This window comes from Aneurinibacillus sp. XH2 (assembly GCF_001439585.2).
Lineage (GTDB): Bacteria > Bacillota > Bacilli > Aneurinibacillales > Aneurinibacillaceae > Aneurinibacillus > Aneurinibacillus thermoaerophilus.
Genome location: NZ_CP014140.1, coordinates 747,828 through 863,170, shown reverse-complemented (window position 1 = coordinate 863,170; position 115,343 = coordinate 747,828). Strand labels below are relative to the sequence as shown.

Sequence of the window (115,343 nt, the reverse complement as noted above, 5' to 3'; positions counted from 1 at the left end):
GAAAACAGGCCACGGTTTTTCTGCGCCTGCTCAATAAAGTAGCGCAACATCGTAGCCGTCGTTTCAAAATCGGCAATAACACCGTCTTTCATAGGACGAACCGCCACAATATTGCCCGGCGTTCTACCGATCATGCTTTTGGCTGAATTCCCTACCGCTTCAATACTCCCGGTATCTGTGCGCAGCGCGACAACAGATGGTTCACGAACAACAATTCCTTTCGACTTCGCATATACAAGCGTATTGGCCGTACCAAGGTCAATACCCATATCTCTATTAAAGCTACCAAACATCGGTGTAATTTCTCCCTTCATGTTAAGCGCATATGTAATCTTGCGACAACAACTATAAAATTATACTGAAACCCTATACTTTTTCAATAAGGAAAAGGATAGCATTATGCTAAATGCCCCTTCTCTTTCATACTGTAAAATCGTCCATCACCAATAATAACGTGATCAAGCAATTCAATGCCAAGAATACGCCCCGCTTCTTGAAGACGACGCGTTACGTCAATATCTTCCCGGCTCGGTGCGGGATCACCACTTGGATGATTATGAAGACAAATCACGGAGGCACTGCTGCGGCGAATCGCTTCTTTGTAGACTTCACGTGGGTGAACAATGGATGAATTCAAGCTTCCAATAAAAATTGTTTCTCTGCCGATAATGTGATTCTTTGTATTGAGGTACAAGCAGACAAAATGTTCTTGTGTGTGATAACGCAACTCTTCCATCATAACATCGGCGACGTCTTTCGGCGAACGAATGGCAAAACGGTCGGACGGAAGGGCAGTGCTCATGCGTTTTCCCAGCTCAAGACCAGCCATAATCAGCAAAGCTTTTGCCGGACCGATTCCCTTCATCGCGATCAGTTCTTCGAACGAAGCCGATTTTAAACCACGCACCCCTTCAAACCGGTTTAATACCCGGCAGGCAAGCGACATCACCGACTCTTCCGCAGACCCGGTGCGCAAGAGCAGGGCCAGCAATTCCGCGTCAGAAAGCGCACCTGGCCCTACCCGCATCATCCGTTCCCGCGGCCTGTCTGATTCCGGCATATTTTTCAGCATAGGATAATAGTCTTGAGACAGCATGTCCCTCTGTTGCATATGGACTCCCCCATTCGTAAAAATACGGGGCCATTCCTGCTGCCTTCCTAATGGTGCATCCCCATAGGCATATCCGGCATAGGCGGACGCCTATAGTAATTTTACACCAAATTCTTCCAGAAAGTCACTAACCAATGCGACTGGAAGTCCGACTACAGAAAAATAATCTCCCTCAAGATGGGATACAAGCATCGCTCCATACCCTTGAATACCGTACGCGCCCGCTTTATCCATCGGCTCGCCGGTAGCGATGTAGCGGCGAATCTTATCCGGTGTTAGCTTCCGCATGGTAACTTTCGTAGCCCGGTATCCGCTTTTCTCTCTGCCTGTCGCCGTTTCGACAATACAGACGCCAGTATAAACCGTATGCGTCCTTCCCTGCAGGCTTGACAGCATACGGAACGCTTCTTCTTCATGTCCGGGCTTACCCAGAATGGTATCGTCCAATACCACTATGGTGTCGGAACCGATGACGAGAAACGATTCATTCTCATTGTCCGCAAGCGAAAATGCCACATCTCTAGCCTTGCGCTGTGCAAGAATGGTCACGTACTCCTCAGGGGATACTTCTTCCTCCACCACTTCGCTCGCCACGCTCGGCTGCACGGTAAACGTAAGGCCCAATCCGGCCAGCAATTCTTTGCGCCGAGCAGACGCCGACGCGAGAACAATGGAAGGCTGGTTTGTTTTTGCCAAAGTGATTCACCTGCTCCTACTTGGGTACTGTAAAGATATGCTTCTTCTTCCTTATCGACTTATATCATATTAAGTTTAGCAAAGACCTTTAAGCAGCACAATAACGAAAAGCGAAACGTTTAGTCATGTAAAAACAAACAGAACAGGAAATAAAATCCTGTTCTTTTCTAAAAGGGAGAAGAAGATGCGGCCGGTGTTGCCATCGCTTCCTGCCATTGCTTATAAAAAGCGATAAACCGTAATATTTTTTCCTCTGCCTGCCATAAATATGTCCTGTTCGGCTGAGATGAGAACTGCTGCAATGTGGTGACGGCGGTCGTCATTTCATTTAAAGCACTTTGCAATAATGTTTTCTGTTGCTCAGCAAGTACGGTTGTCAAGCTTCTTCCCTGCTGCAACAACTCCCGGTGTTTGGCCATCATTTTTTGAATGGCGGCCTGCTCGATTTTTCCTGTCTTAAATCCTTCTCCGGTAAGGAGCGACACATTCTGAAACAAATCCGCCTGTGTCTGACCAAAACGCTTGATTTCTTCCATCGTTGAGGATGTTAGCTCCTCCGGTACCGCAACCGTTATTGTTCCCGCAGGCAGACTCTTCTCTTTAATATAAACCTCCTGCTTGTCCGCGCGATACACTTGGGCAAGCGCAAGCGCATCATCCCGCAAAGCGCTAACTCCGAGAAACAGCATTTGTTTGCCCGCTTCTTCCACCATATGCACCGGCCAACCTTTCTCCCGCAAAGCGGCGGCTTCCTGTTCCGCTCCCGCCCTGGTGCTAAACACGCCCCCCTGCACCATATACAAGGACATAACCGGAAGTGTGAGCGTTAAGGATTTTCTCTTGGGCACGGCCGACTGCCCTTGCACGGAAGCTTGCGTGCCTATTTCTGTGCTTGTCCGCCCTGCTGCTCCGTTTTCCCCTTTCTGTGTCAAAGCTACAGACGGCTTTGTCATATCTTCTACGGTTGGCGTCGACCCGGTCGTAAATGTGTGCAAGATAACATAGCCGAACAAAAGCCCGACGGATACAGCGCCTCCGACAACTGCGGACAGTTGAAAAAAATTCCGCGGCGGCTTGAAAGAACGACCTGAGCGCTTTTTGTGTCCGAATAACGGTGTAATGGGCGCACGAAAACCTATACTTTCTACTTCTTCTATTTCCTTATGATTCATCATGCTCTCTGTTACTGCGGCAGCTACAGGCGGAGATAACGGTTCGTTCTGCTCCTCCGCTTTCGCTGGAATAACAGAAACAGGCGAACAATTTAGCTTGATTTTCGGGCGCGACGCAGCAGACGCCTTCACCTCCGATCGGGACAGCTCTTCCCGTGGCCTTATGCGAATCGTATAGTCCGGTCTTTTCTTCATGTGAAGCCTCTCCCTCTCTTGGATAAGTATCGTTACTTTATCCATATGAGGCAGGCTCTTACATTATGAATGGGGTTGTACATCTTCTTTTTCAATAACTGGATATTGTGTCGGGTCCCATTTACCCGACGGCGGGTCTGTATGAACAGAAGGAAGTTTGTCCAGAAGCGATGCATACTGCGGCGCGTAATATCCAGTTAGCTCTAAGTTAGCTTCAATCCCCTTTTCTTTTGGAATTTTGAAATCATCCTCTTGTTTCTGTTTAAACATAAGCTTATCTACACGCAAATACCTGGACATCTGCTGAATCTCAGTAACAAACCTGTAAACGTCTTTATATTCCCCTTTTATGCTCAGCTTAATTTTCATATTCCGAATCGAAGAACGGGGCAAATACTTCTCAAGCTCCGCACGCGTAACTTTTGGCGCTTGTTCTTTCGGTATATCAGCCGTCTTCTCTTCGACTTCTTCAGAGACAATTTCTTTTGCCAGATCCGCCGCGTTTATCTCTTTATTTTCCTCAAACGACGCATCCTCTATCGCTATCTTGCTAATAGACTGCAACTTTCCAAACTCTTTAACCAGCTGCTCATCGTAAGATTTTACCGGAAACAGTTCAGCGATCTGCCGCAATTTCTCCTGCGGTGGGCGCGTATCTGCTTCTTTCTTTTGCTTTGTGGCCAGTTCAAGCTCTGCTTTCTTCTGTTGCAGCTGTATCTCCGCCTCCCGCTTTTGATTTAGTACCGGCATAACATACAAATAATAGAACACAGCTAGCATCAAAAATAATAGAGCCAATCCAAGCAAAACATATTGACGCTGCTTTTCCTCCATTTTCTACTCCCTCTCTCCTGCCTGTTTAGTCGCTCCGCTTTGCTTGTTAGGCGAAGTGTTTTTGCGGAAATTTTTTTCATCTATCGTCTGAGTAATGAATTCAAATCGGGCCTGATAATAAGGGAGAATTTTGCCGCCCATAAGTCGCAGCGAGAGGGAAAGCGGGTTGCCTTTCTCATCTCTAGGTCCAATCCATTCCGTCTTAACTATTGTAATCCTTTTAACATCCGCCTTCATAACGCGCGGTAACTGTTGCACATTATATAAATACGCCGCAATATCCTCATACTGTTCAAAACGGCCTTCTACTTCGATTTTTCCGTCCATATTATAGGAAAGAGACATTACTTTTCCTTGTTCAGGCAATTGGGAAGCCAGTTCATCGAGCAGCAGAGTTGTCGGATAGAATACATGTTGCAGCTTATTAGACAAATCCAGATAATCGTCAACCGTCACAGCTTGTCCCTGCCGTTGTTGCATAGCGCTCAATTGCTTTTCAATCCTTTCTATCTCCGCCTGCATGCTGGCCGTTTCTTTCTTGCCTGTCACATATAACATCCCTAAATATCCGGCTGCTAACAGCCAAAAAACACCGATTATGCTAAACACAACAACCATGCGAGAAACGCTCGTTTTTTTTCGGGGAAGAAGATTAATATCTACCATTTCCGCTACCCTCTCATCGCTAAACCAATCGGAGCCATATACGCTTGAACTTCATCCTGCCCGGTAAAAGGATGGAAAATATGCTCGGCAGGAAACCGCGTAACCTCCGCATGCTTAATATTTTCCTGTAAAATAGAAATTATTTTTTCGATATTTGGAAAATCACCGGTAAGATACATCTTGCTAATGCGTGTACCATCTTTTTTCATATTAAATTCATAAAACGTAAGCACACGTTCCAGTTCTCGTATTAAATCCCTCGCAAATCCGTCAAACATCCCTCTATCTTCCATATATTGAATGAGAGAATAAGACTGCATGCCTCTTTCATCTAATGTAATGTTATAGTTTGTTAAGTCAATCGGGATGTTGCGAACAAACTCCGGAATGTCACCTTTGAAAAAGAAAACATTGACCGAGTGAAGCCCAAGCTGTACAATGATAAATTCTTCTTCCTCAGCCCGGTATTTAGCAAGGACACGATATAGCGCCAGCGGCTCGATTTCTGCCGCAACGAGTTCGATACGCAATACGGAAAACAGTTCAATATATTGATCAACTAAATCTCCCGGTGCAGCAACAACCCAATACTGTTCCTGCTCTTCTTCCGCTTCACCGTTTGGCGCTTGTTCCAATTTGTAATAATCAAAGTACGGGCGCTGGAACGGAACATGAACCGTGGACTCCAGCTCCACTTCCAACAACATCCGCACTTCTTTTTCCGGAACGGGTGGCAAGAGAACTTTCCGGATAAAAACAGAAGAGCTTGGAAGCGAAATGATTGCTTTTTTTCCTTTTAGTCCTTCTTCCTGTACCTTTGTGCTCAATTCACTTTCGATGCGCGCACAGTCAATCAGCTTGCCCCGTTCAATTAAACCGCTATCCAGTTCAAGAAAGCCGGCTTTTTTAATATGAATCGTCTGGGCATCATGGTGTACTTCCGCATACCGCAATCCTCTATCTTCCAGCACCATCCCGATATGGCCGGACTTTTTCCGCAATAAATAAGAAGGGACTTTGAAATCTTTGAGCGAAAATCTGGGGAATGTTATCCTCGGTAACGTTCGTTTCACAGCAATCCCTCTTCCGTCTTTTTGTATCCATGCATTAGTAAAAAAAACTGAAATACCACGCAATCAGATCATAGCCTTTGAACAAAGCAAGCAACGCGCCCAGCGCAATGAACGGCCCGAACGGCACTTTCGTCTTTCGCCCGGCTCCCCGAAATATCATCAGCAATACCCCATAGAACGCCCCGAAAAAGGTAGAAAGAAGAATCGTCAACAGAAGCAAAGGGTAGCCGAGGAAAAGGCCAACAACAGCAAACAACTTAATATCCCCGCCTCCGATGCCGTTTCCTGAAACAATCGCAATTATATAGAAAATGGTAAACCCGAGCACCATGCCGATCAAATGCGAAAGATACGTTTCGTCCGGATGAATAAAGAAACGAAGCACAAGAAACACGAGAAAAAATGGCAGCAGTACTTTATCCGGAATGATCCGGTATGCCAGGTCTGAAACTGTAATGATCACCAGCAAAGAGATAAATAACAAATAGAGCCACGCTACTGGAGTAAAATCATATACAGCGTACACCGCAGCGAATAAAATTCCGGTTGCCAGCTCGATCAGCGGGTATACCGAAGAAATCGGGGCGCGGCAATACCTGCATTTTCCGCGCGCAATCAAATAAGAGAGAATCGGAATTAGATCGATCGGTTTGAGCTGTTTTTTACATGTCGGGCAATGTGACGGCGGAGCAAGCAGCGATTGTTCTTGCGGCACCCGCAACCCGACGACATTGAAAAATGAACCGAAAAGAAGACCGAAAAGAAAAACGAGCAAAAGAATAGCGAAATCCATAGTGCTCCTTTCTTCATGATCCACGTATTTTGGAAAAAACAAGGCTCCGCGCTTTTGTGCGTGCGGAAGCCTTGGAAATTCATGATATATGCCTATTTATTACCGTCCTTTAATATGTCTTGTCGAGTCATGTCTTTAATCTCTTTTTTATCTTTTCCTAATTTAGCTCCTTCTAACGTTATCATAAGATCACCGTTATTATACTTAATTGTACCATTAGTATAAGGTTGGTTCGTTTCTGGATTTATAGGTATAGCATCAAGATATTTTTTACCATTATTTGCATTAGCTTCAGCTAATGTTTTCAAATCCACATCTTTGCTTACTTCCTCAGGATTATCCAAATAATATAATTTTGCTGCATCAAGTACCATAATCGCATTCGCCTTATGCGTCTTTAATTTCTGATTTTCAATAATGTTTCCAATCGCTGGTACGGCAATGGCCGCAATAATACCAAGAATAACAACAACTGCGAGCAATTCAATCAATGTTAAACCGCGTTGCTCTTTCCACACTTTTTTCATTTGATTCAGCATGTGTTTTCCTCTCCCTCTTTTCTTTTACTTAATATGTGAATACATTTCAAACATTGGAACCATAATCGATATGACAATGGTTCCGATGAGTACGGCAAGGACAACAATCATAATCGGTTCAATCAACGCCTTCACTTTGTCCACCGTATTTTCCACTTCGGCCTCGTAAAAGTCCGCGACCTTGTCAAGCATCGTCTCCAGCGCCCCCGTCTCTTCACCGATGGCGATCATCCGCGTAACGAGCGGCGGAAACACCCACGACTCTTTCAGCGGTTCGGACAAAGGCCGTCCCTGCCGCAAACTCTCTTTCGCGTCTGCTAACGCCTTGCCTATGATTTGATTATGCATCACCTCCTCCACGATTGTTAAAGCTTGCAAAATGGGCACCGAACTAGAAAAAAGCGTACTCAACGTACGGCTCATTCGGGCCAGCAACCCCTTCTGGTATAATAAACCAAAAATAGGGACTTTCAACTTGAGATAACTTGTGACTTTCTGCCCATATTCCATTTTTACTAAAATAAGAGAAAAAATGGATAATAAAAGCATGGTAATAGTATAAATGTACCAATAATGCACTAAACTATTGCTTACTGCCAGCACGAACTTCGTAATCGCAGGCAACTCAGCATTCAAGCTTTGAAACATCCCAACAAAAGTAGGAACGACGCTTGTAAGCAAATAAACGGTAACCCCTATCGCCAGCACAAGCAGGACGAGCGGGTATGTCATCGCTGATTTTACTTTTTCCTTCGTATAATGAGACTTCTCATAAAACAGCGCCAAACGCTCCAGAATGACTTCCATATTTCCGGAGGCTTCACCGGCTTTTACCATGCTCAAAAACAATGGCTCAAAAATTTTTGAGTGTTTCGCCGCCGCCTCGGACAATTGAATCCCATTGCGAATATCCGATTTAATGTCTTCTAATGCTTTCCGAAATTGCTTATTTTCCGTTTGGGCAGCCAGCGTATGCAGCGAATCCACCAATCCGACGCCAGCGCGGATGAGGGTCGCAAATTGCCGCAAAAACACGACAAAATCACGATTTTTTACAGGACGGCCAAACGTAATCTCTTTATGCAAAATCGTTTTTTTCTCTTCTTTCACAGCCAGCACAATCAGGCCACGCTTTTTGAGTTCGGCAATGGCCGCACTTTGGGTCGCCGCAGTAATCGTCCCCTTTTTCTTTTTGCCACCACGTTCCCTTGCTTCATAAGCGAACGTTGTCATCTACTCCAGCACCTTTTCATTCATATAGTTCTGTGCCGACTCTTTCATAATAATGCCCCTTGTGATCAAATCTTTAATAGACATCTCCAGCGTATGCATACCAAAATCGCGTCCCGTCTGCATCATGCTGCGAATCTGATGCACTTTTTCCATCCGAATTAAATTGCTGACTGCGGGTGTATTAATCAAAATTTCCGTTGCCGCGATACGTCCGCCGCCAATCTTGGCAAACAGCCTCTGTGAAATTACGCTAAGCAAAACGGAAGACAACTGAATGCGCATCTGCGTCTGCTGGTTGCCAGGAAACACGTCAATAATGCGATCGATCGTCTGCGGTGCGTCCGGTGTATGCAGTGTAGCAAACACCAGGTGCCCGGTTTCAGCTGCGGTGATCGCCGTACTGATCGTTTCCAGATCGCGCATCTCGCCCACCAGAATAACATCCGGGTCTTGACGGAGCGAGGCGCGAAGACCTGTGGCAAAATCAGCAGTATCAAAGCCGATCTCCCGCTGATTAATAATCGAGAGCTTATGCCGGTGTAAATATTCAATAGGGTCTTCCAATGTAATAATATGTTTGCGCATCGTGCGGTTGATATAATCGATCATCGCCGCCAGCGTCGTCGATTTCCCGCTGCCTGTCGGCCCGGTTACAATAATCAGCCCCTGCGGTTTATGACAAAGCTTTTCTAAAACTTTCGGCATGTTTAGCGATTCTAGCGTTGGAATTTGCGTCGGAATGACCCGGAAGACAAGACCGACGCTTTTCCGCTGATGGTACGCATTCACGCGAAACCGGGAAACTCCCGGTAAACCATAAGAAAAGTCAGCTTCTCCCTTTTCCTTAAACCGGGTAAAAAGCTCCTCGCCCATTACCTCTCTAGCGATCGCTTCCGTAGCCGACGGCATTAATGGCTCCATATCAAGTCTGTACAATTCGCCATCCATGCGAAAGATCGGAGCGGATCCGGCAGTAATATGTAAATCGGAGGCTCTTTTTTCAAAGGCGTATCGCAATAACTTCGCAATATCAATTGCGGACATCCCTATCACCCCTTATACCATCTTGCTATTCCCGCGTCGTAATGCGATACAGCTCTTCAAGCGTCGTTAATCCCTGCTTGACTTTCAGCAGCCCGTCATCAAACAGCAAAATCATGCCATGCTGCAACGCGTATTTTTTGTATTCTGACGCCGGCATTTGCCGCACGATCATCCGGCGCAACGTATCATCCATTCGGAAAACTTCATGAATGGCGAGCCGTCCCCGGTACCCGCTGGAATTACAGCTGCCGCAACCTGTTCCACGCCACAGCTGTTCGATGGTTAACCCCCGTCTAGCAAACACCTCTTTTTCATCTTCCCGCGGCGTATAGCTTTGTTTGCAATGCGGACACACCCGGCGTACAAGCCGCTGCGCAAGGATACCATTTATAGAAGAAGCAATAAGAAATGGAGGAATTCCCATATCAACCAAACGGGTAATGCTGCTAACCGCATCATTCGTGTGAAGCGTACTGAGTACAAGATGCCCGGTCAACGCCGCCCTGATAGCAATTTCAGCTGTTTCCGTATCGCGAATCTCACCAACCATAATGATGTCAGGGTCTTGACGAAGAATCGACCGCAAAGCGGAGGCAAACGTCATACCGATACTCGTATTTACTTGTACCTGATTAATTCCTTCCAACTGGTACTCAACCGGATCTTCAACGGTAATAATATTAACCGTATCGTTATTCAAGTGATTAAGCGCCGCATAAAGGGTGGATGATTTTCCGCTGCCCGTCGGTCCGGTTACAAGCAAGATCCCATTTGGGCGGCTGATCAGATCGCGAAAAACAGCCAAATTACGCTTCGTAAGTCCAAGCTTATCCAGTTCAAGCAACGCGGTTGTCGTATCCAACAAACGCATCACAATTTTCTCCCCGTACACCGTCGGAAGCGTGGATACCCGTACATCAATCGCCTTAAGCCCTACGTGCATTTCGATTCTGCCATCCTGAGGCAAGCGGCGCTCCGCAATATTAAGGTTGGACATAATTTTAATTCGCGCAGTCAAAATGCCCATCATATGACGTGGGAGCATGCGCTCCGTCCGCATCACGCCATCAATCCGGTAGCGGATTTTGATCCCCTCCTCCTGAGGATCAATATGGATGTCGCTCGCCCGTAACTGTATCGCCTGTTCAAACATCTGAGTAACGAGTCTGACGATCGGAGAATCTTCGGCCGATAATTCTTCTTCTTCTACCGTCATATGGCCGCTTATATCATCCATCAGCTCTTTTACCGAATCCTGCATGCCATATATTCGGCTGATGGCACGCTGTACCTCTTCTTTTGTGGCAATGACAGGAACAATCATGCAGCCGGTGCTGATCCGCATTTCGTCAATCGCAAAATAGTCGAGCGGATCAACCATAGCCACGGTCAGTTGATCTCCGTCGCGTTTTAAAGGAACGACCTGATAACGCCTTGCGATTTCTTCAGATAATAGGCCTGATAAGGCCGGTTCTAACTTATAACGATAAAGACTCACATGGGGAATACCAAGTTGAAACTCAAGAATTTCGATAAGCTGCTGCTCATTTATGAATCCCTTTTTTAGAAGAACATCGCCTAATTTCATCTTTGTATTTTTCTGTTCTTCTAGCGCCTCTTGCAACTGCGCTTCGGAAATGATCCGCATTTCAATCAAAATATCGCCCAGCCGCTTTTTCTCCAAGTTCCTCCCTCCTGCATTTAATCCAAAATATAAACGTTCCCCTGCTGTTCCGACTGCTCTTTATTCTGACCATTCGGCTTTTCAGTTTTATTCTTTTGCTCGCCTGCTGAAGAACTGGCGGTATCCTGCCTTTCCGCTGTGTTCTTCTTGTCTGCTTGCTCCGTTTCAAGCGCCATTCCCTCATAAACCGGGCCAAATGCTACGATGTTGTGCAACGGCCTATAATAATCATCCGACAATAGCTCAGTCTTTAGGCTTCCATCCTCTTTATAACAGGAAACAAACACTTTAACCCTGAGCCCTGCTTTACCGCGTCGAATGATTTTTTCTGCTCTTGGAGGTAGCGTATTATCGCTGCGAACAATCGTTTCCGGAGCGATCTGCTCCTCTTCTTTTGCCTCAATGGTAACAGGAGGAACCGGCTTGGCTCCAAAAATAGCAATCCTAAGCTGCCGGTTTTTAATTTCTGCATGAATGTAAATCGGTTGCTTCATCCGATTCACAAAGCGCAAATCAAATTCTTTCCCTCTGACAAAAGCATCATATCCTGCCGGAATAAACTCAACCGGGCGCACATTATTGTGTCGTTCGATGATCGGCAGACCGCTCTTGACCGCTGCAATATATAAAGTAGACGCAACTTGCACCGCTCCTCCCGCAACACCGTCTTGCACGTTTTCATCCTTAAGAATGGGAACAGATAAATACCCTTTTCCTTCTGTATAAGGACCTGCTGTTTGGTAAAAAGAGAAGGTTTGATCCGGCAACAGTACGGTTCCATTAATGAGCCGAACAGCCTGCTCCGCATTCAAAAGACGATTAGGTACGGAAGGGGAAATGGTGGTGCTATACTCAGCCAGCATTACTTTAATATCTTTTACAGTTTCTTTTGTTATCTTGGGTATATCTTTTTCTACGACAAGCGGAACGCGCAAATGCCGGCTTTGCCTTTGCAATTCATCATCAATCGCAGAAACCGTCTGCGGCACATCCACTTTATATCCCTCTACTTCCGGGACAATCGTAATTTTTGTTTCGGACACTTTCGCCGTAGCAGGTACGGCCGGTCGGTCTACATTTTTCGCAATCTCCGTGATCATGTCCGTCAATTTTTCCCGATTAAACGTTACGCGCAAAGGCAATTCAGGTGAAGGCGCTGTCCCGCGCCATCGCTTCCACATGCCCCATATGCCTGACCGTTCCTCAGATGCTTTGCGGGCTTCCAAAAGCGAGCCAGGCACATCATACTTGACGTTGATATCCTTTAATAAAACAGGAAAGGATTTTCCGTCTATCGTTACCTGAAGCGATCCCCCTGCCCTTGTTTGCAAGAAGCTATTCAGCTTTGCCTCAGCTTCCGTAAACGTAAGACCGCTAATATCAACTCCCGCGATCGTGATTCCTGGGGAAAATGTTTCCGCCTTCGGCTTACTTTTCCATCCCCCTGATAAATAAAAGGCTCCTCCGCTAAACAAGAGAGCAGGTGTCGCTATCAGCAAAAAAGCAAACAAAAATCGTAAGTTATGTATTCGCTGGAGCATTTCCGCTCCATCCTCCTCCCTCACTCCTTCGCCTCTTTTACTCAGCAAGTTTCAACGTTAATTCAAAAAGCTTGTTTCTGCCAAGCTGCTTTACTTGCTCCATAACTTCGGCTGTAATAACGTCCCCTTTCGCAAGCAGGAGTTTCCCTTGTTCATCATATAAATCTGTTGTCAGCCTCTTGCCTGTTAAATTGGGCAAATTTTTGAAAAGAGGAAGCGGCTGCTCCTTTGCCATCCATTCCTTTTCAAACGGTATTTCTTTCTTGATCGTACCTTCTTCCTGTGTCACAGTGTCCCCTGCCACTTGTTGTTCTTCCTTCACAAATGATTGTTCGTCACTTATTAAGGTTTTTTCTTCCCTTCCAAATGGATGTTCTTCACTGATTAAGGGTTGTTCTTCACCTGCAAACTGTTGCTCATCCAACAGATTGGCGTTGCTTTCTTCTTTCACAACCAGAATTTCTTTTCCAATCGTAATAATAAACGCTGAAGCTAATACGCCCGGTTCATTCCCTTCTTTTTCAACAACATATCCTTCAATCTTTCCGTTCTCCTTATTTACGTAATACTCCGTCACCGTTCCTAAAAGCTGGCCTGCTGTTGTAATGACTTTGCTATCAATAATCTGGATGCCTTTCGCTTTTAATTCGTTGGCCAACGTATCTTCGGATAGGTCGATTACAGACGATTCGTTCTCCGTCATCACGGCGTAATCGCCCAATCCTCCCACATGAGCGAACGGAAGCACCTTGATCCCCAGCGTCCAACGTTCATTATGAACAGTCAAAAAGTCAACAACCCCGGACGCCGGATTCACTAGAAGATTCTTCACCTTTCCAATTTCTTTACCATCCATAATGCTAATAATAGGCATCCCGATTAATTCCTGGCTTCGTTTCATTGGCTTTGCACTCCTTTTCATACGTTTATCTATTTGTTTATCCCAACATGAATGGCAGCAGGGATGAACGTTTAAAACTGATACTTGTTCTCCTCTGTTTCCAGCGAACGAAGCTTCGTTTCAAAGTAATGAATTTGTTGCATAATGTCAGCTTCGTACTTGCTGCGCTGTTCCTCTTCCAGCTCCGCCTTTTCCAGTTCAAGCAACAAACTTTGTAGTTCCTGAATGCTCTGTCCATACAGCCCCATTTCATGCAATACTTTGATGTAATCTTCCATAATCATCAACCTGGCGGCAAAAGGTATCTTGTAAGCCAATGCCTTTTTTAAGCTCTGCAAAGCATTTTCATGCTTTCCTTCTGCCAGCTCCGTATGTGCTGCAAGAAAATGCCGTTCCACTTCTTCCATCTCTTGCGCTTTTTGCTCCACATGTTCCGCCGAAAAAACTGCAAGGACATCATCTGCCAGTTGGCAATCTCCCTCTTCGCCATCATGTTCTTCGTTTCTCTCGGACACCTCTAACGCATCACTTGCTGTTTCTTCCTTATTGGTCTCCTCCAAAGGAAGCTCTAACAAGAAATCATTTTGTTGTTGCTGTTCACTCTCCTCTTCAGCCGCCTCTCTTAAAACAGAATAGTATAGCTCTTCTTCGCGCGAAGCGTCCGGGCGAGCGTCTTCGAGCCCTGTCGGCTCGCTATCCGCCATTTCTGTCTCATTCTCAGCAAAATGGTAAAGAGGATTATCCTCATTCGCTACCTGAAAAGAGTGTGCCTCTTCTTTCCCTGTTTCCTCCATGTTTCGCATATTGTTCATCTCCCTCTCCTCCTTCTTTTCAACTGTAGCCAAATCATTCTCCCCTCCCTTTTCTTTTGCTCTATCTTCTGCTCTATCTTCATCCTGAAATATGGATTCTACCATAAGAGGCGTTTCATCCGTCTCCTTAACACTGTGATGCTCACTAACACTTTCCTCTATCAATGAATCATGCTGCTCTTTTTCTTTGTAAATCTGAAAGAAAAACGAAAGAATCAAAGCGCCTGCTGTCAAAACGAGAAAACCTATCACAAACCCAAACAGGAAAACGATGAAAGGCGCAATCATACCAAGTGCAATCGCACCGTAAAATAAACCTGCCGGTTTTCCCGCGAGATAAACCTTTCTCTTTATGAAAACATAAAACAAAAAAGCAAAAAAAACATAGATAAGATAATATCCCCATACCCAAGATAATTCCATGAAATCACCAAAATGATCGTTTTTTACTATTTACTTCTACAAACTATTATCAATATAGTACAATATTCCAGAGAAGAAAAGTATTTTTATGAACAAATTTACAAATTTATCATAATTTCCATTTGAAACCAGCATATGTTCTTGCTATGCAGAGGGATTCACCAAAATTATCATCGTATATCGGGGGATAAAGAAAGATGGAGCGATTTTCGGATGAGAAAGGAATAACTTTGCTTGAAGTGCTCGCCGCGATTGTCATATTTTCTATTTGTCTATTGCTCTTTAACGTATATTTTGTCAATAGTTTTTCCACCGTTAAAAGACAAGACTCGCAGCTCGTTGCCATGAATATCGCAAGACAGGTGGCAGAACAATGGAAGACGGGAAACGGCTCGCTTGAGCTCGGAACAGACACGCTTCGCTCTACATATAAAGACATCCATGCACACAAGAATGATTGGCTTGATGACAAAGGAATGCCTGTTGAACGCCAGCTATCTACCGTTACACTGAATGGCATTACGTATCAGCCATCCATAACGATTGAACCTTTCGAGGAAAACGATCAGCTTTATATCATTAAAGTTACGATCAAAAAACAAAATGATGACAAGGTATTAGCGACGCTGCACACTGCTATTGCCAATCCGCAGAAAGGAGAATAATCAATGTCTCTGTTTCGCAAGTTTGTCCATCAGAAAATTTTCAATGAACGTGGCGTAACTCTTGTAGAGCTGCTAGTGGCGGTTGGCATTTTTCTTGCTATCATTCTTCCACTGTCCTCCATATATATATCTGGTATTTCACTTTATGACCGTACACGCATTGAAACGGATTTACAAAATGAAACAGATTTTATTCTTTCAAACATTTTAAATACAGTGCAGGATGCTTCTTATTTCGAATTACCTAATGACTCGTTCGATCCAACAAGGCACAACACATTGATCGCTATTTTTAAAAATTCATTGGCTGGTAAAAGCTTGCTTCCGCCTGAAGATGAAGGCAAGAGCCGGGATGGATTGATTACGTATGATTTGAAGCTTGCCTACGATACCGAAACAAAAAAGCAACAATCGATGCTAAAACGAACGTTCTATCAATTCCCACAACTCTCAAGCGGCGATTCACAAAGTAACCCAAACATAACAAACGATTCAAATAACGTCTGGAAAACATTTAAACATGATGAAGGGTATGTTGTCGGCGGATTGTTTACAGTGACCGAACATAATGACAAGCTGACCATTTATCTTGTCGTCGCACCGAAAGGAAAGAGTGGAACGATTCGCAATGGGCAAAAAGCTGAATTTACCGATCTGAATGATGTATTGCATGAATTAAACCGGTTACAAACGGAGCGGAAGTCACTCGCTTCAAGCGATAACGAACCTTTGCATTTCATCCGTTTCGTGAAAACCGAGTTTGCTGTCAACAATATGAAGAATGGGTGAGGCTGTAATGAAAAAAGTTAAGGAGGAACAAGGGGGCGCCCTGTTAACAGTTTTTTTTATTTTAATTTGTTTCGCCATACTTGGTTTATCAATTATGAGCGTTACGCTTCAATCGAGCAAAGTTCGCACATTTACTGACAACGAAATCAAGGGGAAAATGCTGGCGGAAATCGGACTGCTCTATTTTCGGGAAACGCTGGAAAAAGAGCTGGCTCAAGCGCAAAAGGAAGGCGCTTTTGAAAAAAACACAAGCCATCCTGTAAGACAGGCGCTCGAGAACCCGCGTGATGATGATAAGATAATAGAGATCATAAACAAAATAGCTAAGAAAAATGATTTGCTAGATTCTAACAAACCAGAAGAATCTATTAAAAAATATGTATATATCCCGCTACCACAGCAAGAAGAAGGCGGGTTTGCCATCGGATATACCGCTTATGCTGCTATACCGTACAAAGATAAATTCGCCGAACCGAGTCAACCATACTCGCGAAAAATTACTGTCTCTATTATTGGCATTCCGCCGGGGAGCGCTGTTATGCAAAAGGATGGAACGGTTCAACCGAACGGCCAAAAGCTAGAAAACATAACAGCCACGTTTTATATTAATACCGTTCCCGGCCCATTCCATTATGCGATCAGCACGCCGGGAGAGGTACGCTTTTTCGGAGGAAGCAACATTATCGGAAACGTACGGGCGAACAAAGTACTCACTAGCCAGCAATACCGATATAAAAAAGAAAACAATTGGTACAGCGGAGGGGACGAGACAAACAAAACGTACATCGAGGGAAAAGTATTCCTTACCGATCAGGACGATGCAGGTGTCTATGATGTAACCAATTACCCGAAAGAAACGGATTCACCTGAAAAAGAAAACATTCCACCGGTGGATAAAGCGGAACGAAAAACGACCAAAAACGAGCTAAAAGCCAAGCAAATCTTTATGCCACAGGGGGACATTCCTTCTCATATCGTTGATTTGCAAGCTAAGCAGCCTTTTCTGCCCGGTTGGGAGCCGCCTGTCATCGAAATCGTAGAGGATGAGTCTTTGTCTCTATTTCATAATGAGACAGTTGGTGAATATATAAACAGGAAACTAGCAGAACGAAAAGAGGGCGCACCGGAGCCTGATGAAGTGGTAGATGAAACATCATTGTCTTCCGAAGAAGAAGGGGACGGTTTACGCAAAATAGATGAAAAGAAGCTAAAGGAGCGGATGTTCATTGAATCAAGACAGCCTAAGCCCAATGATCCGGAAATCGAGGCTCCTTCCTTAACCGTCCGGCTTACGGGAAAAACCCTTTACGACTATAACGTTTCAGAATTATTCATTGTTCCGCAAAATCCTTCCGAACATAAAGTCACAGTCGAAATGGGAAAAAAAGGGCAATTTTCAGATGAGCCAACAAAAGAAGGGGAACCTTTCACATATAAAGGCACGATTTACATTCAGGGAGATCTGGATATTGTTAATGATATTGATATGACAGGTACGATTTATGTTGACGGCAATGTCACAATTCGTGAAGCGACAAATCAGAAGAAGACAAATCAGGGAACACAAAATTTGGCCATTATCGCTTCCGGAAAAGTTATCCTGACAAACCGTTATGAGGGAAAACCGATAGCAACACCTGACATTGACCTGTCCGCCTTTTTATATTCGGATTTTTCCTTACCTGAAACCGATGCCACAGATAGCAACAAAGCAGAAAAAGGAATGGAAATTTACTCTGTGGAATCGGTAAACCGTATTAAAGGCGGAATCGGAACAAGCGGAGGCTATATTGAATTAAATACAAAACGGGAAGGAGAGGCAGAAGAGCTCGCTTCTCACTTGAGCATTCAATTTAACCGGGGAATTTTTGAACAGGAAACACCTGGATTGCCTGCGGGAGACACTTTCTTTATCGACATATATGACACACAATATAAACAAATTGCAGGAAATGAGCACATCGACATAATGAGCAAAAACGGAGGCAGCCGATAACGGCTGCCTCTTATTGCAGAGTTTCTGTTCCTTTTATCGTTAATTTTCCTGCATCTTTACTCGCTGTAAATTGTTTCAATCCCTCTTCTTTTACCGCATCAATTTTATCGACATTAAAATCTTCGGTAGACTGTAATGTTATGATTAATTTTATTTTCACATCATACGTTGCTGTTTTGCCGTTTGGTGCTTTCAAAAGCTTCGGCACAGCCCACCCCTTATCGCCTTTACTTAGTTCTTTAGGTGGTGTAAATTCCGGTCGCACCGATTGGGTGTTTTTCGTCTTTGTATTTTCCAGGATAATGCTCATATCTACAATTCGCAAATGTACTAATTGGGGCAGTTTCTTTACCTTATACCCTGCTTTCACGCTGGCAGCGCGGTTGTCCTTCGGTGACTTTGCTATCTCCGCTAGCGGCTCTATATAATCTTCAATTTTATTTCCTTCTGGATCTAACACATTTCTTATTTTTCGTTCACCATGTCGTTTGTCTTCAGGTATTTTGCTACCATCCGGGTTGCTGTCATCCTGCACGGTTTTATCTAATGTAACCGCCCAAATGTCCAAATCGGTCTTGACCGGCTGACCGTCTTTTTTATCCAGAACAACGACCATCTGTTTCTTCTCAAAATATCCGTTTTTTGCAGTAAGCTTTTTCCACTTGCCTTTTTCCTTAACATACCATGCCGTTGTCGGAAGGATTGTATCTTTTTGTGGCTGAATCACCACATATGCGTTGTCTCCGATTACATCAGATTTTACTTTAAATAAAGGCGTCAACCGTACATGAACGTTACAGCGCGCTTCTTTGCCACCGTCCTCCGTTCTGGCAACAATTTGCGCGGTTCCAACTCCTTTGGCTGTTACCTTTCCATTTTCATCAACCGTAGCAACCGATTCATCGGTCGAACTCCATATCACCTTTTTATTCGTAGCATTTGACGGTTTTACTTCAGCAGTTAATTGTTCTGTCCAATGCGTTTCCGGAACGGTGTTTGGGTCAGGATCGATATCCATATCCAATTTTGTCTTGTTAAGGACAATGCCGCTAACCGGAATCCGTTGCGGAACGACCGTAATCGTAAACGCCTCTAACGGTTTCGTTACCACATTGCCATTGAACGTTTTATATGACAGAGAAACACCTGTAAAAGAGTACGTTCCTTCTTTTAAAAATTTCAATTTCAGCGCTTTTTTCAATTCGTTCGCATCTATCGCAGGGCCATTCTCTGTATAGGGCACATCTGGGAAACGTATCGTAACATAGCCGGATTCATCAACAACTGCGTCCGTATCCGGCGCAAGCTGTACATCAGAAGAAGGCAGCTTCACTTTCACCTTGACTTCCCCCAGGGAAATCTGCTTAATTTTATTTGTAATTTGGGCGAAAAGGGACTTTAAATTGTCCATCGTTCCTTCGTAAGCAGCGCCGCCAGTAAGAGAAGAAAGCCGTTCTAGATTCTTCATGCGCACATCTCTGCCAAAACCTATCGAATACAATTTAATCGAGTTGTCTGCCAGTTCACGTGCTGCTTCCTCTGCATCCCGCAGCGCTTTTTCAATTTGCCATTCTTCTGTTCCCCCATCTTTTCCCTTTCCGTGTGTCGGAACACCATCGGTTAAAAAGATAATATACTTACGGTTCGTACTATTTGCAAACATAGACTTGGCCATATGTAGGGCAGCCCAGTAATTCGTCCATCCTACAGCATGAACCCATTCCACTCTCTTTTTTACGGTGTCAAAATGAGTAGTTAAATCACTTAGCTTTTCAGCCTCTGTACTAAACGAAACAAGCCCAATTCTATCATCTGCGCTTTTGCTGCCTGAGTGATCGGCCAGCAAATCAATGGCGTGCTTGGTTGCTTCTTTCGCCTTCGCCATCTTGTTTTCATTTCTTACCATAGAACCGGAGCGGTCGAGCACAAATACAATATCGACAGGTTCACGAACCAAATCAGAGGCGGTCGGCTTACCGTACGGCGTAAGTTGAACGTTCACGGCTCCTACAGCCGTCCCATCCTGCGTCTCGATTGTCTGCTGCTTCGGATCTATGGTGCCATTCAGTCCGATGTGTGATTGCTCCTCCGCCGGCCCTACCTCTACAGTAATCGCTGCAGATAGAGTCTTCGTTTGAGCCATCGGTTCAATGTTTTTGGCACATGTAACATTAGGTTTTGTTTTCTTATAATATACGGTTCCCCGCACACAAATTTTTGGAAGACCGCTTACTACAACATCATCCAAAAAATAAGCATCACCTTCGATTGTAAGCTCCGCATTCCCGCTAATCGTAAGATTTTTAAAGAAAAAAGCATCTGCTCCAACAGTAGTAGTAGAGTTATCACTAATTTTCACCGTTTCAAAATAAGAATCTTTCCCGATGTTCACCTTAGGGTTGCCGCTTATAGCGGTGTTTCCTCTAAAATACCCATTATCGTTTACAGTGAAATCAGCATTACCGCTAATTTCTGTCGTTTCTTCCACATACAAGGAAGAATACTGATGCGAACGATTCCCGGATTCTTTTAAATGTTTCTCTTTCTTTACATTCGATGGAGGCTCAGGAAATGAAAGATCCCCTCTACTTCCCTTTTCATAGTATACAGTAATCGTCGCCTTCCCTTCTTGCAGCGCAGTCACTTCAACAGAATTCCCCCTGTCATGACTTAACTGCAAAACGTTCGGATCGGAAACCGACCAGCGCACGGCGTCGGCCTTGCTCGGGTCAACATTGACGGTAAACGTTTCCTTGTGCCCTTTCTGCATTTTCGTTTTATACTGCATGAACGCTACATCGTTATCCGCAATATTTTCTGCACGTACGGAAACATTCCCAATGCTTGTAAAAAAAAGCATAAACATCATACAAAACAACAGTCCCATAGATAATGCTTTTCTCATCTTCTTCCTCCCCTCTCTTGTTATATTTTTACTATATAACAGGGAAAATTTTACCACAATACATATCACTGTCAACTTTGTTTTCCCGTGTATACATTTATATTATCTTTCATATTTATGAAATAATGGAACAACAATGAAGCGCGAAAGTTTGAATAAAAAACGCCTTCTCTTGTCGTAAAGGCAAGAGAAGGCCGGTTTTTCACATTTTAAACCTATCTACATTATCTCTTAATTCTTCAGCGATCGTTGACAACGCAGCGGCCGATGAATAAATCTCTTCCATGGAAGCAAGCTGTTCTTCCATTGCGCTCGAAATGCTGCTCATTTTCTCCATGTTTTGTTCCTGAGAATACTTGGCATTTTTCGTGATTTGCATAACTTCTTCCGCTCCGGCTGAAATTTGCTGCACCGCCGCTGATACTTCCTGAACTTGTGTGGTTACTTCCGTAATGGACTGCAAAATCGAACGAAATGCTTCGTCTGCCTCGCGGACATTTTTCATTCCCTTATGTACGACATCTGTACTATCCGTCATCGACTGAACCGCATATTTCATTTCCTGCTGAATGGTAGCAATGAGCGCTTTGATTTTTTCTGCCGAATTTGATGACTGCTCAGCCAAACTCCGCACTTCATCGGCGACGACCGCAAAACCTTTTCCTTGCTCCCCAGCTCTTGCCGCCTCAATGGCCGCATTTAGCGACAACAAGTTTGTCTGGTTAGCGATTTCCGTAATCACTTCAACAATTTTGCCAATTTGGTTAGAACGTTCACTAAGGCGTTCGATAACTTTGCTCAATTCTCCTACTTTATCGGTAATCATGCTCATATTTTCATTGATCGTTTGCAATGCCTGTTTTCCTTTTTCCGTCCGCTCCAACGCTTCAGAAGAGGCAAGAGAAACCGTTTGGGAATTTCCGGCGATTTGTTGAATCCCCCTCGACATTTCATCAACAGATAAAGAAGCTTTCTCGATGCTCTTCGTCTGCTGTATCGTTTCTTCCGTTATATCTTGCGTCATCGCCGCCACATGTTCGGATGCCTGACTTGATTGCTCTGCGCTTGCAGCTAATTGTTCCGAAGAAGAAGCCAGCAGATGAGATTTCTCGCTAATCGTTTGCAAAACAGAATGCAAAGAATCGATCATATGATTAAAACTGGTTCCCACTACGCTTAGCTCATCCCGGCCCTTGCTTTGAACTTTGGACGTTAAGTCTCCCTCTTTGACTTTTTCGGCGACATTCCTCAAATCTTGCAAAGGCTGAGTAATGGAACGGATGACAATATACGCAAGCAATAAACTAAACACGAAAAACACAAGCACTACTACAAGTGTGGTGTAAAAAATAGGTGCCACTTCCTGCTCGGCTTCCGACTCGGGCATTACACTTGCAATTTTCCAGCCAGTCAAAGGATTGACGGAAAATACGGCGTTCATCTGTTCCTCGCCTTCCATGTATGTAAGTTCCCCTGAATTTTGTTTCATGATCTCTTCATATTGTACACCCGAGACTTTAGACCCATACTTTTCATGCGGATGAACAATCACCTCACCTTGCTCATCCAGAATAAAGGCATAGCCTTCTTTCCCGATTCTTACCTTTTTCACTTCATCTGTTAAATGGTTTAAATTTAAATCAATGCCTACGACTCCCTTGCCGTCCTTCGTTGTTTTAGCAATTGTTACCACTACAGCATCTACGGAAACGGCTTGATAAGGATTTGTAATAATAACTTCCCCTTTATTTTCCATCGCTTGCTTATACCAGGGTCGCTTACGCGGATCATACCCATCCGGCATTTTTACATTAGGCGCATTTACATAAGAGCCATTCTCGTTTCCTACAAATGCATTGATAAGCTCGGAATGAGCAGATTGAAAATCGTTCAATCGTTGTCTTAAACCTTCTGTTCCAACTTCAGCAGAGTTGATGTTTTGTGCCAGAAACTCAATGTTTTTTACCTGTGGATATATGACTCCGTTAACAAACGTATTCAATGTTTTATTGCTCTCTTGGCCACTATATAAAATTTGCTCCATAACCTCTTTCTTCGCTACGTTATACGATACAAATCCTAAACAACTAGTAGAAATAAATACGATTAGTAAAAAAGAAATGATCAACCTCACTTTTACAGAGACATTTCTCATGTATTGAACCCTCTTTCTTTGTTACTTTTTTATGATATGACAGAGAAGATTTTACTAAAAAATTCCCTCTTGTCAACTTTTCTATCCACAGAAAAAGCCTTTTTTCAGCTCGTAAAAGTGAAAAAAGGCTCTTTATCGTTTTTAAGAAATTGTATTTTTTACAAAACGGAAAATATCTATGCTTCTTTTAAATGCTTTACTAGCTGTTCCGCAACTTTCCAAATATCTCCTGCACCCATAGTAAGGACAAGATCGCCTGGCTTCACGGCTTGCTTCAACCGCTCCACTACTTTTTCCTTTGTCGGAATATAAGCGGCGTTTGGGTTGCTGTTCTCCCTAATCCGTTCTACTAACCTTGCAGCACTTACACCTTCAATTTCCGGATCATTTGCTGGAGAATAAATATCAACGATAATGACTTCGTCCGCATCGCCAAACGCTTGGCTGAACGCATCCAGCAGGAAGAATGTGCGTGTATACCGTTGTGGCTGGAATATCGCTATAATGCGACGATTCGTTGAACGGGCCGCTTCCAGCGTTGCCTCAATTTCAGTCGGATGATGTGCATAATCGTCTACTACGAGAATATCGTTAACTTCTCCGATGACTTGGAAACGCCGTTTCGCCCCACGAAACAATATAATCGCTTCCGCAATTTGCTCAAACGTTAATCCGGCCTGCATGCACACCGCTGTCGTCGCTAACGCATTATATACGTTGTGAAGCCCTGGTACTGAGAGTTTCATCCTGCCTAGCAATTTTCCATGATGGAACACATCGAACGAAATCGTACGGTCGCCTGGCTCAATATTGCTTGCAGTATAATCGGCTTCTTTGTTAATCGCGTACGTAACAAACGATACATTTTCCTTCTTTTCCGAAATCATCTCCGTCACATATTGATCGTCAATGCATACAACCGCTGCCCCGTTCTCTTTCACTTGAGAAAGAAATTGACGATACGCTTTTTTTAAATTTTCAAAGTCTCCATCGTAATTTTCAAGATGATCCGGCTCAATATTGGTAACAACCGCAATATACGGGAAGTACTCGAGGAACGTGCCGTCGCTTTCATCCGCTTCCGCCACGACAAACTCGCCTCTGCCCGCTTTCGCGTTGCTTCCTATGTCCATGATTTCACCGCCGATAATATACGTCGGATCGATTTCAGCCTTCTCCATGACCAGTGCAATCATGGACGAGGTTGTTGTCTTTCCGTGCGCACCTGCCACCGCAATGCCTTTTTTCTCATTCAACAACCGCGCCAGCATTTTTGAACGATGAATGAGCGGAATCGCCTGTTCTTTCGCAGCCATTAATTCCACATTCTCCTGCGGAATGTCCGTCGAATAGATAACCAAATCCGCGCCCGTGATATTTTCCGCCTGATGACCGATGAACACACGAGCTCCTTTTTGCTGCAGTTTATCTGTCAGCTCTTTGCGAGCTACATCCGAGCCCGTGACATGACATCCCATATCCAGCATGACACGGGCAATAGCGCTCATTCCATACCCGCCAATGCCAATAAAATGAACATGTTCTCGCTTGTGTTCCTGCTGTTTTTCCACCTGAGTGTCCATCTTATTCATCACCAGCTTTCCTGTTTTCTTTCCACTCGTTTCGTATATCCGAAATAAAATATAAAGATCCGGCCACAAGCAGCACATCCTGCTCATGAACCGTATGTAGTGCCCGTCTCCAGGCTTCCTGCCATTCTGTTATAGCATAAATGGGCAGATCAGGCCCGGCGGTTCGGAACGCGTTAGCGAGCGCCTCCGGTTCAGCTGCTCGCGGATGGTCAGTTTTCGTCACCCACACCTGTTTGCACAGAGGGGCAAGCAGTTCTGCCATCTCTGTGTAATTTTTATCGACGAGCGCGGAAAAAACAAGAGAAACTTTTTGACCCGGATAATAGTCCTGCAACGTTTTTGTAAGCGCTTTTACTCCATCTACATTATGCGCACCATCTAAAATTACATCCGGATTTTCGGCAAGCTTTTCAAAACGGCCGGGCCATTTTGCTTCACGCAAACCGGTTCTAATGTGCTCCTCCTCTACATAGAGAGCAAAATAATTGGAAAGTACCTGCAAGGCCATTACAGCTACAGCGGCGTTATGCATCTGGTGCTCGCCGACCAATCCGAGTTCGCACCTATTATAAATGCCAAACGTGCCGCTAAAATCAAGAATTTCTTTGTCTCCCTTTCGGATTCTCACCGCTTCGTATTCTTTGCCTTCCCGATACAGCGAAGCTTTTCGCTCACGGGCCACGCTTTCGATTACTTCCAGCGCTTCCTCGGACATTTTCCCGGTAATAACCGGGACACCATTTTTGATAATCCCGGCCTTTTCCCGGGCAATAGCGTGAAGATCCCCTCCCAGTATATTCATATGATCAAAACCGACATTAGTGATGATGCAAGCGAGCGGATGGACAATATTTGTCGAATCCAGCCTTCCTCCTAGGCCGGTTTCCCAAACTACGATATCCGGGTACGACACTGTAGCGAAATATAGGAGCGCCAGCGCAGTAACGACTTCAAATTCCGTTGGCGCGCCGCATGCTGCATCTTTCATCTCTTCCACGATCGGGCGAATTCTTTCAATAAGCGCAAGCAGATCTTCCGGCGCAATCGGTTCTCCATTGTGCTGAATTCTCTCGTGGAAAGAAACAACATAAGGCGATACAAAAAGTCCGACTTCATGCCCGGCTTTTCGCAGGATCGATTGTAAAAAAGCAGCAGTCGAACCTTTTCCGTTCGTGCCGGCAATATGAATAAACTTTAAGCGACGCTCGGGATGCCCGAGGCGCTCCATCATATATTCCATCCTCTCAAGGCCAGGCCGGACGGAGAAGCGCTCCAGTCCGGCCAGCCAGGAAAGGGCCTGTTCTAACGACTTAGCAGTCAACGTACCATCACCCTCTGAGCTCTTGGATTCTTGCTTTTACTTTGGCTTGCTTTTCAAGATAGTCCGCTTCTTTCGCCCGCTCTTGTTCGATAATATGGGCCGGCGCTTTTTCTACGAAGCCTTTGTTGGATAGTTTCTTCTGCACGCGTTCCACTTCGGCGTCCAATACCTTCAATTCTTTTTCGAGGCGAGCGATTTCCTGTTCAATATCAATCAAGCCTGCGAGCGGCAGGTACAATTCTGCCCCGCTTACGACGGCTGACATCGCTTTTTCCGGCGCCGGAATATCCGTTCCGATTTTCAGCACATCCGGATTGCAGAAGCGCTCAATATACGCTTTACCATCCTCAAGATAGCTGAGCGTTTCTTCGTCGTTTGCTTTGATAAACAGTTCAATTTTCTTGCTAAGCGGTACATTTACTTCCGCGCGAATATTGCGTACGTTGCGGATGACATCCATCAAAAGTTCCATCTGCTTCACAGACGCCGGATTTTCTAGCTCAGGCTTGTATTCTGGCCAGGAGGCTACAATTAAGCTGTCACCTTTATGCGGCAAATGCTGCCAAATTTCTTCCGTAATAAATGGCATGAACGGATGCAAAAGACGCATCGTTTGATCAAGCACATATGCGAGTACCGAACGCGTCGTTTTCTTCGCCGCTTCGTCATCGCCGTACAGCGGAAGCTTCGCCACTTCGATATACCAATCGCACAATTCATCCCAGATAAAATTGTACAGCACGCGGCCCACTTCACCGTATTCAAAACTATCAAGCAAACGGGTCGTATCTTTAATCGTTTCATTCAAACGGTGCAGAATCCATTTATCTGCTATCCCAAGATTCCGGGTCACATCAATATCTTCATACGTAAAGCCTTCCATGTTCATCAACGCAAAGCGGGACGCATTCCAAATCTTATTCGCGAAGTTTCGCGCCGCTTCCACACGTTCCCATCGGAAGCGCTGATCATTCCCCGGTGTGCAACCTGTCGCCAGCATAAAGCGCATCGCGTCCGCGCCGTACTTGTCGATAACTTCCATCGGGTCAACCCCGTTGCCAAGCGACTTAGACATCTTCCGCCCTTCTGCGTCGCGCACAAGACCGGTGATTAATACATACTTAAACGGATTTTTATCCGTAAATTCAAGCGCGGTGAAAATCATACGTGCAACCCAGAAATAAATAATATCATAACCGGTTACAAGTACATCGTTCGGATAGAAATGCTTCATGTCTTCCGTTTCATCCGGCCAACCAAGCGTCGAGAACGGCCACAGCGCCGAGCTAAACCATGTATCCAGCACATCCGGATCTTGTTTAATGTTTTGACTGCCGCACTTCGGACACTTGTGAATATCTTCGCGCGATACCGTCATTTCGCCGCAATCATCACAATACCAGGCCGGAATGCGGTGTCCCCACCACAACTGGCGGGAAATACACCAGTCACGCACGTTTTCGATCCAGTGCAAATAAATTTTTTCGAAGCGTTCTGGCACGAATGTTACGCCCTCTTTTACCTTTTGTGCCTCGATGGCGCGCTCCGCCAGCGGCCTCATTTTCACAAACCATTGTGTAGACAAATACGGCTCGATAACTGCGCCGCTGCGCTCACTGTGCCCCACAGAGTGGGTGTGTTCTTCAATTTTGAACAGTACGCCCTGTTCTTGCAGGTCACGCACGATATTTTTGCGGCATTCAAAACGGTCCTGTCCCTGATAAGCTCCCGCGTTTTCATTCATTTTGCCCGCTTCGTCCATGACAAGGATTTGCGGCAGGTTATGACGCTGTCCGATTTCAAAGTCATTCGGATCGTGAGCCGGCGTAATTTTCACGGCACCGCTTCCAAATTCGCGGTCCACATAGTCGTCCGCTACAATCGGAATTTCTCGTCCAACGATAGGAAGAATAACCGTCTTGCCGATTAGATGCTTATAGCGCTCATCTTCCGGATGTACAGCGACTGCGGTGTCGCCAAGCATCGTTTCCGGGCGAGTCGTTGCTACCTCGATATAACCTGTGCCATCTTTAAGCGGATAGCGCATATGATAGAGCGCGCCCTGCACATCCTTGTACTCCACTTCAATATCGGAAAGTGCTGTACGGGTCATCGGATCCCAGTTAATAATATATTTACCGCGATAGATAAGGCCCTTTTCATACAAGCGTACAAACACTTCGCGCACCGCGCGGGAAAGCCCTTCGTCAAGCGTAAAGCGCTCGCGGCTGTAGTCGAGGGAAAGTCCCATTTTTGTCCACTGTTCCCGAATCACATTCGCATAGTGTTCTTTCCATTCCCACACTTTTTCCACAAACTTTTCGCGGCCCAATTCATGACGTGTTACACCTTCTTCGCGCAGTTTGCCTTCCACGCGTGCCTGCGTCGCGATACCGGCGTGGTCCATGCCAGGCAACCAGAGCGCATTATAGCCCTGCATTCTTTTAAAACGAATCATAATATCCTGTAACGTATTGTTCAGCGCGTGGCCGATATGCAGATTCCCGGTTACGTTCGGCGGCGGAATCACAATCGTGAACGGCTGTTTCTTCGGATTGCACTCCGCTTTAAAATAGCCATTGTCGCGCCAGAACGGATACCATTTCGCTTCCGTCTGTTTCGGTTCATATTTCGTCGGCATTTCAGTTTGATTGTGCTGATTCGACATACGTAATACCTCCATCAAAAATTCCAAATAAATAGTATAGAAAGCTTACCTAAAATCTTCTGCTACATGAAAAAAAACTCCCTGCCCAGCCAAAGGACGAAGGAGTTTGTTCGCGGTACCACCTTTGTTAGCCTGCACGTGCTTTTTACATGCCGGCTCGCTTTCTCATGATAACGGGATATCCCGGTCTACCCTACTTATCTGTTCAGGCAGACAGCTCCAAGGCTACCTTCTATTAGTACTTCCATGCAGACCTTCCACCGCTGGCCCACTCTCTGGTATGGCATCCTAATATACTCTTCCTCTTCATCGCTGATTCTATCGCTATAAACTTATTATTCATTGTACCCAGTTTGTGAGAAAATAGTCAATACGAAGCTGTCACCGTCTTTTTTTCGTGCTTGTTGCCTTTTTTACATGAAGCCGTTTTTTGTTGACAAGGAAAGCAAAATGACAGAGCTTCTGCTATTCATTTCATATAGAGATTTTTAATCGTCCTTGCTCTAATTGGATAATACGACCGGCTTCAGCAGCTAATTTCATATCGTGTGTCACCATAATGACCGTTCTGCCCTGAGCGTTCCATTCTTTGAAAAGTTCGATGATGATAATAGCATTATATTCATCAACCGCCCCTGTTGGTTCATCCGCAAAAATCACGTCAGGCTTATTTATGAGCGCGCGGGCAAGTGCAACCCTTCGTTGTTCGCCCCCGCTCAATTGATAAGGTAAATTGTCCAGCTTATCGTCCAGCCCTACCCGTGCAAGCAAATTCCGTCCCCATTCTTCATCGCTTTTTTTGTATGTGCGGCACAATGTTTTCGGCAGAAGTACATTTTCCAGCGTATTCAATGTCGGGATAAGGCTTGGAAACTGAAACACAAAGCCACATTGTTCTGCCCGGATGCGCGTCCGTTCCTTGTCGCTCAAACCGGTAACGTCTTTGCCATCGAAACGCACCGTCCCTTCTGTCGGACGCTCCAGAAGTCCTGCTATCGCAAGAAACGTCGATTTCCCGCTACCGGAAGGTCCGACAACCGCGACAAATTCGCCGGCATGAATCGTTTCGCTTATGCCCTTAAGGGCATGAACTTTCCGCTCGCGCCCGATGCGGTATGTTTTATGAATATTCTCAAGCGAAATCATTATTGCTCCCCCTCCCGAATCGCTTCATATGGCTGTAGCTTTAACGTAGAGCGCACGGGGAAGAACGCAGCCAGCACCGCAATCAGCGCCGTTGCCGCCGTTGTGCCCGCGCCGATAAAAAAGCCGGTCACCCAATCAGGAAACAGCATCGGTAACTGTAACAGTTGCAAAAGTAAAATCCGATTATCGTACAAAGCCGCGCCAGCCAGTAAAGAGCCAATGGCCGCTCCGATCACGGAGGCAAAACCTGCTTCCATCAACAGTAAGCGGAACGTAACAGCGCGGGAAGCACCCATGGCACGCAGCATGCCGATTTCTTTCCGACGCTCGCTAATAAGCGCGGTAAACATGGTCATTACTTGCAGTGCGCTCATAATAAGCACAAGACCAATCATCATATAGCTCATCATTTTCACGGGAAAAATCTGTTTGTTTACCGTTTCTTGCAATCCGCTCCCTTTAACCACATCAACTTCCAAGTTCATCCGCTCAATTTGACGCTTTACAAATTCCTCCATTCCTGGTTTTGTTTTTACAAGGATAATAGAAATAGAGTTTTCCGGAAAATCAAGCTTGCTGTCTTTATGATTTAGTTCGCGCGCCGCATCCAGCGTAATAAACAGCGTCCTGTCCGTTCCCATACCCGTAGGGAAAATCATGTTTTTTAATATAAAATCCTTACCAAAAAGCGTAATCCATTCCTGCATGTATTCATTGTCAAAGTGGTAAATGTAATTTTTGCCGCCCGCCTCCGCGCCTGCAATTAGATCATATTTCCCTACTTTTTTGTCTGCGGCTGTCCAATTTTTCAGCGTAAAATCAGTTTCTGGGTCATAGGCGACTACCGGAAAATTCCCTGCCGTCTGACAGCATACCGTCGAAACGGTTTCCAGATAAAGCTGAGGAGAAGCAATTTCCACTTCGCTGATGGTACGCACTTTATCAAGTATGCTTTCCGGCATATAAAATTTGGTCGGTGTTCCGGAAATAATCATATCGCCTGCCTGACCGCCGAACCCCTTGGGCACGACCATTAAGCTGGCGCCCAAGCGGCTGGAACTCGCTTCGATGCTTCGCTCCATAGAAAGAACAAAAAAATAGCTTGCAAACAAAATAAAAGCGGTAATGGCAGCGCTTCCCGAAAGCAGTACGGTGCGCGATATTTTTCGCTTAAGACTACGCCAGGCTACCGTGGAAAGTTTCTTCATTGCTGTTCGCACCTCTTATATGCATCACATTCGGCGCTCGATATTCATGCGGTAATACGACCCGCTTTGAACCGCCGTTATCAAGCCAAACGTATAATATGAAATTCACTCAAATTGTTATGTTAATCGCGCGACGATAGGATTTTAACCATCATGAAGAGCAGACCTCCAATGACCGTAAACCAGAGAATATAGTAAACAATCTGTACGCTGTTCAGCATGCTTGCCCACCACTCTTTTTCATATTTTCCATTTATTATATCACTGAGATTATGAAAAACAAAAAAGACCAGAAAAAGGCCTATCTGGTCTTTTTTCATTTATTTCAACGTTTTCAGGAATTCAACCATGGAATCCTTCTGCTCTTCCGTCCAGGAAGCTCCCAACGCTGGCATACTGCCCCGTCCTTTGGTTAGAACATCCTTCACGCCTTCAGGCTTTAGCTTATCTACTATGCCATAAAGAGACGGCCCCATGCCGCCTTTCAGATCGGCACCATGACAAGCTACACACTGTCCGGAAAGTCCTTTTCCTTTTTCCACGCTTACGCCCTGTGCCGCTTCTCCACCGGCCGGACGTTCATCAATCCCTTTGGCGGTCAGCGCATACCCGACAGCCCAAACGGCTAACACGGCATACGTAATAATTAGGAAACGAGGTACTTTTCCGTGTCCTTGCTTCATTCCCATGACTTCATCATAATGCTCTTCGTGCTGTTCATGATTTTTGTGCTTATCAGACATATTATCGCCTCCTCCTCCCCGGTTACTTCGCCGGAGCCGGCTTCAAACTCATCAAGTACGCAACAAGATTATTCATATCCTCATCACTCAAATAATCATACTTAGGCATAATGGAACCTTGGACTATTTTTTGCGGATTTTTCAAATGTTCGATATGCCACTCTTTGCTTGTGCGTGCGCCCACCCACATCAAATCCGGGCCTGTGCGGTTAGAACCGAATAAATGTGGGCGGTCATTTGCGTAATCACCAGGTACAGTTACAGGTCCAATATTCATCGCCAAATCGGCCTTCACCGGACGGACCACCTGTGTATGACAGGTATTACATCCATTCTCAATATATACTTGGCGCCCTTTCGCCTCTGGAGAATCCGGCGCGTAATCGCGCGCTTCCGCATTCGCTGTTGGCATCATCATCTCTTTATCGAAAAACGGCAAGATAATCGTCGCAAACGTCCCCATCATAAAAAGCACAATCGCAGCAAGATAAATAGCTAATGCATTTCTTTCCACCATCGTCCCCTCCCTGTCGTAAATTAAGCAACGACACGTTCTTTCCCCGTCGCAAATTTCGTACCGGACTTCACGGTTTTCCAAATGTTAAATACGAAGAAGAACTGACCGATAATCATCATCGTGCCGCCAATCGCCCGCCAGATGATAAGCGAACGCACGGACTGAACCGTTTCCATGAATGGTTTTCCCTCCATCCACGCAAAACCCTGAATAACGCCCGCAATCCAGAGCGTGAAAGCAAACATCAAAAAGCCGATAACAGAAAAATAATAATGAAGATTCATTAATCTTTTGCTATAAATGTTGCGGCCCGTCAGGCGGGGGATGGCATAATAAATCGTCACAAAGCAAACAAATGAGAAAGCAGCAAATGGAGCCATATGCGCGTGACCGACAACCCAGTGCGTAAATTTAACGACTGCGCTTACCTGCATCAATGATTGAAAAGGCCCCTGCAAACACGCCATCAAATAGAAAATGGAAGCCGTAATAAGAAACTTCATGTTTACGTCTTCGGATACTTTGTACCACATGCCACGCATTGTACCAAATACGTTGGCAAGCACTGTCCAAACCGGAATAATTAAAAGAACGGAAGGAATAATGCCCGCTTTCATCAACCATACCGGGATTGGACCGTTTACCAGATGATGGGGGCCGTTCCACACATAAATCGTGGCAATTGTCCAAAAACCGATAAGTGAAAGCTTATGGCTGTATAACGGTTTACCTGTTAATTTCGGCAGTAAGTAGTAGATTTGACCTATCCCCACTGTTGTAAACCATAAACCAAGAACGTTATGTCCATAGAACCAGTTCATGTTGGCTTGCGCGGCGCCGCCAATAAGGGAAGATGGGATATTGCCGACCGTATAAACGAGCGGCAACCAGATCAAAGAGCCGATAAAATACCAAATCGAAACGTATAACTGTTTCTCCTGGCGTTTCGCAATCGTCATAAACAGGTTAACCGATATCAGCACACACAAAAGAACAACGCCCACATCAAGGAATAACGGCAGCTCCGCATATTCCACGCCGGTAGAATATCCCATACAGATAACGACAACAGCTGTAGCGATCGCCAGGTTCCAAATCAGACACGTTATGTTGCCCAATTTTTCACTCCACAGCTGCGTGCGCGTAAGCTTCGGAATAATGTAAAACATAGCGCCGACCATCGCCATGGACAACCATGCGAGCAAAACCCCGTTCGTATGGATGATGCGGATGTGTGCGTAAGTTAACGCGAAATTAAGAGCATCCGCCCCTGGGAAGTACAGAAAGTCAGGGTAAATTTGCTTGATCGCCACAACAAGCCCGGCGATCATTGAAATGATGAGCCAGAACATCGCACTGTACCAGAAATTCTTCGCGCTACTGAATGGAGCATTACTTAACATGTTATCAACCTCCCCCTCTACTGTTTAAGAAATTACCTTGTGCTTAAAAAGTACCTCTTCCTTCACAACATACTAAAACCCCCACAAAATATAAATAATGGAATTTAACAATATAAGGATAGTTTTAACTTGACATACAAGTTAAACAATGAGATAATGTTGTTAAAGTATATCTTAGTGACTACTCCCTGCTACGATTTTAGGATATATCGCCTACTTCTCGGGATCAACGATCATTTATCAAAAAAATTTGTCAACTTCGTTACAAAAATTTGAATTATATATACTATAAAAAGAGGAGCCTTATTTGCTCCTCTTTTTTCTTTGTAGTATTAGGAAAGTAACGGTAGACGCGCACCTATTATTAGAAAGAGACGTATACTGGAAGCAGGAAAAAGCATGGAAAGGAGCCTAGCAAAAATGAAAGGACGCTGGCGTTACCACCCGTTCTATCTAAAAATTCGCTTCGGTGCTTTGCAGCTCATTATTCCTTTTATCGTGTTCCAATTCATTCGCACGATCCTGTTTCCAACTTCATTTGATGTGGTGCTGCTGTCGCTACTTATTCTGATATACGCCGCCATTTTACTTGATTATATATGAGCCGCAACCGTCGCTTGTTTGCGGCTCAATTTTGTTCGATTCCCAAAGCGAACTCATGCATCTTCGGCAAAAGCCGGAGATGCTTCTTCCATGCTAGGACTTGTTGTTGTTCCATTTGCTCTCGCCGTTCCTTTGAAGCGCGCACATATTTGCGCGCAAGTTCCATCAGCCGCTCCGGATACATAAGATAACACGCTAGAAGTCTTCGCTCTCCCTTCGTAAGACATCTCTCCGATTCGTAGGCGTACAGCCACTCCCTCCCCTTTCCTTTCCGCCATTCCCAAGCAGGTCCATAACGGCGGAAAAATAGCGTTACATCCCGCACCGGCGTATCGAAATTAGCACGCTCAAAATTGATAAAATAGATCTGTCGCCCGGCTCCGACAAGAATATTCCTGCTATGGACGCGTCCGTGACACAGGGCGCGGGATAAATGTAAAACATCGCTACTCACGGCCACCTTCTCCAGTTCCTGTATGCCCCACTCGGCAAATTGCCGAACCTGCTCCGCGCTATTTCTTACTGCTCTTTCAAACGCGGAAGCAGTCTTTCTTTTTCCTCCGGCTTCTGCTATCTCTTCGATTCTCGCGATTCCTTCTTCCCATCGCTGCCGAACTTGTCTAAGCGAAACCGGAGCATATCCCCGCCATTGTTCCCCGGCCTCCGCACTTATTTTATGAATGCGTGCCATCTCTTTTAATACTTTTATATCCCAATCCGGCAAATCTTTGATCATAGCTATCTGTTCAATCCAGGGAAGCAGCAAATACGTTCCTTCATACGTAACCACGCAGGGCTCTCCGTATTTCGTAAGACAAAAAGGAATCACGCTTCGCACACCGCGCGCCGAAAGATAGCGAAGCCAAGAAGCGACAAAGTTCAGCTGCAATGGGTGTTCATGCGTTACCTCAAGCCAAAAACTCCCGCAGTCTGTTTCCGCTTTCCAGCGGTTTTGCCCCTCCTGGACAAGATTATGCAGGCGTAAATCATATTCATGTAATACATGCTTTGTCCGCTGCTCTATGTTTTCCATCAGTCGCTTCCCTCCCCGCATAACCCGTGCATTTCCATTACACATGCAAGCAATTGTTCCCTTTGATATTGCAGCCGAAAGCCGGTAGCAATGCTTTCTTGTTCATCTTTCAGGGAGGTTGCGCTTTTTATTCGCAATAAAACAGGTAATGGATAAGCCAGCAGTGAAAGCAAATAATTTCTTTCTTCTACTGTCAACCTACGCTCATCCGCGTATGCGGAAAGAAACGCCTGCACACCGTCCGCCCCGCCTGCACGCCAGATTTGCTCAAGCAATGAAAGCGTATCTTCATGTCGCCGCGCAAGCACGGGTGCATGCAGTCCGGTAATGTACCATACTCCTTCCCAGCGCACAAGAGAAGCCAGCTCCATATACGCAAACGAAAGCGGGGTTGCATCATGTTCCACCCCGCTTGCTACGTATAATGCCTCCGCCATCCTCACCCTTTCCACTGTGCGGGAGAGATTGTAAAATAGCCATTTTTCCTCAGCGCTTTTCCTGTTATAAAGATTTTGCATTATAGTATCCAGATAACGATAACTATTCCTTAAGGCTGCTTCAGTAAGTATTCCTTTTGTGCAATAGCGTCCGGGAACGATCCTGATTTTGTAGTCAGAGCAGGCATGAATACGGGCAAGAAGCATACCAAGCACAGAATATCCTTCCATCTGCCAGAACGGATGCCTTACCCACGAATCGTCCTTTTCCCAGTAATCGGACAACGCATAGCAACCAGTATCATCAGAAATCCAATGCGTGCCGCTCCTTGTCGCTATATAACGTTCCACATACCGGAATCCACTGGCAGCCAAACACTCGCGCCAATGATGCGACCAACGTAGCAAGTTTTCATCTGTGCAATAAGTGATACGCTTTTTGCCTCTGTCGGATAGCACATACCAATCGTTCTTTTCCTGCTTCACTTCAATAACAGCAAAAGGGTATTCTTCCAGATGACTGCGTAATGTCTCATGTTGCAGTTTCATCTTTCTCCCCCTCTGCCGCTAAGCTTTAACAGGAATGTAAAGAACTTGCCCTTTCGCTACGGTTGCGCTTGAATGCAATCCGTTCGCTTGAGCGATATCTATCACACTTACATTGTATTTTTCCGCAATCTCCTCTAACGTTTCATCCTGTTGTGCAATGCACATTTTTAAACGAGTAAACTTCTCTTCCTTTTGCTTCATGAACGACATCAAATAAAACGCGCTGCCTTTTTTGTCCTCTTCTAGTGTTTCTTCTTCTTCCCCTGGCGCTTCTTCTTCGTCCCTTACTTCTTCAACCGCTTCTTCCTCTTCGGCACTTCTCTCTATTGCTTCATTTTCTCCACGCTGTCCATAAGAAGACAAAAATGGCGTCGTAACGGTAACCGGGTCACGTTTTGTACCTTTCAACGTAATGGATACTTTTGCTTCTTCTCTTTCTTCGGCGCGGTTCTCTTTTTCTTCATTACATTCGTCGTGCGCCTTGCTTTGAACATCGGGCACAGTCACGGATGCAGACTCTTCGGTAAGCTCTGCCTCTGTTTCTGTACTTTGTACATCCGTTTCTTGTTGTTTCGTTTCCGGCGTGTGTGACCTTGCTTCTTCTTCCGTTCCATTCGCTTGTATAGTCTTTTCTACCGCCTCTGCCTGAACCGACTGTTCTTCCGTTTTCGCCGCCTCTGCCTGAACCGGCTGTTCTTCTGCTTTCACCGCCTCTGCCTGAATCGGCTGTTCTTCCGCTTTCACCGCCTCTGCCTGAATCGGCTGCTCTTCCGCTTTCACCGCCTCTGCTTGAACCGGCTGCTCTTCCGCTTTCACCGCCTCTGCCTGAACCGGCTGCTCTTCCGCTTTCACCGCCTCTGCCTGAACCGGCTGCTCTTCCGCTTTCACCGCCTCTGCCTGAACCGGCTGTTCTTTCATCATCTTGGCTTCGACTGATGGTTCAGTTATCTCCTCGTCTTTTCTTCCTTCTTCCATCTTTACTGATTGGATAGTCGGTTGGGGAGGAGCCGCGGCATCTGTTTCCTGTACAACATCATCTTCCTTATCCGTTTCTGCTATAGCTTGTTCTTCTTTTGGAATGAATATCGCAGGGGTGGCCTCAGATTGCGTGGAATCTTCTTCTCCTTTGTCATCAGCTGGACGGGATGATGCCTCGCTTTCTTGCGTCTCTTCGGCTTCTTGATGGGAAGCAACATACTCAAATTTCGTTTGCAACAGTTTTGTTTCTTCAGTGGCAGAGCTTGCGAAACCTGCGTTTTTTACCCCGTTCAATGCCAATTCGGCGATAATAGATAATTTGCGTGTGGATTGGATTTCATAGTCAAAGGACAAAATCGAAGCATACATTTGCTCTATGTCTTCGATTTTGCTGCGCGCAATGCAAATGTGAACCGGAATTTTTTCTATAAATGTGGTTCGTTCACTCTCCTCTTCAAAATCGTCCGGGTTCATAGAAAATGGATTAAATACAACAGAATCCACGTAACCAGTTACAGGCATTTCCTTTTCATTCGATGGAATATCTGGAAATTTGGGCGGTTTTCCGACATATTTCCCTTCTAATTTCAGATAACCTGAAACGATAACCTCATCCACCGTTTCCTGAATTTGAATGTGAGGTGTCAATTCTATCTCATCAATTTGTTCAATTTCACTCTGATCAGGAGAAATAAAAACCGAATGTTGCACCGGAAACGTCAAAATGGCGGCTCGATTGTTTTGCATGTTGATGAAATCCTCCCTCCTCTAAATTGCTTTCCTTAAAATATATAGAAAAAAAAAGAGGGATATGCTCATTTCCTACGGAAACTTTTACACGACAAAATACTGTTTTCGCACAGCATCATAAAACGAAAGAAAGCCATAAACATATAAAAAAATACCCGAAACCGAAAAGGTCTCAGGTATTTAGCACATCGAATTATAGTTGCTTCAACGCATTGTAGTTCGCTGCAATCGTCCGTTCAATATCTTCGTCCGTGTGGGCCGTAGATACAAACATCCCTTCAAACTGTGACGGCGGTAGCGAAATGCCTTCTTCTAGCATCAGACGGAAGTATTTGGCGAAACGATCCAGGTCAGACGTTTTTGCCGTTTCATAGTTGATTACTTTCTGATCGGTAAAGAAGACGCCTATCATAGAGCCAACGCGGTTGATATGGATTGGAATACCCAGTTCTTTCGCGTTAGCGGCAATGCCTTCTTCCAGACGGGCGCTCTTACGTTCTAACTCTTCATACACACCTGGCTTGCTGAGTTCTTTCAATGTCGCGTAACCGGCTGCCATTGCCAACGGATTTCCCGACAATGTACCTGCCTGATACACGGGACCATCCGGTGCAATTTGGCGCATGATTTCTTCCTTGCCGCCGTACGCACCGACCGGAAGACCCCCGCCGATTACTTTTCCCATCGTCGTTAAGTCAGGCGTAATGCCGAAACGACCCTGGCCGCAGTTGTACGCCACGCGGAATCCGGTCATAACCTCATCAAAAATTAATATCGTTCCATATTCTTTTGTCAGTTTACGCAGCCCCTCCAAAAAGCCCGGCAGCGCCGGAACGACACCCATGTTGCCCGCTACTGGCTCGACGATAACAGCCGCCAATTCATGTCCAAAACGCTCAAATGCTAATTTTACGCTTTCCAAATCATTATACGGCACCGTAATGGTGTTGGCTGCCAGGGAAGCAGGTACACCCGGACTGTCCGGTAATCCTAGCGTTGCTACACCGGAACCGGCTTTGATAAGCAAACTGTCGCCATGTCCATGATAACATCCTTCAAACTTCATAATTTTATCACGCTTCGTGTACCCGCGCGCCAAGCGAAGCGCGCTCATCGTCGCTTCTGTTCCAGAATTAACCATACGCACAACTTCCACGGAGGGCACGATTTCGCATACAAGCTTGGCCATCTCCGTCTCAAGCACAGTCGGTGCACCGAAACTTGTGCCTTTTTCCAGCGTTTCTTTGAGTGCTTCCTGCACTGCTGGATGGCAATGCCCCAGAATCAATGGACCCCAAGAACATACATAGTCAATGTATTCATTTCCATCCACATCATAAATTTTTGAACCGACACCACGCTCCATATACACCGGGTTCATGCCAACCGATTTGAAAGCGCGTACAGGGCTATTTACTCCGCCCGGCATATATTTTTTTGCTTCGGCGAAACTTTCGATTGATTTGTTGTACACTTTATGCATTGTCATGCCCCCCTGTTATTATTTATCTATTTCCTTCAACCAGCGGGCCGCATCTTTCGCTGAATACGTTAAAATCATATCAGCACCAGCACGCTTCAGTCCGGTGAGCAGTTCAAGCGTAATAGCCTTCTCATCAACCCAGCCTCGCAAAGCCGCCGCTTTAATCATAGAATACTCACCGCTTACATTGTAAGCTGCCACAGGAAGGTCAAAGCTGTCTTTTACTTCACGGATAATATCCATGTAAGCCATCGCCGGTTTCACCATTAGCATATCCGCTCCTTCTGCCACGTCGGAAGCCGCCTCACGCAGCGCTTCGCGACGGTTGGCCGGATCCATCTGGTACGTTTTACGATCGCCGAACTGCGGCGCGGAATGTGCGGCATCACGAAACGGTCCATAGAATTGGGAAGCATATTTGACGGCATACGACATAATCGGCGTATTGATAAAACCAGCTTCATCAAGTCCTTGCCGAATTGCTGCAACAAACCCGTCCATCATATTGGAAGGCGCGATCATATCAGCGCCAGCCGCCGCCTGGGAAACCGCCGTTTTTACAAGCAATTCCAAACTCGGGTCGTTATCCACATAACCATCGCGCACCACACCGCAATGGCCATGTTCAGTGTACTGACACAGGCAAGTGTCGGCCATCGTCACAAGTTGCGGTGCCCACTGTTTAATTTTTCGAATCGCCTGCTGCACGATACCATTTTCCGCATAAGCCTCTGACCCGCATTCATCTTTATGGTTCGGCACACCAAATACTATCACCGACTGAATTCCCAGCTCCACCACTTCAGCAACTTCTTCTTCAAGGCGGTCTAAGGAATAATGGAACACGCCCGGCATGGAAGAGATCTCATGTTTTATATTATCGCCTTCCACAACAAATAACGGATAAATAAAGTCATTCGTATGCAAATACGTCTCGCGGACAAGATTCCTCATCGCGGCTGTTGTACGCAGACGGCGATGGCGTTGAAAATGTAAAGACATCATTCCATCCTCCTTCGGGTTACCACCCGGTATAATTCAAAATGGCCCGCAGCAGACCGTCAATGCTGTATTCGTCGCCCATCACATGGACAGAAAGTCCGGCATCCTGCACCGCCTTCGCAGTAACAGGACCGATAACTCCGATATGTACTCCCGCCAGATACTCCTGCCTCTCTTGTTCGCTAAAACCAGCTAAAAAATGGCGTACCGTAGACGGACTGGTGAACGTGACCATGTCGACTTTCTTCTGCTTTAATTGCCTCTTCATTTGAGCAATATTTTCCTCTGCCCTTACCGTATCATAAGCGGGCGCATCTGTCACTTCCAATCCAAGCGCCCTAAGTCCTTCCGGAAGTACTTCACGGCCGATGTTTGCCCGGGGCAGCAGCGCTTTTTGCCCCGGCTCTAGCTTATCCTTCATTATCTCTACCAGATGTTCGGCAGTAAATTTACCGGGAATATGCGGCACGAAAAATCCTCTATCTGCAAGAGCGGCAGCTGTCTTTTTCCCTACGGCGGCAATCTGTCCATTAAAATCGTCCATGCTATACCCGAGTTCCGCAAGGCGCCGAAAGAAAAAAGCAACCCCATTTACACTGGTGAAAAACAGCCAGTCAAATGAGGGCAGAGCGCGCAAGGCGCGATCAAGCGGAGCAGGATCAGAAGGCGGCACAAACCGAATAACCGGACAGGCGATGGCCTCGCCACCCAGCCGCTCGATTTTGCGGATAAACTCTTCCGCTTGTTCCCGTGCTCTCGTCACGACAATACGCTTGCCTTCAAGTGGACGGACAGCGTTCATGCTTGGTTTTCCTTACTCACTTTTTCCAGAATGGTATCGGCGCCTTTTTCTTTTAACTTCCTGGCAAGCTGCACCCCAAGCTGCTCAGGATCGGTACCTTTGATACTTTCTTTGAGTACATTCTCTCCATCCGGGTCAGCCACAAGGCCGGTCAGGGAAATGGCTCCATCCGTAACAATAGCATGAGCGGCAATCGGTACCTGGCAACCGCCTTCCAATGTGCGTAAAAAGGCGCGCTCCGCCCGGACGGCAAGCGCTGTTTCTTCATGATGAAGCTTACTTAACAATTCCAGCAGTTCTGTGTCGTCTTCGCGGCACTCAATCGCAAGCGCTCCCTGCCCAACTGCGGGCAGACTCACTTCAACCGGGAAAAATTCGGTAATTTCCCCGTTCCACTGCATCCGCTCCAGACCAGCTGCCGCCAGAACAATAGCCGAAAAGCTTTCTTCTTTCAGCTTACGCATGCGGGTATCAATATTGCCCCGAATCGGTTCAATAACAAGATCCGGACGGAGCGCTTTCAATTGGGCCGCACGCCGGAGGCTGCTTGTTCCTACAACGGAACCCGCCGGAAGCTTATCCAGCGGAGTGCCGTGTTCGCTAATGAGCACATCCCGCACGTCTACGCGTTGCGGCACGCAGCCGATAGTAAGACCTTTCGGCAATACGGCCGGCATATCTTTCATGCTGTGAACCGCCATATCGATCTCTCCATCAAGTAGCGCCTGTTCAATTTCTTTGACAAACAATCCTTTGCCGCCTACTTTGGACAGGGTCACATCAAGAATACGGTCCCCTTTTGTCACAATTTTTTTAATCTCGAATTCAAAAGGAAGACCAAAGCTTTTTAGCCGGTCAACCACCCAGTTTGTCTGTGTTAACGCCAGCGCGCTTTGCCTGGAACCTACAACAATTTTTCTCATTATTCATATCTCCCTTCCTACAGCCACTGATGAAAAGATAAGACAGACCCGGAAATGAAATAGTTCAGCAAAATCAGCATAAACGCTCCCGCATTCCATAACGCCAGCTTGCGACCCATCCAGCCGTAAGTCACGCGCTGATACAAATAAAGGGAATAAGCGATAAACACAGCAACGGATACGAGCACTTTAGGGTCAAGCCAAATGCTAGCATTCACTTTTAGATGAGCCCAAATCGCTCCCAAAATTAGCGCCAGAAGTAAAAGCGGAACCCCTATCATGTTCAGTCGATATGAATACAAATCAAGAAGTCCAAGTCCTGGTAGCCTCTGCAACCATTTATTCCACATTTTTTGCTTCAGCATCCTGTCCTCGACAAGATACATAAGCGAAAAAATAAACGAAAGCGAGAACGCCCCGTATGAGACGAGCGCTAGACTGATGTGAATGAAGAGCAGTTCCGATGTAAGGCGCTCAGCCACCATCGGCGACGCTTCTTTGTTGGCAAAGAAGTTGAGCGCCAGCACGGAAAATCCGAGAACATTCGTGAAGAATACCAGCAGATCCACCCTAAACAAATAATTGATGACAAGGGAGAAAGTGACCAATATCCATGAATAAAAAAAGAGCGTTTCAAATAGTGTGAGTACCGGGAAATACTCTTTCTCAACCATGCTAAGGACAAAAAAGACGCTTTGCAGCGCCCAAACAATAGCAAGCAGCCAGAAGGCGATACGATTTACCTTCCGGCTGCGGTTTAGAAAATCAGCAAAATACAGCAGGATGCTGCAAGCATAAATATAGATAATGACATCATAAATTAAGCTTTCATGAAACAATGGACATAACTCCTCTCCTCAGGAGCAAAACTAGAAAGCTTGCTGCGCTCTGCGTTGTCGAAGCGGAATGTACGATTCTTCTGTTTCTTCCTCCGCTTGTGTCATCTCTTCAAACAAACCTTCAAGAGCAAACAGCTTCACAAACATATTCAACGCCTCATCCGCCCCCGGCTGTCCTGCCATTTCCTTGAGACGGACGATCGGGTCGTGCATGATTTGGTTAATCAGACTACGGGTCTGCTTATTGATCATCCGAATTTCTTTCTCGGTTAACTCTGGACATTTGTTCTGAATATTACGCAGCGCTTCCTGCTGGTAAGCAAGCAGCTTTTCGCGCAGCGCCCCGATAAGCGGACCCACGCCAAGCGTATTTAGCCATGATTTGAAAGCGAGCCATTCCTCGTTGATCATTATGCAAATTTTCTCAGCTTCACGCGCACGCTCACGCAGGTTGGCCGCAACAATTCCTTCCAAATCATCGATATCGTACAGATAAACCCCATCCAAATCATTAATCTCCGGATCCAAATCGCGCGGCACAGCAATATCTATCATAAACAGCGGACGGTTACGGCGTTTTCGCATAATCGCTTCCACGTTCCGCCTCGTTACCACATAAGCGTCAGCACCCGTCGAACTGATCACAATATCAGCAAGTACAAGCGCCTCGTCCAGCCGTTCCATCGGTAAGGCAACCCCGCGAAATTTATCGGCCAGCGCCAGCGCACGCTCGTACGTGCGGTTTACCACAAGCACGCGTGCGGCACCATTTGCATGCAGATGCTTCGCAGTTAATTCGCTCATCTTTCCCGCGCCAAGCACAAGAACGGTCTTGTCATTAAAATAACCAAACACTTTTTTGCCCAATTCAATCGCCGCATAGCTCGTCGAGACAGCATTTTTATTAATGTCCGTCTCCGAATGGGCACGCTTGGCCAATGTAATCGCCTGCTGAAACAGCTTGTTAAACACAATTCCCGTTGCGCCGTTTGTTTGCGCCAACTGGAATGCATCCTTTACCTGTCCAAGAATTTGTGTCTCACCCAATACCATAGAATCCAAACCACAGGCGACACGAAACAGATGCTGCACAGCGTCATCATTTTCTTTTATATAAATATGGTCAATAAATTCTTCACGCGGTACACCAAACCATTCAGAAAGGTAATTCTTCATGAAATGGCGTCCCGTATGCAACTGGTCAACGACCCCATAAATCTCCGTACGGTTACAGGTGCCAATAATTACACACTCTAATATGCTTTTCGTATTTTTTAGTTTCGTCAGCGCCTTCAGCCTGTCTTGTTCCGCAAACGCAAACCGCTCGCGGATTTCGACTGGCGCTGTGCGATAATTCAACCCGATTGTTAGAATGTGCATAATTGACACCCCTACCTCTTTATATTTCCCGTTCCATCAAATTCATTTATTATTCTGTTCCCTTATCCGTCCGCAATATGCGCCTATTTTCACATGTTATTAATTATATCACTTTCTTTATCAAAAACTGAATCAAAATGTGAAAAATTTATGGAGACACATTAAATTCCATGCATCATATTCCCAACATTTATTATATCAGAAAAGCGCACACAAACAAACAGGCGTCCCGTGTCAATCTACGGAACACCTGTTTATCCATCATTCTTCTTCCACATGGGTTTTTGGCTTCAATTGCTTCATATAGGGAGTCTGCCGGATTTTTTTCGTGTTTTTTACCGCCAGTTCGTGAAAATACAACTGGGCATGCACATGCGGCTCCCCTTCTCTTGGCTGTACTCTCGTATATGTGCCGTCCGGCTTCAGCGTCCTTGCCTTGACATTATCACTAAGTAATATATGTAAAATATCTTTTACACGTTCTTTGAGCGATTTCACCTCAATCGGAAACATAATTTCCACACGCCGCTCCATATTGCGTGTCATCCAATCTGCGCTTGATAGATACACCAGTTCATCGCCGCCATTTTGGAAATAGAAAACCCGTGAATGTTCCAGGAACCGATCCACAATGCTGCGCACGCGTATATTCTCGCTTATGCCCGGAATGCCAGGGCGCAGACAACAAATGCCCCGTACAATCATGTCAATCTGCACACCTGCAATCGACGCTTTGAATAAAGCTTTAATTAACTTTTTATCGGTCAGGGAATTCATTTTTAAAATAATGCGTCCTGGCTTTTCCAGTGTGCTTTTTGCAATTTCGTTGTCAATCAACTGCAAAATCCGGTTGCGCAAACCATTCGGAGCAACCTCTATTTTTTTCCACTTGGGTGGCTTGGAATAACCGGACAAATGATTGAAAATATAGGACGCATCAATACCAAACTGTTCGTTGCATGTAAACATCCCCAAATCGGTGTAAAGCCGCGCGGTGGAATCATTATAATTGCCTGTGCCAAGGTGAACGTACCGAATAAGCTTCTGCCCTTCCTGACGCACAATAAGCGTAATTTTACAGTGAGTTTTTAACCCGACCAATCCGTAAATCACATGGCATCCCGCTTTTTCCAACTTCTTCGCCCAGACGATGTTGTTTTCCTCGTCAAACCGCGCTTTGAGTTCAACAAGAACCGTAACCTGCTTGCCGTTCTCTGCCGCTTTCGCGAGCGCATTTACGATGGGAGAGTCCCCGCTGACCCTGTACAGCGTTTGCTTGATTGCTAACACATTTGGATCATCCGCCGCCTGTTTAACAAAGTGGACGACCGGATCGAATGATTCATACGGATGGTGCACGAGAATATCCTTATGGGCAATGGCTTCGAAGATGTTATTTTCCCCGATAAAATCGGCCGGCGGCTGCGGCGGTAAACTGCGGTAGCGCAATTCGTTGTAGCCAGGTAACGACAGAACAAACTTCATTAGAAACGTTAAATCCAGCGGCCCTTCAACTTCATAAATATCGCACGCTTCGATTTCTAACGACTCTTGCAAAATTGCCTTCATGTACTCATCCATTTCACATGTTACTTCAAGCCGCACAGCAGAACTCCATCTGCGCTTTTTTAATTCTTTCTGGATTTCTTTCAATAAATCCTCCGTACCTTCTTCATCAAGCGTCAAATCGGCGTTACGCGTAATACGAAACGGTTTGACTGAAAGAATACGATTGCCCTTAAACAGGAAATCCACATAGTGGCAAATGACATCTTCAAGCAGAATAAACTGCGCGATTCCTTCCGGACTGGGCAGCTGAATATAGCGCGGCAATACCGAAGGCACCTGCACCACAGCAAACAGCAACTTGCTTTTTCCATCTCGTTCACTGTCCAATGTTACGGCTAGATTAACACTTCTGTTCAAAAGCATTGGGAACGGACGGCTTGCATCAACCGCCATCGGGGTCAAAACCGGATAAATGCGGTCATAAAAGTAGGTCCTCACAAATCTGTGCTGCTCTTCTGTCAACTCCTCAGGCTTTACAAACGAAATGCCGTAAGAGGCAAGCAACGGAATAAACGTTTCGTGCAATAGTCTATACTGCTTTTCCACCATTTTGTGCGCCTCCCGTGAAACGGCTTCCAGTTGCTGGCGGGGGGTCATGCCAGATTTGTTATCCGGGGTCGTAATTCCGTGCTTTTCCTGGTCTTTCATTGAGCCGACCCGGATCATAAAAAATTCATCCAGATTTGAGCTTGTAATCGCCAGAAACTTAAGACGCTCCAGCAACGGATTTTTTTCATCTTCCGCTTCTTCCAGCACGCGATGATTAAAGGCGAGCCAGCTTAGTTCACGGTTAATATAGTATTCCGTGCAATCAAAATCGATCGTATCACCTCTTTTATTTTCAAGACTTTTTCTTCCTTGCCCCATAATCTGATACCTCTTCTTTAATTAATGATTTTTCTCATGGTGTTTTTGCCCACTTCACATGAAGCGGAATTCCAAATTGCTTTTTAAATTTCTTCCTATGTTCTTCAAGTGTTTGCGCTTCCAGCGAACGTTCATCCACCCCTTGACATCGCAGTATCACACACTTTCCTTCCCGCGTAAGCTTAACATTGGATACCTGCTGGCTTTCCGTACGGTCGAGCGCACGGGCCATAAGCAAAAGCAGTCCAAGTTGTTCCACCATTTGCAAATCAGCTTCAGAAACGAGCGATTCATAAGGTGCGACAAGTCTCTGTAGCCGTTTTGCCCCTTTATAAGAAGCAATGAGCGCAGTGAGAAGCTGTTCTCTGTGGGTCAGACCCGGCAACAATACATGCATAAGTAAGTAAAAGGTATGTTGCTGCCATTCACCAAGATTAATCATACGACCGATATCATGCAATCGGGCAGCAACACTCAACAGCCGCCGCTCTTCCTCGCCGTAGATATGAAGTCCCTGGCGGGCAAGCTGGTCAAACATTGTGCGACACACACTGTCCACATGCCGGGCATGTAAGACGTTAACGTTGTAATTAGCCATAAACATGGCTACCCCTTCTTCAACCACATCTTCAATTAAAGGCAAGTTCCTTGCTTGAAGACGCGCTTCCATATAAACGCCGTCTCTAAGACCTTTATTACTGATAATAAACTTACTCGTACCTATATATTCCAACAAAATTTTAATAATAGAGATACCAGCGACAATAATGTCGGCTCTTTCCTTCGACAATCCCTCTACATTCTGCATCTGCGCTGGAGAAAGTTCTCTTAGATAATGGTAGACTGAATCAACCTGGTACTTCTTCATCTGGTAATAATGAAGACCGGGAAACGGATAACGTGTCATTTTTTGATGCACTTTTCCAAGGTTTCGTACTGTACCTCCTATACCGATGAGAGGATATTTTTTTTCCTTTATCCATGGGTAAGCGGAAAATTCTTTCCGCAAATACTCCTCCATCGCTGCTATTTCCGCCTCAGTTGGGGAAAAATGACCAAAAAAGCGCCTCGTTAACGTAACCGCTCCAAACGGAAAGCTATGGCTTTCCGCGAGCTTCCGACCGGAGATTTTAACCAATTCCGAACTTGCACCACCGATATCCACTGTCAACGCTTCGGTGATGTTCATTGTATTAACCACCGCCAAATATCCGTAATACGCTTCTTCTTCCCCTGAAAGCACGCGCAATGTAAAACCTGTTTCTTGATAAATTTGCTCAAGAAACGCTTCACAGTTCCGCGCATTGCGTACGGCTGCGGTAGCGACGCCTGTTACCGCAGATACCTCACGTGCCTGACAAAGTTGACGATATTGTCGAAGAACGCGAATCGCTTCTTGAATCCCCTGTTCAGTAATATCGTTATTTTCATCCAAAAAAGCGCCTAAACGAATCGTATTCTTAATATTATCAACTTCATAGACCGCGCCTCCAGCGGCTTCGTAATAAATAACAAGCCTCACAGAGTTAGAGCCCATGTCGATAACGGCACTATATTTTCCCATCCGCACACAACCTTATCGCTTCTTTTCATGTTCTACTGGTTATTGTAATAAAAAAATGTTGAAGTTTTGTAAATGTTTTGTGAAGACTCGCATTACCTTCCCAATTAAACGAACCGACACGATGCATATTTACAGAAAGTTCTCCTTATTTATTCTATACATAATTCAGGTATAATAAAGATTATTTGTATATATCTAGAAAGAGCTGTATCATAGGGGATGAAGGATGTGAGCGTGTTGAAAAAGTCTATAATTGCGGATGGAATTTTATTGCTTGTCGCCCTTGTTTGGGGAGCGACCTTTGTTGTCGTGCAAAACGCAATAGCCAAGTTGCCACCTCTTACATTTAACGGCATACGCTTTTTTCTTGCTTCAATCTTTTTGCTTTTATTTTTGTTGCTTTTTTATCGGCCCCAGTTGCGCCAGATAAACGGCAAGTTAATACGGGCTGGCGTAATTCTTGGCGCTTGGCTGTTCTCAGGATATGCCTTTCAAACGATCGGCCTGTTATATACGACCTCTTCTAAAGCTGGTTTTATAACAGGTTTGTCCGTTGTACTTGTACCTGTATTTGCGCTTCTGATCTTAAAACAACGGCCAAGAATGCCTGCTATCATCGGGGCGCTCCTAGCCACAGCTGGCCTTTATCTTTTAACATTGGGCGATACATTTTCCATTAACCAGGGAGACCTGCTCGTATTTATGTGTGCCATTTGCTTCGCGTTGCAAATTATTTTCACCGGCCGCTACGCGCCGCATTTTCCTTCCTTGGCGCTTGCGTTCGTGCAAATTCTTACTGTAGCTGTATTAAGCGGAGGAGCGGCTTTCTTTTTCGAAGACTGGCAAAGCTCGCTAACATGGGAAACGCTAACGCTCCCTTCCATATACTGGGCACTGCTTATTACAGCCATTCCAGCCACCGCGCTGGCGTTTCTGGCACAAACAGAATGTCAGCGATTTACGACTACAACCCGCGTCGCACTCATTTATGCAATGGAGCCCGTATTTGCTGCTATAACCGCCTACTTATTCAATGGCGAAATTCTCGGCGGACGAGCGCTTATTGGCTGTCTTTTCATCTTTACTGGCATGATTCTTTCGGAACTGCAAACCGAACAATTAACCAGTTGGATAAAAAAACGAAACACTTCATATTAAGAATAAGAAAAACTCGCGGAGCGCACCCGCGAGTTTTTCACTGCTTTTATATTCCCTCTTCTTTTTCGCTTGAACCGTCACGAATTTTTTTCCAAATGGCCGTCCATGCTTCCTCTTTGCCCTGTCCGGTTTCAGCAGAGAAAAGAATAAGCGTGTCTTCTTTCTCCATTCCAAGTATCACACGAATCTCTTTCGCATGCTTCTGCCACTTGCCACGCGGAATTTTGTCGGTTTTAGTTGCGACAACGATAACCGGAATCTCATAATGTTTCAGATAGGAAAACATTTCTTGATCATCCTTCGTCGGCTTGTGCCGGATGTCGACAACGTGAATAACAGCCTTTAACTGCTGTCTTGTTTGAAAGTATTCCTCCATCATCCGTCCCCATTTTGCTTTTTCTGCTTTGGAGACTTTCGCATAGCCATACCCTGGCAAATCAACAAAATACAACGCTTTATTAATCAAGTAATAGTTCAATGTTTGTGTTTTTCCCGGTTTAGAAGATGTTCGAGCCAGATTTTTTCTGTTTGCCATTTTGTTAATAAACGAAGATTTTCCCACATTAGAACGCCCTGCCAGAGCGAGTTCCGGCAGGGAACCTTGGGGATATTGCTTGGGAGAAACCGCGCTGATCACGAATTCAGCCTGTGTCACTTTCATGCTTTCGCCGCCTTCAGAAGCGCCACATCGAGCACTTGGTCAAGATGTTCAACCGGAATAAATTTTAAATCCTGACGAACACTCTCCGGAATTTCTTCAATATCCTTCTCATTATCTTTGGGCAAAATCACTTTTTTTAATCCCGCGCGATGGGCAGCTAACGCTTTCTCTTTTAGTCCTCCGATTGGCAACACACGACCTCTCAGCGTAATCTCCCCCGTCATGCCAACCTCACGGGAAACCGGCACACCGCTGAGCGCAGACACAAGCGCTGTCGCTATCGTGATTCCGGCGGACGGACCGTCCTTTGGAATCGCACCTTCTGGAACGTGAATGTGAATATCAGACTTTTCATGGAAATCAGGATCAATATTTAATTCGCCGGATCGGGAACGAATATAACTGAACGCTGCCTGTGCCGACTCTTTCATCACATCACCTAACTGGCCGGTTAACATCAGCTTCCCCTTACCGGGCACGACCGAAACTTCAATAGTGAGCGTATCGCCACCGGCCTCCGTCCAGGCCAACCCGGTAACCGCTCCTACTTGATCTTCTGTCTCGGCAAGGCCGTAGCGGAACCTCGGTTTGCCCAGCATATCCTCCAACGTTTTCACGGTTACAACGACACGCTTTTTCACGCCTGAGACGATCATGCGGGCCGCTTTACGACAAATCGTTTCCATCATCCGATTCAAATTACGTACGCCCGCTTCCCGCGTATACTGGCGGATGACTTTAAGCAGCGCTTCTTCCTGCACCTGTAGACGATCACGCCCAAGCCCATGCTCTTTCATCTGTTTCGGCAACAAATAGTTCTGGCAAATTTTCAGTTTCTCGACTTCCGTATACCCTGGAATGTACAGAACCTCCATACGGTCAAGCAACGGGCGCGGAATTGTATGTACCGCGTTTGCCGTCGTGATGAACATAACGGACGACAGATCATATGGCTCTTCAATATAGTGATCACTAAACGTGTCATTCTGGTTTGGATCAAGCACCTCCAGCAACGCTGCCCCCGGATCGCCACGAAAGTCTATGGACATCTTATCGATTTCATCAAGCAAAAATACAGGATTCATCGTGCCTGCTGTCTTCATTCCTTGAATAATGCGGCCTGGCATTGCGCCTACGTACGTACGGCGATGGCCACGAATTTCCGCTTCGTCGCGAACTCCACCAAGGGAAATACGGACAAACTTGCGGTTAAGTGCCCGGGCTACGGAGCGAGCCAGCGACGTTTTACCAACACCCGGCGGCCCAACCAAGCACAAAATGGGACCTTTCAGCTTGTTTACAAGCTTTTGCACAGCTAGATATTCAAGTACGCGTTCTTTCGCTTTCTCCAACCCAAAATGGTCTTCATCCAATACCTTTTCTGCATGCTGCAAGTCGAGATTATCTTCCGTCCGTTTAGTCCACGGTAGAGAAATCAACCATTCGATATATGTGCGAATTACGTTGCCTTCGGCGCTTGTCGGCGGGGTTTTCTCTAGGCGTTCCAGTTCGCGTTCCACCTTCTCAACAATATTAGCAGGCGGATTCGCTTCTGCTAATTTCTTGCGCAGTTCCTCCACTTCGCCAGCGCGCCCTTCTTTTTCACCCAGTTCTTTTTGAATGGCCTTCATTTGCTCACGCAGATAGTATTCTTTCTGCGTTCTTTCCATCTGTTTTTTCACGCGTTGCCCGATTTTCCGCTCCAGTTCCAGCACTTCACGTTCATTATTCAGGATAGTAAGCAGCTTTTCTAAGCGCTCCTTCACCGACACGGTTTCCAGTATATCCTGCTTGTCACGAATTTTAAGCGGAAGGTGGGATATAATGATATCCGCTAAACGGCCGGGTTCGTTAATATCAGCAACAGAAGCGAATGTCTCCGGAATAATCTTCTTCGATAAGTTGACATACTGCTCAAAGTTGGCAAGCACGGTTCGCATTAATGCTTCAATTTCGGGGGTAATTGTCTGATCTTCTTCCAGATATGAAATCTGAACTTCAAAATACTCATCTTCTTGAACATAATTCTCTATTTTTGCGCGGCTGACCCCTTCCACAAGCACGCGAATGGTTCCATTTGGCAATTTGAGCATTTGCTTTACTCGTACTACAGTTCCGATGGTAAAGATCTGCTCTTTTTCAGGTTCCTCAATGTGCACTTCTTCCTGTGTAGAAAGAAGAACAAGATTATCGTCGACCATTGCTTTTTCCAGCGCTTTCACAGACTTGGGACGGCCTACATCAAGGTGTAGAACCATGCCGGGAAACACCAGCAATCCTCGCAACGGGAGAAGAGGGATTCGTCTCTCTTTTTCGTTTGTTCCCATCTTTTCTACCTCCAAATCCCTGTACCTTCGGCATGAAATGAGTACCAATACAAGGTTTTCTTCACTTCATTTTAGCTTAACTGCTATTGGTTGTCTAACCCTAGAGCAACATAAACTACGTCAAATGGAGGTAGGAGATGGATTGAGCATTTCACCCGTATGGCGCAGAACGGTTTCAAGTGTCTGGGACGCCGTCTCGTTTTGTGGTACAATTGCATAGCGCAGCACTTCATCCAGCTTTTCTACTGCTACAACCTCGATACCTTCCATCTGCGCAAAAATATCCTGCCAGTTCTCTTTCGGCACCAGCACTTTTTTGACGCCAGCCAGGCGGGCTGCTTCCACTTTAGCAACCACGCCCCCAATCGGCTTGACTGTACCATGAATGCTTAACTCCCCTGTCATAGCGACGTAGTTATCCACCGGCTGTTTTGTGATCGCAGAATAAATAGCGGTTGCCATCGCAATTCCAGCTGAAGGGCCATCAATCGGAACGCCGCCTGGAAAGTTAACGTGCAACGTATAACCCAATGTATCTATTCCCTGCAACCGAAGAACGGTCAGCACATTTTCAAGCGAACTGCGCGCCATTGACTTACGACGCAGCGTTCTTCCTCTACCTCCTACCTCTTCTTCATCGACAACCCCCGTAATTGTGATCGTGCCCATTCCAGGGGCCGTAGCTTTCGCGGCCGTTACTTCAATTTCTAATAAAGCGCCCATGTTCGGTCCGTAGACGGCTAAACCGTTCACAAGTCCGACGTACGCTCCTCCCAACACTTTCTTGTCTGGACGTGGGGATTTTTGACTGCTGTTGACAACCCATTCGATATCCGCTTTCGTAATTTTTTGTCGCTGTTCCGTAATAGCGATTCCAGCAGCGATTTGCATCATATTGACCGCCTCGCGGCCGTTCGTAGCATAGCGGGTCAAAAACTCAATCGCTCCTTCTTCCGCTTCCATTTTCATTTTTTCCACCGCATTTTTTGCGATTGTATAAATTTCTGAAGGAACAAGCGGACGGAAGAAAATCTCCAAGCAACGCGAACGAAGCGCAGGGGGAAGTTCATCCGGCGTGCGCGTTGTCGCTCCTACAAGCCGGAAATCAGCAGGAAGGCCATTCTGAAAAATATCATGAATATGTTTAGGGATTTGCTGATTTTCTTCGCTATAATAGGCGCTCTCAAGAAACACTTTGCGATCCTCGAGCACTTTCAACAATTTATTAAGTTGCACAGGATGAAGTTCCCCAATTTCGTCTATGAATAAAATCCCACCATGCGCCTTCGTAACCGCGCCCGGCTTCGGTTGCGGAATGCCTGCCTGTCCCATGGCGCCCGCGCCTTGGTAAATCGGGTCATGCACCGAACCGATGAGCGGATCAGCAATCCCCCTCTCGTCAAAGCGCGCAGTTGTAGCATCAATTTCCGTAAACTGTGCATCTTCTTTAAACGGAGAAGAAGACTGTTTTTTTGCCTCTTCTAAGATGACGCGGGCTGCCGCCGTTTTGCCGACCCCAGGAGGACCATAGATGATAACGTGTTGCGGATTCGGGCCGCATAGCGCAGCACGTAAAGCACGAAGACCATCCTCCTGACCAATGATGTCGCTTAGCGTAGCCGGACGCGTCTTTTCAGCAAGCGGTTCAGAAAGAGAAATGGAACGCATCCTGCGAAGCTGCTCCATTTCTTTTCTCGATTCCCGATCTACATAGGTTCGGCTACTGCGCTGATTTTTGAGCAAGCTCATGAAATACATGCCGATAATCACAGCGAAAAAAACTTGAATCAATGTTAGTATAAGTGTCCAGTTCATATGTCCCTCCTATGTATAAAGTCAAGAATTCCAACGCCCCGTGTTATCTAGGTGTATTATTGCCTATAAGGAGAGGGAATAAACGAAAAGCAAATACGGGACATATCTTCTGCTTTTGGATTACATCTTCCCAAAAAAAAAGACGCCGGAAAAAATTCCGACGTCTTTTTTCAACTTTTACTACATTTACGCGCTTTCTGGTTTGCTGTCCGTGATGAGTTTACCCTGTTTGGTATACAATTCAGGGTTGCCTTTTTGTTTGACGGTCTCTTCCGTGATCACGCACTTAACAATATCATCGCGGGACGGGATATCAAACATGATATCAAGCATGATACTTTCAATGATGGAACGCAGACCACGCGCGCCTGTATTGCGCTTAATTGCTTCTTTCGCAATTTCGCGAAGCGCACCTTCCGTAAACACCAATTCGGCATTATCCATTTCAAGTAATTTTTGATATTGCTTGACAAGAGCATTTTTTGGTTCGGTTAAAATGCGAACCAAAGCATCTTCATCCAGCGGATCAAGCGTAGTAATTACCGGCAGACGACCGACAAATTCCGGAATCAAACCAAATTTCAGCAAATCTTCCGGGAGTACTTGCTTCAGGATTTCGCCGGATTTTAAATCTTTTTTGTTCGAGTCAGTTTCTGCCCCGAATCCGATAACCTTTTTACCGACACGACGCTTAATAATGGATTCGATACCGTCAAACGCGCCGCCTACAATGAACAAGATGTTCGAAGTATCAATTTGAATAAATTCTTGGTGCGGATGCTTGCGCCCGCCCTGCGGCGGCACGCTAGCCACCGTCCCTTCAAGAATTTTCAGCAATGCCTGCTGTACACCTTCCCCAGAAACATCGCGGGTAATGGATGGATTCTCGGATTTGCGCGCTACCTTGTCAATTTCGTCAATGTAAATAATGCCGCGTTCCGCTTTTTCCACATCATAATCCGCTGCCTGAATAAGCTTGAGAAGAATATTTTCAACGTCTTCGCCTACATATCCAGCTTCCGTAAGGGAGGTTGCGTCCGCAATTGCGAATGGTACGTTCAAAATGCGGGCCATCGTCTGGGCCAGCAACGTCTTTCCGCTTCCCGTAGGTCCAAGCATCAAAATATTGCTTTTTGCCAACTCTACATCGTCAATCTTTGCACCGGTATTGATTCTCTTATAATGGTTGTAAACAGCGACGGATAACGACTTCTTCGCCTCGTCCTGACCGATAACATAATCATCGAGAAAAGCTCGAATTTCATGCGGTTTCGGAATTTCTTTCAGGTCAATTTCTTCCTCTGTACCCAATTCCTCTTCCACAATTTCCGTACACAACTCGATGCATTCATCGCAAATATATACTCCAGGGCCAGCCACAAGCTTACGGACTTGCTCCTGAGATTTTCCACAGAACGAGCACTTAAGTTGACCTTTTTCATCGTTGAATTTAAACATGAAATCACCCCTTACTTTTAATCCCTACGAGTGATGACTTCGTCAATTAACCCGTATTCCTTCGCTTCAAGGGCAGACATAAAAAAATCGCGGTCCGTGTCGCGCTCGATTTTTTCAAGCGGCTGGCCTGTTCGCTGCGCATAAATTTTATTTATCTTTTCTTTCGTCTTTAAAATCCAGTCCGCATGGATTTTAATGTCCGCTGCCTGCCCGCGGATTCCGCCGAGCGGCTGGTGAATCATAACTTCGCTGTGCGGCAGCGCGAACCGCTTACCCTTAGCCCCGGCCATCAACAGGAACGAACCCATGCTAGCAGCCAGGCCGATGCAAATGGTTGATACATCCGGTTTAATATATTGCATGGTATCGTAAATCGCCATACCCGCTGTAATCGAGCCTCCGGGAGAATTTATGTATAAGTGTATGTCCTTGTCCGGATCCTCAGCAGCTAAAAATAAAAGCTGCGCCACCACCGCATTCGCCACCTGGTCATCAATTTCAGAGCCGAGCATAACAATGCGGTCTTTCAATAAGCGGGAATAAATATCATACGCACGTTCTCCCCTGTTTGTACTTTCCACAACATAAGGTATAACACTCATAGCGAGCAATCCTCCCTTCAACACTCATTATGTATTATGGTTTTGAAAAACAAGGCACGAAAATTCGTGCCTTGTTTCTGGTTGTTGTTATATTATGACATCATTTGCTGCTCTCGACAAGCAGATCGATGGTTTTGCGTATGCGGATATCGTTTTTGAGGCTTTCCAAGTTGTCACGTGCTTCAAAGATTTTGCGCAGCTCTTCAACCGGACGATTGTATTGCTCGGACAGCTCTTCCAGTTCTTTATTCACGTCTTCATCCGTTACTTCCACGTTCTCAGCCTTTCCAATCGCTTCAAGCACTAATGTCGTGCGCACGCGCTTTTCAGCATCCGGCTGAAACTGTTCGCGGAGCTTTTCTTCGTCAAGACCTGTAAATTGATAGTACAGATCCAGGTTCATGCCTTGGAATTGAAGGCGTTGCGCAAAGTCATTCACCATGTGATTCACTTCATGCTCTACCATCACTTCCGGCAGATCGATTTCCGCATTTTCTGTCGCTTTTTCAATCAGAGCTTCTTTTTTGTAGTTTTCGGCGTCAATTTTTGCTTTTTCTTCAAGTTTATTCTTGATATCGGCTTTCAATTCTTCCAACGTATCAAATTCGCTCACGTCTTTTGCGAATTCATCATCAAGCTCAGGCAGGTTCTTGCGCTTGATTTCGTTTACTTTCACTTTGAATACGGCAGGCTTACCGGCTAATTCTTTTGCATGGTATTCTTCCGGGAACGTGACGTTGATATCTTTTTCTTCGCCTTTTTTCATGCCGATAACCTGGTCTTCAAATCCAGGGATGAAGGTTCCAGAACCGATTTCAAGCTGATAGTTATCAGCTTCACCACCCTCGAACGCTTCGCCATCCACGAAACCTTTAAAGTCGATAATGGCATAGTCGCCTTTTTCAATCGTTGCATCATCTTCCAGAACAACAAGCTCGGCGCTGCGGTTCTGCATGTTCTTAAGTTCCTCTTCTACCATTTCATCGGTCACAGAGAAGTCTTTTTCTTCTACTGTTAGACCTTTGTATTCACCCAGTTTTACCTCCGGCTTAACCGTTACGGTCGCTTTGAAAATCAAAGGCTGGCCTTTGGCAATTTGCTGTATATCCACTTCCGGACGGTCAACTGGCTCGATACCCGTTTCCTGCACCGCTTCGGTATATGCTTCAGGAAGAATAATATCAAGAGCGTCTTGATATAAAGACTCTACCCCGAAACGCGCTTCAAAAATCTTGCGAGGCACTTTACCTTTACGGAATCCGGGAACATTTACTTTTTTCACGACTTTCACAAATGCTTGGTCGATCGCTTTGTCTACACGGGCTTCTTCCACTTCGACAGTGAGCACGCCCTGGTTATTCTCTAACTTTTCCCAAGTTGCCTTCATTTAAACTTTCCCCTCCTAAAAATCTATAACCAATACAAGTGCTATTGCGAAAATACACACTATGTATGTTACTACATCTGCCATTATAACCACTTCATTATATCATAATCAAATCTCTTTTCAACTTTCTATTCGCTCGTTTTTGTCATCTATCCAAACAACGTGAATCCAAGTTCAACACTTCCGCTAATACCTGATAACGCTGCCTGATAGTAAAAGAGGGAACATTATACAATTCGGCAACTTCCTGTTCGTTCTGTGCCGTAGCCAAAAGTCTGGCCACACTATAATGAAGCGCCGCGGCCCATTCTTGCGGCGAATCGACCTGCGGATGCAACGGATAGACCGTGAACAAATATTCAAGCCAAAGTTGGAAAGCAAATGATAGAAAAGAAGGCGCCTGATGATGCGCGATACGAAACAAACATGTAAGCACCTGTCGTTCCTCCGCTGGCAGCTCTTCATCACATAGCGGCACTTCCTCAATAAGAACATCAAACTTTTCCCCGAATTTGTAGAGGAAAACTGGGCCGGTTTCTCCCATCTGTTTCAACGCCCGTAACGCGAACGTTTTTAAAATGGGATCCGGATATACAAGCATTAAATATTCTTTTAAAGCTGCTACGATTTCCGGAGAAGAAATGTGCTTTAACTGTTCAATTGCTCCTAACTGTTCTTCAAAAGTGCCATCTTCCAGCTTTTCATAAAGTCGAGATATATACTCTGGATTTACTTCTGTCTTCCGCAGAACCGTTCTTCGTGTAAAATATTCCCTGTCAGTCATCTCTTCTTCATTCGTCTTTTCAGCCTGAAGCATCTTGTGCAACGCCTCAATCTCACTTAGAAAAGGCGCAAGCTCCTTCATCTCTGTTGCAGATTCCAATAATTCCCTAACACCTGCAAAATCCTCCATTTTTAAAAGGATAGCAAGATAAATACGAAATGCATGAATCGTGTCTCCACGCTTCTGTTTCCACATTCTCTCCGCATACTGAAGCGCTTCATCGTATTGTCCGATTCGCATCAATATCTCAGCGCTTGTCTGCAAAGCTTCAGAATGATACGGATCAAATCGAAGAATCGACTGGGCGTATTCAAGCGCTTCATCATGCTGTCCGCGCTCAAGGGCTTCCCTCGCCTGCTCAATTTTTCTTTCCACAAGACCTGGAAACAAAATCACCTTGTCTTTTCTACGTCCTTGCGACATTAAATGCTCACCTCTTCGAAGCCTTCTGAATCACCCTCCGTTTATTCTCGGTCATTGGCTCTGGGCAGCAAAAAATCACGGCTCAATCCCGGCTGTTTGCGCCCTCCCATTGAATAAAAAGAAACCGTAATCTTTACTTTATCCTTTTCTGCCTCTTCCACATCCAGCACCGCGTACGTAGGAAGCGTATAAGAACGAGGCAAAAGCAGGCTACCCGGATTAACGTATAAAATCCCGTCGTCTTCAATGGCGGTAATTTCGTGTGTATGGCCGAACAGCACAAGGTTTGCTCCCGTTTCTATTGCTTTATATCGCAAGCGCATCGGAGTTTGCTTTACGCCATATAAATGTCCGTGCGTCTGAAAAATCAGCAGTGGGCCAATTCGGATAACGTTTTCCTCAGGGACTTCCATATCGCTGTCACAATTGCCCCGGACATATGTAAGTTCCGGCGCTTTCTCCCGTGGGTAGCAAAAGTCCCCGCAATGAAACGCGACATCATGCGGATGACGCGCCAATATATCCGGAATATGCTTCAGGCTCCCATGCGTATCGCTGATCACAATAAGCCTCATACAAAGCGCTCCTTGAGCACCGCCTCCAATTTACCTAAAGCTTGGCCGCGATGGCTGATGCGGTTTTTCTCTTCCGGAGAGAGTTCCGCCATCGTCCGCTGTTTTTCAGGCAAAAAGAAGTGCGGATCGTACCCGAATCCATTTTCCCCCTTCGGTGCAAGAACAATACGTCCTTCACATGTTCCCCTCACAAGCAATGTTTCCCCCTGCGGCACAGCCAGCGCCAGCACGGATACAAAGCGTGCACACCGCTTGTCTTCAGGGATATCGCGCAAAAGTGAAACGAGTTTAGCATTATTCTCTTCATCTGTCGCATCCGGTCCGGCAAACCTGGCTGAATACACGCCCGGCTTCCCGTCCAGCGCATCCACTTCAAGCCCGGAATCATCCGCCAATGCAGGAAGACCTGTCACTTGCGCAATTGTCTCCGCTTTCTTTCGTGCGTTGGCTTCAAATGTTTCCCCATCTTCCACTACATCCGGCATATCGGGAAAATCAGCAACCGTGAGCACCTCTACGTCAAACACTGCAAACATTCGGCTAAACTCGCCGATTTTCCCCTTATTCTTCGTTGCTAGCACAATCTTTTTCCATGGAAAAGTCTGTTTAGGCATTCTCAACCGTCTCCTCATCCCTTCCGCCGATTCGGTTGCCCAATTCACCTAACACTTCCTTCTGTACGGCGATTAAGTCAGTAACCCCTTTCTTACCGTAAGCCAAAAGCTCCTGGAGCTCTTCCGGGCTAAATGGGGATTCTTCACCCGTTCCTTGGACTTCTACATACTTCCCTTTCCCCGTCATCACGATGTTCATGTCCACTTTAGCCTGAGAATCTTCCACATAGCATAAATCGAGATGGACTTTTTCCTCTACGATTCCCACGCTAACCGCAGCAAGAAAGTCGGTTACCGGCAATTTAGGAATCAGTTGTTTTTCGACAAGTTTGTCCATAGCGGATACCATTGCTACGTATGCCCCAGTAATTGACGCAGTACGTGTGCCACCATCCGCCTGAATCACGTCGCAGTCAAGCCAGATCGTTCTTTCGCCCAGCGCTTCCAGGTCTACGACCGAGCGAAGCGCACGCCCGATTAAACGCTGGATCTCCTGCGTTCTTCCGCTTACCTTGCCGCGACTGGATTCCCGCGCGTTGCGTGTTTCCGTCGCCCGCGGTAGCATGGAATATTCGGCCGTTACCCAGCCGCATCCCTGGCCGCGCATAAATGGCGGTACTTTCTCTTCCACAGTAGCTGTGCATATTACTTTAGTATCTCCCATCTCAATTAATACCGAGCCTTCAGCATGCTTTATATAATCCATCGTAATAGTAACCGGTCGAATCTGATTGTATTCCCGTCCGTCGATTCTCATGCCATTCCCTCCCAATTCTCGTTTCTGGCTTATTATAGCACAACCCACAAAATAACATGTACTGAACGTAGTGTCATGTTAAACTATATACACATAACGTACGAACTCCAAGCCTTGCTATTAAAGAATAAGCGAGCAGTTTACATAAAAAGCGGGGGTTGCCCCCGCTTTTCTCTCGAATCAATATGCCTTGCTGTTAGTTAGCATGGAACGGGTCACCGGCTTCGTATAGTCTACATTGCCCGCCTTTACAGTATTTTTGCCATCCACCATGATTTGTACTTTTTTCGCATCCAAGTTTTCGGTCAACGATAGCACGACCGCTTCCAACACGTCAGGATTCGCTTGTCCTTGATTATAGGAAAGAATTTTGTTGTCAAAATTAACGACAATAACATCTTTCTGCTGTTTTACGCTTTTTACGTTCATAGTAGGCAAAAGCGGCGAGAATAATGGCGAGTTGATCTTCGTGCCTTGGATTAACTGTTGAACAACTGCCAGGCCTTTGTTTTCCGTTTTTGGAATCATGCGTGTCACCGGCACGAAATACGTAAGATCGTTAGACAGCTGATTCTGGAAATAGAGCGTTACTGGCATCGTCTGGCCCGGCTTAATTGTATCGGCCAGTTCCAGATTAATCCCATTCTTCCTACTTAAATGCGTTACCGGCGTACCTTTTACTGGCATTACTTCCAGCGGATGTCCATTAATCCAAATATTCACTTCTTTTACCGTATCAAACTCGGTCAGCGCCCATGTAATCGCATCGAGAATTTTCTCCTCATCTTCCGGCTTATACTTTTTAAATTCTGGCGAGAAGTCAACCGTAGCAACCCCGTCTTTAATGTTTGCACCCAATATTTTTGTACCTTTCGGCAATACAGCCCTGAATCCCGGTGGCAGCGCTTTTTCCCCTTCTCCGCCCTGTACCATGTAACTTAAAATTTGCTTTACCATACCTTCAGTTTTTGGCAGCTCCATCGGCCAAGGAACGACAAATCCTTCCGCATCAATAACATATACTTTGTGCATACTGACCGGATTGTCCGCTGTCTTCTTTTGCTTTGTTGAAGGCGCGTCCATTTTTTCACCGCCAGCGGTTGACTGTGGATGAAGTTGCGGCGGATCGATTTGTCCATTGCTTGGCATATCCTTCGGTCCAAACAGACCGCAAGCACTAATAATGAATAGAACACCAAGAAAGGCACTTAGCAATGGTAACTTTCGTGCCATAAATTCCCCTCCTCAGGCTCGTTTTGTACTACTATGTATACGAGCCTGTTCGGGTTTTATACATACTTTGTCCGAATTTTATTTTCGTTCCCCCAATCTTACCTGACGAGCTTGAACACGAATATTAAGCCATTCCTCGGCGATAGACATAAATAATTCCGGATTTCCGCTCGTAAAAAAACGATGTTTAGGATTCACTATGTCCCCACCATTCGCAAGCATCTTCCGGTGGGACAGTACAGCGCTCAATTCCCGCGCTGCCTCTTCTGCCGAACTGATCAACGTTACACCCGGCCCAACCGTTTCTTGAATAAAATGGGCAATAAGCGGATAATGCGTGCACCCTAAGATAAGCGCATCAAATACTTTATCTTGAAGCGGCCGCAACGTCTCGCGTACGATTTCCAAACTTTTTCTATCATAAAAGCTTCCGCTTTCTACTAGAGGGACAAGCGCGGGACACGCTAAGCTTTCAACATGAATTTGCGGGTTCAGCTTTTTTAATGTTTTTTCGTAAGCGCCGCTGCGAATCGTCCCCTCCGTACCAATAACAGCAACCTGTCCAGTCTTCGTTTCTTTAATCGCTGTTCTGGCTCCCGGCTCAATTACGCCAATAACTGGAATATCCAGCCATTCGCTTACCTCCTGAAGAACAACCGCAGCAGCGGTATTGCATCCGATCATGAGCGCTTTGATATCCTGTTCAAGCAAGAATTCAATCATTTGCAAGGAAAAAGCACGCACTTCTTCCGCCGGTCTAGGGCCGTACGGACAGCGCGCCGTGTCGCCGAAGTAGTAGATCGCCTCCCTCGGCAACTGGCGCAATACTTCTTTGGCGACGGTCAACCCGCCGACTCCTGAATCAATAATTCCTATTCCTCGTTTCATTTTTTCTTGTCGCTTCCTTCTTTTCGTCATTCTCTTCTATCTTGACGACTTCGCCAAATAAATACAAGCTACGAATTTCATATATGTCCAAGCAGAGCTTATACATGCGTTAACCTGTTTTACGATACGCCTTTGTCAGCAAATGGTCAAGGGGGTTTTCACTCCCCTGCATATTCATTGTACTGCATGAACCGTTGTGCCAACTTCTTAAAATAGTATATGGAAAAACTTCATGTTTGATCATGGCGCTCTGCCCGCGTCGCATTACATGAATTACAGAAGTTGTCAACAGTCTAAAAGTACGCGTATGCGTGCAAAACTATGGTAAAATAGATGCGGAAAGCGATTGATGAAAAAATGGTAGGAAAAAAAGAGGCCCAGAAAAATTCAGCGTATTTTCTAAATTTGAGGCGTCGACTAGTATATAATGCTTGCGTAATTCTACAGGAGGATTTCGTATGCCAGAATTGAACGATCACGTCAAAACAGGTTTCCCGTATCCTCCGCAGGACGCTGCAGCAAATGAGAGAAGCCTATATGAAAAATACGGATGGCTTCCGTTAACGATGACGCTTATCATCGGAAAATGGCGCGCATAAATAATGAGAAGCTCGCTGTGCGTGCCCGCAACGCTTGTAGAAGAAACGACCGAACCACGCCTGCGAGCTTTTTTCAAAAATAAAGAACCCCCCTCATACGAGGCGGGTTTCCCGTTTCAGGTGATATTAAATTTTTAATTCACCCAAACGGACAAGTTCAACAACTGCTTGAGAACGACCTTTCACATTTAGTTTCTGCATAACGTTTCTAATGCATACCTTTTGCAAACTTTGGGACGGGTTGTCGGTTTGAACCAACACTAATGAGTTTTTAAATATCTTAGCCATCCTTGGTTCCAATCTGTTCAGCAATTCGTTCCTGTAGGTGTCGGAAAGTGGAATCGGTTCAGGTTTAAAGGTCATCCCCCCTTTGCTTCATCTCTTTCTTGAAGTGATACACCAAGCCTCGTTTAAAGTCCGGCAATGTCATGTACTAATTCATCGTGTACAAAATAATAAGCACTCCCACCGGATGGGGAGTGCTTTATTAATATCTACTGCAATGAAGAACGAATTGGCTTGTGAAAAGCACTGAGGTACAACACTGCACTGTTCATTATCGGTTTTTTCACCCACCATTTGGACCCTTTTCCCCATAGGAGGCGTAACCCTTGATTGCCTTGTAATGTCAACGGATTACCCATAAATGTAATATTACTCATATTTTTTACTCCCATTATCATGTTAAATAGAAAGCTCTTGGACTTACCAAGATTTTCACATGGCTTTTCTCTTTCACCAACGTTTCAAACCCTTCTTCGATAATGTGATCAATGTTAATTTTTTTCGTAATCAGTTCTTCCGCTTTGATGCTGCCGTTCGCGATCAGTTGGATCACTTCCGGAAAGATATCTCGATAGCCAAGTATCCCTTTCATTTCACGCTCTTTTAAGACAAGGCTGTTTGGAAGGATGGTTGCTGCTTTTTCCCAAACACTGACAATAATAATTTGTCCGTCAAATTTTGCGCTCTCAATCGCTTGATTTAAAACCCTTTCCACACCGGCAACCTCAAAACTTACGTCAACCCCTCCATTTGTAAGGGTTTGAATTTCTTTTACTACATCCACACTTTTCGGATCCAAGACAATGTCCGCACCGACTTTTTGGGCGAATTCTCTGCGTTCTTCTGAAAGTTCGACAGCAATAATTTGACTTGCACCTGCAGCTTTCGCGGCTTGAATCATTAACAGACCGATTGGTCCTGCACCAAACACCGCAACTTTGTCACCAACTTGAAGTTTGCTTTGTCTTATCGCATGTACCGCAACCGCGGCAGGTTCTACCATAGCCCCTTGTTCATAACTCATTTGATCCGGTAATTTATGAACCATGTTTTCTTTGACCACCGTGTATTCAGAGAAGCCACCGCCGCCTCCGGCCAGACCATGAAATCCGAGCTTTTCACAAAGATTGTAAATTCCCGATCTACAGGCACCGCACTCCCCACAATTAAGAATCGGCTCTACTGCAACCCGGTCACCTACTTTAAATTTGGTAACGCTTTCACCAATCTCTACAATTTCACCTGCAAATTCATGTCCAAGCACAAGAGGTACTTTTTCATTCGTTAAAGGATGAGGTTCTTTTGAAGGAAGGAAAATGGGACCTGCTAAATATTCATGCAAGTCGGTACCGCAGATCCCGCACCATTCCACTCTTATTTTTACCATACCCGGCTTTACTTGTTGCTCGGGAATTTCCTCTACACGGACATCTTTAACTCCGTACCATCGTGCTGCTTTCATGTTTTCACCTCATTACATTTTTCAATTGTGGAAACTAATTTCTCATTCCAGTCTGAGAAAGAGTAAAAGCACCCTATCATCCATGTGGGTTAAAGAGACACAGGATGGTTGGCGGATTGGAAATAAATCGGAAACATTCATTTATCTAGATATTCCGGATATTGTATCCGGAGAGACAGCACGATCTTATGATTGAGTTTTGCGTGCCGTCTCCATATTTCATCAAGAAATCATATCTTAGAGAATGAGATGCTAATTTTGAAGAGATGTTGCTGTCACACCCTGGATATGCTCTCGAGCGTGATAAGAGCTTCTTACCAGAGGACCTGATTCAACATGTTTAAAACCTCGTTTTATCCCCTCTTCCTTCAACGCCCTGAACTCATCTGGATGATAATATTTTTTAATCTTTACGTGCCGTTTGGTCGGCTGCAAGTACTGACCGATAGTGATGATATCACAGCGAACCGCTCTTAACTCATCCATTGCTTCCAAAATTTCATCCCACGTTTCTCCTACCCCAACCATAATGCTTGACTTGGTCGGAATATGGGACTTCATTTCCTTAGCACGTCGAAGCAGGTCGAGTGAACGGTCAAATTTGGCTTTGGATCGGATGCGGTCCGATAACCGGCGGACCGTCTCAATATTATGATTCAACACGTCAGGATCAGCGTTCATGACGGTACGGAGAGCATCCCAATTTCCCATAAAGTCAGGAATTAATACCTCCACACTGCAAAACGGATTCCTGTCTCTGATGGCCCGTATGGTGGCGGCAAAGATCGCTGCCCCGCCGTCATGAAGATCATCGCGGGCTACAGAAGTGACAACCGCATGCTTCAGACCCATATATTCAACCGATTCTGCTACCCGTTCAGGCTCCTGCCAATCCAATTCTGTCGGTTGGCCCGTTTTTACGGCACAGAATCGGCACGCCCGTGTACAAATATCGCCCAGAATCATAAAGGTGGCTGTACGCTGGCTCCAGCATTCGTAGATATTTGGACACTGGGCTTCTTCACATACGGTGTGCAAGACTTTACTGCGCATCATCTTCTTCAGGTCGTGATAATTCTCGCTTGCTTTCAAGCGGACTTTCAACCATTCCGGTTTGCGAGTTGACATTTATCTCACTCCAAATTGTTGCTAAATCTTGGACGACTTTTTCATAATAAAAGTAAAAATCAATCCGCTGTTATAGATGCACGGCGAGACCCGTTGCACTCAAGACCGCTTCTTGTAACGCTTCAGACAGTGTCGGATGCGCTGCAATAAAACCTTCCATTGTATCTACAGTCATTTCGGAGTGCAACATCATGGCCCCCTGTCCGATCAGCTCTGTCGCACGCGGCCCAACAATCGAAAAACCGATGATCTCATTAAATTCCGGATGAACGATCACTTTCACCTTTCCGGTTTGTTCACCTAGAATTAACGCTTTCCCATTTGCGGCGAAAGGAAATTCTCCGATCCGAATATCCCCGTATATCTCTCTGGCCTTTTTCTCTGTCAATCCCACACTGCCGATTTCCGGCCAGGTGTAAATGCATCGCGGGACGACGCGGGGGTTTACCTTCTTTTGCTTGCCACATGCATTCTCGGCAGCCACTTCCCCTTCATGAAAAGCAAAATGAGCCAACTGGATACCGCCGACAACATCGCCGCATGCGTAAATGTGGGGAATGCTTGTCTGCATGTGCTCATTGACTTGAATTCCCTGTTTTGTATAGAGCACTCCGATCTGATCCAGTCCCAATCCTTCCACACGCGGTTTACGTCCAATAGACACCAGTACATAATCGGCTGTAATTTTCGTAATTTCTCCATTCATTGCCAGTGTGACCGATCGTTCATTGCGGTCGATCTCCTGCACACTTGTCGATGTATGAATGAGAACTCCGTCTTTTGCTAATTGTTGATGCAAAATCGCCGCAATATCCGAATCTTCTCCGGGGAGAATCTGGTCTGCCATTTCCACAATGGTCACCTTACTGCCCATCCGGCTGTAAACGCTCGCAAATTCACAACCGATCACACCGCCGCCAACAATCAGCAATGAAGAAGGAACTTCCGGCAGTGCAATCGCATGCCCGTTATGGATCACCCACTCCCCGTCAAACGGAGCAAAAGGCAATGCGATCGGCTCGGCTCCTGTCGCTATAATGAATTGATCTGCTGTAATTTCCTCGATACCATCTTCTGTATGAACCCGGATGAGGTGATCTGTCAAAAAAGAAGCTTTTCCTTTTACCACACGCACCTTATTCTTCTTCATCAAGTACCCGATTCCGAGCACCAGCTTTTTGACCACGTTATTTTTATACTGTTGAACGCTTTTCCAATTCAGGTGCACCTGATCCAGCGGCAAATCGATTCCAAAACGACTCGCGTGTTTGATCCGGTCATACGTTTCCGCACTTTCCAGCAATGACTTGGTCGGCATACATCCTTCATTTAAACAGGTTCCACCCAGTTTGGCTTCTTCGACCAATACGACTTGTTTACCGAGGCGGGCGGCTGTGATAGCCGCAACATACCCAGCCGGTCCGCCTCCGATAATGGTTACTGTACTCACTTTTTCACGCCCTCCTCGCCTATAACAACATGGTGTGCGGCTGTTCGAGATATCGCTTGACAGTTGCGAGAAACTCCGCCGCAGGCGCTCCATCAAGCACACGATGATCAAACGTCAAGCTTAACGGCAATAAACGGCGGCGTTCCAGTGAGTCCCCGATATAAACAGGTGTATCCTGAATCGAACCAACACCCAGGATGCCCGCTTCTGGCGGATTGAGCACAGGTGTGAACAGTTCTACGCCGTACGCTCCCAGGTTTGTGATCGTAAATGTTGAACCTTTCATTTCTTCGGCGCTCAATTGACCATTTCGCGCCTTGTGACTCAACGATTTCATAGCCTGTGACAATTCAATAACTGAACAACGCTCCGCATTTCGGATCACAGGTACGACTAACCCTTTTTCCAAAGCGACTGCAATTCCCAGGTGAACATTTCCATAAGTGTGGATATTGTCTTCAATATAAGCACTATTCATCTGTTTATGCTTAAGCAGGGCCAATACGACTGCACGGGCGATAAAATCGGTTACAGTCAGTTTGACTTCATAACGTTCCTGAACATCAGACAAAACTTGTTTTCTTAGTCTAAGCAGGTCACTCACATCGGCACTCATGCTGATCGTCAGTTGTGCGCTTTGCTGCAAACTTTCAAACATTCGTGTAGCGATTACTTTCCGCATACCACCGACAGGAGTACGTTCAATTGCAGCAGATTCTGGCTTTTCTTGCTCTCCTGTTAAAACGGCTTGTTTCCCGTCTTTGGTTGAAGACGTTTGTGCAGCGCTTTCAATCGCCTTTTCAACATCTTCTTTCGTAATCCGTCCCTGTGGGCCGGTTCCGACAAGAGTCGCTATATCCAATCCGGCGGCTTCCGCCATTTTTCGGGCAACCGGTGAGATTTTCACTTGGCTTTTCTTAGGCGGGGCAACCACTTGGACAGCGGTTTCAGAAGAAGCAGCCACCTGCTCTCCCCCTTTCACGAAGAGCGCCTCTGGCGTTTCAACACTCCCTACCTTCTCACCTTCCACGCCAATATAGCCAATCACTTCTCCAACCGGAACCACTTCTCCGTTTTGAGCCGACATATCCAGGACCACTCCGTCTGCCGGTGACTCTACTTCCATTTCAATTTTCTCGGAACTGATAACAACAACGATATCCCCTTTTTGGACGGAATCGCCGATGTTTTTTTTCCATTCGACGACGGTTCCTACTTTCATCCCCATTCCCAGTTTCGGCATAATTATTTCAGTTGCCATGTCTTTTACACTCCTTTTTCCAGATAAGAGGTGGGGTCTCAACCCACCTCTTTCCATTGCTTGAATACTTCTATGAATACGCTTACGAAACAGCCACGATAGACTCATCACCAAGAAGTTCAGAAACAGCTTGAATCACTTTTTCCGGTGAAGGCAGATAAAGATCCTCAAGATTCGGTGCAAACGGAACCGGCGTATGTGGAGCCGTTATTCTCTTAATCGGTGCATCCAGCGAGTCAAATCCTTTATCTGCTACAAGAGCTGCAATATCGGTTGCCATGCTGCAACGGGGATTCGCTTCGTCAATCACGATGAGGCGATTGGTTTTCTCCACGGAAGAAAGAATAGTATCTTCATCCAGCGGTGACAGCGTACGTGGATCGATGACTTCGACTTGAATCCTTTTTTTCGCAAGCTGTTCCGCCGCAGTCAGAGCGGTGTGTACTTGTTTCCCGATCGCTACGATGGTAAGGTCAGTCCCCTGCCGCTTCACATCCGCTTTCCCAAACGGGATCGTATAATAACCTTCAGGTACTTCCCCTTTCATGTTGTACAATGTCTTATCTTCAAAGAAAATGACCGGATCGTTGTCAGCGATCGAAGCCAGAAGCAAACCTTTCGCATCAGCCGGAGTGGACGGCACAACCACTTTAATGCCGGGCAAATGGGTAAACATCGCATACAAACTCTGTGAATGCTGAGCAGCTGCGCGGAACCCGGCTCCGTGCATGGTTCGGATCGTTACGGGCACTTGCGCCTTGCCGCCAAACATATACCGCAATTTTGCACACTGATTCATAACCTGATCCAAACATGAACCGATAAAATCGTTAAACATTAATTCTGCAATCGGTCTCAATCCCGTGGCAGCCGCTGCCACTGCTGCTCCCACAAAACCGGCTTCACTAATGGGCGTATCTAACACGCGGTCACGCCCAAATTCCTTCACCAATCCTTTGGTTACCCCCAAGACACCGCCCCATGCTTCATCATCTGCCAAATGATCAATTTTTGCCCCTCCGGCTACGTCTTCCCCTAAAAGAATCACATTTTCATCTTCACGCATCGCCAGTTTCATCGCTTCATTAATCGCATCTGCGAAACTCATTTTTCTGGTCATTCTTAACACCTCTACAATTATGAAATTTATTAATAAGACACATAAACATCTGTTAACAGTTCTTCTGCAGATGGCAGCGGACTTTCTTCCGCAAATTTGACAGCGTCTGAAACCGCTTTCTCCACATCGCTGTCAATGTTAGAAAGTTCTTCTTCAGTCAAAAGTTTAGACTCTACCAAGTAAGCACGGAATAGATTGATTGGATCTTTTTCGTTACGATGATATTGTGACTCCTCGCTCGTCTTGTACGTCTGCTGATCCCCTTCAAAGTGACCATAATTACGATAAGTTTTGCACTCGATAAGGGTTGGTCCTTCGCCCCTTCTCGCTCTTTCTACAGCCTCTTGAGCCACCTTGTAAACAGCAACTACGTCCTTTCCGTCTACTACGACACCGGGAATGTTATAAGCAGCCGCCCTTTGTGCAATATCCGTACAACTGGAAGCGTAAGAGAAAGGAGTCGCTTCTGCATATCCATTATTTTCTGCCACGAAAATAACCGGCAATTTCCAAATGGCAGCCAAATTAAGCCCTTCATGGAATGTGCCCTGATTGTTTGCGCCATCCCCAAAAAAGCTAACTGATACAGCATCGTTTTTTTTCAATTTTGCTGTCAGTGCGGAACCACACGCCAGCGGAAAGCCTCCTCCGACAATCCCATTTGCCCCAAGCATACCTTTCTCCAGGTCGGCAATATGCATCGAGCCGCCTTTTCCTTTACATAAACCTGTTGCTTTCCCGTAGATCTCTGCCATCATTCCATTCAAATCGCACTCTTTTGCAATACAATGGCCATGCCCGCGATGCGTGCTGGTAATGCTGTCTTTTTCATTCAAATGCGCGCAAATACCAACGGCTACCGCTTCTTCACCCGCGTACAAATGAACAAATCCGGGTAATTTGCCTTTCGCAAACAGTTCATGCACTTTGTCTTCAAACTTTCTGATTTCCACCATTTTTCGATACATCCAAGTCGCTTTCTCACGGGAGAGCAACTGATTTTTCTTCTGAGCCATTTTCATGACGGACTCCTCCTGACATTCGTTGATCAATTGATACTCTGCATTTCACATTCAGATTTCGTTCAAACGAAGCGATGATCTGCTGTTTGACTATAAACATTTCGGGGGAAAACCCCAGTTCCCGTGCAAGTGACGTCACTCCAAACTTTGCGAGTCCGCAGGGAACAATATTTTGAAAGTGAGTAAGATCAGGGTTTACATTTAACGCCAGACCATGGAATGTCACACCCCGACTGATTCCTATACCAATGGCACAAATTTTGCAGTCTTCCAACCAGACACCGGGATACCCTTCTTTTCGTTGTCCCTCGAGGTTGTACATGGTCAGAACGTCACATATGATCTGTTCCAATAATCGTACGTATCCGATCGGTGTTAACCCGGAGTCACGCAAACGTATAATGGGATATACAACAAGCTGCCCCGGGCCATGATAGGTAATATCCCCTCCCCGGTCACACTTGCAAATACTAAATCCCTGACTCTTAAGAAAATCTTGAGGATATAGCAAGTGATCCCATTTTTGGTCCGAACCCATCGTATAGGTGGGGGGATGCTCAAGCAAGATCAGCGTATCCTCAATCTCTCCTGACTTTCTCTTGGCAACCAGATCCTTTTGCCAACGAAGCGCGATCTCATAATCTAGTTCCTGGCATACATAAGCCCGCAATCCCTTTTCACCTCCTTCTGCCACTTTATCCATCGCAAATCCCGTGCCAACATCGATTTTTTCTTTTTCACCTGAGATCAGGTACAATCATCTTGCATAAAAGAGTAGTTTTTTAGACAAAATGAGACAACTGTCCCGTTTTGTCCCACTTTGTATAAAACAAAAAACCGTATCACGTGTATATGGAAGATAGATTCTTCCCCTCAGCAAACATCCTGAAACACAGAAATGACGGATGTACCGTTTTGATCAGCATGGAAGTCTACCCTCTGTTCAGGGAAGCTCCTCTTTCCGATCAGGCAGCTATGGTTCATCCATCAGCACTTACATTATTTTATTGAGTATAATAGATTGAATATTTGTTATAATGAATGAGAGCATTTTAATAAATATCACTCACAACAAAAGATATCGACAATTTCTATATAAAATAAATTGAACTGAAAAGAAGCAGGAGGGCTGGGTTGCAGATGGCGACTCGCAACTGGATTGGGACGGAGCCGGCGATCCCACACCGTATTTCATCAGAAAAAATCTTACATTACAATATTGATAGACAATCTTCTTCCTGTTCATAGGTAGAAGCAAATTGCCATTCGTCTTCATGAATTGCATGAATAAACTCCATGAAGTTGCCATATACAGCGGCAGTCATGATCAACCCTTTCGAGAACCTTTTGTGCCTACAGGATTAACTCCGACAATCAACAAACTTCTTTCACCCAAATAAATAGAAAATTCACAAAATGATAAACAGGGAAAATAAAACGAAGCCATTTCCGACCAAAAATTCTTTTTCAATTTGAAAAGGAGGTAAATAAATGGTGGATGGTGCAATGTCCAAGAGATTATGGAAACAATTCATTCAGGAAGGGGTATTAGATTCATCCCGAATAAACAAACGAATCATTGAATCTTGGTATCGTTGTCAACATTCAGGTGTAAATCCGCATTCAGGGGAAGGACGGGAGATTCTTACAGGAAAGTCATTTCTTCAGAAAAAGGAAGAAAACTCTGTGTTGCTCGATATTGCATTACCTTATTTGGACAAGCTCAACCAACATATGAAAGGTTCGAGATCAATTGTATTGTTGATTGATCTTCAAGGATATGTATTGGTCATGAAAGGTGATGCGGAGATTTTGGGGAGAGCGAGAAAAATCAATTTTGTAGAAGGAGTCAAATGGACTGAAGATGAAGTTGGAACCAATGCGATTGGTACGGCACTGAGGACAGGTGAACCAATCAATGTAAAAGGGGCAGAGCACTACTCGATTGCGTCTCATGTATGGACATGTTCAGCTGCACCCGTTCGCGATGATCAAGGGAATCTGGTCGGAGTGCTTAATGTCTCCAGTCCTGTTCAGCACTATCATCCTCATACGTTGGCGACGGTTGTATCCACCGCATACGCGATTGAACATCAATGGAGCTTGCGCGAACAGCAAGATCAACTGGAACTCATGCAACGGTCCATCGACTTGTTGCAGACAAATCAACTCATGGCAATCTTTAACAGGCGCAAACAAATGGTTTGTGTGAACCAAGCTTTCCAGTCGGCTGTTCCTGAGTGGTCTAATCTGAATCTGGCGGATTTAAGGGAATACGGATACAGAGAACGTCTTTGTACTCCTTTATATTCTGCCCGGCACAGTCAATTGATCGGGTATTGTATTCAATTCGAAGCACCATCAAAATCAACATCAAGCAAGAAGTTCTACACGAGATCTCTTCATTTTCCCGGTGAAACCGGAATTAGTAAGGTTTTTCAGCAGACATTGCACGAAATTGAACTGGTTGCACACTCCGATGCAGACATTTATATTCATGGCGAAACCGGAACGGGAAAAGAGGTCATTGCTCGTGCGATTCATCAGAATAGTTCCCGCAAGAATGGTCCTTTTATCACCGTAAACTGTGGAGCGATTCCGCCAAGCCTGATGGAAAGCGAATTATTTGGTTACGTGAGGGGAGCTTTCACTGGTGCTCGACGCCACGGACATAAAGGAAAGCTAGAGCAGGCAAATCACGGAACATTATTTCTTGATGAAATCGGGGAGATCCCGCCAGCTATGCAGGTTGCACTTTTGCGTGTGCTACAGGAGCGTGAGGTGATTCCACTCGGTGGAATGAAAGCGATTCCACTTGATATCCGGGTGATTACGGCTACACACCATGACCTTCGGGAACTGGTGCAACAAGGAAATTTTCGCGAAGATTTATTTTATCGTCTTTTTGTTTTTCCGATCAATGTTCCCTCGCTTCGTGAACGCAAGGAAGATATTCCTTATCTGGTTAAATACTATTGTCGTCAGAAAAATTGGCCGGTTGAGATCCCGGACGAAATTATGAATAAATTCATCCAATATGACTGGCCTGGGAACATCCGTGAGCTTTTTAATGCCTTGGAACGCATGCGCATCTTCTGTGGAGATGAGTCACCCGATCTCTCTCATTTACCTCCGTTATTTGCTTCAACAGATCTGTCATCACCCGGGGAACAATCAAATAGTATTGGTGGATCAAACACTCTTACATTGCGAGAACAGATTCAGAAGGAGAAGATCATTCAGGCGTTGCAAAAAACCGGAGGAAACGCTACGCAGGCTGCCCGATTGATGAACATCCCGCGAAGTACATTTTATCGAAGATTACAGAAGTTTAATCTGTAAACTGTGTTACCTAAGAGCGTACCGGAGTTAAGTCCGTATAATTGTGTAAAAATGGTCCTCACAAAAAATAAGTGAGCCATGGTGAAATTCCTCGGTTAGAATAAGCATTGGCAAATATCCCTAATCGGAGAGGGTTTCACAATGGCTCAATATCAGATTACCGTAGATTCGGAGATTTTGCATCACCTGTTTTTGAAAGATTCAAAAGATGATGGAGTGGCCAAATTGCTGGAATCTGTTCTGAACCAGATCTTGAAGGCTCAAGTTACTGAACAACTTTCCGCACTATGGTAAAATAGATGCGGAAAGCGATTGATGAAAAAATGGTAGAAAAAAAAGAGGACCAGAAAATTTCAGCGTATCTTCTAAATTTGAGGCGTCGACTAGTATATAATGCTTGCGTAATTCTACAGGAGGATTTCGTATGCCAGAATTGAACGATCACGTCAAAATAAATGTACCGGCGCGTGCCGATTATATAAGCGTTATTCGTTTGACCGTCTCCGGTCTCGCGTACCAGATGGGCTTTTCTTACAGTGATATTGAGGACATTAAAGCTGCGCTTGCGGAAGCGTGTAACAACATCGTAAGCCGTGCGCACAAAAGCAGGCAAATCGGCGATATGCTAGTAGATTTCTACGTGGAAAAAAATCGGTTACGCATCGTCGTAACGGACGAAGGCACCGCTTTTCACACCCAGAAATTAAAAAAGGAAGTTTCATCTTTTCATAGGAAAAGTCTAGATGAAATCGATATCGGGAGCCTCGGCATTTATCTGATGAAAACATTAATGGATGAAATCGAATACGACACTACGGAGAAGGGGGTTAAAGTTTCACTAACCAAATACCTCAAAAGAGATGGGGTGAGCGAAAGTGAACCAAACGTCCACCAAGAAATCATTCAACCGTGACATCGTCGAACAACTTAGAATCTACCAGGAAACTGGCTCTGAAGAAATATTGACGAAAATCCTTAAAAATTATCAGGCGACCGTAAAGAAGCTTGCTTCAAAAATGGCTCGTGATTTTCATCTGGTGGACGATTTATATCAAGTAGGTATGCTCGCTCTGCTGGGCGCTATCAAAAAGTTTAACAACGAAGTCAGCCAAAATTTCGACGCGTACGCTTTGTCAACTGTCATCGGCAAAATGAAACATTATTTACGCGATAAAACATGGAGCATCCGCGTACCGCGAACGATTAAAGAAATGGGATATCATCTACAAAAAACCATCGATGAGCTTACAGCGGAATTGCAGCGTTCGCCACGCATTAGCGAAATCGCCCAAAGGCTCGGCATCAGCGAAGAAAAAGTGCTGGAGATTATGGAGAATAAAGGAAATATCCATGCACTTTCCCTTGATACACCGATAAAATCCGACAATAATGAGCAGGATTCCCATACATTAATGGATATGATCCCGGATCAAGACCCTGGTTTTTTGGATGTGGATCGTAAAATGGATTTGGCCCAACTGCTCGAACAATTGAACGATCAACAACGCCAAGTAATTCATTACGTATATTACGAAGAATGGTCACAGCGGCAAATCGGCGAGAAGCTGGGTATCTCTCAAATGCAAGTTTCCCGTATCCTCCGCAGGACGCTGCAGCAAATGAGAGAAGCCTATATGAAAAACACGGATGGCTTCCGTTAACGATGACGCTTATCATCGGAAAATGGCGCGCATAAATAATGAGAAGCTCGCTGTGCGTGTCCGCAATGCTTGTAGAAAAAAACGACCGAACCACGCCTGCGAGCTTTTTTCAAAAATAAAGAACCCCCCTCATACGAGGCGGGTTTCCCGTTTCAGGTGATATTAAATTTTTAATTCACCCAAACGGACAAGTTCAACAACTGCTTGAGAACGACCTTTCACATTCAGTTTCTGCATAACGTTACTAATATGATTTCGTACAGTCTTTTCGCTAATGAACAACTGCTGTGCAATTTCTTTTGTCGTCTTGTCTAACACAAGTAGTTCAAATACCTCTCGTTCCCGGTTCGTCAACAACGGCTTTGCTTTCTGTTCGTTACTCAAAAGTGCTACCCCTCCTTGGCCTGGGCTCTCAAGTGCAAGGCTAGGGATACAGTCACCATATTTTATGACCCGGGAAGATAGCTGGTTCGGGGAAACAGGAATTTTGGGCCTGCGACACATTATATTCGTCTCATGTTTCTTTCGTTCATTACCGAATGAAAAAAATTCCCTGTCTACACGGTAATTATTTTCTCTTAGAAAATGAACGAAACTTTCCATTTTCATAATGTAACACAAAAATCGGTACTTTCGGAAACATGGTTCGCAATTCTTCGCTGTATTCGGGTTGCAAAATGAATATCCATCGCGTCCTATGCAGCGACAGCGCGGAAACTCCCACTTCATGTCTGCTTAATTGCCATATGGGAAGCGGAAGTTCCTGGAAAGCCAACACTACATCTCCGAACGCAAAACAGGCTCTAAGACAATCCTGTAACGTGTATTCATTCCGCCAGTATTCAAGCAAATGGATCGGTTCCAGCCCAAACTGTTCAATAAGATGCTGCCGATCCGAGAGTTGTACCGCCGTTTTCTGACCCGCACTTTGCCGCGGAGACAATACAGGATATTGCAGGCGCAAATAACGGAATGGAATTCCATGAAAAAACATGCTTGTTAACCACTCATCTCCATTTGCTCGAAGGCGACAATTTTCTCACGGGCCGCCTGTGGAATCGGGAAACTTTTTCTCGTTTTCTTATTTACCAGAACAATTGTCCCACGCCCGGTCGCGACCAACCGTTTCTCATTTTCCGCCATTAAATAATATTCTAAGTCGAGTGAACGATTCCCCATGCGCGCTACGCGCACGCCCATCTCTAACGTTTCCCGAAAAAAAGCTTCACTGTGGTAATGGCAGGTAATATCAGCGACAACTACCATAAGTTCCGCCTTTTCGTGCAGTATCATCTCACCAAATCCCATGTTGTCAAAGTATTCTACCCTGCCCTGCTCAAAATAAATCAAGTGGCTTGTATTATTTACATGTCCTGACATATCGGTTTCACAAAATCGGATGTGGACTTTAGTCTTAAAGTGAAATTTCGCAAGCCATTCCTCCAAGTTAGGCTGTATGTATTCTGCTCTTGCCATCTTCTCCACTCCCTGCGTTTAATTGGCGTTGTTTTTATTCTTTTATATATTTTAGCAAAATATTCTACCATAGAAGAAGGCAACTCTTATACGATAAAAAAGCTTCCCCGACATGGAGAAGCTTTTGATAATGCCTATTTGGTTAAAACCGGCGGTTCGCTGTCAAAGGCGCATTCTTCAATTTCAAAACCAAGATCTTCAATCATCTCATGATCCAACTGCGTTTTCTGACCATCTGTCGTTAAATAGTCGCCGACAAAAATGGAGTTTGCGGCGTACAATCCCATCGGTTGCAAATGGCGCAGATTTACTTCCCGTCCACCAGAAATGCGTATTTCTTTTGTCGGATTAATATAACGGAAAAGCGCCAGCACTTTCAAGCATTTTAAAGCGCCGATTTTCGGCATGTTTCCCAGAGGAGTACCCGGAATAGCGTTCAAAAAGTTTACTGGTATAGAATCGGCATTTAATTCGCGAAGCGCGTTCGCCATATCGACGATTTCCTCGTCTGTTTCACCCATACCAATAATCACACCCGAACAAGGAGACATGCCCGCTTCCTTCACCGCGTTAATGGTGTTGATTCGATCATCATATGTATGTGTCGACGTAATATTGGCATGGTGACTCGCCGCTGTGTTAATATTGTGATTAAAGCGGTCGACACCTGCTTCCTTCAATCTCCTCGCTTGCTCTGGAGTAATAAGCCCAAGACAAGCACAAATTTTCATATTATGCTGTTCTTTAATCTCCCGCACGGCCTGGATTACATTATCCACTTCCTTGTCGGTCGGACGGCGTCCGCTCATCACGATGCAATATGTACCCGCTTTCGCTTCTTTCGCCTTTCGTGCACCATCTACCAATACATCTTTGGATAATTGCGGATATTTTTCGATTGGTGCGTTTGATACAATTGATTGGGAACAGTACCCACAATCTTCCGGGCACAGCCCACTCTTAGCGTTAATAATCATATTCAACTTTACTTTATTGCCGTAATAATGGCTGCGGATACGGTACGCCCCCTGAAGCAATGACAATACTTCCGTGTCCGGCGCATGCAGAATGCCGAGCGCTTCTTCTTTTGTCAATTCTTTCCCTGCCAGTACTTCCTCCGCCAACGCAATCCAATCCGTCTTCGGCTTCGTATCTAATACAGGTGTCAGCATGGCTCCTCCTCTTTATTGTCAACTTAATTTGAATTATTAGTTAACACTAATTATAAAGAGAAATTGTTTAATATGTCAACCAAACAAGTTATGATAGATAACAAAATAGCACCCTATCTTTGATGATAGGGTGCCGCTGAATTTTCTCCATCCATTAGTTGCGGAAGAAGTTCTTGATAGAATATAGCGTCGTGGCGCGGTTCATTGCCGCAATTGATGTTGTGAGCGGAATGCCTTTCGGGCAGGATTGCACGCAGTTTTGGGAATTACCGCAATCCGTAATTCCACCTTCGCCCATCAGGGCTTCCAGACGCTCTTCTTTGTTCATTTTACCGGTCGGATGTTCATTGAACAATCGAACCTGGGAAATGGCAAACGCGCCAATAAACGGAGACTTATCGTTTACGTTCGGGCAAGCCTCCAAGCACACGCCACAAGTCATGCAGCGAGAGAGCTCATATGCCCATTGGCGATCCACTTCCGGCATACGCGGGCCAGGTCCGAGATCATGCGTACCATCGATCGGAATCCACGCTTTTACCCGTTTCAACGCGTCGAACATGCGGCTTCGGTCTACCGCTAAATCACGCATTACCGGGAATGTTCTCATCGGTTCAAGACGAATCGGCTGTTCCAATTTGTCAACGAGCGCTGTACAAGATTGACGAGGTTTTCCGTTAATGACCATAGAGCATGCGCCGCAAACCTCTTCCAGACAGTTCATCTCCCAAACAACCGGAGCTACTTTTTTACCGTCCACCGTTACAGGATTGCGCTGAATTTCCATCAGACAGCTAATGATGTTCATATTCGGACGGTAAGGGATTTTGAATTCTTGTTTATATGGAGTTCCATCAGGACCATCCTGACGAGTAATAATCAAATGAATCGTTTTTTGTTGTTCGGCCATTTTATTTCACCTCTCTTTTAATGAGCTACTTCTTCTCAGCCACCGTGCTCTTCTTCGAGTAGTCGCGTTTACGAGGCTTAATGAGAGAAATATCAACATCTTCATACGAAATCTTCGGAGCTTTTGTCTCCGGATCGAAGTTCGCCATTGTTGTCTTCAAGAAGTTCTCATCGTCGCGTTCTGGGAATTCCGGCTTATAATGAGCGCCACGACTTTCGTTACGCATAAGCGCACCGATTGTAATTACACGGGCAAGCACAAGCATATTCCACAGCTGACGAGTGAAAGAAGCGCCTGTATTGCTCCACTTCGATGTATCGTTAATATTAATGTTTTGATAGCGCTCCATAAGCTCCTGAATTTTCTCGTCCGTCTTCTTCAATTTGTCATTGTAACGAACAACCGTTACGTTGTCGGTCATCCACTCGCCGAGTTCTCTATGCAGCAGATATGCGTTCTCCGTACCGCTTGTCATGCTTGTAATGCGATCGTACTTCTCCTGCTCTTTCTTCAGCTGAGCATCGAAGAAAGTGGAGGATACGTCTTCAGAGGACTTGTCTAGGCCTTTGATATATTCGATCGCCTTCGGCCCTGCCACCATACCGCCGTATACCGCTGACAGAAGCGAGTTTGCACCCAGACGGTTTGCACCATGCTGTGAATAATCACACTCACCTGCGGCAAACAGCCCCGGAATGTTGGTCATCTGGTTGTAATCAACCCACAGACCGCCCATGGAATAGTGAACAGCAGGGAAAATTTTCATCGGAACTTTACGCGGATCATCACCAACGAACTTCTCGTAAATCTCGATGATTCCCCCTAGCTTAACATCCAGCTCATGCGGATCTTTGTGGGACAGATCAAGATATACCATGTTCTCGCCGTTGATGCCGAGCTTCAGATCAACACAAACATGGAAGATTTCGCGTGTTGCGATGTCACGAGGCACCAAGTTACCATAAGCCGGATATTTTTCTTCAAGGAAATACCAAGGCTTACCATCTTTATAAGTCCAGACACGTCCACCTTCACCACGGGCAGATTCGGACATCAGACGTAGCTTATCGTCTCCCGGGATTGCGGTCGGGTGAATCTGAATGAACTCGCCGTTCGCATATGTTGCACCCTGCTGATAAACAGCAGAAGCAGCCGTACCTGTATTGATAATAGAGTTTGTAGATTTACCGAAGATGATGCCAGGGCCACCTGTCGCAAGGATAACCGCATCGGCTCTGAATGCTTTAATCTCCATGGAGCGGAGGTTCTGTGCCACGATACCGCGACATATGCCTTCGTCATCCTGAACGATGGAGAGGAATTCCCAGCCTTCATATTTCGTAACAAGGCCGTTCACTTCCCAGCGACGCACTTGCTCATCCAACGCATACAGAAGCTGCTGACCGGTTGTCGCACCTGCAAATGCTGTACGGTGATGCTGTGTACCACCAAAACGACGGAAATCAATAAGACCTTCCGACGTACGGTTAAACATAACACCCATGCGGTCAAACATATAAATGATACCAGGTGCCGCTTCACACATCGCCTTTACTGGAGGCTGATTCGCAAGGAAGTCGCCACCGTAAATCGTATCGTCAAAGTGAATCCACGGGGAATCGCCTTCACCTTTTGTATTTACTGCTCCGTTAATACCGCCCTGTGCACAAACAGAGTGAGAGCGTTTTACAGGAACCAGAGAAAACAGCTCAACCGAATAGCCGGCTTCGGAAGCTTTAATGGTTGACATCAAACCCGCGAGACCGCCGCCAACTACGATAATTTTACCTTTATTCATGCTCTAACCCCCTATTTCTGGATCGCTTGTGCTACATCAACGGGATTCGCGAAAGCAAACAGAGCCATTAATCCCATAGCAGACATAAACACGAACACAACCATTGTTACGTAAGTGGAGATACGCTGCGCGCGCGGCCCAACCGTAATGCCCCAGCTTACTGCAAAACTCCACAAACCGTTCGCGAAGTGGAATGTTGCGGACAGAAGACCGACAATATAGAATGCCAACATAACCGGATTAGCCAAAATTTCATTCATCAGGGTAAACAAACCGGTGGCTTCAACCCTGCCAAGCACCATTTGCATTTTTGTTTCCCAAACATGCCATGTAATGAAAATAAGCGTGATAACACCGGTTACACGCTGTAGCATAAACATTACGTTGCGGAAATAACCATAGTTACCTACATTGTTTTTAGCTTGGAAAGCAATATAAAGGCCATAAATACCGTGATACAGAATAGGCAAGAAAATGAAGAGAATTTCAATGAGCGCGAGGAAAGGAAGTCCTTCCATAATCTCTACACGTTCAAGAAAAGCGGATTCACCGCGTGTCGCATAGTAGTTCGTTAATAAATGAACGAATAAGAAACCGCCAATCGGTACAACCCCTAAAAGGGAATGGAGTTTACGGTTAAAAAAATGGCGGTGATTCGTCGTTGCCATTTCACAAATTCCCCCTTTCAAAAGGATCCACTCAGTTTTTTCTAATTTGACACCTTTTTCACAAAATCATTCTGCACCAGCCACTCTCTCTCCAACATCCGAACTATCCTAGAACCCCTACCACTACACTTCTCTTTCTATAATTCCCCCCTTACCCGCTCTACTTTACATGAAGAAAAGCTTCCTGAGGAAGCCTTAAGCAATAAATGAAGACTTTGTGACAAATTCATTTTACTCCTAGTAGGGGGTACCGTCAAGGAAAGCGGTAGACAAATTGTCGAAATTACCCGATAACCACTCCGCATTTATCGGGGCGCGGCAGACTGTGTAAAAGTGCTGGAATAATATTTTTCAATAAATTGTTCTACAAGCGGCCCGATCTTCACAAATTCGACAAGAAACCCATCATGTCCGTATATAGATTCGACGAAATGATATTCCACTTCTTTTCCGGCCGCACGAAGCATTTTCACCACTTCTTCCTGATGATCGGCCGGATACAGCAAATCGTTAGAGATAGCGATTGACAATACGCGGGCCTGAATCCGTTCAAGGGCCGCCTCAATGCCCCCCCGCCCGCGGCCGATATCATGCGAATCCATCGCTTTCAACAGGTAAAGATAACTATTCGCATCAAAGCGGTTAACCAGTTTTTGTCCTTGATAGCGCAGGTAGCTTTCAATATTAAATGTCGAATCAAAATGGGTAACATCGCGCTCATCTTTTAAACGTCGACCGAAACGGTATTCAAACAATTCTGCGGTGCGGTACGTAATCATACCAAGCATTCGCGCGATGGATAAACCGTTCACAGGACCTTTTCCAGGGTAATAATTTCCGTTTTTCCATTCCGGATCGCAAAGGATCGCTTGCCGTCCTACATCGTTATAAGCGATAGCAACAGCGGACAGCCGTGTGGAGGTCGCAATGGGAATAATCAAATGGGCCATCTCTGGATACATGACCGCCCATTCATATACTTGCATCCCCCCCATTGAGCCACCGATAATTGCTAGCAGTTTATTGATACCCAGTTTTCGTACCATTAAATACTGAAGCTTCACCATATCTCGTATCGTTACAACCGGAAAATCAGCGCCATACGGCTGTCCCGTCTCCGGGTTCACAGAAGCTGGGCCGGTCGTCCCTGCACATCCGCCCAGCACGTTAGAGGTGACGACGAAATATTGATTCGTATCGATATAGCGCCCAGGGCCGATTAAGCCTTCCCACCATCCCGGTGTTTTCTCGTCTCCAACGGCGCGCGCATCTCCGGTCAGCGCGTGGCATACAAGAATAGCATTCGTTTTATCCTTATTTAATATTCCGCACGCTTCATACGCGATTTCCACCTGTTTTAACGTTTCTCCACACTCCAGCGTAATCTCGTCAATCACCATCTTTTGCTGCATGCGCCTTCACTCCTTTCTTCTCTTCCTCTGTTTTTTCAAGCGTCGCATTTGTCTATCATATAAAAAACGCCACTTCCAATAAGGAAGAGGCGCTTGTGTCGCATATTACCTCCCCTTATCTTTCAGAGCGCATACCGCTCTGCTGGAATTAGCACCTTGTCCGCAAGCATATGCGGGGTTGCCGGGTTTCATCGGGCCAGTCCCTCCACCTCTCTTGATAAGAGCACTTTCGTATGATTCCATCTTTAATTTTAGGTTAGGTTAGTTCAATACTAAGATTTTTACTGACTAATGTCAATATTGACAACATCTTAATCAAATTTGTAAACTTATTTATAAAAAATGTTAACAAATTATCTCATATTTAAGGAGAGCACAGATGGGAAAAACAAGTTTAAAAATGATGATTCTTTCGGCTTTATTTTGCGCAATTATCGCCGTATGCGCCCAAATTTCAATTACCTTCTTGCCGCCGGTGCCGTTTACAATGCAAAATTTCGCCGTCGCGTTGACTGTGGTGATTCTGGGGCGACGGTACGGTACATTAGCTATTCTGCTTTATATTTTGGTTGGAGCCATCGGCGTACCGGTTTTCGCTAAATTTAACGCAGGTCTTCCCGTTCTAGTCGGACCAACCGGCGGGTATCTCATCGGCTATATCGTTTCCGCCTTTGTTATGGGGACAATGATAGACCGTGGAAAGCTAACTTTCATGAAAGCGTTCATTGTAAATATAGTAGGCCTTGCCATTATCCACGTTGCAGGCGTTATACAACTTAAATTAGTGGGCAGCATGACATGGGATAAAGCAATCGGGATAGACATAACATTCATTCTGCCTGACTTAATCAAAATCATCCTTGCTTCTTACATCGGTATTCAAGTTCGCCGGCGCCTTGCGCTCGCAGGACTGCTTCCAAATTCGCTAAACAACGAAAAAATTGTCGCCTAAACGTGTAAAAAGCTCGCGGGTGCGCCCGCGAGCTTTTCTTATTGCAGCGATTGCTGCACAACATTCACTTGCTGATTCACTGACCAGCCACCAGCAAACACTTAATAAACAACAGCTTTTTCCTTCGTATCCAAGCCAAACACAGTATGCAGATTGCGCACTGCTTTTTCCATGTCTTCGAGCGGTACTACGCATGAGACCTTAATTTCAGAAGTCGAAACCATTTTAACCTCTACTCCGGCTTCAGCAAGGCATGTAAACATTCTCGCTGCTACCCCTGGATTCGTAATCATGCCAGCGCCTACAATCGATACTTTAGCCAGTTCCTTTTCTGCCACCACATAACCGAACTGCAACGTATCCCGTTGCTTATGCAATACATCTAACGTTTTCTTAACTTCATCTCCGCTTACGGAAAACGAGACATTTGTGGTCTCCGCTTCATACGAACTTTGGACAATGATATCAACATTAACATGTTCAGCTGCCAGTACTGCAAACAAGTTTGACAGCGTATCTACCTTTGCCGGCATATCGACTACAGTTATTTTAGCTACATTTTTATCGTAAGCAACTCCGCTAATGACAAGCCCTTGTTCCATATCTGCTTCCTCCTCGATAATGGTTCCTTCCTCTTCACTAAAGCTTGAACGTACAGTAAGGCACACTTGATGCTGCTTTGCACATTCCACCGCCCTCGGATGAAGCACCCCCGCACCAAGCGTTGCCAACTCCAACATTTCATCATAAGAAATGCGGGCCAATTTACGAGCGGAAGACACAATGCGCGGGTCTGCGGTATACACTCCGTCAACATCCGTGTAAATTTCGCACCTATCCGCTTTCAGCACAGCTGCAAGCGCTACCGCTGTCGTATCCGAACCACCGCGTCCGAGCGTGGTGATCTGTCCGCTCTCAGAAATGCCCTGAAACCCGGCAACGATAACGACTTTACCCTGCCCAAGCGCCTGCTGAATAGGCGCTGGATCGATTTCAGTAATCCGCGCCTTTGTATGCACTTCTTCTGTGGAAATACCAGCCTGCCATCCAGTCATGGATACCGCATCCCAGCCCTGAGCATGCAATGCCATCGTCACCAGAGCAGTCGATACTTGCTCCCCTGTCGTAAGCAGCATATCCATCTCACGGGGACTCGGATGATCTATAACTTGTTTTGCCATGTCCACCAGCATATCCGTTGACTTTCCCATCGCCGAGACAACAACGACAACCTGATGCCCGGCTCGGCAAGTCGCTAAAATGCGGCGGGCCACCGCCTGAATACGCTCAATCGTGCCGACGGATGTGCCGCCGTATTTCTGTACTATAAGACTCATCTCTCGCGTCCTCCTATAAGCATTCTTTCTCTGTTTATCTCGCACGCTGAGAAGTTCAGGCGTGACCACGCCGCTTGAAAAATAAAAAAGACAACAGAAAGGCACGTGCCTTAGCTGTTGTCTGTGTCTCGCATAAATAACAGCTAACGCTCACTCCCTTTTCCCCCTGCGAGATAGTGCTCCACCGAACATCCGGGATGATCATCCGGTGACAGTCCTGCACTTATTCAATGCAGGCCCAACAGCAGGCGGCGAGATCCAACCTGCCATTTCGGCGAATTCCCCTTTCCCCTGCCTTCACTGGATTCTCGTTCCTCCAGCAGGATACTCATGGTTTTCGCGCCTCTACCTCACCTTTTAAAGTGAGGCGTTATTGTTTGAATATTTAATTTACATACATAGTAACACACGTCGTCCAGAAGAACAACCTTTTTTCTTCTTTTTCACTCGGGTGCAACCGTCGTTTCCTCTTCACGCAAATGTTGCAAAATCTGACGGGCAAGCTTATCACCTATGCCAATGTTGCGATATTCATCCACCGTTGCTTCACGCATACGCTTGATGGAACCGAAATGTTTCAGCAGCAACTTTTTGCGTTTCTCACCCACACCCGGAATCTCGTCAAGCCTAGATTGGAACATCGTTTTGCCGCGCGTATTGCGATGGAACGTAACTGCGAACCGATGCACTTCGTCCTGAATGCGCTGTAGCAAATAAAATTCGTTGCTATCTCTCTTCAAGTCGACCGGAATCGGTGGGTCCCCTACAAGAAGCTGTGCGGTGCGATGCCTTTCGTCTTTTGCTAGGCCACACACCGGAATATAAAGGCCCAGTTCGTTTTCCAGCACATCGACCGCAGCCGCAATCTGGCCCTTTCCTCCGTCGATAACGACTAAATTAGGCAATGGCAGACCTTCTTTTAGCACGCGGGTGTAACGACGCCGGATCACTTCTTTCATTGTCGCATAATCGTCTGGACCAGCCACGGTTTTCACTTTATACTTACGGTATTCCTTCTTGTCCGGTTTGCCATCTGTGAACACAACCATCGCCGAAACAGGATCGATACCCTGAATGTTCGAATTGTCAAACGCTTCAATACGTTTTGGATATCCGATGCCAAGCAATTCGCCAAGTTTCTGTACCGCCTGCACCGTTCTTGCTTCATCGCGCGCCATGAGCGCAAATTTTTCCTCCAAGGCGATGCGGGCGTTCTCCGTCGCCATGTCTACTAATTGCTTCTTGGGGCCACGTTGCGGTGTCAGCAGCCTGGAGCCGAGCATCTCCTCTAATCCGTCTGTGCCTTTGCTTATTGGAAACAATACTTCTTTTGGGCGCATATGCTCCTGAAAATAAAACTGCGCTACATAAGAAATGAAATCTTCATATTCTTCCCCGTAATAAGGAAATGAGGCCACATTACGCTCAATCATTTTCCCCTGACGAATGTGGAATACCTGTACACTCATCCAGCCTTTATCCGCGTAGTAACCCCAAGCGTCCCGATCCACGTTATCGCTAAACGTAACTTTTTGCTTCTCCATAATCGCTTCAATGTACTGAATCTGATCGCGCAGTTCCTTAGCACGCTCGAATTCAAGCTTTTCTGCTGCTTCTTCCATTTGCTCTGTCAGCTTCTGCTTAACTTCCCTATAATTGCCGTTCAAAAAGCGGGCAATTTGTTCGCTCATTTCCTCATATTGTTGTGGGTCTACTTCATATTCACAGGGAGCGAGGCACTGGCCCATATGGTAATACAGGCATACGCTTTTGGGAATATGCTTGCATTTGCGCAACGGATACAACCGGTCAAGCAGCTTCTTCGTTTCCTGCGCGGCTCCGACATTTGCATACGGCCCGAAATATCTAGCGCCATCTTTCACTACCCTGCGTGTGATTTCAAGACGAGGGTGTTCTTCGTTCGTAATCTTAATATAAGGATACGTTTTATCATCTTTTAGCAATACATTATAACGCGGATTATGCTGTTTAATCAGGTTGCATTCCAGAAGAAGCGCCTCCACCGGCGATGAAGTCACAATATATTCAAAATCAGCAATCTCCTGTACAAGACGCTGCGTTTTTCCGTCATGACTACCCGTAAAGTAAGAACGGACACGGTTTTTTAATATCTTAGCCTTGCCGACGTAGATCACTTCGCCCGCTGCGTTTTTCATTAAGTAACAACCGGGCTTATCAGGCAAGAGACTTAGTTTTTCTTTCAGCGTATTCATAGCAGTCCCCTCCTGATTGTTATGTTATCATAAATATCGCAGGTTCTGGTAACATCCGGCGAACCACGGCCTTTCAGATCATAAATCCCCCGGCTATAACAGATAAGCCGGGGGATTTATGATCTTACAGGTGCTTATTGATTGCGTCAAGCAAGCTTTCTTTCGGCTGGAAGCCGATGATTTTATCAACAACTTGGCCGTCTTTTACGAGAAGAAGGGTTGGGATACTCATCACACCAAAACGTTGCGCGGATTCAGGATTTTCATCGACATTTACTTTTGCGATTTTCACTTTACCGCCGATCTCGTTATCAAGTTCTTCGAGAACAGGCGCAATCATTTTGCAAGGGCCGCACCACGGAGCCCAGAAGTCAACCAATACAGTACCGCCGCTTTCTACTTCGCTTTGGAAAGTATTATCTGTTACATTTACGATTGCCATATATAATGTCCTCCTTATATCTCATTATCGTAACTAACGTACCTGTCCATTTACTTTCGGTATATTGCTGAGATATACCAGTAACAGTATATCACTTTTACTTTAAAATATCCACTTGCGAAACTGCCACAAGATCTCCGCTTCGTTGATTTTTTGTCCAGCGCCGCAACCTGCCAAAGCAAAGGCACAAACGACAAAACAGGCAGGGACAAAAATGACCCTGCCTGTTTTGTCGCGTTATCCGTTTAATTTTGAACAAGAACTTTTTTGAACTCTTCGGTAAGAAGCGGAACAACTTCGAACAGATCGCCTACGATACCATAGTCGGCTACCTGGAAAATTGGTGCTTCCGGGTCTTTGTTAATCGCTACGATAACTTTGGAGTTAGACATACCAGCTAGGTGTTGAATCGCGCCAGAGATACCCGCTGCAATATACAGATCAGGTGTAACAACTTTTCCTGTCTGCCCGATTTGCAGAGAATAGTCGCAATAGCCGGCATCGCATGCACCACGGGACGCGCCTACTGCGCCACCCAGCACTTCTGCTAGTTCCTGAAGCGGCTTAAAACCTTCCGATGATTTGACGCCGCGGCCACCGGATACCACTACTTTTGCTTCGGCCAAATCCACGCCACCCACAGTTTTGCGAACGACTTCTTTTACAATGGTACGCAGATCTTTAATTTCCACGTTGAAATCTACAACTTCTGCCGTCCCGCCAGTTTCTTCCGCCGGGATGTTATTCGGACGCACAGTTGCGAACAGAATGCCAGATACCACTTTCTTTTTCTCAAATGCCTTACCCGCGTAAATCGGACGCGTAAAAATCACTTCACCGTCTTCCACTTGGATGTCGATCACATCAGATACGAGACCAAGACCCAAGCGTGCGGCGATGCGCGGCGCAAGATCTTTGCCGATTGCCGTATGCGGCATCAAAATTACTTCTGGCTGTACTGCATCAATCACCTGACGCAATGCCTGAAAATAAGCGTCTGTCGTATACGTGTCAAGCTCTTTGTTACTAACCACATACACTTTGTTCGCGCCATATTTGCTTAACTCTCCCACGTAATTAACCGCGTCGCTACCGAAAGCGGCCGCCACGATTTCCCCGCCTTCGGAAACGCGCTGTGCCGCTGTCAGCGCTTCAAATGAGACATTACGCAAGCTCCTATCTTTCGCTTCTGCCAATACAAGTACTTTTTTCATAATCGCTCGTCCTCCCTCAACCCTTTAGATTACTTTCGCTTCGTTGCGCAGAAGAGCCACCAATTCTTTTACTTGATCCTGAATATCCCCGTTTAAGACTCGTCCCGCTTCTTTCTTCGGCGGCAGGAATGTTTCCGTTACGGACGTTTTCGCGCTCACATCACCGTCAATGTTTAAATCATCCACCGTTAAACGCTCCATCGGTTTTTTCTTCGCTTTCATAATGCCGGGCAGTGAAGGATACCGCGGTTCGTTTAACCCCTGTTGTGCTGTGACAAGCACCGGCAGCGATACTTCGATAACCTCCATGTCCCCTTCCACATCGCGTTCAATGGTTGCTTTTCCGCCATCAATGTCCAGCTTCGTAATCGTCGTCACCTGAGGAATGCCAAGCTCTTCGGCAAGACGCGGGCCCACCTGGCCGGAGCCGTTATCAACCGCCATATTGCCGCCGAGAATAATGTCATACTCGCGCTCTTTAATTACAGCCGCAAGGATTTTCGCTACACTATATTCATCAAGTTCAAGACCTTGGTCATCAACAATAACCGCTTTGTCTGCGCCCATTGCCAGCGCCGTGCGCAACGCGCTCTCCGCACGTTCCGGCCCCACCGTTACAACGGTAATCTCTCCGCCGTGCTCATCGCGCAGCTTAATCGCTTCTTCCACCGCGTACTCATCGTACGGATTGATGATGAATTCCACGCCATCTTCGCTGATTTTTCCGCTTTCCAACACGATTTTTTCTTCTGTGTCAAACGTTTGCTTCAAGCATACAATAATGTTCATATATATCCTCCTTCGGCTCCAATAATATATAGAGAAGGTTCAGCGTTCTACCTTTTTTAGCAGACGCACGAACAGGTAATGTATAATTATTTGTCGGTGAACTGGGCTTTACGCTTTTCGATGAAGGCATTTACACCCTCTTTCATGTCATCGGAAACAAACAGTTCACCAAATAACTTAGCTTCTTTCTCCATGCCGCTCTCCGGTCCGGTGCAAAGACCGTATGTAACCGCTGTAAGCGCGGCACGGATAGAAATGGCGCTTTTCTGTAGCGCGATAAACTCAGCGAATTTCTTCACTTCATCCATCAATGAAGCAAGCGGAACCGCGCGATTTACCAAGCCTATGCGCTCAGCTTCTTTCCCGTCGATAAATTGGCTCGTCAAAATCAATTCTAACGCCTTCGCTTTGTTGGTCAGACGCGCCAACCTTTGTGTTCCGCCGAATCCCGGAATCAATCCAAGATTTAACTCGGGTAAGCCAAGCTTAGCATCTTCGGCAGCAAATCGCATGTGGCAGGCCATTGCAAGCTCAAGACCTCCGCCCAGAGCGGCACCGTTAATGGCCGCAATGACAGGCTTTTGAAAATTTTCAATACGGTCAAATAGCCTTTGGCCTGTGCGCGCCATTTGCTCCGCTTTTTCCGGATTATCAAAGGCGCCTGTAAATTCTTTAATGTCGGCTCCAGCGACAAAAAACTTCCCTGCTCCGGTTACAACGACAACTTTTATTTCCTCGTTGTTCCCGGCATAATGAAAGGCATCACTCAATCCTGAGAGCGTGGCGGAGCTTAACGTGTTTGCAGGAGGTACATCGATGCTGATATAGGCTACCCTGTTCGCCACTTCAAGCTTTACATTCGTAAACTCCATCTGTTTCTCTCCCTCCATCATCCATGTGTAAATTATGGTATAGCAAAATGTTGCTGAACCACTCCATCATTCGTTATTTTTCTATACATTCACTTATTCATGAATTATAATAATCTTTCGTAAAATAAGCCATTCGGCTGCTTTGTATCATTTCACTGTTTTTCTACTTTTAATCCGTTAATAAATAAGTTGTGAATCGGCTCAACAAGTGATACAAGGTTATATTTCCTGTCGTTCATTACCCAAGACGTAACCGCTTCATCCAGCGTGCCAAAGATCATCTTGCGCGCTACCCGATGCTCCACATTTTCCCGAAATACTCCCTGTTCCTTGCCAAGAAAAATCACTTCATCAATAAGTTTTAGGTATTCCTTAAGCGCCTGATTAATTCCAGCCCGTACCACAGGATCGGACTGGCGCAGTTCAATTTGGGTTACAATGGCCCAGTCGCGATTTTGCGACATTTGCCAAAGATGCATATAAATCAGTTCCCGCAGGCGATCATCGGCTCTTTCCAGCAATTCAATACGCTCGCGCGTCGCCTGAACAAAGGCGCCCATTTTTTCCTTAAATAAAGAAACAAGCACATCGGCTTTGTTGTCAAAATACAGATAAATCGTTCCATCGGCAACGGACGCTTCGCGCGCAATCTTCGATACCTGCGCCTGGTGGTAGCCGTGCTGTGCAATGACTTTTACCGCAGCTTCAATAATATTCTGATATTTCTCTCCTGTTTTCTTCGCCATATAGCTTCCCTCAAATCCAAGATGAATGAGCATTCACTCGAGTTTAGTTTATTCAAAAAAATTAGCATTGTCAATATTTATCGAGGGGAAATGTATGGCTTTTATATATATTTTGACATCTTCTTGTTTTCTCCTTCTTCTCAGAATATTTTTCTTTGCTCAGGAAATACTTAACATGATTTCATCTTGTTGTTACGGAAAGGAGATTGTTATGGCAGCCATTACAAGTGACGAGAATAAAGCGGTTCGCTTCTTTTTCTATTCTTCACTCGCCTGGCTGATTGTCGGAATGATTATCGGCTTGATTCTGGCAATCAAATACGTCTGGCCAGACTTTCTTGTTTGGGGAGCATTCCTGCAAAAGTATCTTTCCTATGGACGCATCCGTCCGGTGCATACGCATATCTTGATCTTCGGTTGGCTGTCGATGGCGTATGTGGCCGGTCTACTCTACGTTATTCCACAACTTACGCGCAAATCGCTGGAACACCCGCGCTTCGTGCGCTCTCTTGGTATTCTATGGAATGTATACATGATATTGGCTATTATTACTCTTTCCATGGGATACACAACCACCATCGAATATGCAGAAACGGTATGGCCGCTCGATCTGCTCCTCATTGTGTTGGTCGCAGGCATCACTTACGCTTGCTTCAAAACCATCGCCAAAAGAAACGAAAAACAATTGTATGTCAGCCTTTGGTATTTTATGGGGTCGTTAATTTGGCTCCCGTTCCTTTATATCATCGGTAACATTGTGACTTACTTTATTTCGGGAGTGCCGCAGGCGCTGGCCGGCTGGTTTTACGGCCATAACATCATCGGACTGTGGTTGACGACCGTAGGAGTTGGCTTTATCTACTATCTGCTTCCTTTACTATCCAAAAATCCGCTCTACAGCCACAAACTCTCGCTGATCGGATTCTGGACCATTGCCACCTTCTACGTGTGGAACGGGCCGCATCATCTGCAAAATGGTCCCATTCCAGCCTGGCTTATGAAAGCCGGTGTTGTCCCGTCCGTACTGCTTATTATTCCAGTATGGACAGTGCTGGCAAACGTATTCGGAACGATGAAAGGAAAGTGGCATGTAATCTCAGAAAACGTACCGTTAAAGTTCGTCGTAACCGGTGCGATTTTCTATCTCATTACCTGTCTACAGGGACCTTTTCAATCACTCATGCAACCAAGCGCCATTCTAAAGTTTACAAACTGGATTATCGGACATGCCCATATGCCGCTGTTTGCCGCCTTCTCTTTCGTACTCTTCGCGTTATTCTATTATGCGCTACCAACGCTGACAGGGCGCAAAATCTACAGCCAGGCGCTCATGAACTGGCACTTCTGGCTTTCCGTCATCGGCTTTCTCATTTTCGCATTTACCACGTGGACCGCAGGTGTCATGCAAGGGTTTGCCTGGGCGGAAGGCAAACAATATGGTGTTCCGTTCCTTGAAGTCGTTATCTCCTTACAACCCTTTTCCATCGCGAGGACAATCGGCGGAGCGCTTATGTTTACCGGTCAGCTTATTTTCATTTATAATGTGCGCCGTTCGCTGAAAGATGGACAACTATTATCACTTGAAGAAAAGTCAAGCTCTACCGCCTAAAAAAGGGAAGGAGAAAAGCGATGAGCGGACAAAGCAAAGAACGATCCATGAAACCTTTTGTTGTCGGCGCCTCCCTCCTGTTTTTTATCGGGGTGGTCGCCACCGTAATCCTCCCGTTCTACGATGAAGTCATGCAACGGGAAAACGCCAACGCCAAAATAAAAAATTATGCAATTCATTCTCCGGAGTACAGGGGTAGGCAAGTGTATATCCGCGAAGGATGTCACGTCTGCCACACCCAGTTTGTCCGGCCGGTTAAAGCCGATTCTTCGCTCGGACCTGTATCCGTGCCAGAAGACTACTACCATGATTACCCGCACCTGCTGGGAACCGTGCGTACCGGGTCAGATTTAACATGGGTAGGCACACGTTGGAATGAACAATGGCACCGTGTCCACCTGCGCAATCCGCGTCAGGTGTTCCCTGGAAGCACGATGCCGAGCTACAATTACCTGTCTGATCAAGATACCGAAGATTTAATCGCTTATCTAATGAGCCTAAAACCAGCGCCTTCCACAGAAGGACGCTAGGAGGTAGAAGCAATGGATGAAGAACGCCACGAAGAAAAGAAAACGACGAATCAAGAACCTCTTGAAGAAGTTGCGGGGATTCGTATGGCGAATGCCCGGGTACCGCGCTTTCTCGTCTTTACGTATATCGCGCTCGCCGTCTGGGCGATTGGTTATTCGGTTCTGGCCCAACCGGTAAACGAGCGCACGGAAGATACAGCTGGCAACAAACCTGTGGATGGAAAAGTCATTGTCCAGCAACACTGTCTCGGTTGTCATCATCTAACGAAAGAACGACTCGTTGGGCCTGGATTGGAGGGAGTAGGAAAGCGCCTTCCCGGCGAAAAACTAACCGAAGTGTTATTAAACGGGCGGGGAGCCATGCCGTCCCTCCCCAATCAGGGATTGGATAGCGAACAGATTAAAGCCGTAGAAAAATATTTACGCACACTGTAAGGAGGAACAACGTGAAACCTCATATTATTGCTGTTTTTAACCTTCCAGAAGAGGCGGAACGTGCCTTTCATGCTCTGCAAGGATACGTAAAAAAAGATGAAATTTCGTTTTTGAGAAAAACGGATAATACCGAGACCAGTACTGGAGACGCGAGCGCTGATCCTATAGTGGACGGCGTTGTCTGGGGCTCTTCTATTGGAGGAGCCGCCGGACTTGCCTTTGGCATGGGTTCCCTTTTTATTCCCGGCATCGGTCCGGTCATCGCGGCAGGCCCGCTTCTTTCTTTACTGGCCGGCGCTGCGTCTGGCGGAGTGATCGGCGGGTTGGCAGATATGGGGGTTAACACATATACATCGGAACGAATCCATACGCACATTGATAAAGGAAAAGTGATTCTTATTACGCAAGTAAGCAAACCCGAATTACGCGGTCCGATTACCCATCTGCTGGAGCAATACGGTGCGGTTGAAATTCACGAAGAGCCCGTCAATGAGAACTAAAAAATAGCCTCCTTCTGACGAAAGGCAGAAGGAGGCTTATGCATCATGCCGATTTTCTGCATTGCTCAAATTGTTCTTCTAGCTTTGCCGATGGTTTTGCGGTCAGCAGGCTAACGACGATAATAGCCAGCAGGCTTGCCGCAAAGCCCGGAATCATCTCATACAGCGCTTTTGAAAGCTCCGGGAAACGGGTCCAGATAATTACGGTGGCAGCACCTGCAATCATACCGGCTAATGCCCCCCACTTGTTCATACGCTTCCAATACAGACTTAGCAAAATTACCGGACCAAACGAAGCACCAAACCCGGCCCACGCATAACCGACAAGTGCCAGAATCGTGCTATTTTTCGTGTACGACAGCGCTAAAGCGATCAGTGCGACCAATAACACGGACAAGCGTCCAATGAAAACAAGTTCTTTGTCCGTTGCAGAACGGCGGAAAAATGTTTTATAAATATCCTCCGTCAGCGAACTGGATGTTACAAGAAGCTGAGAGGAGATCGTGCTCATAACAGCTGCAAGAATCGCCGCCAACAAAAATCCTGTAATAATCGGATGGAACAAAATATGACCAAGTTGAATAAATACGGTTTCCGGGTCTTTCAATTCCAACCCCTTGTTTGAATAGAAAGCGATTCCAAAAAATCCAGTAAACATGGCACCGACAACGGAAAAAATCATCCAGCCCATTCCGATTCTTCTGGCTTTTTTCATTTCTTTTACGGAAGAAATGGCCATAAAGCGGACAATAATATGCGGTTGACCGAAGTAGCCCAATCCCCAAGCGAATAAAGAAACAATACCGAGGAACGTCGTTCCTTGAAATAAGTCAAGCAGCTTCGGATCAACGGAGTGAATTTCAGAAAACGTGCTTCCTATGCCTCCTGTATGGAAAATCGTTACGGCAGGCACAAGAATCAACGCGATAAACATAATCAACCCCTGCACAAAGTCGGTCCAGCTAACTGCAAGAAAACCGCCAAACAACGTATAGGCAACTATAACGCCGCCAACAATCCAGAGTCCGACGTGATAGTCGAGATTAAACGAGTTCTGGAAAAGCACCGCACCTGATACGAGACCGGAAGATACGTAAAATGTGAAAAAGATCATAATAACAAGACCTGATACAAGGCGCAGCATGTTTGACTTGTCATCGAAGCGGTTTTCCAAAAACTCTGGAATCGTAATCGAGTTGTTAGCAATTTCCGTATACGTGCGTAAACGGGGAGCCACATACAACCAGTTAACATACGCGCCAAGCGTAAGTCCGATAACAATCCAGGAAGCGCTGAGTCCCTGGGCGAACATCGCACCGGGAAGTCCCATCATTAACCAGCCGCTCATGTCGGATGCGCCTGCGGAAAGCGCTGTGACCGCTGGCCCCAGCTTCCTTCCGCCAAGCATATAATCCGACAGGTTGGATGTGCGCTTGTACGCGTAATAACCAATACACAACATACCTACCATATACACAATAATAGAAAGTAATAATTGCTTGTCCATTGTTGATCCCCCCGTCGTAATTATTTTTTACGGATGTGCCACCTTTACTTTTATTCTATTTCTATTATTTTGAAACCATGCCTTTTAGCACAAAAGCTACGTTTGCAGGACGTTCCGCCAGGCGGCGCATAAAGTATCCATACCAGTCGTTACCATACGGCACATACACACGCATTTTATATCCCTCCTGAGCAAGCTCAATCTGAGATTGCGTGCGAATTCCATATAGCATTTGGAACTCAAACTGATCGCGTGGAATGTTATATTCTTTTACCAGTTGCTTCGTGTACGAAATAATCTGGTCGTCATGGGAAGCAATCGCCGTATAGCTGCCGTTTAGCAGATGCTTCTTAATAATCTTTTTGTAGTTTTCATCGACATCTTTTTTGTCCGGATAAGCAACCTCTGGCGATTCTTTATACGCGCCTTTTACGAGGCGCAATGAAACCCCTTTCAAATCTTCGATATCTTTTTCTGTACGATACAAATATGCTTGAATTACCGTACCTACATTATCATACTCTTGACGCAGCTCTTTTAGCAAATCCAATGTTTGCTGGCAATGGCCGTAATCTTCCATATCAATGCGGACAAAATTGCCATACTTCTTCGCTGTGTACAAAATGCGGTGCATATTGCGACGGCACAAATCTAGATCAATATCCAGACCAATCTGTGTTAATTTCAATGAGAGGTTGCTGTCCACGCCCGCTTCATGAATCGCTTCCAGCGTTTTTACACAATAGTCTGCTGCTTCAATTGCCTCTTCGCGGCTAAATACAAATTCGCCCAGATGATCAAGCGTACATACAAGGCCTTTATTGTTTAAATCGCGCACTTTATTAATCGCCTCACGAATCGTCTCACCCGCTACGAAACGGCTAGCGCCAAAACGCAACCCCCATTTTTTAGCAGCCTGATTTAATGGTTTATTTTGTGAAAGAAAAAGGAAAAAATTTTTCATTGCTGTTTCTACTATAGCCATAAGGTGTTCCTTCCTTTCTTTTTTCTTCATCTTTGAAATTTTGAGGGAGCCTGGAGCGTCAAGCGACACTCCAGACCTTCTCTGCTATTCCGTTACAGCACTTCAGAAATAAGCTTCGGCTGCGTGAACTGCAACAGGTAGTCCGGGCCGCCCGCCTTGGAATCCGTACCGGACATATTGAAGCCACCGAACGGATGCACGCCAACGATCGCGCCTGTGCATTTACGGTTAATGTACAGGTTGCCCACATGGAACTCAGCACGCGCCCGCGCCATATGTTCACGGTTGCGGGTGAACACCGAACCCGTCAGACCGTATTCCGTATTGTTCGCCACTTCCAGCGCATGGTCGAAGTCGCGCACTTTTGTGAACGCCACAAACGGGCCGAAAATTTCTTCCTGCATGATCCGCGCGTTCGGAGCCACATCCGCGAAGATGGTCGGCTCGATGAAGTACCCTTCATCCCCCGCCGGCTTGCCGCCCAGCACCAGCCGGCCTTCTTGCTTGCCAATTTCCACGTATTCCATCACTTTGTTGAACGCTTTCTCATCGATCACCGGGCCCGTGTAATTGGATGCATCGCGGACATCGCCCACCTTCAGACCTTTCGTGATTTCCACCACACGGTTTAACACGGTCTCATATACATCCTCATGCACAATCGCACGCGAGCATGCGGAACACTTCTGGCCAGAAAAACCAAATGCAGACGCCACAATGTTTTGTGCCGCCAGCTCCAGGTCGGCGTCTTTGTCGACGATGATGGCGTCTTTTCCGCCCATTTCGGCAACAAGGCGCTTCATCCAGATTTGACCCGGCTTCACTTTAGACGAACGTTCATGAATGCGCAGGCCCACCGCGCGAGAACCCGTAAAGCTAATGAAGCGTGTTTTCGGGTGATCAACCAGGTAATCACCAATCACTTCCGGACGGCCTGGCAGGAAGTTGACCACGCCCACCGGAAGACCGGCTTCCACCAGCAGTTCATAAAACTTATAAGCAATCACAGGCGTTTGGCTGGCCGGCTTCAGGATCACGGTATTTCCTGTTACAATCGCGGACGTTGTCATTCCTACCACAATCGCCAGCGCAAAGTTCCACGGCGGAATAATAAAGCCAACGCCAAGCGGAATGTAGTCCAGATGGTTGTCTTCGCCCGGAAGATGGACGAGCGTCTGACGGCCACGGTCTTGCAGTTCGATCATTTGTCGGCCATAGTATTCCATAAAATCGATCGCTTCCGCTGTATCAGCGTCCGCCTCCGCGCGGCTTTTGCCGGCTTCGAGCATCAACCAGGCGGAGAATTCATGCTTTCTGCGGCGCAGGATGGCTGCGGCTTTGAAAAGATACCCCGCACGTTCTTCGGCCGGAACGCGAGACCATGTTTTGAACGTTTCCCATGCTGCGTTCATCGCTTTATCGGCCAGCGCCTGATCGGCAGCGGCTACGCGGCCAATTACCTCATGTTTGGCGGACGGGTTTATCGATACGATTTTGTCTTCGGTCATGATTTCCTCGCCGCCGATCACGAGCGGATAGTCGCGGCCAAGCTCAGCCGATACTTTCTCCAGCGCTTTGTTAATCGCTTTCATATTCTGTTCATCAGCGAAATTGGTAAACGGTTCAGGACGATATGGAATCATCGGAACAACCTCCTGTTGTGTAATCCTTCCAGATTTTATGTTTGATTCAAAATGAGTTCATTCTACTTTTGTTTGTATTGCAACAAGCATGCCAAAATTAAAATTACTTTCTTCATTCAAATTTTTTTCACTTAACTGTTAAATAAGTGTTAAAAAATATACAAATATGTAAATCGAATAGCATTTAATTTAAACAATTATGTAAACCTATTCCCTTTTCCTCCCCGTTCCATTGGAGACAATAACTTTCTTTCTAATTAGCAACCTGTTATACTAAAGTGTACATGTTTTATATGCATCCGATTCAATATATCAACATCCTTTTGTGGTTTGGGAGAAACGCTTCCCACACTACGATACAAATATCTAAATACATATTAAAAAGTGATGTATATAGTTCGGTTTGAAAGAAGGTCACTTTCATGGCAAGAATACTTATTTCAGGGTACTACGGATTTGACAACGCTGGGGACGACACGGTGTTGTACGGAATTATTACATCCCTTACAAAACATATGCCTGACGCGCAGCTTGCCGTCCTATCAAATACGCCGGCTGAAACACAGGCCCTGTTTGGAATCCCAGCATTTAACCGCTGGCGAATGAGCGCGATTATTCAACAATTGAAAAAATCCGATCTTCTTGTCATGGGAGGCGGGAGCCTGTTACAAGATGCAACAAGTCCCCGCAGCGTCATCTATTATCTCGGAATCGTCATGATGGCGAAAATGCTTGGAAAACCAGTCATTTTCTACGCGCAAGGAATCGGACCTATCACGCGGGCCATCAGCAAGCGATTGATCCGTGCGATTGTAAACCGTGTCGACGTCATTACGGTACGTGATGAACAATCGGGAGAAGATTTGAAATCGTTCGGAGTCGTCAAAGCCCCGATATATGTCACAGCGGACCCGGCAGTAACCATTAACCCCAGCCAGGTGGATACATCATTCGGACAAAATATAATTAAAAAGTATAAACCCGGCACTACCAAACCCGTAATGGCTATCTCGGTACGCGCTTGGAAGAATGAGCAACAATATAAAACCGCCATTGCCCGTTTCGCTGATGAAGCGCTGCGCAGGGGATGGGAAGTGTTTTTTCTTCCGATGCAGAATCCTGCCGACTTGGCTCCTTCAGCAGATATTATTAGACTAATGGAGGAACCAGGCGCTGTATTGATTGAAGAAAAAATGAATTTCAAGCAAATTTTTAGCTTTATTGGCGCGTCTCAGTTCGTGCTCGGAATGAGGCTCCACTCGGTCATTTTGGCCGCGGTCATGAACATTCCATTTGCAGGAATTTCTTATGACCCGAAGATGGATCGTTTTGTGCAACGCCTTGGTATGGAATCAGCGGGTCACATTAAGGGTTTGGAATACGAAACTCTGCTGGCTAATGTAGAACCTTTGCTAAATGACTTGACAGGCACACAAGAAAAAATCCGCCGCAATATTGGAGCTCTTATACAGGAAGCGGAGAAAAGTAGCCTCCTTGCCGTGGAACTTCTAAAACGGCGGCACAAGTAAAAATATGTCGAATGCAAGCGCGAAATTTCACTTCTTTTGCCTGTTTACCACTACTTTTGTAAGACGGGCAGGAATCAGCCAAAAAACAAAGAATTCCCCCTTCACATAGCAGTTTACCTGTGAAGGGGGAATTTTTATGAAGAAGTATGACCAGGCCAATGTGCAGATTTTGTTCGACCTGTTTTCCTGGAAAAAACGCGCCGGCGAAATCATTCGCTTCGAAATCACCGCGCGCGGCCGTTATTGGATCATTTCCTTTGTTTCCTGCAGCACGACATCATCCCACGAGCATCGGTTTGCAAGCTTTATAGGCGACAGCCATGATGAACTGTACACCTGGGCGCTTAATCTTCTGACCGAATTTACTTTGACATTTGATAAAAATGCAGCGTCTTTTCCAACCCCTGTCGCAGTGAATATTGAGGCTTCCAACCAAGCTTTTCTGTAGCTTTTGTATTATCCAAATAACTGTTCACAATATCGCCTTCGCGCGGGGCCTTGTATTTAACCGCGAGCGTCGTGCCAAGCACCTCGTTCATAAGTTGAATAAGCTGATTTACGCTTGTTTCCTGATTCGTGCTAATATTGAGGATTTCGTTATCTCCCCCAGCCAGAGCCATAATATTGGCTCTGGCTACGTCTTGTACGTACACAAAATCCCGCGTCTGTTCCCCGTCGCCAAATACAACTAATTCCTGGCCGGCCAGCGCACGGTCCACAAAAATGGATACAACGCCCCCTTCCCCTTTCGGATCCTGTCTTTCCCCGTATACATTCGCATAGCGGAACGCCGTATATGTTAGGCCATACAAATGGCGATATACATCAAGATAAAATTCTGGCACATACTTGGATACACCATACGGCGACAACGGATGTTTCGGATGTGCCTCATCGATCCCCATGTATTGTGGCTCCCCGTATACAGCCGCAGATGATGCGTATACAAATTTTCGAACGCCATACTGACGTGCCGCTTCCAGCAAATTGACCGTACCGACAATATTGGTCATTGCGTCTCCTACCGCATTTTTTACCGATACAGGAACAGAACTTTGCGCCGCCTGGTGAATGACAAAGTCCGGCTTTTCATTTTTAAAAACCTGTTGTATATCCGGTGACGCGATATTCATTTCATAGAATGCAGCCTGAGGGTTAAGCTGCATTTTTTTTCCTGTCGACAAGTCGTCGATGACGCATACCTCATACCCAGCCTCTAACGCCTGATCAACAATATGGGAACCAATAAAACCGGCCCCGCCCGTTATCAACACTTTCATTTTCTATTATCCCCTTTTTCTTTTTACTATTTTTCCAGAAAAACGTCCAATAATTTGTACTGCCAGCGGTTCGCGCATCATAACAAGCGTCGCGAAAAACACGCCTGCTCCCGCCGCAATCAAAAAGATAATATACATTTTTTGAACCCAAACTCCTTGAAACACAAGCAAAGAAGTCGCTGCATACAAACCAACTCCCATTACCGCAGCGGCAACCACCGTTTTCCCTGCCGTCATCCAAAACTCGCGTTGTACAAACGAGCCGATAGACCTGCGCAAAAAGAATGCAAGCAACAGCATGTTGGCTAACGAGCCGAGCGATGTGCCAAGCGCTACCCCTCCATGACTAAGATACGGAATCAACGCAAGGCTAAAAACAACATTGATGATAATACCCACAACGGCAGCGATAACCGTAATTTTCGTGTTTTCCATCGCATAAAATGCGCGGGTCAATAAATCGCGCACCGCCAGGAAAAACAGTCCTATTCCCATATATAACAGCGCCGTAGCCGTCAATTCAATGGACTGCAGATTAAATTCTCCGCGAGGCCCCGTGTAAAAAAGAAGCGAAACCAGTTCGTCCGGAATGATGGCCATCGCGACAGTAACCGGAACCAACAAAATAAACAAATACCGCATCCCTTCGGTAATGGACTGTTTCATCTTGTCTAATTCGCCTTTAGTAAAATATTCAACAAGATAAGGGTATATCGGTAGCGTAAACGCCGCAACAAAAATTGCCATCGGAAGCTGGTAAATCGTATTAGCATATCCAAGCGCCGCCACGCGTCCCGGGCCCAGTCCGGAGGCAAGCACCGGATAAATAAACGTATATACTTGCGTGATCAATGAGCCAAGCATGATTGGAAGAAATCGTTCACCGATTTTCTTCATTTCCTCGTCTTTCCAGCGGAAATCTGGTACAAACGAATACTGCTCTTTTTTGATGGAATATGCCATGGATAAGGCCGCGAACAAGAAGCCGAGCGTCGTGCCAATGGCTACACCATAAATATCGTAAAACGGAACGAACAACAGGTACGCCGCGCACACCACCACAGAGTTCACAACCGTGCTCATCTGTGGAATAAAAAATTGCTGATGCGCGTTCAACGTTGCCTGAAACACGCCAATGAGCGCGATAAATACGGCAGAAGGCCACATCATCTGAAGCATCCTCGTTCCCATTTCCAATTGCTGAGCGCGCTGCTCGGGCGTAATCGCTTCAGAGTTTTGCTGCATAAACGTCATTACCTGCATAATCTCGCGCGAAAATAGCATGCCGAACACCATAATGACAAAGTAAATCAGCGTAGTTACGGTCAACATTTTGCGGAACAGCGCCTGCGCTTCTTCCCGCCTGTTCTCAACCAGCATGCTTTTAACCGAAGGAACGAAAATGGCGTTTAATGCCCCTGGCACGAATAAGAAAATCATCGTTGGAATCGCGAACGCATATCGATAAGCGTCCACCGCGAAGCTGGTGCCAAAATGATAAGCGAGCAACGTTTCGCGAAGCAAGCCGACGACCCGCCCCACAAGCGTGACAATGATAATTACTGCTGCCGAGCGAAGTACGGTTTGTGCCATATGTACATATTCTCCTCACTACCTTCAATCTGTCTTATATCGCTTCCACATAAAAACACGGCTTCTTTCATACTATACCTGAATTGTGAAAAATCAACCCTCTTACATTGAACATCCTGCCACAGATGCGATATAATTGATACGATTTCATCGTTTAGCATGATGTTTTTAGTTGCTCTAGGGTCAGGAAGTGAACAGAGGATGTCCAAAATGAAAATATTGCATGCAATCGGCGGAGGCGAGTTTGGCGGCGCGGAGCAACATATTCTTGAATTGCTTGAAATTCTGTCCAGACACTCGGTCGACCCTGTCGTTGTATGCTTTTATAACGCTACCTTTGCCGAAGAATTGCGCAAACGAAACATTCGCGTTATTGTGCTCGATACATACGGACGTTTTGATTTCCGGTTGGTTAAGGGACTTGTCCGCGTGTTTCAGGAAGAGAAGCCGGACCTTATCCATTCCCATGGCGTTAAGGCAAATTTCTTCTGTCGAATCGCCGCCCGTTCCCTTCCCCGTGTGCCTATTGTCACGACGATTCATAGCGTATTGCGGTATGATTACCCAAATCCGCTGGCTTACTTCCTCGCCTCACGCATGGAACTGTGGACACGCAAATGGAATGATCATTATATCGCTATCTCAAATTCTATCAAGCAATCGCTTGAATCGGACGGTGTGAAGCCAGAAGAAATTACGCTTATCCATCATGGGATTCCGATTGAAGAATTTGCAATCGAAGAAGATGTAGCAACCATCCGCCGCGAACTGGGAATTCCCGAAAACGCGTTCGTGATCGGTACCGTCTCCCGCCTTGTTGCGGTAAAAGGATTAAACGATTTGATGCAGGCATTTATCCTGCTGGCAAAAGACTACCCTCATATTCATTGGCTGGTTATCGGTGACGGTCCGGAAAAAACTGTACTGCAAAACATGGCACGTGAAGCGAACGTGAGCGAACGCGTGCATTTTGCCGGTTTCCGCAAGGATGTGCCGCGCTGTCTGCAAGCGATGGACACTTTTATCAGCCCATCTTATTCTGAAGGTCTGGGCCTTTCGCTTTTGGAAGCGATGGCCGCCAAAAAGCCGGTAATTTCTACCATGGTTGGAGGAATCTCAGACTTTTTGGTTGACTACTTGAACGGATTGGTGATTTCAACGAAAAATCCGGAGGAAATCCGGCAGAATGTTGTGATCTTGATGGAAGACGAAGGACTGCGCACGAAGCTTGCGGAGGCAGGATACAAGACCGTAAAGGAAGAATATACGCTAACGCACATGGCGATGAAAACGAAAGAATTATACCGGAAACTTATCCGCGCAAAATAAACCCGCTTATCAGAGCGGGTTTTTCGTTGATGGAGTAAGAAGGGATGGTAATATCTTCGATTGTTTCTTACAACGACCAGGCTGTTGTGTAAAAGAAGTTTTGTATGATATCCTAGTGAAGGTTATGCTGGATGATTTTTTTTTCATACCAAATAGGAGGAAGCATTCCATGAAAGCAATTGATCAAAAAGGACGAATTTTTGGTGTAATTAACATTTTGGATTTATTTCTTATTTTGCTTTTGATCGCGGCGCTGATTTTCGCTGGATTAAAATTCACAAAAAGCGAAGAAATTGCCATAGGGCCGACAACGCAAAAAGAAGTAACCTATGTCCTCTATAACAGCGCTGAGCACCCGTTTGTCGTCGATCAAATCAAAAAAGGCGACATCATTAAAGATAAAGACAAAGGCTTAAAAATCGGCGAAGTCGTTAACGTTGAGAAAAAGCCCGGAAAAGTGGCGGTTACAACCGCGGATGGCCGCATGGTTATGTCTACCGTCCCAGAAAAGTACTCCGTCTACATCACGGTGAAAACGAAAGCAGCCATCTCCGGTTCAACGGCTGTCGGTGAAGGGGACAATCCCCTGCTTGCGGGCAGCAAATTGACGATCAAAGGCCCACGCTACATGATCGAAACGCTTCTGACCGAAGTAAATTTAGGTGATAAATAATGAATGCGCGCGCTTTTTCTTTTACGTTAAAAGACGCGCTGATTACTCTGTTGCTTATCGCTGCCGCTATTATTATCTCGTTGAAAGCCTCCATGGCCGGTAAACTGATCATACCGTCAAAAGAGATGACCGTTGTACTCCGAATTGAAGGGCAGGAGCCTTCTTTTCATAAGTCAATCAAACCAGGTGACAAAATTTTTCAGAAAGGTCAACTTGAGCCATTCGGAACGGTCGTTGACGTTAAAACGAGGCCTGCGGAAAAATATTTGCCAGACGTCAACGGAAACTATTATTTGCGTTCATTTGACGCAGAAGAGGACGTTTATTTAACGATTAAAGCGCCTGGATTCGTCTCGTTGGACGGAAGACCGATTATTGATAACACATTCTTCCATGCGAATTTGTATTTGCCTGCTCATACAAACCAGGCTGTATTCGCGTCAAGAGTAATCAGCGTAAAATAAGAAGGTGAAAACTTGAAAAAAACGTCTTTTTATGAGTGGCTGACGCATAAAGTTATAGACGGGCTGATAGGGCTGATAGAAACATTCTCAGAAAAAGCGGGACAGCATTCCTTGCTGGCGCGCTTTAAGGCTAAATGTGAAAGCATCCAATGGCAATACGTGTTCTGGACACTATTTATTATGGTGTTCCTGCATGTATATGTTCTTCTTTTCCTAGAGAATATTGTGCTTATCATCGCCCTTGACCTTATTGCGGGAGGCTTGCTGCTTTTCCTTGGGCCAGAGCGAGTATGGCTTATCATCCGGACAAGCATCCCCGGTCGGTTGCTCATGCAATTGTTCGACCCAAATAAGTAGAGAACCGGGAGTTCGATAATAATGACGAAAACACGTCTTCTCATGGCGCTTGTGGCTGGCGTGCTGCTTGCCACAGGCATTGCGCAGTATAAAATAGCAATGGCCGGCGAGTTCGTGTTGATGGGGGCGTTTCTAGCGATTACGCTCTATAGAACGGAGTACGGATTGTATTTATTCGCTCTCTCGCTTCCCATTCTGACATATCGCCCGCTGTTGGCTCTCATTCTATTACTTGTGCTCATATTGTTCGTAACCAAGCAAAATTATGCGCAGATGAAAGCCAATCTAAAAAATCATCTGAATCTAGCTGTATTTTTATTTGTGGCTATTTTGCTTGTCACGGCGCTCACTTCAGTGAACGTTATGGAAAGTTTAACCCAATTTTTACTTTATTATTTTGTAAGTTTCGTGCTTTATTTGCTGCTTGTCATGAAGGTAGATTCGCGGGATGTGCTGTACCGCTTTATCGTCTGCCTGATCATCTCGGCAAGCCTCGTTTCGCTCTATGGTATATACCAATATTTCTTTACGATTGACTATACGAAAGCCGCGTGGATCGATGTAAGCAAAAACGAAGGCGCAAAACGAATTTGGGCTACGTTCGAAAACCCGAACCTATTCGTTCAATATTTGATTATGATTTTGCCGTTCAATTTTGCGCTCATTTTTTATGCGAAAACATGGGGCAACCGTATCTTATTTTCCCTTCAATTTGTACTCATTGCGCTTGCCGCATTCTTAACGTTGTCACGCGGCGGCTGGGTTGCCATGTTCGTAGCTTTAGTGATTGTTGCTACGATGATTAACCGTCGTCTGCTGGTTATAGGCTTAATTGCCGCAGCCATTAGCGTAAACTATTTGCCTGACTCGATTATTGACCGGATTCAAACAATTGTAAAGCCGAAAACCGACTCTTCAAGCGATTTCCGACTGCAAATTTGGAAAGCGGCTGTACCTATGGTTAAAGATTATTGGGTAACCGGGATCGGTTCTGACTTAACGACATTCAAAAAAGTATACGCTGATTACATGATGCCTGGCGTGCGTGCCAACCATCTTCACAATATTTATTTGATGAACTTTGTAACCGGAGGGATTTTGACCATTCTCCTGCTCTTCTATATGTTTTACCAGAGCTTGCGAACCGCGGTCGTTACTTTGTTCATAAATGACAAAAAAGACAGGCTGCTTTCTTATGTCGTCAAAGGGGGGATCGCCGCGGTTATCGCGATTGGCACCGCCGGTTTGACGGAAGATGTTTGGCACCAATACCGTGTAGACTTCATGTTCTGGATCGTACTTGCGATTTTGTCTGCTGCCTATAATTTAGCGCGTGCAAGGGAGGAACAACCGGAAAAATGAGAAAAACAAAGTCAATTGCCGAGATCGGTGTCTATCCCCCCCCAGCCGGGGGGATTTCTGTTCATGTGGAACGTCTGTGCGATACGCTTGAACAGAAGCAAATTCCTTTTATCATCTACGACGGCAATGGAGAAAACGGAGAAAAAAAGCGGGCCGTTGTGCCGATTCCAGAGATTGAAAAATGGGCATGGAAGTACTTGTGGCAAAAAAACGAAGACATCATCCATAATCATTTCTTGCGCTGGCAAATACGCTTTACGCTGTCCCTGTTAAAACTCAAAGGCAAAAAGATCGTTCATACCGTTCACAGTTTGCGCAATGATGGCACACAACTGGGACTTGCGCAAAAGGTAATGGTGTTTCTTACCGGCCTGCTGTCAGATCATTTTGTGGCCGTAAGCGAAGAAGTGAAAGAAAAGCTGCTGGAGCTACGCATTCCAGAACGGAAAATCTCCGTCATTCCGGCGTTCATTCCGCCAACCACTGACCTAGAAAGCGATATAAAAAAAATTCCCGACTATGTGCTGGAAACATTCACTAAATACCCGCAGGTAATTGTTGCAAACGGTGGCGTAGGCAATCTTTATAATGGCGAAGAATTATACGGCCTTGATTTATGCATTGACATGTTTACTAAATTGGCGCGTGAAAATAAGAAGCTGGCGTTCGTATATTGCATCACACATATAGGGGAGCAGGCCTTGCTGGAACAATATACGGAACGTATCGCGGCGCATGGCCTCGAAGAAAGGTTCTTGCTGGTGCAAGAGAAAATCCCGTTCTATCCGCTTATTCAAAAAGCCACACTATTCGTTCGGCCGACCGCGAGTGACGGAGATGCCATATCCCTAAGAGAAGCGATATATCTTGGTACACCAGCGATCGCAAGCGATGTAGTCAAACGCCCGAACGGTGTCATTACATTTGTCAACCGCGATGCAGATGATTTTACAAAAACGTGCCGTGAAGTGCTGTACGCACCACCTACCGATTTGCTTCAGTACAGGCAAGAACAAGAGCGATACGTAGAGCAACTGCTTGATATCTTGCTATAACAACATCCGCCTTTTCTTCCTCGACTTCGTTAATTTTCTACGAGGATGCGTTATCTGTCGATACCGCTTCAGCAAAAGTGGCGACCGCTTTTTCACTTTTACAGAAAATGCTGCCCTTCATCCCACGATGAAAACCGTGGAATGAAGGGCGACGTTGCTCGGGAATCCCTTCATGGGGATGCTTAGAGCAACCATTTCCTATAGAATCAAATTCCATGAGCAGTGCTCATCCTACTGGTCACATGTTCCTGTGGATGTCATGGTATGAGGTTCTGGTAGCGAGCGGAAACGGACTGCGGACGCTAACGACCCAAGAATCCCGCGTCTTCAGCTGTGTGGAGCTTCAATTTATTGCTTTTTCCGTCCGGCTTCGATAAGCAAACGAGCCAGTCTGCGGACACCTTCCTCAAACTCCGCCGGCGACGCGTAAGCGTAAGAAATCCGCAACCGCTCCCTTTCTCCAGGATCATAAATATTTCCCGGGTTTAACAGAACACCCTGCCTGAGCGCAGATTCGAACAACTTTTGAAGCGGCGGTGCTATGAGAAGGCGCAACCAGACGTAGAAACCACCGGCTGGCGCTTCCCAATCGGCCAGCCCTTTCATATATTTTTCAAGAACTGTAAGCGCCATTTCTCGCCGTGTTCTTAACTGTTCACGAATACGTGTAAGATGCTCCCCATATAATCCGCTTGTTAACCATTCTTTTGCCACCCACTGTGACAACGAGCTCGAACCGTAATCGGTTTGCATTTTAATATCGGCCAGCCTCCGAATTACCGGCTCCGGTCCGATAATCCACCCGATTCTCAATCCGGGGCTCAGCGTTTTCGAAAGGCTGCCTATATAAAGGACAAGCCCGTTTTTATCGCGCGCTTTCAACGACGCTGGCGGTTTTTCATCCAACCAAAGTTCCCCGTAAACATCGTCCTCGATAATAGGCAATCGTTCATGTTCACAGGATAGCATAAGCTGCTGCCTTGCTTCTTCCGACATTACTTTTCCGGTCGGATTGTGAAAAGAAGGAATCGTATATAATAAAGCCGCTTCGTGTTTGTGCTTATAATGTGACAAACGCGCTGGAATCATTTCCGGCTTTTTGATTTCCGGGATACCAGCAAGTCTTATCCCTGCCGACTGAAAAACACGCATGGAACAAAGGTAAGAAGGTTTCTCAAGCAAAATGGCTGAGCCGCGAGGCAATAAACCGATCGAAATGAAGTGCAGCGCCTGAAGCGCGCCGGACACGATGAGAATCGCAGAAGGCGAAGCCTGTATGCCAAATAGGCGTACGTGCTGACTCACGGCTTCCCTGAGCTCATATAACCCCAAAGGCTCCTCATATCCCAACGGTCTCATTACTCTCGCCGTTCTTTCCAATACAAGCGCCATCATTTCAGAGGGAAACATGTCCGGCGACATCTCTCCCGTGCCAAGCCGAATCGTTCCTGGGACAAACTCTGCTTCATTGATCCGTTGAATCATGGAAAGATTCGGCCGATGTGCCCCGGCCTCGACGTACGCTCGCCAATCCGGGGGAGCGGAGGCCGCCAGCAGCGTCCATGTATTATTTATAACCCTTGTTCCACTTCCCCTTTTTCCTTCGATTAATCCTTCTGCCGCCAATTCAGCAAACGCGTTCGTTACTGTGCTTCGGTTGACGCCAAACTGCTCCGCCAACGTTCGTTCCGGCGGAATTTTATAACCTATGGGCCACTCTCCACGTGCGATTTTTCCCCTTATATAGTGGATAATTTGCTTGTATAGAGGAACACCGCTTTGTCCATCCGGTTTCCACTCCACATTTTTCATCATGCTCTTCTCCTTCTTCTTCTCGCTGCGGCACACAATTGGCCGGCTCCTGTTTGCTTTCATTGGCTGGAGACACCTTTTGCTTAAGCCTATATAATCAAATTATCATATTTCAAAGGAAGGTGAAGAAAGACGTGTTACAAGCATTCTTACACGGAATGCTTCTAGCGTTTGGGCTCATTCTGCCGCTAGGGGCACAAAATGTTTTCGTATTTACGCAAGGAGCGACCCAGCCTTCGCTTGTGCGAGCATTGCCGGTTATACTGACGGCTTCTCTCTGCGACACTCTTCTGATTGTACTGGCGGTGCTGGGCGTCTCCCTTATCGTGCTTACATTCAGTTGGTTAAAAACACTTCTGTTTGCGGCAGGTATTCTTTTTCTATTGTATATAGGATGGATTACATGGCGAAGTGACAGCCATATAAAAAACGGCGAACAGATAAGTCTGCCGCCGAAAAAACAAATCATGTTCGCCGTCTCCGTATCGCTGTTAAATCCGCACGCCATTCTTGACACGATCGGTGTTATCGGTACAAGTTCACTCGGATATACAGGCGGAGAAAAATGGGCGTTCACTCTTTCTTGTATTCTGATCTCTTACCTCTGGTTTTTCAGCCTAGCCATCGCTGGCCGTATTCTCGGAACGTTTGATAAAACAGGGCGCTGGATGAAAGCGGTAAACCGCATATCCGCGTTGCTCATCTGGGGTGTTGCCTGCTATATGGCTATACAATTGCTTACCATTTAGCCGCAAGCAGCTCTTCCATCAGTTCGCCCAGCATTCGCGCTTGTACTTGACGGTTGTAAATCGCCAGATCCCCGTCTTCGGCGCGCCGCAGAATCTCGCCAGCCCGATCCGCCTGGCAACCAGGGTTTTCTTTCCATTGTTCATACATACGCAAAAACGCCTGCTTAATCTCATCTTTATTGAGCGGGTTTACCACTTCGCCTAAATGAAACTTGCGGATAATCTCCGTCGATTCGCCTTCGACGGACAGCGCCAAAATTGGGTGCCCGATGGCCATGTATTCGTATAGCTTGCCCGGAATGTATACACCGGAACCGGGAGCGGTATCCCCGATCAGCATGAGCACATCGGCCCCTTTCATCATTTCCAGCGCTTTTTTATGCGGAAGATTTCCTTGGATGTCCACGATGTCCTCCAGGCCGAGCCGCCGCACACAATCAATATTATCGCTGTACCCCGGATAATCGAACACCCCGGCAAAGCGCAGCACAATGCTGGCACGATCCACTTTCCCCTCCTGAATAAGTTCAGCAACCGCCTGCAATAAAAGGCGTGGATTCCGCTCTTTATAGAAGATGCCGGGGTATGCAAGCGTAAATTTCCCGTCTTCAGGCGGCGTAGCAATATCCAGGTAATCATTAGGATCGAATCCGTTATGAATAACCTCCATACGCTTGATTTCCTTACCAAACTTCTTCATAAAGTTCTCGGCGAATCCGTGTGTCACTGTCGTAATCGCATCCGCTTCTGCCATAACGCTACGCTCCATCCTTTCTTCCCATGCTTCGCGCCACGCCACCCCGGAACGATGCATGTTCTGTGTCCACGGATCGCGGAAATCAGCAATCCACACAACGCCTGTCTTTCGCTTCAAGCTGCGACCTACCAGATGATTTGTGTACGGCCCGGATGTGGAAAACATGATCGGAATATTATGTTTTTTGATCACTTCTTCCCCCAGCTTCACCGCAAACGGCATCCAGCCAATCATATCATCAGGAATCATTAACGTGTTTTTAATTTTTTTCAGCATCGGCACAACTTTCTGCCTTACCGCCTGCCTCAGTCCTTCGCCCGTTTTAACCGCCGCTGCTTCCTGACTCCTATCGCGTTTTGGAGATTCTTTCTGCGGCGGGCGCATCTTTTGCACCGGATTCCACTCTTGCGCTCGATGTATGATAACGTTCTCCGGAAGCTGACGCAAAAGGGAATCATCCCGTGTTGCATAGTATGTATCATCCACGGTCAGCACGTGTACTTCCCAGCCATCCTCGGCCAGGTATTTTGCCATTTTGAGGGCACGGGGCACTCCGCCGCCGCCAATGGGCGGAAAGAGATACGCCACCAGCAACATTTTTCTGCTCGCCTTCATTCCGAAACATCCTTTCATATAGGAAAAACTCGCGGGCGTTGCCGCTCGTCCTTTTTCCTCAAAAAAGTACGGGCGGGCACGCTCTGCGAGTTTTTTCAGTCAAAATAAAGGAAACCGTGTCTTATACCCCATTTCCTAAATACGAACTAGCACCGCTTTTTCCGCTACGCCGCGTGGCACGCGGTTCTTACTATCTAGAATCACCGGATTATCGTTCATCCACCCGATAAGTTGGTTCCAATCAATGTCGAGAAATTCCTTCTGCGCAGTAACATAAATGAGCGCATCCGCACCCTCTACCGCTTCCTTCAGGCTGGATGCTTTATAATCATACGTTGCTGGTACGGCTGGATCGTACGCCACCACATCCGCACCCGCTTCTTTAAGCAATTGAACGAGGTGGTGCGGCGGGCTAATCCGGTCATCATTCGAAAAATCTTTCATTGCAAGACCCAGCACGGTGATTTTACTTGCGGCCAGCGTTTTGCCTTGCTTGTTCAATTCGGCTTCCGCCATGTCCACCAGAACTTGCGGTACGCTGTCATTAATCTGGCGCGCCATTTCAAGCAGTTTAAGGTCAACCCCCAACTCTTTCGCCTTCGGCAATAGATAATATAAAGCATTCGGCAGGCAGTAGCCGCCGACGCCCGGGCCCGGTGTCAGCAGATTTACGCGGGTATGCGTATTGGCCACACGGATTAATTCAAACGTATCGATACCCGCTTTTTCCGCAAAACGGGCAAACTGCTGCACCATCGCAATATTAACATCACGTTGGACGTTTTCGATTACTTTGGACGTTTCCACAACCTTAATGTCAGAAATCGTAATTTCCGCTTCCGTCACAAACGCCAATACTTCGCGGGCGCGCTGCGTGCTCGCCTCATTCACGCCGCCTAGCGCAAGCGGCATATGGATAAATTCTTCGAATGCCCGCCCTTCCGCAATCCGCTCCGATGCATATGCGAGATAAAAATCCTCACCGGCTACAAGCCCGCTCTTTTCAAGCAACGGCTTGACAACTTCCTCCGTCGTACCCGGAATAACCGTACTGCGGAGAATAACTGTATCCCCTTTTTTCAACACTGCTGCCAGCGATTCGCACGCAGATATCAGGTAATGCATCTGCGGATCGCCATTTTTTACCGGGATACCAACAGTAATGATGTAGTTATTTACTCTAGCAGCCGCTTCTTCATAGCTGGTTGTCGCGATAAATCTTCCAGCCGCAAGCTGATCCTGAAGAATTTGCGCCAGCGATTTACCTTCGAAGTATTCCTGATGGTGGGATTTCCCTCTATTAATTTCTTGCACAAGCACTTCGCTTATATCAATACCTACTACATTCGCCCCTTTGCGGGCATAGCTTAATGACAACGGCAGGCCGATAAAACCTAGGCCGACAACCGCAATATCCAAAGATTTTCCCATGATAATCTCCTCCGACCTCTCGCTATCCAAACATAAACGTAATTATTTTATCACAAACATAAGAAAAGAGCGATCGTTACCTCTCGCCTTTACATCTTCGCTTTATTTATTATTGAAACACCGCAAAATATAGAATGCCGAAAAAAATAAAAAGTAACGCACATAAAGACAAAATCTTGGCCAATCTATCCAGCATCCCGATCCCTCCTACGGCATCGTGTTTGTGTCCACAGACACCCTGCCGTTATATATAGGCAAATTGTCTCATCGCATAATACTTGCACCGATAACATAGGATACGCCTATGGAAATTACCATAGACAATAAGCCAACGGCGCGATTATCAGCTGCAATTTCCTCATCAACTTTGAACATCGGCGTCAAAAACTCAAATACGAAATACGCAACAAGCAACAGCAACGAACCATATGAACTCCATAAAAGCGTATGGCCAATGCCTTCCTTATGCTCAATCGAATACCTAATAATG

103 protein-coding genes, 2 pseudogenes, 2 riboswitches and 1 other annotated feature (2 of these 108 cut by a window edge) are annotated in these 115,343 nt (G+C 45.9%); of the genes and pseudogenes, 24 read left to right on the top strand and 81 right to left on the bottom strand.

From position 1 onward, the window contains the following. From ACH33_RS04160 to ACH33_RS04090, 15 genes are all read right to left on the bottom strand, one after another. Positions 1-293 carry the 5' end (the start) of a rod shape-determining protein gene (locus tag ACH33_RS04160; RefSeq protein ID WP_057897891.1) on the bottom strand. The gene continues 745 nt to the left of window position 1, outside the view, so 293 of the gene's 1,038 nt are visible here — the first part of the coding sequence; it begins with the start codon at positions 291-293; its stop codon lies beyond the left edge, outside the window. Positions 294-397: 104 nt separating this feature from the next. Continuing rightward, entirely contained in the window at positions 398-1,111 is a 714-nt protein-coding gene (radC, locus tag ACH33_RS04155) for a RadC family protein (RefSeq protein ID WP_091260401.1), read from the bottom strand. A gap of 90 nt (positions 1,112-1,201) precedes the next feature. After that, entirely contained in the window at positions 1,202-1,807 is a 606-nt protein-coding gene (locus ACH33_RS04150; protein WP_057897890.1) for a Maf family protein, read from the bottom strand. 167 nt (positions 1,808-1,974) lie between these two features. After that, entirely contained in the window at positions 1,975-3,174 is a 1,200-nt protein-coding gene (locus tag ACH33_RS04145) for a hypothetical protein (protein WP_057897889.1), read from the bottom strand. 63 nt (positions 3,175-3,237) lie between these two features. Next, on the bottom strand, positions 3,238-4,008 hold the full coding sequence (pilO, locus tag ACH33_RS04140; protein WP_057897888.1) for a type 4a pilus biogenesis protein PilO: 771 nt from the start codon (positions 4,006-4,008) through the stop codon (positions 3,238-3,240). A 3-nt stretch (positions 4,009-4,011) separates the two neighbouring features. Continuing rightward, a complete protein-coding gene (locus ACH33_RS04135) occupies positions 4,012-4,674 on the bottom strand; it encodes a PilN domain-containing protein (protein WP_057897887.1) in 663 nt (220 codons plus the stop codon). 5 nt (positions 4,675-4,679) lie between these two features. Beyond that, entirely contained in the window at positions 4,680-5,747 is a 1,068-nt protein-coding gene (gene pilM, locus ACH33_RS04130; RefSeq protein ID WP_057897886.1) for a type IV pilus biogenesis protein PilM, read from the bottom strand. Between the two features lie 34 nt (positions 5,748-5,781). Next, positions 5,782-6,540 carry a prepilin peptidase gene (locus ACH33_RS04125; RefSeq protein ID WP_057897885.1) on the bottom strand — a complete coding sequence of 253 codons (759 nt, stop codon included), beginning with the start codon at positions 6,538-6,540 and terminating at the stop codon, positions 5,782-5,784. A gap of 92 nt (positions 6,541-6,632) precedes the next feature. Further along, positions 6,633-7,079, bottom strand: a complete 447-nt coding sequence (locus tag ACH33_RS04120; protein WP_057897884.1) for a type II secretion system protein — start codon at positions 7,077-7,079, stop codon at positions 6,633-6,635. 24 nt (positions 7,080-7,103) lie between these two features. After that, the gene (locus tag ACH33_RS04115) at positions 7,104-8,312 is read right to left on the bottom strand and encodes a type II secretion system F family protein (protein ID WP_057897883.1); all 1,209 of its coding nucleotides are present in this window, start codon (positions 8,310-8,312) and stop codon (positions 7,104-7,106) included. After that, positions 8,313-9,356, bottom strand: a complete 1,044-nt coding sequence (locus tag ACH33_RS04110; protein ID WP_057897882.1) for a type IV pilus twitching motility protein PilT — start codon at positions 9,354-9,356, stop codon at positions 8,313-8,315. It lies immediately after the preceding gene. Between the two features lie 25 nt (positions 9,357-9,381). Further along, the gene (gene gspE / locus ACH33_RS04105) at positions 9,382-11,004 is read right to left on the bottom strand and encodes a type II secretion system ATPase GspE (RefSeq protein WP_057900237.1); all 1,623 of its coding nucleotides are present in this window, start codon (positions 11,002-11,004) and stop codon (positions 9,382-9,384) included. 53 nt (positions 11,005-11,057) lie between these two features. Beyond that, complete coding sequence (locus ACH33_RS04100) at positions 11,058-12,581, bottom strand: VanW family protein (protein WP_139184946.1); 1,524 nt, start codon at positions 12,579-12,581, stop codon at positions 11,058-11,060. Between the two features lie 37 nt (positions 12,582-12,618). Continuing rightward, positions 12,619-13,482: a PRC-barrel domain-containing protein gene (locus tag ACH33_RS04095; RefSeq protein ID WP_057897880.1), complete on the bottom strand. Its 864-nt coding sequence runs from the start codon at positions 13,480-13,482 to the stop codon at positions 12,619-12,621. 71 nt (positions 13,483-13,553) lie between these two features. Further along, on the bottom strand, positions 13,554-14,717 hold the full coding sequence (locus ACH33_RS04090; protein WP_057897879.1) for a Yip1 family protein: 1,164 nt from the start codon (positions 14,715-14,717) through the stop codon (positions 13,554-13,556). A gap of 197 nt (positions 14,718-14,914) precedes the next feature. Here ACH33_RS04090 and ACH33_RS04085 point away from each other — a divergent pair, with 197 nt between their 5' ends. Genes ACH33_RS04085 through ACH33_RS04075 form a run of 3 tightly spaced genes read left to right on the top strand, consistent with a single transcriptional unit; the run spans position 14,915 to position 18,167 of the window. Beyond that, the gene (locus ACH33_RS04085; protein WP_057897878.1) at positions 14,915-15,382 is read left to right on the top strand and encodes a type IV pilus modification PilV family protein; all 468 of its coding nucleotides are present in this window, start codon (positions 14,915-14,917) and stop codon (positions 15,380-15,382) included. 3 nt (positions 15,383-15,385) lie between these two features. Further along, complete coding sequence (locus ACH33_RS04080; protein ID WP_057897877.1) at positions 15,386-16,171, top strand: PilW family protein; 786 nt, start codon at positions 15,386-15,388, stop codon at positions 16,169-16,171. 7 nt (positions 16,172-16,178) lie between these two features. After that, entirely contained in the window at positions 16,179-18,167 is a 1,989-nt protein-coding gene (locus ACH33_RS04075; RefSeq protein WP_057897876.1) for a hypothetical protein, read from the top strand. A 10-nt stretch (positions 18,168-18,177) separates the two neighbouring features. Here the strand turns inward: ACH33_RS04075 and ACH33_RS04070 are convergent, their stop codons facing one another. The 10 genes from ACH33_RS04070 to ACH33_RS04020 form a co-directional block, all read right to left on the bottom strand. Beyond that, positions 18,178-21,072, bottom strand: a complete 2,895-nt coding sequence (locus ACH33_RS04070; RefSeq protein ID WP_057897875.1) for an Ig-like domain-containing protein — start codon at positions 21,070-21,072, stop codon at positions 18,178-18,180. A 202-nt stretch (positions 21,073-21,274) separates the two neighbouring features. Then, positions 21,275-23,227: a methyl-accepting chemotaxis protein gene (locus ACH33_RS04065; RefSeq protein WP_057897874.1), complete on the bottom strand. Its 1,953-nt coding sequence runs from the start codon at positions 23,225-23,227 to the stop codon at positions 21,275-21,277. Positions 23,228-23,403: 176 nt separating this feature from the next. Next, positions 23,404-24,819 (bottom strand): UDP-N-acetylmuramate--L-alanine ligase, encoded by a 1,416-nt coding sequence (gene murC, locus ACH33_RS04060; protein WP_236781961.1) that lies wholly within the window; start codon positions 24,817-24,819, stop codon positions 23,404-23,406. Further along, on the bottom strand, positions 24,812-26,140 hold the full coding sequence (locus tag ACH33_RS04055; RefSeq protein WP_082705883.1) for a bifunctional folylpolyglutamate synthase/dihydrofolate synthase: 1,329 nt from the start codon (positions 26,138-26,140) through the stop codon (positions 24,812-24,814). The genes murC and ACH33_RS04055 overlap by 8 nt, the downstream gene beginning before the upstream one ends. Before the next feature lie 7 nt (positions 26,141-26,147). Next, on the bottom strand, positions 26,148-28,808 hold the full coding sequence (locus ACH33_RS04050; RefSeq protein ID WP_057897872.1) for a valine--tRNA ligase: 2,661 nt from the start codon (positions 28,806-28,808) through the stop codon (positions 26,148-26,150). An 89-nt stretch (positions 28,809-28,897) separates the two neighbouring features. Then, positions 28,898-29,127, bottom strand: a binding site (T-box leader). 155 nt (positions 29,128-29,282) lie between these two features. Continuing rightward, a complete protein-coding gene (locus ACH33_RS04045) occupies positions 29,283-29,954 on the bottom strand; it encodes an ABC transporter ATP-binding protein (RefSeq protein ID WP_057897871.1) in 672 nt (223 codons plus the stop codon). Continuing rightward, positions 29,954-31,162, bottom strand: a complete 1,209-nt coding sequence (locus ACH33_RS04040; RefSeq protein ID WP_057897870.1) for an ABC transporter permease — start codon at positions 31,160-31,162, stop codon at positions 29,954-29,956. The genes ACH33_RS04045 and ACH33_RS04040 overlap by 1 nt, the downstream gene beginning before the upstream one ends. A 320-nt stretch (positions 31,163-31,482) precedes the next feature. Then, entirely contained in the window at positions 31,483-31,905 is a 423-nt protein-coding gene (locus ACH33_RS04030) for a c-type cytochrome (protein ID WP_057897868.1), read from the bottom strand. A gap of 22 nt (positions 31,906-31,927) precedes the next feature. Then, the gene (locus ACH33_RS04025; protein ID WP_057897867.1) at positions 31,928-32,422 is read right to left on the bottom strand and encodes a cbb3-type cytochrome c oxidase subunit II; all 495 of its coding nucleotides are present in this window, start codon (positions 32,420-32,422) and stop codon (positions 31,928-31,930) included. Between the two features lie 20 nt (positions 32,423-32,442). Further along, complete coding sequence (locus tag ACH33_RS04020) at positions 32,443-33,825, bottom strand: cbb3-type cytochrome c oxidase subunit I (protein ID WP_057897866.1); 1,383 nt, start codon at positions 33,823-33,825, stop codon at positions 32,443-32,445. Between the two features lie 420 nt (positions 33,826-34,245). Between ACH33_RS04020 and ACH33_RS04015 the strand changes: the two genes are divergently transcribed. Beyond that, positions 34,246-34,428, top strand: coding sequence for a hypothetical protein (locus ACH33_RS04015; RefSeq protein ID WP_057897865.1), 183 nt, complete (start codon positions 34,246-34,248; stop codon positions 34,426-34,428). A 25-nt stretch (positions 34,429-34,453) separates the two neighbouring features. Here the strand turns inward: ACH33_RS04015 and ACH33_RS04010 are convergent, their stop codons facing one another. The 11 genes from ACH33_RS04010 to ppx form a co-directional block, all read right to left on the bottom strand. Further along, positions 34,454-35,461 (bottom strand): phosphotransferase, encoded by a 1,008-nt coding sequence (locus ACH33_RS04010; RefSeq protein ID WP_057897864.1) that lies wholly within the window; start codon positions 35,459-35,461, stop codon positions 34,454-34,456. Then, positions 35,461-36,447, bottom strand: coding sequence for a hypothetical protein (locus tag ACH33_RS04005; RefSeq protein ID WP_057897863.1), 987 nt, complete (start codon positions 36,445-36,447; stop codon positions 35,461-35,463). Before ACH33_RS04005 ends, ACH33_RS04010 begins: the two co-directional genes overlap by 1 nt. Before the next feature lie 18 nt (positions 36,448-36,465). Continuing rightward, a complete protein-coding gene (locus ACH33_RS04000; protein ID WP_057897862.1) occupies positions 36,466-38,172 on the bottom strand; it encodes a LysM peptidoglycan-binding domain-containing protein in 1,707 nt (568 codons plus the stop codon). Positions 38,173-38,368: 196 nt separating this feature from the next. Beyond that, complete coding sequence (gene hemL, locus ACH33_RS03995) at positions 38,369-39,658, bottom strand: glutamate-1-semialdehyde 2,1-aminomutase (RefSeq protein WP_057897861.1); 1,290 nt, start codon at positions 39,656-39,658, stop codon at positions 38,369-38,371. An 18-nt stretch (positions 39,659-39,676) separates the two neighbouring features. Continuing rightward, a complete protein-coding gene (hemB, locus tag ACH33_RS03990; RefSeq protein WP_057897860.1) occupies positions 39,677-40,660 on the bottom strand; it encodes a porphobilinogen synthase in 984 nt (327 codons plus the stop codon). A 19-nt stretch (positions 40,661-40,679) separates the two neighbouring features. Beyond that, a complete protein-coding gene (locus ACH33_RS03985) occupies positions 40,680-41,462 on the bottom strand; it encodes a uroporphyrinogen-III synthase (protein ID WP_057897859.1) in 783 nt (260 codons plus the stop codon). Next, positions 41,459-42,385 (bottom strand): hydroxymethylbilane synthase, encoded by a 927-nt coding sequence (gene hemC / locus ACH33_RS03980; protein WP_057897858.1) that lies wholly within the window; start codon positions 42,383-42,385, stop codon positions 41,459-41,461. Before hemC ends, ACH33_RS03985 begins: the two co-directional genes overlap by 4 nt. 17 nt (positions 42,386-42,402) lie before the next feature. Next, a complete protein-coding gene (locus tag ACH33_RS03975) occupies positions 42,403-43,224 on the bottom strand; it encodes a cytochrome C assembly family protein (protein WP_057897857.1) in 822 nt (273 codons plus the stop codon). Between the two features lie 30 nt (positions 43,225-43,254). Then, a complete protein-coding gene (gene hemA, locus ACH33_RS03970) occupies positions 43,255-44,604 on the bottom strand; it encodes a glutamyl-tRNA reductase (RefSeq protein ID WP_057897856.1) in 1,350 nt (449 codons plus the stop codon). 261 nt (positions 44,605-44,865) lie between these two features. Then, positions 44,866-47,040, bottom strand: coding sequence for an RNA degradosome polyphosphate kinase (locus tag ACH33_RS03965; protein ID WP_057897855.1), 2,175 nt, complete (start codon positions 47,038-47,040; stop codon positions 44,866-44,868). 34 nt (positions 47,041-47,074) lie between these two features. Continuing rightward, positions 47,075-48,604 (bottom strand): exopolyphosphatase, encoded by a 1,530-nt coding sequence (gene ppx, locus ACH33_RS03960; RefSeq protein ID WP_057897854.1) that lies wholly within the window; start codon positions 48,602-48,604, stop codon positions 47,075-47,077. Between the two features lie 237 nt (positions 48,605-48,841). On the opposite strand from ppx, the gene ACH33_RS03955 reads away from it, so the two are divergent. Further along, positions 48,842-49,762 carry a DMT family transporter gene (locus tag ACH33_RS03955; protein ID WP_057900235.1) on the top strand — a complete coding sequence of 307 codons (921 nt, stop codon included), beginning with the start codon at positions 48,842-48,844 and terminating at the stop codon, positions 49,760-49,762. Between the two features lie 46 nt (positions 49,763-49,808). Here the strand turns inward: ACH33_RS03955 and yihA are convergent, their stop codons facing one another. The 12 genes from yihA to racE form a co-directional block, all read right to left on the bottom strand. Beyond that, positions 49,809-50,423, bottom strand: coding sequence for a ribosome biogenesis GTP-binding protein YihA/YsxC (gene yihA, locus ACH33_RS03950; protein ID WP_057897853.1), 615 nt, complete (start codon positions 50,421-50,423; stop codon positions 49,809-49,811). After that, complete coding sequence (lon, locus tag ACH33_RS03945; RefSeq protein WP_057897852.1) at positions 50,420-52,750, bottom strand: endopeptidase La; 2,331 nt, start codon at positions 52,748-52,750, stop codon at positions 50,420-50,422. The genes yihA and lon overlap by 4 nt, the downstream gene beginning before the upstream one ends. A gap of 120 nt (positions 52,751-52,870) precedes the next feature. Beyond that, on the bottom strand, positions 52,871-54,565 hold the full coding sequence (gene lonB, locus ACH33_RS03940; protein ID WP_057897851.1) for an ATP-dependent protease LonB: 1,695 nt from the start codon (positions 54,563-54,565) through the stop codon (positions 52,871-52,873). A 186-nt stretch (positions 54,566-54,751) separates the two neighbouring features. After that, on the bottom strand, positions 54,752-56,023 hold the full coding sequence (gene clpX, locus ACH33_RS03935; protein ID WP_057897850.1) for an ATP-dependent protease ATP-binding subunit ClpX: 1,272 nt from the start codon (positions 56,021-56,023) through the stop codon (positions 54,752-54,754). Positions 56,024-56,040: 17 nt separating this feature from the next. Next, complete coding sequence (clpP, locus tag ACH33_RS03930; protein ID WP_057897849.1) at positions 56,041-56,625, bottom strand: ATP-dependent Clp endopeptidase proteolytic subunit ClpP; 585 nt, start codon at positions 56,623-56,625, stop codon at positions 56,041-56,043. A 100-nt stretch (positions 56,626-56,725) separates the two neighbouring features. After that, a complete protein-coding gene (tig, locus tag ACH33_RS03925) occupies positions 56,726-58,012 on the bottom strand; it encodes a trigger factor (protein ID WP_057897848.1) in 1,287 nt (428 codons plus the stop codon). A 145-nt stretch (positions 58,013-58,157) separates the two neighbouring features. After that, positions 58,158-59,219: a tetratricopeptide repeat protein gene (locus ACH33_RS03920; protein WP_057897847.1), complete on the bottom strand. Its 1,062-nt coding sequence runs from the start codon at positions 59,217-59,219 to the stop codon at positions 58,158-58,160. 41 nt (positions 59,220-59,260) lie between these two features. Further along, positions 59,261-59,794 (bottom strand): metallophosphoesterase, encoded by a 534-nt coding sequence (locus ACH33_RS03915; protein ID WP_057897846.1) that lies wholly within the window; start codon positions 59,792-59,794, stop codon positions 59,261-59,263. Beyond that, positions 59,791-60,408, bottom strand: coding sequence for an XTP/dITP diphosphatase (locus tag ACH33_RS03910; protein WP_057897845.1), 618 nt, complete (start codon positions 60,406-60,408; stop codon positions 59,791-59,793). The genes ACH33_RS03915 and ACH33_RS03910 overlap by 4 nt, the downstream gene beginning before the upstream one ends. Then, positions 60,401-61,165, bottom strand: coding sequence for a ribonuclease PH (gene rph, locus ACH33_RS03905; protein ID WP_057897844.1), 765 nt, complete (start codon positions 61,163-61,165; stop codon positions 60,401-60,403). Before rph ends, ACH33_RS03910 begins: the two co-directional genes overlap by 8 nt. Positions 61,166-61,345: 180 nt before the next feature. Continuing rightward, positions 61,346-62,398: a GerMN domain-containing protein gene (locus ACH33_RS03900; protein WP_057897843.1), complete on the bottom strand. Its 1,053-nt coding sequence runs from the start codon at positions 62,396-62,398 to the stop codon at positions 61,346-61,348. A 78-nt stretch (positions 62,399-62,476) separates the two neighbouring features. Continuing rightward, complete coding sequence (racE, locus tag ACH33_RS03895) at positions 62,477-63,286, bottom strand: glutamate racemase (protein ID WP_057897842.1); 810 nt, start codon at positions 63,284-63,286, stop codon at positions 62,477-62,479. Between the two features lie 458 nt (positions 63,287-63,744). Here racE and ACH33_RS19070 point away from each other — a divergent pair, with 458 nt between their 5' ends. Next, positions 63,745-63,885, top strand: coding sequence for a hypothetical protein (locus ACH33_RS19070; protein ID WP_156423995.1), 141 nt, complete (start codon positions 63,745-63,747; stop codon positions 63,883-63,885). A gap of 126 nt (positions 63,886-64,011) precedes the next feature. Here ACH33_RS19070 and ACH33_RS18530 read toward each other — a convergent pair. The 8 genes and pseudogenes from ACH33_RS18530 to lipB form a co-directional block, all read right to left on the bottom strand. Beyond that, a pseudogene (locus ACH33_RS18530) lies at positions 64,012-64,098 on the bottom strand (helix-turn-helix domain-containing protein); the annotation flags it as partial. Between the two features lie 466 nt (positions 64,099-64,564). Continuing rightward, a complete protein-coding gene (locus tag ACH33_RS03885) occupies positions 64,565-65,632 on the bottom strand; it encodes a 2,3-butanediol dehydrogenase (protein ID WP_057897840.1) in 1,068 nt (355 codons plus the stop codon). A gap of 252 nt (positions 65,633-65,884) precedes the next feature. Next, a complete protein-coding gene (gene lipA, locus ACH33_RS03880) occupies positions 65,885-66,760 on the bottom strand; it encodes a lipoyl synthase (protein WP_057897839.1) in 876 nt (291 codons plus the stop codon). A 70-nt stretch (positions 66,761-66,830) separates the two neighbouring features. Next, positions 66,831-68,210: a dihydrolipoyl dehydrogenase gene (lpdA, locus tag ACH33_RS03875; protein ID WP_057897838.1), complete on the bottom strand. Its 1,380-nt coding sequence runs from the start codon at positions 68,208-68,210 to the stop codon at positions 66,831-66,833. Positions 68,211-68,229: 19 nt separating this feature from the next. Then, positions 68,230-69,471: a dihydrolipoamide acetyltransferase family protein gene (locus tag ACH33_RS03870; protein WP_057897837.1), complete on the bottom strand. Its 1,242-nt coding sequence runs from the start codon at positions 69,469-69,471 to the stop codon at positions 68,230-68,232. Between the two features lie 82 nt (positions 69,472-69,553). Then, entirely contained in the window at positions 69,554-70,591 is a 1,038-nt protein-coding gene (locus tag ACH33_RS03865; RefSeq protein ID WP_057897836.1) for an alpha-ketoacid dehydrogenase subunit beta, read from the bottom strand. A gap of 29 nt (positions 70,592-70,620) precedes the next feature. After that, positions 70,621-71,613, bottom strand: coding sequence for a thiamine pyrophosphate-dependent dehydrogenase E1 component subunit alpha (locus ACH33_RS03860; RefSeq protein ID WP_057897835.1), 993 nt, complete (start codon positions 71,611-71,613; stop codon positions 70,621-70,623). Beyond that, on the bottom strand, positions 71,573-72,370 hold the full coding sequence (gene lipB / locus ACH33_RS03855; RefSeq protein WP_057897834.1) for a lipoyl(octanoyl) transferase LipB: 798 nt from the start codon (positions 72,368-72,370) through the stop codon (positions 71,573-71,575). Before lipB ends, ACH33_RS03860 begins: the two co-directional genes overlap by 41 nt. Before the next feature lie 734 nt (positions 72,371-73,104). On the opposite strand from lipB, the gene ACH33_RS03850 reads away from it, so the two are divergent. The 4 genes and pseudogenes from ACH33_RS03850 to ACH33_RS03840 all read left to right on the top strand — a co-directional run bounded on the left by ACH33_RS03850 (position 73,105) and on the right by ACH33_RS03840 (position 76,616). Further along, complete coding sequence (locus tag ACH33_RS03850; protein WP_057897833.1) at positions 73,105-74,955, top strand: sigma-54-dependent Fis family transcriptional regulator; 1,851 nt, start codon at positions 73,105-73,107, stop codon at positions 74,953-74,955. A 141-nt stretch (positions 74,956-75,096) separates the two neighbouring features. Beyond that, a pseudogene (locus tag ACH33_RS19065) lies at positions 75,097-75,240 on the top strand (IS256 family transposase); the annotation flags it as partial. 139 nt (positions 75,241-75,379) lie between these two features. After that, positions 75,380-75,868 carry an anti-sigma B factor RsbW gene (gene rsbW, locus ACH33_RS03845; RefSeq protein WP_057897832.1) on the top strand — a complete coding sequence of 163 codons (489 nt, stop codon included), beginning with the start codon at positions 75,380-75,382 and terminating at the stop codon, positions 75,866-75,868. Then, on the top strand, positions 75,831-76,616 hold the full coding sequence (locus tag ACH33_RS03840) for a sigma-70 family RNA polymerase sigma factor (protein WP_057897831.1): 786 nt from the start codon (positions 75,831-75,833) through the stop codon (positions 76,614-76,616). Before rsbW ends, ACH33_RS03840 begins: the two co-directional genes overlap by 38 nt. A gap of 162 nt (positions 76,617-76,778) precedes the next feature. Here ACH33_RS03840 and ACH33_RS03835 read toward each other — a convergent pair whose 3' ends face one another. The 8 genes from ACH33_RS03835 to metX form a co-directional block, all read right to left on the bottom strand. Beyond that, complete coding sequence (locus ACH33_RS03835; RefSeq protein WP_057897830.1) at positions 76,779-77,000, bottom strand: helix-turn-helix domain-containing protein; 222 nt, start codon at positions 76,998-77,000, stop codon at positions 76,779-76,781. A gap of 184 nt (positions 77,001-77,184) precedes the next feature. Then, positions 77,185-77,610: a hypothetical protein gene (locus ACH33_RS03830; RefSeq protein WP_057897829.1), complete on the bottom strand. Its 426-nt coding sequence runs from the start codon at positions 77,608-77,610 to the stop codon at positions 77,185-77,187. A gap of 5 nt (positions 77,611-77,615) precedes the next feature. Beyond that, a complete protein-coding gene (locus ACH33_RS03825; RefSeq protein WP_057897828.1) occupies positions 77,616-78,092 on the bottom strand; it encodes an acyl-CoA thioesterase in 477 nt (158 codons plus the stop codon). Positions 78,093-78,226: 134 nt separating this feature from the next. Beyond that, complete coding sequence (bioB, locus tag ACH33_RS03820; protein ID WP_057897827.1) at positions 78,227-79,264, bottom strand: biotin synthase BioB; 1,038 nt, start codon at positions 79,262-79,264, stop codon at positions 78,227-78,229. Between the two features lie 154 nt (positions 79,265-79,418). Further along, positions 79,419-80,174: a succinate dehydrogenase iron-sulfur subunit gene (gene sdhB / locus ACH33_RS03815; RefSeq protein WP_057897826.1), complete on the bottom strand. Its 756-nt coding sequence runs from the start codon at positions 80,172-80,174 to the stop codon at positions 79,419-79,421. 25 nt (positions 80,175-80,199) lie between these two features. Beyond that, positions 80,200-81,972, bottom strand: a complete 1,773-nt coding sequence (gene sdhA / locus ACH33_RS03810; RefSeq protein ID WP_057897825.1) for a succinate dehydrogenase flavoprotein subunit — start codon at positions 81,970-81,972, stop codon at positions 80,200-80,202. A gap of 11 nt (positions 81,973-81,983) precedes the next feature. Beyond that, entirely contained in the window at positions 81,984-82,640 is a 657-nt protein-coding gene (locus ACH33_RS03805; RefSeq protein ID WP_057897824.1) for a succinate dehydrogenase cytochrome b558 subunit, read from the bottom strand. Positions 82,641-82,945: 305 nt separating this feature from the next. Continuing rightward, a complete protein-coding gene (metX, locus tag ACH33_RS03800; RefSeq protein WP_057897823.1) occupies positions 82,946-84,052 on the bottom strand; it encodes a homoserine O-acetyltransferase MetX in 1,107 nt (368 codons plus the stop codon). A 112-nt stretch (positions 84,053-84,164) separates the two neighbouring features. Continuing rightward, positions 84,165-84,276: riboswitch (SAM riboswitch) on the bottom strand. A gap of 155 nt (positions 84,277-84,431) precedes the next feature. Between metX and ACH33_RS03795 the strand changes: the two genes are divergently transcribed. Then, a complete protein-coding gene (locus ACH33_RS03795) occupies positions 84,432-85,004 on the top strand; it encodes a biotin transporter BioY (RefSeq protein WP_057897822.1) in 573 nt (190 codons plus the stop codon). Positions 85,005-85,105: 101 nt separating this feature from the next. On the opposite strand, the gene ACH33_RS03790 is transcribed toward ACH33_RS03795, so the two are convergent. From ACH33_RS03790 to ACH33_RS03760, 7 genes are all read right to left on the bottom strand, one after another. Continuing rightward, positions 85,106-86,341, bottom strand: coding sequence for an aspartate kinase (locus ACH33_RS03790; protein WP_057897821.1), 1,236 nt, complete (start codon positions 86,339-86,341; stop codon positions 85,106-85,108). 166 nt (positions 86,342-86,507) lie between these two features. Then, positions 86,508-86,697, bottom strand: a riboswitch (Lysine riboswitch). Between the two features lie 87 nt (positions 86,698-86,784). Beyond that, positions 86,785-88,575 (bottom strand): excinuclease ABC subunit UvrC, encoded by a 1,791-nt coding sequence (gene uvrC / locus ACH33_RS03785; RefSeq protein WP_057897820.1) that lies wholly within the window; start codon positions 88,573-88,575, stop codon positions 86,785-86,787. Positions 88,576-88,699: 124 nt separating this feature from the next. Continuing rightward, the gene (trxA, locus tag ACH33_RS03780) at positions 88,700-89,017 is read right to left on the bottom strand and encodes a thioredoxin (RefSeq protein WP_057897819.1); all 318 of its coding nucleotides are present in this window, start codon (positions 89,015-89,017) and stop codon (positions 88,700-88,702) included. A 245-nt stretch (positions 89,018-89,262) separates the two neighbouring features. Beyond that, positions 89,263-90,234 (bottom strand): electron transfer flavoprotein subunit alpha/FixB family protein, encoded by a 972-nt coding sequence (locus tag ACH33_RS03775; RefSeq protein ID WP_057897818.1) that lies wholly within the window; start codon positions 90,232-90,234, stop codon positions 89,263-89,265. Between the two features lie 21 nt (positions 90,235-90,255). Continuing rightward, the gene (locus ACH33_RS03770; RefSeq protein WP_057897817.1) at positions 90,256-91,020 is read right to left on the bottom strand and encodes an electron transfer flavoprotein subunit beta/FixA family protein; all 765 of its coding nucleotides are present in this window, start codon (positions 91,018-91,020) and stop codon (positions 90,256-90,258) included. Between the two features lie 86 nt (positions 91,021-91,106). Further along, positions 91,107-91,892 (bottom strand): enoyl-CoA hydratase, encoded by a 786-nt coding sequence (locus ACH33_RS03765; protein WP_057897816.1) that lies wholly within the window; start codon positions 91,890-91,892, stop codon positions 91,107-91,109. A gap of 152 nt (positions 91,893-92,044) precedes the next feature. After that, positions 92,045-92,638 carry a fatty acid metabolism transcriptional regulator FadR gene (locus ACH33_RS03760; RefSeq protein ID WP_057897815.1) on the bottom strand — a complete coding sequence of 198 codons (594 nt, stop codon included), beginning with the start codon at positions 92,636-92,638 and terminating at the stop codon, positions 92,045-92,047. A 211-nt stretch (positions 92,639-92,849) separates the two neighbouring features. Here ACH33_RS03760 and ACH33_RS03755 point away from each other — a divergent pair, with 211 nt between their 5' ends. The 4 genes from ACH33_RS03755 to ACH33_RS03740 are packed head-to-tail and all read left to right on the top strand — an operon-like array spanning position 92,850 to position 95,712. Then, entirely contained in the window at positions 92,850-94,247 is a 1,398-nt protein-coding gene (locus ACH33_RS03755; protein ID WP_057897814.1) for a cbb3-type cytochrome c oxidase subunit I, read from the top strand. Positions 94,248-94,267: 20 nt separating this feature from the next. After that, positions 94,268-94,777: a cbb3-type cytochrome c oxidase subunit II gene (locus ACH33_RS03750; RefSeq protein WP_057897813.1), complete on the top strand. Its 510-nt coding sequence runs from the start codon at positions 94,268-94,270 to the stop codon at positions 94,775-94,777. A gap of 12 nt (positions 94,778-94,789) precedes the next feature. Next, the gene (locus ACH33_RS03745) at positions 94,790-95,212 is read left to right on the top strand and encodes a c-type cytochrome (protein ID WP_057897812.1); all 423 of its coding nucleotides are present in this window, start codon (positions 94,790-94,792) and stop codon (positions 95,210-95,212) included. An 11-nt stretch (positions 95,213-95,223) separates the two neighbouring features. Beyond that, the gene (locus ACH33_RS03740; protein WP_057897811.1) at positions 95,224-95,712 is read left to right on the top strand and encodes a hypothetical protein; all 489 of its coding nucleotides are present in this window, start codon (positions 95,224-95,226) and stop codon (positions 95,710-95,712) included. Positions 95,713-95,755: 43 nt separating this feature from the next. Here ACH33_RS03740 and putP read toward each other — a convergent pair whose 3' ends face one another. The 3 genes from putP to pruA form a co-directional block, all read right to left on the bottom strand. Continuing rightward, positions 95,756-97,219, bottom strand: coding sequence for a sodium/proline symporter PutP (gene putP, locus ACH33_RS03735; protein WP_057897810.1), 1,464 nt, complete (start codon positions 97,217-97,219; stop codon positions 95,756-95,758). A gap of 64 nt (positions 97,220-97,283) precedes the next feature. Further along, positions 97,284-98,204, bottom strand: coding sequence for a proline dehydrogenase family protein (locus ACH33_RS03730; protein ID WP_057900234.1), 921 nt, complete (start codon positions 98,202-98,204; stop codon positions 97,284-97,286). Positions 98,205-98,296: 92 nt separating this feature from the next. Then, the gene (gene pruA, locus ACH33_RS03725; RefSeq protein ID WP_057897809.1) at positions 98,297-99,847 is read right to left on the bottom strand and encodes an L-glutamate gamma-semialdehyde dehydrogenase; all 1,551 of its coding nucleotides are present in this window, start codon (positions 99,845-99,847) and stop codon (positions 98,297-98,299) included. A 422-nt stretch (positions 99,848-100,269) separates the two neighbouring features. On the opposite strand from pruA, the gene csaB reads away from it, so the two are divergent. Then, positions 100,270-101,376, top strand: coding sequence for a polysaccharide pyruvyl transferase CsaB (csaB, locus tag ACH33_RS03720; protein ID WP_057897808.1), 1,107 nt, complete (start codon positions 100,270-100,272; stop codon positions 101,374-101,376). Between the two features lie 136 nt (positions 101,377-101,512). Further along, a complete protein-coding gene (locus ACH33_RS19060; protein ID WP_091260929.1) occupies positions 101,513-101,824 on the top strand; it encodes a hypothetical protein in 312 nt (103 codons plus the stop codon). Here ACH33_RS19060 and ACH33_RS03715 read toward each other — a convergent pair. After that, positions 101,739-102,656, bottom strand: a complete 918-nt coding sequence (locus tag ACH33_RS03715) for an SDR family oxidoreductase (RefSeq protein ID WP_057897807.1) — start codon at positions 102,654-102,656, stop codon at positions 101,739-101,741. The two genes, ACH33_RS19060 and ACH33_RS03715, sit on opposite strands and share 86 nt — an antisense overlap. 6 nt (positions 102,657-102,662) lie before the next feature. Then, entirely contained in the window at positions 102,663-104,249 is a 1,587-nt protein-coding gene (murJ, locus tag ACH33_RS03710; protein WP_057897806.1) for a murein biosynthesis integral membrane protein MurJ, read from the bottom strand. Positions 104,250-104,459: 210 nt separating this feature from the next. Between murJ and ACH33_RS03705 the strand changes: the two genes are divergently transcribed. The 6 genes from ACH33_RS03705 (at position 104,460) to ACH33_RS03680 (ending at position 109,489) form a co-directional block, all read left to right on the top strand. Further along, positions 104,460-105,578, top strand: coding sequence for a glycosyltransferase (locus tag ACH33_RS03705; protein WP_162264997.1), 1,119 nt, complete (start codon positions 104,460-104,462; stop codon positions 105,576-105,578). Between the two features lie 169 nt (positions 105,579-105,747). After that, a complete protein-coding gene (locus ACH33_RS03700; RefSeq protein ID WP_057897804.1) occupies positions 105,748-106,251 on the top strand; it encodes a DUF4330 domain-containing protein in 504 nt (167 codons plus the stop codon). Then, the gene (locus ACH33_RS03695; protein ID WP_057897803.1) at positions 106,251-106,715 is read left to right on the top strand and encodes a DUF4330 family protein; all 465 of its coding nucleotides are present in this window, start codon (positions 106,251-106,253) and stop codon (positions 106,713-106,715) included. The genes ACH33_RS03700 and ACH33_RS03695 overlap by 1 nt, the downstream gene beginning before the upstream one ends. 12 nt (positions 106,716-106,727) lie before the next feature. Beyond that, a complete protein-coding gene (locus ACH33_RS03690) occupies positions 106,728-107,072 on the top strand; it encodes a hypothetical protein (protein ID WP_057897802.1) in 345 nt (114 codons plus the stop codon). Between the two features lie 21 nt (positions 107,073-107,093). Next, positions 107,094-108,434 carry an O-antigen ligase family protein gene (locus tag ACH33_RS03685; RefSeq protein WP_057897801.1) on the top strand — a complete coding sequence of 447 codons (1,341 nt, stop codon included), beginning with the start codon at positions 107,094-107,096 and terminating at the stop codon, positions 108,432-108,434. Next, a complete protein-coding gene (locus tag ACH33_RS03680; protein WP_062731144.1) occupies positions 108,431-109,489 on the top strand; it encodes a glycosyltransferase in 1,059 nt (352 codons plus the stop codon). Before ACH33_RS03685 ends, ACH33_RS03680 begins: the two co-directional genes overlap by 4 nt. Positions 109,490-109,526: 37 nt before the next feature. Here the strand turns inward: ACH33_RS03680 and ACH33_RS03675 are convergent, their stop codons facing one another. Both ACH33_RS03675 and ACH33_RS03670 read right to left on the bottom strand, forming a co-directional pair. Next, positions 109,527-109,706, bottom strand: a complete 180-nt coding sequence (locus tag ACH33_RS03675) for a hypothetical protein (RefSeq protein WP_057897799.1) — start codon at positions 109,704-109,706, stop codon at positions 109,527-109,529. A gap of 131 nt (positions 109,707-109,837) precedes the next feature. Next, positions 109,838-111,364: an aminotransferase-like domain-containing protein gene (locus tag ACH33_RS03670; RefSeq protein ID WP_322787671.1), complete on the bottom strand. Its 1,527-nt coding sequence runs from the start codon at positions 111,362-111,364 to the stop codon at positions 109,838-109,840. Between the two features lie 71 nt (positions 111,365-111,435). Here ACH33_RS03670 and ACH33_RS03665 point away from each other — a divergent pair, with 71 nt between their 5' ends. After that, positions 111,436-112,050, top strand: a complete 615-nt coding sequence (locus ACH33_RS03665; RefSeq protein WP_057897797.1) for a LysE/ArgO family amino acid transporter — start codon at positions 111,436-111,438, stop codon at positions 112,048-112,050. Here ACH33_RS03665 and ACH33_RS03660 read toward each other — a convergent pair. From ACH33_RS03660 to ACH33_RS03650, 3 genes are all read right to left on the bottom strand, one after another. After that, complete coding sequence (locus tag ACH33_RS03660) at positions 112,040-113,422, bottom strand: glycosyltransferase family 4 protein (RefSeq protein WP_057897796.1); 1,383 nt, start codon at positions 113,420-113,422, stop codon at positions 112,040-112,042. The two genes, ACH33_RS03665 and ACH33_RS03660, sit on opposite strands and share 11 nt — an antisense overlap. Before the next feature lie 135 nt (positions 113,423-113,557). After that, positions 113,558-114,853: a nucleotide sugar dehydrogenase gene (locus tag ACH33_RS03655; RefSeq protein WP_057897795.1), complete on the bottom strand. Its 1,296-nt coding sequence runs from the start codon at positions 114,851-114,853 to the stop codon at positions 113,558-113,560. A gap of 264 nt (positions 114,854-115,117) precedes the next feature. Continuing rightward, a protein-coding gene (locus ACH33_RS03650; protein ID WP_057897794.1) for a DUF350 domain-containing protein crosses the window boundary here: on the bottom strand, positions 115,118-115,343 show its 3' portion. The gene runs 182 nt beyond the window's last position; only the last 226 of its 408 coding nucleotides appear in the window; its start codon lies beyond the right edge, outside the window; it ends in the stop codon at positions 115,118-115,120.

Excerpts from the sequence above, each read along its gene's own strand:
- bioB (WP_057897827.1), bottom strand. The coding sequence starts at position 79,264 with ATGCTGACACCTGTATTAGATACGAAGCCGAAGACGGATTGGATTGCG.
- sdhA (WP_057897825.1), bottom strand. The coding sequence starts at position 81,972 with ATGAATAAAGGTAAAATTATCGTAGTTGGCGGCGGTCTCGCGGGTTTG.
- ACH33_RS03675 (WP_057897799.1), bottom strand. The coding sequence starts at position 109,706 with ATGGAATTTGATTCTATAGGAAATGGTTGCTCTAAGCATCCCCATGAA.
- ACH33_RS03750 (WP_057897813.1), top strand. The coding sequence starts at position 94,268 with ATGAGCGGACAAAGCAAAGAACGATCCATGAAACCTTTTGTTGTCGGC.
- ACH33_RS03685 (WP_057897801.1), top strand. The coding sequence starts at position 107,094 with ATGACGAAAACACGTCTTCTCATGGCGCTTGTGGCTGGCGTGCTGCTT.
- ACH33_RS04135 (WP_057897887.1), bottom strand. The coding sequence starts at position 4,674 with ATGGTAGATATTAATCTTCTTCCCCGAAAAAAAACGAGCGTTTCTCGC.
- csaB (WP_057897808.1), top strand. The coding sequence starts at position 100,270 with ATGGCAAGAATACTTATTTCAGGGTACTACGGATTTGACAACGCTGGG.
- ACH33_RS03660 (WP_057897796.1), bottom strand. The coding sequence starts at position 113,422 with ATGAAGGCGAGCAGAAAAATGTTGCTGGTGGCGTATCTCTTTCCGCCC.
- ACH33_RS04050 (WP_057897872.1), bottom strand. The coding sequence starts at position 28,808 with ATGTCGAATCAGCACAATCAAACTGAAATGCCGACGAAATATGAACCG.
- ACH33_RS04115 (WP_057897883.1), bottom strand. The coding sequence starts at position 8,312 with ATGACAACGTTCGCTTATGAAGCAAGGGAACGTGGTGGCAAAAAGAAA.
- ACH33_RS03760 (WP_057897815.1), bottom strand. The coding sequence starts at position 92,638 with ATGGCGAAGAAAACAGGAGAGAAATATCAGAATATTATTGAAGCTGCG.
- clpX (WP_057897850.1), bottom strand. The coding sequence starts at position 56,023 with ATGTTTAAATTCAACGATGAAAAAGGTCAACTTAAGTGCTCGTTCTGT.
- ACH33_RS03790 (WP_057897821.1), bottom strand. The coding sequence starts at position 86,341 with ATGAGTCTTATAGTACAGAAATACGGCGGCACATCCGTCGGCACGATT.
- ACH33_RS04145 (WP_057897889.1), bottom strand. The coding sequence starts at position 3,174 with ATGAAGAAAAGACCGGACTATACGATTCGCATAAGGCCACGGGAAGAG.
- hemB (WP_057897860.1), bottom strand. The coding sequence starts at position 40,660 with ATGTCTTTACATTTTCAACGCCATCGCCGTCTGCGTACAACAGCCGCG.
- ACH33_RS04070 (WP_057897875.1), bottom strand. The coding sequence starts at position 21,072 with ATGAGAAAAGCATTATCTATGGGACTGTTGTTTTGTATGATGTTTATG.
- clpP (WP_057897849.1), bottom strand. The coding sequence starts at position 56,625 with ATGAGTGTTATACCTTATGTTGTGGAAAGTACAAACAGGGGAGAACGT.
- radC (WP_091260401.1), bottom strand. The coding sequence starts at position 1,111 with ATGCAACAGAGGGACATGCTGTCTCAAGACTATTATCCTATGCTGAAA.
- ACH33_RS04100 (WP_139184946.1), bottom strand. The coding sequence starts at position 12,581 with ATGCTCCAGCGAATACATAACTTACGATTTTTGTTTGCTTTTTTGCTG.
- ACH33_RS03825 (WP_057897828.1), bottom strand. The coding sequence starts at position 78,092 with ATGGCAAGAGCAGAATACATACAGCCTAACTTGGAGGAATGGCTTGCG.
- ACH33_RS03885 (WP_057897840.1), bottom strand. The coding sequence starts at position 65,632 with ATGAAAGCAGCACGATGGTACGGAGTTAAAGATGTCCGTGTAGAGGAA.
- ACH33_RS03865 (WP_057897836.1), bottom strand. The coding sequence starts at position 70,591 with ATGACCAGAAAAATGAGTTTCGCAGATGCGATTAATGAAGCGATGAAA.
- ACH33_RS03870 (WP_057897837.1), bottom strand. The coding sequence starts at position 69,471 with ATGGCAACTGAAATAATTATGCCGAAACTGGGAATGGGGATGAAAGTA.
- ACH33_RS03745 (WP_057897812.1), top strand. The coding sequence starts at position 94,790 with ATGGATGAAGAACGCCACGAAGAAAAGAAAACGACGAATCAAGAACCT.
- ACH33_RS19070 (WP_156423995.1), top strand. The coding sequence starts at position 63,745 with ATGCCAGAATTGAACGATCACGTCAAAACAGGTTTCCCGTATCCTCCG.
- rph (WP_057897844.1), bottom strand. The coding sequence starts at position 61,165 with ATGAGAATCGACGGACGGGAATACAATCAGATTCGACCGGTTACTATT.
- ACH33_RS19060 (WP_091260929.1), top strand. The coding sequence starts at position 101,513 with ATGAAGAAGTATGACCAGGCCAATGTGCAGATTTTGTTCGACCTGTTT.
- ACH33_RS03915 (WP_057897846.1), bottom strand. The coding sequence starts at position 59,794 with ATGAGGCTTATTGTGATCAGCGATACGCATGGGAGCCTGAAGCATATT.
- ACH33_RS03770 (WP_057897817.1), bottom strand. The coding sequence starts at position 91,020 with ATGAACATTATTGTATGCTTGAAGCAAACGTTTGACACAGAAGAAAAA.
- ACH33_RS03920 (WP_057897847.1), bottom strand. The coding sequence starts at position 59,219 with ATGTCGCAAGGACGTAGAAAAGACAAGGTGATTTTGTTTCCAGGTCTT.
- ACH33_RS03655 (WP_057897795.1), bottom strand. The coding sequence starts at position 114,853 with ATGGGAAAATCTTTGGATATTGCGGTTGTCGGCCTAGGTTTTATCGGC.
- hemL (WP_057897861.1), bottom strand. The coding sequence starts at position 39,658 with ATGCATAAAGTGTACAACAAATCAATCGAAAGTTTCGCCGAAGCAAAA.
- lipA (WP_057897839.1), bottom strand. The coding sequence starts at position 66,760 with ATGTCAACTCGCAAACCGGAATGGTTGAAAGTCCGCTTGAAAGCAAGC.
- ACH33_RS03670 (WP_322787671.1), bottom strand. The coding sequence starts at position 111,364 with ATGAAAGCAAACAGGAGCCGGCCAATTGTGTGCCGCAGCGAGAAGAAG.
- ACH33_RS03700 (WP_057897804.1), top strand. The coding sequence starts at position 105,748 with ATGAAAGCAATTGATCAAAAAGGACGAATTTTTGGTGTAATTAACATT.
- ACH33_RS04120 (WP_057897884.1), bottom strand. The coding sequence starts at position 7,079 with ATGCTGAATCAAATGAAAAAAGTGTGGAAAGAGCAACGCGGTTTAACA.
- ACH33_RS03805 (WP_057897824.1), bottom strand. The coding sequence starts at position 82,640 with ATGGCAACGACGAATCACCGCCATTTTTTTAACCGTAAACTCCATTCC.
- racE (WP_057897842.1), bottom strand. The coding sequence starts at position 63,286 with ATGAAACGAGGAATAGGAATTATTGATTCAGGAGTCGGCGGGTTGACC.
- ACH33_RS03705 (WP_162264997.1), top strand. The coding sequence starts at position 104,460 with ATGAAAATATTGCATGCAATCGGCGGAGGCGAGTTTGGCGGCGCGGAG.
- ACH33_RS03965 (WP_057897855.1), bottom strand. The coding sequence starts at position 47,040 with ATGGGGCAAGGAAGAAAAAGTCTTGAAAATAAAAGAGGTGATACGATC.
- ACH33_RS04095 (WP_057897880.1), bottom strand. The coding sequence starts at position 13,482 with ATGAAACGAAGCCAGGAATTAATCGGGATGCCTATTATTAGCATTATG.
- ACH33_RS03765 (WP_057897816.1), bottom strand. The coding sequence starts at position 91,892 with ATGGAGTTTACGAATGTAAAGCTTGAAGTGGCGAACAGGGTAGCCTAT.
- ACH33_RS04065 (WP_057897874.1), bottom strand. The coding sequence starts at position 23,227 with ATGAGAAATGTCTCTGTAAAAGTGAGGTTGATCATTTCTTTTTTACTA.
- metX (WP_057897823.1), bottom strand. The coding sequence starts at position 84,052 with ATGCAGCAAAAGATGGTGATTGACGAGATTACGCTGGAGTGTGGAGAA.
- ACH33_RS03850 (WP_057897833.1), top strand. The coding sequence starts at position 73,105 with ATGGTGGATGGTGCAATGTCCAAGAGATTATGGAAACAATTCATTCAG.
- ACH33_RS04000 (WP_057897862.1), bottom strand. The coding sequence starts at position 38,172 with ATGCAAAACAATCGAGCCGCCATTTTGACGTTTCCGGTGCAACATTCG.
- ACH33_RS03910 (WP_057897845.1), bottom strand. The coding sequence starts at position 60,408 with ATGCCTAAACAGACTTTTCCATGGAAAAAGATTGTGCTAGCAACGAAG.
- ACH33_RS04110 (WP_057897882.1), bottom strand. The coding sequence starts at position 9,356 with ATGTCCGCAATTGATATTGCGAAGTTATTGCGATACGCCTTTGAAAAA.
- ACH33_RS03755 (WP_057897814.1), top strand. The coding sequence starts at position 92,850 with ATGGCAGCCATTACAAGTGACGAGAATAAAGCGGTTCGCTTCTTTTTC.
- ACH33_RS04045 (WP_057897871.1), bottom strand. The coding sequence starts at position 29,954 with ATGATTTCGCTTGAGAATATTCATAAAACATACCGCATCGGGCGCGAG.
- ACH33_RS03730 (WP_057900234.1), bottom strand. The coding sequence starts at position 98,204 with ATGGCTATAGTAGAAACAGCAATGAAAAATTTTTTCCTTTTTCTTTCA.
- murJ (WP_057897806.1), bottom strand. The coding sequence starts at position 104,249 with ATGGCACAAACCGTACTTCGCTCGGCAGCAGTAATTATCATTGTCACG.
- lon (WP_057897852.1), bottom strand. The coding sequence starts at position 52,750 with ATGGGAACAAACGAAAAAGAGAGACGAATCCCTCTTCTCCCGTTGCGA.
- uvrC (WP_057897820.1), bottom strand. The coding sequence starts at position 88,575 with ATGAATACGCTGAAAGAAAAACTAAGTCTCTTGCCTGATAAGCCCGGT.
- pruA (WP_057897809.1), bottom strand. The coding sequence starts at position 99,847 with ATGATTCCATATCGTCCTGAACCGTTTACCAATTTCGCTGATGAACAG.
- yihA (WP_057897853.1), bottom strand. The coding sequence starts at position 50,423 with ATGAAAGTGACACAGGCTGAATTCGTGATCAGCGCGGTTTCTCCCAAG.
- ACH33_RS04125 (WP_057897885.1), bottom strand. The coding sequence starts at position 6,540 with ATGGATTTCGCTATTCTTTTGCTCGTTTTTCTTTTCGGTCTTCTTTTC.
- pilO (WP_057897888.1), bottom strand. The coding sequence starts at position 4,008 with ATGGAGGAAAAGCAGCGTCAATATGTTTTGCTTGGATTGGCTCTATTA.
- ACH33_RS04005 (WP_057897863.1), bottom strand. The coding sequence starts at position 36,447 with ATGAAACTGCAACATGAGACATTACGCAGTCATCTGGAAGAATACCCT.
- ACH33_RS04025 (WP_057897867.1), bottom strand. The coding sequence starts at position 32,422 with ATGGTGGAAAGAAATGCATTAGCTATTTATCTTGCTGCGATTGTGCTT.
- murC (WP_236781961.1), bottom strand. The coding sequence starts at position 24,819 with ATGAATAAGATGGACACTCAGGTGGAAAAACAGCAGGAACACAAGCGA.
- gspE (WP_057900237.1), bottom strand. The coding sequence starts at position 11,004 with ATGCGGATCATTTCCGAAGCGCAGTTGCAAGAGGCGCTAGAAGAACAG.
- ACH33_RS04085 (WP_057897878.1), top strand. The coding sequence starts at position 14,915 with ATGGAGCGATTTTCGGATGAGAAAGGAATAACTTTGCTTGAAGTGCTC.
- ACH33_RS04090 (WP_057897879.1), bottom strand. The coding sequence starts at position 14,717 with ATGGAATTATCTTGGGTATGGGGATATTATCTTATCTATGTTTTTTTT.
- rsbW (WP_057897832.1), top strand. The coding sequence starts at position 75,380 with ATGCCAGAATTGAACGATCACGTCAAAATAAATGTACCGGCGCGTGCC.
- ACH33_RS04075 (WP_057897876.1), top strand. The coding sequence starts at position 16,179 with ATGAAAAAAGTTAAGGAGGAACAAGGGGGCGCCCTGTTAACAGTTTTT.
- putP (WP_057897810.1), bottom strand. The coding sequence starts at position 97,219 with ATGGACAAGCAATTATTACTTTCTATTATTGTGTATATGGTAGGTATG.
- trxA (WP_057897819.1), bottom strand. The coding sequence starts at position 89,017 with ATGGCAATCGTAAATGTAACAGATAATACTTTCCAAAGCGAAGTAGAA.
- ACH33_RS03830 (WP_057897829.1), bottom strand. The coding sequence starts at position 77,610 with ATGTTTTTTCATGGAATTCCATTCCGTTATTTGCGCCTGCAATATCCT.
- ACH33_RS04030 (WP_057897868.1), bottom strand. The coding sequence starts at position 31,905 with ATGTCTGATAAGCACAAAAATCATGAACAGCACGAAGAGCATTATGAT.
- ACH33_RS03985 (WP_057897859.1), bottom strand. The coding sequence starts at position 41,462 with ATGAACGCTGTCCGTCCACTTGAAGGCAAGCGTATTGTCGTGACGAGA.
- ACH33_RS04015 (WP_057897865.1), top strand. The coding sequence starts at position 34,246 with ATGAAAGGACGCTGGCGTTACCACCCGTTCTATCTAAAAATTCGCTTC.
- sdhB (WP_057897826.1), bottom strand. The coding sequence starts at position 80,174 with ATGGCCGAACAACAAAAAACGATTCATTTGATTATTACTCGTCAGGAT.
- ACH33_RS04040 (WP_057897870.1), bottom strand. The coding sequence starts at position 31,162 with ATGAAGAAACTTTCCACGGTAGCCTGGCGTAGTCTTAAGCGAAAAATA.
- ppx (WP_057897854.1), bottom strand. The coding sequence starts at position 48,604 with ATGGGAAAATATAGTGCCGTTATCGACATGGGCTCTAACTCTGTGAGG.
- ACH33_RS03900 (WP_057897843.1), bottom strand. The coding sequence starts at position 62,398 with ATGGCACGAAAGTTACCATTGCTAAGTGCCTTTCTTGGTGTTCTATTC.
- ACH33_RS03860 (WP_057897835.1), bottom strand. The coding sequence starts at position 71,613 with ATGAAAATGGCTCAGAAGAAAAATCAGTTGCTCTCCCGTGAGAAAGCG.
- ACH33_RS03715 (WP_057897807.1), bottom strand. The coding sequence starts at position 102,656 with ATGAAAGTGTTGATAACGGGCGGGGCCGGTTTTATTGGTTCCCATATT.
- ACH33_RS03695 (WP_057897803.1), top strand. The coding sequence starts at position 106,251 with ATGAATGCGCGCGCTTTTTCTTTTACGTTAAAAGACGCGCTGATTACT.
- ACH33_RS04020 (WP_057897866.1), bottom strand. The coding sequence starts at position 33,825 with ATGTTAAGTAATGCTCCATTCAGTAGCGCGAAGAATTTCTGGTACAGT.
- lonB (WP_057897851.1), bottom strand. The coding sequence starts at position 54,565 with ATGAACTGGACACTTATACTAACATTGATTCAAGTTTTTTTCGCTGTG.
- ACH33_RS04010 (WP_057897864.1), bottom strand. The coding sequence starts at position 35,461 with ATGGAAAACATAGAGCAGCGGACAAAGCATGTATTACATGAATATGAT.
- ACH33_RS03680 (WP_062731144.1), top strand. The coding sequence starts at position 108,431 with ATGAGAAAAACAAAGTCAATTGCCGAGATCGGTGTCTATCCCCCCCCA.
- ACH33_RS04080 (WP_057897877.1), top strand. The coding sequence starts at position 15,386 with ATGTCTCTGTTTCGCAAGTTTGTCCATCAGAAAATTTTCAATGAACGT.
- ACH33_RS03795 (WP_057897822.1), top strand. The coding sequence starts at position 84,432 with ATGGGAAAAACAAGTTTAAAAATGATGATTCTTTCGGCTTTATTTTGC.
- hemC (WP_057897858.1), bottom strand. The coding sequence starts at position 42,385 with ATGAGAAAAATTGTTGTAGGTTCCAGGCAAAGCGCGCTGGCGTTAACA.
- hemA (WP_057897856.1), bottom strand. The coding sequence starts at position 44,604 with ATGCACATTCTAACAATCGGGTTGAATTATCGCACAGCGCCAGTCGAA.
- tig (WP_057897848.1), bottom strand. The coding sequence starts at position 58,012 with ATGAAGGCAACTTGGGAAAAGTTAGAGAATAACCAGGGCGTGCTCACT.